Annotated in this window: 100 protein-coding genes and 1 pseudogene (2 of these 101 only partly in view); 56 read left to right on the top strand and 45 right to left on the bottom strand. The window is 67.7% G+C overall.

Annotated features, from left to right (window positions below):
* The 4 genes from G6N57_RS04900 to G6N57_RS04885 all read left to right on the top strand — a co-directional run.
* Positions 1 to 332, top strand: the 3' portion of a protein-coding gene (locus G6N57_RS04900; RefSeq protein WP_077739530.1) for a DUF427 domain-containing protein. It extends 28 nt beyond the left edge of the window; 332 of the gene's 360 nt are visible here — the last part of the coding sequence; the start codon falls outside the window, past its left edge; its stop codon occupies positions 330 to 332.
* Between the two features lie 9 nt (positions 333 to 341).
* Positions 342 to 1,241, top strand: coding sequence for a DNA-3-methyladenine glycosylase family protein (locus tag G6N57_RS04895; protein WP_097926507.1), 900 nt, complete (start codon positions 342 to 344; stop codon positions 1,239 to 1,241).
* A 71-nt stretch (positions 1,242 to 1,312) separates the two neighbouring features.
* Positions 1,313 to 1,864, top strand: a complete 552-nt coding sequence (locus G6N57_RS04890; RefSeq protein ID WP_077739528.1) for a Dps family protein — start codon at positions 1,313 to 1,315, stop codon at positions 1,862 to 1,864.
* A 49-nt stretch (positions 1,865 to 1,913) separates the two neighbouring features.
* Positions 1,914 to 2,738, top strand: coding sequence for an MBL fold metallo-hydrolase (locus G6N57_RS04885; protein ID WP_174814456.1), 825 nt, complete (start codon positions 1,914 to 1,916; stop codon positions 2,736 to 2,738).
* A 1-nt stretch (position 2,739) separates the two neighbouring features.
* On the opposite strand, the gene aqpZ is transcribed toward G6N57_RS04885, so the two are convergent.
* The 3 genes from aqpZ to G6N57_RS04870 all read right to left on the bottom strand — a co-directional run bounded on the left by aqpZ (position 2,740) and on the right by G6N57_RS04870 (position 5,798).
* Positions 2,740 to 3,501: an aquaporin Z gene (gene aqpZ, locus G6N57_RS04880; RefSeq protein ID WP_036443230.1), complete on the bottom strand. Its 762-nt coding sequence runs from the start codon at positions 3,499 to 3,501 to the stop codon at positions 2,740 to 2,742.
* A gap of 132 nt (positions 3,502 to 3,633) precedes the next feature.
* Positions 3,634 to 4,965, bottom strand: a complete 1,332-nt coding sequence (locus G6N57_RS04875) for a chloride channel protein (protein WP_077739527.1) — start codon at positions 4,963 to 4,965, stop codon at positions 3,634 to 3,636.
* 32 nt (positions 4,966 to 4,997) lie between these two features.
* Positions 4,998 to 5,798, bottom strand: coding sequence for a PaaI family thioesterase (locus tag G6N57_RS04870; protein WP_077739526.1), 801 nt, complete (start codon positions 5,796 to 5,798; stop codon positions 4,998 to 5,000).
* A gap of 62 nt (positions 5,799 to 5,860) precedes the next feature.
* Between G6N57_RS04870 and G6N57_RS04865 the strand changes: the two genes are divergently transcribed.
* The 8 genes from G6N57_RS04865 (at position 5,861) to G6N57_RS04830 (ending at position 18,317) form a co-directional block, all read left to right on the top strand.
* Positions 5,861 to 7,918: a heavy metal translocating P-type ATPase gene (locus G6N57_RS04865; protein ID WP_077739525.1), complete on the top strand. Its 2,058-nt coding sequence runs from the start codon at positions 5,861 to 5,863 to the stop codon at positions 7,916 to 7,918.
* A gap of 395 nt (positions 7,919 to 8,313) precedes the next feature.
* Complete coding sequence (gene gltB / locus G6N57_RS04860; protein WP_077741760.1) at positions 8,314 to 12,894, top strand: glutamate synthase large subunit; 4,581 nt, start codon at positions 8,314 to 8,316, stop codon at positions 12,892 to 12,894.
* Positions 12,887 to 14,353 carry a glutamate synthase subunit beta gene (locus tag G6N57_RS04855; protein ID WP_077739524.1) on the top strand — a complete coding sequence of 489 codons (1,467 nt, stop codon included), beginning with the start codon at positions 12,887 to 12,889 and terminating at the stop codon, positions 14,351 to 14,353. The genes gltB and G6N57_RS04855 overlap by 8 nt, the downstream gene beginning before the upstream one ends.
* Positions 14,354 to 14,396: 43 nt before the next feature.
* Entirely contained in the window at positions 14,397 to 14,717 is a 321-nt protein-coding gene (locus G6N57_RS04850) for a type VII secretion target (protein ID WP_077739523.1), read from the top strand.
* Positions 14,718 to 14,723: 6 nt separating this feature from the next.
* Positions 14,724 to 15,878: a Tox-REase-5 domain-containing protein gene (locus G6N57_RS04845; RefSeq protein WP_077739522.1), complete on the top strand. Its 1,155-nt coding sequence runs from the start codon at positions 14,724 to 14,726 to the stop codon at positions 15,876 to 15,878.
* A 15-nt stretch (positions 15,879 to 15,893) separates the two neighbouring features.
* Positions 15,894 to 16,601 (top strand): immunity 52 family protein, encoded by a 708-nt coding sequence (locus tag G6N57_RS04840; protein WP_077739521.1) that lies wholly within the window; start codon positions 15,894 to 15,896, stop codon positions 16,599 to 16,601.
* Positions 16,602 to 16,606: 5 nt separating this feature from the next.
* Positions 16,607 to 17,929: a glycosyltransferase family 87 protein gene (locus G6N57_RS04835; protein ID WP_077739520.1), complete on the top strand. Its 1,323-nt coding sequence runs from the start codon at positions 16,607 to 16,609 to the stop codon at positions 17,927 to 17,929.
* Positions 17,930 to 18,167: 238 nt separating this feature from the next.
* Positions 18,168 to 18,317: a hypothetical protein gene (locus tag G6N57_RS04830; RefSeq protein ID WP_163646544.1), complete on the top strand. Its 150-nt coding sequence runs from the start codon at positions 18,168 to 18,170 to the stop codon at positions 18,315 to 18,317.
* 73 nt (positions 18,318 to 18,390) lie between these two features.
* Here the strand turns inward: G6N57_RS04830 and G6N57_RS04825 are convergent, their stop codons facing one another.
* Positions 18,391 to 19,242 (bottom strand): LLM class F420-dependent oxidoreductase, encoded by an 852-nt coding sequence (locus G6N57_RS04825; protein ID WP_077739519.1) that lies wholly within the window; start codon positions 19,240 to 19,242, stop codon positions 18,391 to 18,393.
* 152 nt (positions 19,243 to 19,394) lie between these two features.
* Here G6N57_RS04825 and G6N57_RS04820 point away from each other — a divergent pair, with 152 nt between their 5' ends.
* Positions 19,395 to 20,741: an NAD-dependent succinate-semialdehyde dehydrogenase gene (locus G6N57_RS04820; protein WP_077739518.1), complete on the top strand. Its 1,347-nt coding sequence runs from the start codon at positions 19,395 to 19,397 to the stop codon at positions 20,739 to 20,741.
* On the opposite strand, the gene G6N57_RS04815 is transcribed toward G6N57_RS04820, so the two are convergent.
* Positions 20,734 to 22,368: a SulP family inorganic anion transporter gene (locus G6N57_RS04815; RefSeq protein ID WP_097926508.1), complete on the bottom strand. Its 1,635-nt coding sequence runs from the start codon at positions 22,366 to 22,368 to the stop codon at positions 20,734 to 20,736. The two genes, G6N57_RS04820 and G6N57_RS04815, sit on opposite strands and share 8 nt — an antisense overlap.
* 81 nt (positions 22,369 to 22,449) lie before the next feature.
* Between G6N57_RS04815 and G6N57_RS04810 the strand changes: the two genes are divergently transcribed.
* From G6N57_RS04810 to G6N57_RS04800, 3 genes are read left to right on the top strand one after another with little or no spacing between them, the layout of a single operon-like run.
* Complete coding sequence (locus G6N57_RS04810; protein ID WP_077739516.1) at positions 22,450 to 22,827, top strand: thiol-disulfide oxidoreductase DCC family protein; 378 nt, start codon at positions 22,450 to 22,452, stop codon at positions 22,825 to 22,827.
* Between the two features lie 7 nt (positions 22,828 to 22,834).
* The gene (locus G6N57_RS04805; RefSeq protein ID WP_077739515.1) at positions 22,835 to 23,839 is read left to right on the top strand and encodes a PHP domain-containing protein; all 1,005 of its coding nucleotides are present in this window, start codon (positions 22,835 to 22,837) and stop codon (positions 23,837 to 23,839) included.
* Between the two features lie 22 nt (positions 23,840 to 23,861).
* Entirely contained in the window at positions 23,862 to 24,293 is a 432-nt protein-coding gene (locus G6N57_RS04800) for a hypothetical protein (protein ID WP_077739514.1), read from the top strand.
* On the opposite strand, the gene dinB is transcribed toward G6N57_RS04800, so the two are convergent.
* Together dinB and G6N57_RS04790 are read right to left on the bottom strand one after the other, a co-directional pair.
* Positions 24,290 to 25,507 carry a DNA polymerase IV gene (gene dinB / locus G6N57_RS04795; RefSeq protein WP_077739513.1) on the bottom strand — a complete coding sequence of 406 codons (1,218 nt, stop codon included), beginning with the start codon at positions 25,505 to 25,507 and terminating at the stop codon, positions 24,290 to 24,292. The genes G6N57_RS04800 and dinB overlap by 4 nt on opposite strands.
* A gap of 24 nt (positions 25,508 to 25,531) precedes the next feature.
* On the bottom strand, positions 25,532 to 26,173 hold the full coding sequence (locus tag G6N57_RS04790) for a TetR/AcrR family transcriptional regulator (RefSeq protein WP_077739512.1): 642 nt from the start codon (positions 26,171 to 26,173) through the stop codon (positions 25,532 to 25,534).
* Between the two features lie 79 nt (positions 26,174 to 26,252).
* Between G6N57_RS04790 and G6N57_RS04785 the strand changes: the two genes are divergently transcribed.
* The 4 genes and pseudogenes from G6N57_RS04785 (at position 26,253) to G6N57_RS31945 (ending at position 29,161) form a co-directional block, all read left to right on the top strand.
* The gene (locus G6N57_RS04785) at positions 26,253 to 27,722 is read left to right on the top strand and encodes a flavin-containing monooxygenase (RefSeq protein WP_077739511.1); all 1,470 of its coding nucleotides are present in this window, start codon (positions 26,253 to 26,255) and stop codon (positions 27,720 to 27,722) included.
* Between the two features lie 259 nt (positions 27,723 to 27,981).
* Positions 27,982 to 28,311 (top strand): helix-turn-helix domain-containing protein, encoded by a 330-nt coding sequence (locus G6N57_RS31955; protein ID WP_235652663.1) that lies wholly within the window; start codon positions 27,982 to 27,984, stop codon positions 28,309 to 28,311.
* Positions 28,308 to 28,958, top strand: a pseudogene (locus G6N57_RS31950) (IS3 family transposase); the annotation flags it as partial. The gene G6N57_RS31955 and the pseudogene G6N57_RS31950, both read left to right, overlap by 4 nt.
* Before the next feature lie 56 nt (positions 28,959 to 29,014).
* Entirely contained in the window at positions 29,015 to 29,161 is a 147-nt protein-coding gene (locus G6N57_RS31945; protein ID WP_235680584.1) for an IS3 family transposase, read from the top strand.
* Between the two features lie 75 nt (positions 29,162 to 29,236).
* Here G6N57_RS31945 and rraA read toward each other — a convergent pair whose 3' ends face one another.
* From rraA to G6N57_RS04740, 8 genes are all read right to left on the bottom strand, one after another.
* Positions 29,237 to 29,719 (bottom strand): ribonuclease E activity regulator RraA, encoded by a 483-nt coding sequence (gene rraA, locus G6N57_RS04775; protein WP_077739510.1) that lies wholly within the window; start codon positions 29,717 to 29,719, stop codon positions 29,237 to 29,239.
* Between the two features lie 20 nt (positions 29,720 to 29,739).
* Positions 29,740 to 30,504 (bottom strand): MerR family transcriptional regulator, encoded by a 765-nt coding sequence (locus tag G6N57_RS04770; protein WP_077739509.1) that lies wholly within the window; start codon positions 30,502 to 30,504, stop codon positions 29,740 to 29,742.
* A 44-nt stretch (positions 30,505 to 30,548) separates the two neighbouring features.
* Positions 30,549 to 31,064 carry a hypothetical protein gene (locus tag G6N57_RS04765; protein ID WP_163646603.1) on the bottom strand — a complete coding sequence of 172 codons (516 nt, stop codon included), beginning with the start codon at positions 31,062 to 31,064 and terminating at the stop codon, positions 30,549 to 30,551.
* An 89-nt stretch (positions 31,065 to 31,153) separates the two neighbouring features.
* Entirely contained in the window at positions 31,154 to 32,008 is an 855-nt protein-coding gene (locus tag G6N57_RS04760) for a CopD family protein (protein ID WP_234815903.1), read from the bottom strand.
* A complete protein-coding gene (locus G6N57_RS04755) occupies positions 31,984 to 32,493 on the bottom strand; it encodes a copper resistance CopC family protein (RefSeq protein WP_097926532.1) in 510 nt (169 codons plus the stop codon). The genes G6N57_RS04760 and G6N57_RS04755 overlap by 25 nt, the downstream gene beginning before the upstream one ends.
* Complete coding sequence (locus G6N57_RS04750) at positions 32,490 to 33,134, bottom strand: YcnI family copper-binding membrane protein (RefSeq protein WP_077744009.1); 645 nt, start codon at positions 33,132 to 33,134, stop codon at positions 32,490 to 32,492. Before G6N57_RS04750 ends, G6N57_RS04755 begins: the two co-directional genes overlap by 4 nt.
* 37 nt (positions 33,135 to 33,171) lie before the next feature.
* Entirely contained in the window at positions 33,172 to 33,696 is a 525-nt protein-coding gene (locus G6N57_RS04745; protein ID WP_097926531.1) for a hypothetical protein, read from the bottom strand.
* 10 nt (positions 33,697 to 33,706) lie between these two features.
* Positions 33,707 to 34,363: a DUF6474 family protein gene (locus G6N57_RS04740; RefSeq protein ID WP_077739508.1), complete on the bottom strand. Its 657-nt coding sequence runs from the start codon at positions 34,361 to 34,363 to the stop codon at positions 33,707 to 33,709.
* Between the two features lie 212 nt (positions 34,364 to 34,575).
* Between G6N57_RS04740 and G6N57_RS31940 the strand changes: the two genes are divergently transcribed.
* From G6N57_RS31940 to G6N57_RS04725, 3 genes are read left to right on the top strand one after another with little or no spacing between them, the layout of a single operon-like run.
* The gene (locus G6N57_RS31940) at positions 34,576 to 35,754 is read left to right on the top strand and encodes a hypothetical protein (RefSeq protein WP_234815902.1); all 1,179 of its coding nucleotides are present in this window, start codon (positions 34,576 to 34,578) and stop codon (positions 35,752 to 35,754) included.
* Positions 35,755 to 35,790: 36 nt separating this feature from the next.
* Positions 35,791 to 36,282, top strand: a complete 492-nt coding sequence (locus tag G6N57_RS04730) for an ImmA/IrrE family metallo-endopeptidase (protein WP_075924568.1) — start codon at positions 35,791 to 35,793, stop codon at positions 36,280 to 36,282.
* On the top strand, positions 36,279 to 37,415 hold the full coding sequence (locus G6N57_RS04725) for a hypothetical protein (protein ID WP_077739505.1): 1,137 nt from the start codon (positions 36,279 to 36,281) through the stop codon (positions 37,413 to 37,415). Before G6N57_RS04730 ends, G6N57_RS04725 begins: the two co-directional genes overlap by 4 nt.
* Positions 37,416 to 37,498: 83 nt before the next feature.
* On the opposite strand, the gene G6N57_RS04720 is transcribed toward G6N57_RS04725, so the two are convergent.
* The 4 genes from G6N57_RS04720 to G6N57_RS31625 all read right to left on the bottom strand — a co-directional run bounded on the left by G6N57_RS04720 (position 37,499) and on the right by G6N57_RS31625 (position 40,505).
* Complete coding sequence (locus G6N57_RS04720) at positions 37,499 to 37,897, bottom strand: secretion protein EspR (protein WP_003883957.1); 399 nt, start codon at positions 37,895 to 37,897, stop codon at positions 37,499 to 37,501.
* Positions 37,898 to 38,791: 894 nt separating this feature from the next.
* Entirely contained in the window at positions 38,792 to 39,328 is a 537-nt protein-coding gene (locus G6N57_RS04715) for a peptidase (protein WP_077739504.1), read from the bottom strand.
* Between the two features lie 243 nt (positions 39,329 to 39,571).
* Entirely contained in the window at positions 39,572 to 40,195 is a 624-nt protein-coding gene (locus G6N57_RS04710) for a superoxide dismutase (protein WP_003883955.1), read from the bottom strand.
* Positions 40,196 to 40,346: 151 nt separating this feature from the next.
* Positions 40,347 to 40,505 carry a hypothetical protein gene (locus G6N57_RS31625; protein ID WP_165617871.1) on the bottom strand — a complete coding sequence of 53 codons (159 nt, stop codon included), beginning with the start codon at positions 40,503 to 40,505 and terminating at the stop codon, positions 40,347 to 40,349.
* Positions 40,506 to 40,938: 433 nt separating this feature from the next.
* On the opposite strand from G6N57_RS31625, the gene G6N57_RS04705 reads away from it, so the two are divergent.
* The 3 genes from G6N57_RS04705 to G6N57_RS04695 are packed head-to-tail and all read left to right on the top strand — an operon-like array spanning position 40,939 to position 43,309.
* On the top strand, positions 40,939 to 41,280 hold the full coding sequence (locus tag G6N57_RS04705) for a rhodanese-like domain-containing protein (protein WP_077739503.1): 342 nt from the start codon (positions 40,939 to 40,941) through the stop codon (positions 41,278 to 41,280).
* 41 nt (positions 41,281 to 41,321) lie between these two features.
* Positions 41,322 to 42,434 carry a DUF4328 domain-containing protein gene (locus G6N57_RS04700; protein WP_077739502.1) on the top strand — a complete coding sequence of 371 codons (1,113 nt, stop codon included), beginning with the start codon at positions 41,322 to 41,324 and terminating at the stop codon, positions 42,432 to 42,434.
* Between the two features lie 5 nt (positions 42,435 to 42,439).
* On the top strand, positions 42,440 to 43,309 hold the full coding sequence (locus G6N57_RS04695) for a glycerophosphodiester phosphodiesterase (RefSeq protein ID WP_077739501.1): 870 nt from the start codon (positions 42,440 to 42,442) through the stop codon (positions 43,307 to 43,309).
* A gap of 7 nt (positions 43,310 to 43,316) precedes the next feature.
* On the opposite strand, the gene G6N57_RS04690 is transcribed toward G6N57_RS04695, so the two are convergent.
* From G6N57_RS04690 to G6N57_RS04670, 4 genes are all read right to left on the bottom strand, one after another.
* Complete coding sequence (locus tag G6N57_RS04690; RefSeq protein WP_077739500.1) at positions 43,317 to 43,865, bottom strand: ferritin; 549 nt, start codon at positions 43,863 to 43,865, stop codon at positions 43,317 to 43,319.
* A gap of 149 nt (positions 43,866 to 44,014) precedes the next feature.
* Positions 44,015 to 45,187 (bottom strand): LCP family protein, encoded by a 1,173-nt coding sequence (locus G6N57_RS04685; protein ID WP_456152680.1) that lies wholly within the window; start codon positions 45,185 to 45,187, stop codon positions 44,015 to 44,017.
* 115 nt (positions 45,188 to 45,302) lie between these two features.
* Positions 45,303 to 46,040 carry a CPBP family intramembrane glutamic endopeptidase gene (locus G6N57_RS04675; RefSeq protein WP_235652666.1) on the bottom strand — a complete coding sequence of 246 codons (738 nt, stop codon included), beginning with the start codon at positions 46,038 to 46,040 and terminating at the stop codon, positions 45,303 to 45,305.
* A gap of 46 nt (positions 46,041 to 46,086) precedes the next feature.
* Positions 46,087 to 46,881, bottom strand: a complete 795-nt coding sequence (locus tag G6N57_RS04670) for a DUF2470 domain-containing protein (RefSeq protein ID WP_077739498.1) — start codon at positions 46,879 to 46,881, stop codon at positions 46,087 to 46,089.
* 145 nt (positions 46,882 to 47,026) lie between these two features.
* Between G6N57_RS04670 and pheA the strand changes: the two genes are divergently transcribed.
* Together pheA and G6N57_RS04660 are read left to right on the top strand one after the other, a co-directional pair.
* Positions 47,027 to 47,971 (top strand): prephenate dehydratase, encoded by a 945-nt coding sequence (gene pheA / locus G6N57_RS04665; RefSeq protein WP_097926537.1) that lies wholly within the window; start codon positions 47,027 to 47,029, stop codon positions 47,969 to 47,971.
* Complete coding sequence (locus G6N57_RS04660) at positions 47,968 to 48,657, top strand: histidine phosphatase family protein (RefSeq protein ID WP_077739493.1); 690 nt, start codon at positions 47,968 to 47,970, stop codon at positions 48,655 to 48,657. Before pheA ends, G6N57_RS04660 begins: the two co-directional genes overlap by 4 nt.
* Here the strand turns inward: G6N57_RS04660 and G6N57_RS04655 are convergent.
* Genes G6N57_RS04655 through G6N57_RS04645 form a run of 3 tightly spaced genes read right to left on the bottom strand, consistent with a single transcriptional unit; the run spans position 48,654 to position 50,710 of the window.
* The gene (locus G6N57_RS04655) at positions 48,654 to 48,854 is read right to left on the bottom strand and encodes a hypothetical protein (protein WP_077739492.1); all 201 of its coding nucleotides are present in this window, start codon (positions 48,852 to 48,854) and stop codon (positions 48,654 to 48,656) included. The two genes, G6N57_RS04660 and G6N57_RS04655, sit on opposite strands and share 4 nt — an antisense overlap.
* A gap of 53 nt (positions 48,855 to 48,907) precedes the next feature.
* A complete protein-coding gene (locus G6N57_RS04650) occupies positions 48,908 to 49,258 on the bottom strand; it encodes a metallopeptidase family protein (RefSeq protein WP_036443140.1) in 351 nt (116 codons plus the stop codon).
* A gap of 3 nt (positions 49,259 to 49,261) precedes the next feature.
* The gene (locus G6N57_RS04645; RefSeq protein ID WP_097926536.1) at positions 49,262 to 50,710 is read right to left on the bottom strand and encodes a septum formation family protein; all 1,449 of its coding nucleotides are present in this window, start codon (positions 50,708 to 50,710) and stop codon (positions 49,262 to 49,264) included.
* Positions 50,711 to 50,877: 167 nt separating this feature from the next.
* Here G6N57_RS04645 and serS point away from each other — a divergent pair, with 167 nt between their 5' ends.
* Positions 50,878 to 52,137 (top strand): serine--tRNA ligase, encoded by a 1,260-nt coding sequence (gene serS / locus G6N57_RS04640; RefSeq protein ID WP_077739495.1) that lies wholly within the window; start codon positions 50,878 to 50,880, stop codon positions 52,135 to 52,137.
* A 30-nt stretch (positions 52,138 to 52,167) separates the two neighbouring features.
* A complete protein-coding gene (locus tag G6N57_RS04635; protein ID WP_165777817.1) occupies positions 52,168 to 55,506 on the top strand; it encodes an ATP-binding protein in 3,339 nt (1,112 codons plus the stop codon).
* Positions 55,507 to 55,522: 16 nt separating this feature from the next.
* Here the strand turns inward: G6N57_RS04635 and G6N57_RS04630 are convergent, their stop codons facing one another.
* Positions 55,523 to 56,212: a hemerythrin domain-containing protein gene (locus G6N57_RS04630; RefSeq protein ID WP_077739491.1), complete on the bottom strand. Its 690-nt coding sequence runs from the start codon at positions 56,210 to 56,212 to the stop codon at positions 55,523 to 55,525.
* A gap of 125 nt (positions 56,213 to 56,337) precedes the next feature.
* On the opposite strand from G6N57_RS04630, the gene G6N57_RS04625 reads away from it, so the two are divergent.
* On the top strand, positions 56,338 to 57,153 hold the full coding sequence (locus G6N57_RS04625) for a DUF5718 family protein (RefSeq protein ID WP_077739490.1): 816 nt from the start codon (positions 56,338 to 56,340) through the stop codon (positions 57,151 to 57,153).
* Here G6N57_RS04625 and G6N57_RS04620 read toward each other — a convergent pair.
* Both G6N57_RS04620 and G6N57_RS04615 read right to left on the bottom strand, forming a co-directional pair.
* Positions 57,150 to 57,491 carry a hypothetical protein gene (locus G6N57_RS04620; RefSeq protein ID WP_077739489.1) on the bottom strand — a complete coding sequence of 114 codons (342 nt, stop codon included), beginning with the start codon at positions 57,489 to 57,491 and terminating at the stop codon, positions 57,150 to 57,152. The two genes, G6N57_RS04625 and G6N57_RS04620, sit on opposite strands and share 4 nt — an antisense overlap.
* On the bottom strand, positions 57,488 to 59,044 hold the full coding sequence (locus tag G6N57_RS04615) for an MBL fold metallo-hydrolase (protein ID WP_163646599.1): 1,557 nt from the start codon (positions 59,042 to 59,044) through the stop codon (positions 57,488 to 57,490). The genes G6N57_RS04620 and G6N57_RS04615 overlap by 4 nt, the downstream gene beginning before the upstream one ends.
* 90 nt (positions 59,045 to 59,134) lie before the next feature.
* Here G6N57_RS04615 and G6N57_RS04610 point away from each other — a divergent pair, with 90 nt between their 5' ends.
* The 3 genes from G6N57_RS04610 to G6N57_RS04600 are packed head-to-tail and all read left to right on the top strand — an operon-like array spanning position 59,135 to position 61,516.
* On the top strand, positions 59,135 to 59,926 hold the full coding sequence (locus G6N57_RS04610; protein ID WP_077740688.1) for a lysophospholipid acyltransferase family protein: 792 nt from the start codon (positions 59,135 to 59,137) through the stop codon (positions 59,924 to 59,926).
* A gap of 7 nt (positions 59,927 to 59,933) precedes the next feature.
* On the top strand, positions 59,934 to 60,692 hold the full coding sequence (locus G6N57_RS04605) for a lysophospholipid acyltransferase family protein (protein WP_077740687.1): 759 nt from the start codon (positions 59,934 to 59,936) through the stop codon (positions 60,690 to 60,692).
* Positions 60,692 to 61,516, top strand: a complete 825-nt coding sequence (locus tag G6N57_RS04600) for an HAD family hydrolase (protein WP_097926420.1) — start codon at positions 60,692 to 60,694, stop codon at positions 61,514 to 61,516. The genes G6N57_RS04605 and G6N57_RS04600 overlap by 1 nt, the downstream gene beginning before the upstream one ends.
* 4 nt (positions 61,517 to 61,520) lie before the next feature.
* Here G6N57_RS04600 and G6N57_RS04595 read toward each other — a convergent pair whose 3' ends face one another.
* Together G6N57_RS04595 and G6N57_RS04590 are read right to left on the bottom strand one after the other, a co-directional pair.
* Positions 61,521 to 63,137 carry an N-acetylmuramoyl-L-alanine amidase gene (locus G6N57_RS04595; protein ID WP_077740685.1) on the bottom strand — a complete coding sequence of 539 codons (1,617 nt, stop codon included), beginning with the start codon at positions 63,135 to 63,137 and terminating at the stop codon, positions 61,521 to 61,523.
* A 141-nt stretch (positions 63,138 to 63,278) separates the two neighbouring features.
* The gene (locus G6N57_RS04590; protein WP_097926421.1) at positions 63,279 to 64,250 is read right to left on the bottom strand and encodes a hypothetical protein; all 972 of its coding nucleotides are present in this window, start codon (positions 64,248 to 64,250) and stop codon (positions 63,279 to 63,281) included.
* Between the two features lie 239 nt (positions 64,251 to 64,489).
* Here G6N57_RS04590 and glf point away from each other — a divergent pair, with 239 nt between their 5' ends.
* The 13 genes from glf to G6N57_RS04525 all read left to right on the top strand — a co-directional run bounded on the left by glf (position 64,490) and on the right by G6N57_RS04525 (position 85,243).
* Complete coding sequence (gene glf, locus G6N57_RS04585; RefSeq protein WP_077740684.1) at positions 64,490 to 65,728, top strand: UDP-galactopyranose mutase; 1,239 nt, start codon at positions 64,490 to 64,492, stop codon at positions 65,726 to 65,728.
* Entirely contained in the window at positions 65,725 to 67,662 is a 1,938-nt protein-coding gene (locus G6N57_RS04580) for a glycosyltransferase (protein WP_077740683.1), read from the top strand. Before glf ends, G6N57_RS04580 begins: the two co-directional genes overlap by 4 nt.
* 1 nt (position 67,663) lies before the next feature.
* The gene (locus G6N57_RS04575; protein WP_077740682.1) at positions 67,664 to 68,197 is read left to right on the top strand and encodes a phosphatase PAP2 family protein; all 534 of its coding nucleotides are present in this window, start codon (positions 67,664 to 67,666) and stop codon (positions 68,195 to 68,197) included.
* Complete coding sequence (locus tag G6N57_RS04570; RefSeq protein WP_077740681.1) at positions 68,194 to 69,135, top strand: decaprenyl-phosphate phosphoribosyltransferase; 942 nt, start codon at positions 68,194 to 68,196, stop codon at positions 69,133 to 69,135. The genes G6N57_RS04575 and G6N57_RS04570 overlap by 4 nt, the downstream gene beginning before the upstream one ends.
* Complete coding sequence (gene zomB / locus G6N57_RS04565; RefSeq protein WP_407665974.1) at positions 69,116 to 71,158, top strand: terminal beta-(1->2)-arabinofuranosyltransferase; 2,043 nt, start codon at positions 69,116 to 69,118, stop codon at positions 71,156 to 71,158. Before G6N57_RS04570 ends, zomB begins: the two co-directional genes overlap by 20 nt.
* Before the next feature lie 72 nt (positions 71,159 to 71,230).
* On the top strand, positions 71,231 to 72,289 hold the full coding sequence (locus G6N57_RS04560; protein WP_163646597.1) for an esterase family protein: 1,059 nt from the start codon (positions 71,231 to 71,233) through the stop codon (positions 72,287 to 72,289).
* Positions 72,290 to 72,423: 134 nt separating this feature from the next.
* Positions 72,424 to 73,419, top strand: coding sequence for an esterase family protein (locus G6N57_RS04555; RefSeq protein ID WP_036443089.1), 996 nt, complete (start codon positions 72,424 to 72,426; stop codon positions 73,417 to 73,419).
* A gap of 166 nt (positions 73,420 to 73,585) precedes the next feature.
* Positions 73,586 to 74,497: an alpha/beta hydrolase-fold protein gene (locus G6N57_RS04550; protein ID WP_077740680.1), complete on the top strand. Its 912-nt coding sequence runs from the start codon at positions 73,586 to 73,588 to the stop codon at positions 74,495 to 74,497.
* Between the two features lie 75 nt (positions 74,498 to 74,572).
* Positions 74,573 to 75,022 (top strand): DUF732 domain-containing protein, encoded by a 450-nt coding sequence (locus G6N57_RS04545; RefSeq protein WP_077741927.1) that lies wholly within the window; start codon positions 74,573 to 74,575, stop codon positions 75,020 to 75,022.
* 42 nt (positions 75,023 to 75,064) lie between these two features.
* Complete coding sequence (gene culp6 / locus G6N57_RS04540; protein ID WP_077740679.1) at positions 75,065 to 76,081, top strand: carboxylesterase Culp6; 1,017 nt, start codon at positions 75,065 to 75,067, stop codon at positions 76,079 to 76,081.
* A 254-nt stretch (positions 76,082 to 76,335) separates the two neighbouring features.
* Positions 76,336 to 78,225 carry a long-chain-fatty-acid--AMP ligase FadD32 gene (gene fadD32, locus G6N57_RS04535; protein WP_077740678.1) on the top strand — a complete coding sequence of 630 codons (1,890 nt, stop codon included), beginning with the start codon at positions 76,336 to 76,338 and terminating at the stop codon, positions 78,223 to 78,225.
* 56 nt (positions 78,226 to 78,281) lie between these two features.
* Complete coding sequence (pks13, locus tag G6N57_RS04530; RefSeq protein ID WP_162563946.1) at positions 78,282 to 83,693, top strand: polyketide synthase Pks13; 5,412 nt, start codon at positions 78,282 to 78,284, stop codon at positions 83,691 to 83,693.
* Positions 83,690 to 85,243 carry an acyl-CoA carboxylase subunit beta gene (locus G6N57_RS04525; RefSeq protein WP_077740676.1) on the top strand — a complete coding sequence of 518 codons (1,554 nt, stop codon included), beginning with the start codon at positions 83,690 to 83,692 and terminating at the stop codon, positions 85,241 to 85,243. Before pks13 ends, G6N57_RS04525 begins: the two co-directional genes overlap by 4 nt.
* 10 nt (positions 85,244 to 85,253) lie before the next feature.
* Here G6N57_RS04525 and G6N57_RS04520 read toward each other — a convergent pair whose 3' ends face one another.
* On the bottom strand, positions 85,254 to 86,519 hold the full coding sequence (locus G6N57_RS04520; protein WP_077740675.1) for a PucR family transcriptional regulator: 1,266 nt from the start codon (positions 86,517 to 86,519) through the stop codon (positions 85,254 to 85,256).
* Between the two features lie 105 nt (positions 86,520 to 86,624).
* On the opposite strand from G6N57_RS04520, the gene G6N57_RS04515 reads away from it, so the two are divergent.
* The 3 genes from G6N57_RS04515 to G6N57_RS04505 are packed head-to-tail and all read left to right on the top strand — an operon-like array spanning position 86,625 to position 91,294.
* Positions 86,625 to 88,094 (top strand): class I adenylate-forming enzyme family protein, encoded by a 1,470-nt coding sequence (locus tag G6N57_RS04515; protein WP_077741926.1) that lies wholly within the window; start codon positions 86,625 to 86,627, stop codon positions 88,092 to 88,094.
* A gap of 24 nt (positions 88,095 to 88,118) precedes the next feature.
* Positions 88,119 to 89,885, top strand: coding sequence for a DUF3556 domain-containing protein (locus tag G6N57_RS04510; protein ID WP_077740674.1), 1,767 nt, complete (start codon positions 88,119 to 88,121; stop codon positions 89,883 to 89,885).
* Entirely contained in the window at positions 89,882 to 91,294 is a 1,413-nt protein-coding gene (locus G6N57_RS04505) for a phytoene desaturase family protein (protein ID WP_077740673.1), read from the top strand. Before G6N57_RS04510 ends, G6N57_RS04505 begins: the two co-directional genes overlap by 4 nt.
* A 175-nt stretch (positions 91,295 to 91,469) precedes the next feature.
* Here G6N57_RS04505 and G6N57_RS04500 read toward each other — a convergent pair whose 3' ends face one another.
* On the bottom strand, positions 91,470 to 92,078 hold the full coding sequence (locus G6N57_RS04500) for a TetR/AcrR family transcriptional regulator (RefSeq protein ID WP_077741925.1): 609 nt from the start codon (positions 92,076 to 92,078) through the stop codon (positions 91,470 to 91,472).
* Positions 92,079 to 92,118: 40 nt separating this feature from the next.
* Between G6N57_RS04500 and G6N57_RS04495 the strand changes: the two genes are divergently transcribed.
* On the top strand, positions 92,119 to 92,562 hold the full coding sequence (locus G6N57_RS04495; RefSeq protein WP_162563945.1) for an SRPBCC family protein: 444 nt from the start codon (positions 92,119 to 92,121) through the stop codon (positions 92,560 to 92,562).
* On the opposite strand, the gene G6N57_RS04490 is transcribed toward G6N57_RS04495, so the two are convergent.
* The 8 genes from G6N57_RS04490 to G6N57_RS04455 form a co-directional block, all read right to left on the bottom strand.
* Entirely contained in the window at positions 92,559 to 93,536 is a 978-nt protein-coding gene (locus G6N57_RS04490) for an oxygenase MpaB family protein (protein WP_162563944.1), read from the bottom strand. The genes G6N57_RS04495 and G6N57_RS04490 overlap by 4 nt on opposite strands.
* A gap of 105 nt (positions 93,537 to 93,641) precedes the next feature.
* On the bottom strand, positions 93,642 to 94,355 hold the full coding sequence (locus tag G6N57_RS04485; protein ID WP_077740670.1) for a TetR/AcrR family transcriptional regulator: 714 nt from the start codon (positions 94,353 to 94,355) through the stop codon (positions 93,642 to 93,644).
* An 8-nt stretch (positions 94,356 to 94,363) separates the two neighbouring features.
* The gene (locus G6N57_RS04480) at positions 94,364 to 97,564 is read right to left on the bottom strand and encodes an arabinosyltransferase domain-containing protein (protein ID WP_077740669.1); all 3,201 of its coding nucleotides are present in this window, start codon (positions 97,562 to 97,564) and stop codon (positions 94,364 to 94,366) included.
* The gene (locus G6N57_RS04475) at positions 97,561 to 100,827 is read right to left on the bottom strand and encodes an arabinosyltransferase domain-containing protein (protein WP_407665963.1); all 3,267 of its coding nucleotides are present in this window, start codon (positions 100,825 to 100,827) and stop codon (positions 97,561 to 97,563) included. The genes G6N57_RS04480 and G6N57_RS04475 overlap by 4 nt, the downstream gene beginning before the upstream one ends.
* A gap of 226 nt (positions 100,828 to 101,053) precedes the next feature.
* The gene (locus G6N57_RS04470; RefSeq protein ID WP_407665962.1) at positions 101,054 to 104,332 is read right to left on the bottom strand and encodes an arabinosyltransferase domain-containing protein; all 3,279 of its coding nucleotides are present in this window, start codon (positions 104,330 to 104,332) and stop codon (positions 101,054 to 101,056) included.
* Complete coding sequence (locus G6N57_RS04465) at positions 104,322 to 106,193, bottom strand: galactan 5-O-arabinofuranosyltransferase (RefSeq protein WP_077740667.1); 1,872 nt, start codon at positions 106,191 to 106,193, stop codon at positions 104,322 to 104,324. Before G6N57_RS04465 ends, G6N57_RS04470 begins: the two co-directional genes overlap by 11 nt.
* Entirely contained in the window at positions 106,193 to 106,957 is a 765-nt protein-coding gene (locus G6N57_RS04460; protein ID WP_077740666.1) for a decaprenylphospho-beta-D-erythro-pentofuranosid-2-ulose 2-reductase, read from the bottom strand. The genes G6N57_RS04465 and G6N57_RS04460 overlap by 1 nt, the downstream gene beginning before the upstream one ends.
* A gap of 92 nt (positions 106,958 to 107,049) precedes the next feature.
* Positions 107,050 to 107,928, bottom strand: coding sequence for an SDR family oxidoreductase (locus G6N57_RS04455; protein WP_077740665.1), 879 nt, complete (start codon positions 107,926 to 107,928; stop codon positions 107,050 to 107,052).
* An 81-nt stretch (positions 107,929 to 108,009) separates the two neighbouring features.
* Between G6N57_RS04455 and G6N57_RS04450 the strand changes: the two genes are divergently transcribed.
* The 4 genes from G6N57_RS04450 to G6N57_RS04435 all read left to right on the top strand — a co-directional run bounded on the left by G6N57_RS04450 (position 108,010) and on the right by G6N57_RS04435 (position 110,585).
* The gene (locus G6N57_RS04450; protein WP_077740664.1) at positions 108,010 to 108,573 is read left to right on the top strand and encodes a TetR/AcrR family transcriptional regulator; all 564 of its coding nucleotides are present in this window, start codon (positions 108,010 to 108,012) and stop codon (positions 108,571 to 108,573) included.
* Between the two features lie 94 nt (positions 108,574 to 108,667).
* A complete protein-coding gene (locus G6N57_RS04445; RefSeq protein ID WP_077740663.1) occupies positions 108,668 to 109,753 on the top strand; it encodes an oxygenase MpaB family protein in 1,086 nt (361 codons plus the stop codon).
* Entirely contained in the window at positions 109,750 to 109,965 is a 216-nt protein-coding gene (locus G6N57_RS04440) for a hypothetical protein (protein WP_075923146.1), read from the top strand. The genes G6N57_RS04445 and G6N57_RS04440 overlap by 4 nt, the downstream gene beginning before the upstream one ends.
* The gene (locus tag G6N57_RS04435) at positions 109,962 to 110,585 is read left to right on the top strand and encodes a TetR/AcrR family transcriptional regulator (protein WP_077740662.1); all 624 of its coding nucleotides are present in this window, start codon (positions 109,962 to 109,964) and stop codon (positions 110,583 to 110,585) included. The genes G6N57_RS04440 and G6N57_RS04435 overlap by 4 nt, the downstream gene beginning before the upstream one ends.
* Positions 110,586 to 110,638: 53 nt before the next feature.
* On the opposite strand, the gene katG is transcribed toward G6N57_RS04435, so the two are convergent.
* From katG to G6N57_RS04415, 4 genes are all read right to left on the bottom strand, one after another.
* Complete coding sequence (gene katG, locus G6N57_RS04430) at positions 110,639 to 112,837, bottom strand: catalase/peroxidase HPI (protein WP_077740661.1); 2,199 nt, start codon at positions 112,835 to 112,837, stop codon at positions 110,639 to 110,641.
* A 33-nt stretch (positions 112,838 to 112,870) separates the two neighbouring features.
* Complete coding sequence (locus G6N57_RS04425) at positions 112,871 to 113,275, bottom strand: Fur family transcriptional regulator (protein WP_077741924.1); 405 nt, start codon at positions 113,273 to 113,275, stop codon at positions 112,871 to 112,873.
* A 149-nt stretch (positions 113,276 to 113,424) separates the two neighbouring features.
* On the bottom strand, positions 113,425 to 114,807 hold the full coding sequence (locus G6N57_RS04420; RefSeq protein ID WP_077740660.1) for a decaprenylphosphoryl-beta-D-ribose oxidase: 1,383 nt from the start codon (positions 114,805 to 114,807) through the stop codon (positions 113,425 to 113,427).
* A gap of 38 nt (positions 114,808 to 114,845) precedes the next feature.
* The gene (locus G6N57_RS04415; protein WP_077740659.1) at positions 114,846 to 115,244 is read right to left on the bottom strand and encodes a GtrA family protein; all 399 of its coding nucleotides are present in this window, start codon (positions 115,242 to 115,244) and stop codon (positions 114,846 to 114,848) included.
* A 48-nt stretch (positions 115,245 to 115,292) separates the two neighbouring features.
* Here G6N57_RS04415 and G6N57_RS04410 point away from each other — a divergent pair, with 48 nt between their 5' ends.
* A protein-coding gene (locus G6N57_RS04410) for a trimeric intracellular cation channel family protein (protein WP_077740658.1) crosses the window boundary here: on the top strand, positions 115,293 to 115,343 show its 5' portion. It continues 576 nt past the right edge of the window; the window shows 51 of its 627 coding nt (coding positions 1-51); it begins with the start codon at positions 115,293 to 115,295; the stop codon falls past the right edge of the window.

Here is a 115,343-nt window from a genome sequence, read left to right as displayed (position 1 = left end):
GCGCCACCCACCCCATCACCATCACGCCGACCGGGCGTCGGGTCACCGTCACGATCGGCGGCGCGATCGTCGCGCAGACCGACGATGCCCTGACCCTGCAGGAGTCGACCTACCCCGCGGTGCAATACATTCCGCGCACCGACGTGGTGTTCGAGACGCTGACCCGCAGTGCCAACACCACCTATTGCCCGTACAAGGGCGAAGCGAACTACTACGACGTCGGCGGGGTCACCGACGCGGTCTGGACCTATGAGGACCCGTATCCGGCCGTCGCCGAAATCGCCGGCCACCTGGCGTTCTATCCCGACAAGGCGGTCATCGCCCTGGCCTAATCTGGTGCGGTGCCCTCAACCAGCGTCGTATTCGAGGGCCCGGCCAGCCCGGGCCTGACGCTGGCTCCGTGGCGGCGTGGCAGCGGTGACCCGTCCAACCGGATCAGCGCTGACGGTGCGATCTGGCGCACCAGCGCGATGGCCACCGGTCCGGTCACCGCGCGGATCACCAAGTCGGCCGTCGGCACCGTGGACTGCGAGGCGTGGGGCCCGGGTGCCGCGGAGTTCCTGGACGGATTCGCGGCGCTGGTGGGCGCCGAGGACGACGCCGGCGGCTTCGACCCGGTCGAGCCGACGATCGCCGAGGCGCACCGGCGGGTGCCGCATCTGCGTCTGGGGCGCAGCGGCCGGGTCCTTGAGGCACTGGTGCCCGCGATCATCGAGCAGCGGGTCTCGGGCATGGATGCCTGGCGAGCCTGGCGGCGGCTGGTCACGAAGTACGGCGCCCCGGCACCCGGGCCTGCGCCGACCGGCATGCGGGTGCCGCCGACCGCGGAGGTGTGGCGGCGGATCCCGTCGTGGGAGTTCCACCGGGCCAACGTGGATCCGGGCCGCGCCCGCACGATCGTCGGGTGTGCGCAACGCGCCGATGCTCTCGAGCGGTTGACCGCCGAACGGGCCGTGACCGGGCTGCGGTCACTGCCCGGTGTCGGCGAATGGACGGCGGCCGAGACTGTGCAGCGCGCATTCGGGGATGCCGACGCGCTGTCGGTGGGGGACTATCACCTGTCCACAGTGGTGGGCCGCAGCCTGCTGGGCCATCCGATCGACGACGCGGCCATGATCGAGCTACTGGAACCGCTGCGCCCACACCGACAGCGTGCTGTGCGGTTACTGGAAGCCAGTGGGCTGGCGCACAATCCGCGCTTCGGTGCGCGCCAGGCCATTCTCAACTTGCGCGCGCTGTAGCCGGCGTGATTGCCGGGCGTGATTGCCGGGTACCCGGGACGGGACCGATCGTGAACACGAAAGGAACCGCAATGACCGCGTTCACCATTCCCGGACTGACCGACAAGCAGGGCAGCGAGGTCGCCGAGTTGCTGCAGAAGCAGCTCAGCACCTACAACGACCTGCACCTGACGCTCAAGCACATCCACTGGAACGTCGTCGGTCCGAACTTCATCGGAGTGCACGAGATGATCGATCCGCAGGTGGCGCTGGTGCGCTCCTACGCCGATGAAGTCGCCGAACGAATTGCCGCACTGGGTAAATCGCCGAAGGGCACCCCGGGCGCGATCGTGGCTGACCGCACCTGGGACGACTACTCCGTCGGACGGGACACCGTGCAGGCCCATCTCGCAGCGCTCGACCTCGTCTACACCGGGGTTATCGAGGACACCCGGAAGGCGATCGAACGGTTGGAGAAACTCGACCTGGTGTCCCAGGACGTCCTCATCGATCACGCGGCCGAACTTGAGAAGTTCCAGTGGTTCGTCCGGGCTCACCTGGAGAGCGCCGGCGGCACGCTGGTGCATGAAGGGGCGCCCACCGAGCGCGGCGCGGCCGGTAAGGCGAGGCGTAAGAGCGCCTAGCCGTTTCGGCAATTGACCTCAACCGTTGTTGAGGTGCCAGCCTGGTGTCATGCCTACCTGGATATGCACCGGATGCGGTGTGGAACACCCGGATTCCGAGACCGAACCGGCCGGCAGCTGCGTGCTGACCTCGGAGGTCGTGTCGATCGAGGAGCGTGGTGACCTCCCGCCGCACGGCACCTGGACCACGCTGGACGAGCTGGCGGATCAGCCGCACCACACCGAACACGTCGACCATGGCCGCGGCGTGCACAGCCTGCGGAGAGCGCCCCGGTTCGCCATCGGGCACCGGTCTTTCCTGGTGCAGACCGCGCACGGGAACCTGTTGTGGGATGCGCCGAGTTACCTGGACGACGAGGTCATCGGACTGGTCCACGGTCTCGGTGGTGTCGATGCCGTCGCGGCCAGTCATCCCCACATGTTCGGTGCGCAGCTCAGTTGGAGCAGGGCGTTCGGCGGCGTGCCGGTATATGTGAATGCCCTTGATGCCGAATGGCTTCCGGTTCAGGATCCGCTGATCCAGCTGTGGAAGGAACAGTCCGAACCGCTGCCGGGCCTGCGACTGATCCACGTCGGCGGGCATATGCGGGGAAGTGCGGTGGCGCTGACGGCGGACGGCACGCTCCTGGTCGGCGACACCATCTCCGGTGGGCTGGCACGGAACTGGGTGTCGTTCCAGCGGAACTTCCCCAAGCACGTGCCGCTGTCGGCCGCGGTGGTGCGGCGAATCGTGGACCGGCTCGACGAGTACGACTACGACCGGCTCTACACCCTTGGCGGTGATGAGATAGACAGCGCCGCCAAGGATGTAGTGCACCGGTCAGCCGAGACTCATATTCGTTGGGTCAGTGGTGAATTCGACCACCTGACCTGATCTAGCGGTCCAGCGCCTCGTCGCGGACGGGGCGGTCGGCCAGTTCCTCGGCGGTTCCGAACAGCAACGGGTAGGCCAGGCCGGCGATGGCCGCACCGACCAGCGGGGCCAGCCAGAACGCCCACAGCTGCGCCGGCGCCCCATTGCCGTTGAAGAACGCGACCGCCGTCGAACGGGCCGGGTTGACCGAGGTGTTGGAGATCGGGATCGAGATCAGGTGGATCAGCGTCAGGGTGAGCCCGATCGACAGACCGGCGAAGCCCTTCGGCGCACGGTCATCGGTGGAACCCAGGATGACCAGGAGGAAGACGGCGGTGAGGATCACCTCGGCGAGAAGCACCGCCAGCAGCGAATACCCGCCGGGGGAGTGCTCGCCGTACCCGTTGGCGGCCATGTTCCCGGTGGCGGACCACCCGTCCTTTCCGCTGGCGATCACGTAGATCACCACGCCGGCCACCAGACCGCCGACCACCTGCGAAATCCAATACGGGACAACGGCTGCCCACTCGACGCGGCGGGCCAGCGCCGCGCCCAGCGTGACCGCCGGATTGAAGTGGCCGCCCGAGATGGTGCCGAAGGCGTACACGCCGGTCAGCACGGTGAGGCCGAAGGCGAGGGCGACCCCGAGGAATCCGATCCCTACCGAGAAGCCGTCGGAGAGAAACTTCGCGGCGAACACCGCGCTACCGCAGCCGCCCAGGACCAGCCAGAACGTCCCGATGAACTCAGCTGCCAATCGATGTGACATTGTCGGCGTACTCATGGCGAACTCCTCCGTAGATGTGGTTCATCCGGAGGGTGTCATGCCAGTAGCTGATGGCAGGATCGTTGTTGCGAAAACGATTCGACAATGAAATTTACGCGGCAGCAACGAAACTAACCCGAGATCCGGCGGTCAGTCGCTGTTCCGGTTGAGCCGCTGCGCCCGGTAGATCGTGACGTTCGTCCGTGAGATCAACAGGTAGGCGATGCCCACTGCCACCATGGCGCCTGGAATGACCGCGAATGAATCGGTCATCTCGGCGACCATGATCATCACCGCCAACGGTGCATGGGCGACACTGCCGAAGCAGGCCATCATGCCGACCACCACGAAAACCGCGGGACTGTCGGGAAGCCCGGGAGCGCCGGCGAGTTCCCCGAGTCGCCACAGTGCGGCGCCGACGAACGCGCCGATCACGACTCCGGGCCCGAAGATGCCGCCCGAACCGCCCGTGCCGATCGACAACGAGGTGGCGACGATCTTCGCCAATGGCATCAGCAGCACGATCCACAGCGGGATCGTCATCAAAGTGTCTGTGGCCGCGGCTTTTTCAGCCCAGCCGTAGCCGCTGGACAGTACCTGCGGGATGGCCAGCGCCAGCAGGCCGACGGCAAGGCCGCCGACGGCGGGTTTCACGACTTTGCCACCCGGGAGTTCTGCGGTGAGTGCGACCGTGCCGTAGAAGATCCGGGCATAGAGCCAGCCGACCAAGGCCGCGATGATTCCCAGGGCGACGAACCAGCCGAGGTCCAGCGCATGATCGAAGTGGTAGCCCTCGGTCAGCGAGCCGAACAGCGGATCGAAACCCAGGATCGACCCGTACACCGCGTAGGCAGACGCCGACGTGATGAACCCGGGAACCAGCACCCGGTACTCGAAATCCTCGCGGTACACAATCGACGCGGCCAGCACCGCGCCGCCCAGTGGGGCGCCGAAGATCGCACCGATGCCCGAGCCGATACCGAGGGACACCGCCAGGCGGCCGTCGTCGTCGGACAAGTCCAACCGGCGTGCCAGCAGCGATCCGAAGCCGGCCGAGATGTGCGCGGCCGGTCCCTCGCGTCCGCCCGACCCTCCGGAGCCGATGGTCAACGCGCTGGCGATGGTCTTCACCACGATCGCGCGGACCCGGATGGATCGCGGGTCCGTGTGTACCGCTTCGATGGCGTTGTCGGTGCCGTGCCCCTCGGCCTCGGGCGCGAATGTGGCCACGAGCCAAGCCGAGACCAGAGCGCCACCGCAGGTGATCAGCGGGATGGCCCACGGCCGGTCGAATCCGGGTGAACCGGGGTCACCGCCGTCGCCGGGCGGCTTGGGGATGTCGTAGCCGCCGAGGTAACCCAGCAGGAAGTCGCCGGTGTAGTCCAAGGCCAGGTAGAACACCGTGGCTCCGAGGCCGGCGATGACGCCGATGGCGACGGCGAGGATGAGCCATTTTCGGAGGTAGCCGGCCGTCGCGGGCATGCAGCGGATGCTACTGCCTGATCGGGTGCGGCTCAGCGGTAAGCGGTCAACCGGGCCACCAGTGCAACCGCACCGTCGTCGCCGATGGCCTGCGCATCGGCCACCCCGGAGCTTCGCCCGCTACGCAATGTCCGTGCCTCATAACGGGATTCGTCACCGCCGCGGAACTGGCGCAGATAGTTGACCCGCAGTGAGGCGGTACGCCAAGGGGCGCCCGTGCCGTCGCTCAATGCGGCGGAACCCACGAGTTCGAGTGCTGCGGCCGACACCCCGCCGTGCACGATGCCGATGCTGTTGTTGATGACGGGATCCGGCAGCTGCCGCAATACCGCGGTCCGACCGCCGGTCTCGGCCACCTCGACCGACATGCGGTCTTTCAGTGCCGCGGGCGGCGTTCCCTCGGTCGAGTCGGACGGCCATGCGACGACGTGGCCCGGGGTGTGGATGTGGAACGACCGCACCGTGGCCGTGCCCATCAGCTGACCGCCATGGGTCAGCTCGGACAGGCTCAACGACCCCGTGCCCTTCGGCCCGAAGGGCACGGCGGTCGCCACCACGGGCACCTCGGGTGCTGCCAGGGCGAGCTCCAGGGCATGCGGGGTGAGTTCGATGGCCAGCTCGCTGGACACCGTCCACTCGTCGTCGCCGCGGCGGTAGTGGTTGGCCAGGCCGCCGATGTGGTCGACCAGCATCGCCAGTGGGGCCAGCGTCGGCAGCTGCGTGAGCGGATTGAGTAGACCGCCCACGGGGATGGAGGCCACGCAGCGGTCCGGGCCCTCTTCGAGGGTCTGGACATCCATGCGGCCCAGCGGGGTATTCAGCGGATAGTGCATCGCCGTCAACAGTTACGCCCATCACGGTGGCCAGATACCCCCTAGGGGTATACAGTGGCGACATGACCACGACCGAACACGCGATGCACGAGCACGAACACACCGGTCACGCGGGACACGCCGGCCATGGCGACCATGTCGCCCAGTTCCGAAGGTTGTTCTGGGTCATGGCGGCGCTGGCCGTGCCGACGGTCGCGCTGTCACCGATGTTCGCGATGCTGCTCGGCTACGACCTCCCCGATTTCCCCGGCGCGCGCTGGATCTCCCCGGTGCTCGGCACCGTGATGTACCTCTGGGGTGGCCGACCGTTTCTCACCGGCGCGATCAGCGAGATCCGTTCGCGCGCACCGGGAATGATGCTGCTGATCGGCCTGGCCATCACCGTCGCGTTCCTCGCGTCGTGGGGTGCGAGCCTCGGCGTGCTGCACCACCAGCTCGACTTCTGGTGGGAGCTCGCGCTGCTGATCGTGATCATGCTGCTCGGTCACTGGATCGAGATGCGGTCGCTGGCCCAGACCACCTCCGCGCTCGACTCCCTGGCCGCGCTGCTGCCGGACGAGGCTGAACGGGTCGAGGGCGACGGCGACACCGAACAGGTGGTGACCGTGGCGCCGTCCGATCTCCGGGTCGGCGACCTGGTGATCGTGCGCCCCGGGGGCAGCGTGCCCGTCGACGGCCGCATCGTCGACGGTGCGGCCGATATGGATGAGTCGATGGTGACCGGGGAGTCGCGGACGGTGCGCCGGAGCCTGGGTGACGACGTCGTCGCGGGCACCGTCGCCACCGACTCCGGCCTGCGGATCCGGGTGACTGCCGTCGGTGACGACACGGCACTGGCCGGCATCCAGCGGTTGGTCGGCGAGGCGATGAACTCCACGTCGCGGGCGCAGCGGCTGGCTGACCGGGCCGCGGGCTGGCTGTTCTGGTTTGCGCTGGGATCGGCGCTGCTCACGGCACTCGCGTGGACGCTGCTGGGCGAACCTGATCAGGCGGTGGTCCGCACGATCACCGTGCTGGTCATCGCGTGCCCCCATGCCCTCGGGCTGGCGATACCGCTGGTGGTGTCCATCGCGACCGAGCGGGCCGCCAGGGGCGGCGTGCTGATCAAGGATCGTCTTGCGCTGGAGACCATGCGCACGGTCGGGGCGGTGCTGTTCGACAAGACCGGCACGCTCACCAAGGGTGAGCCGGCCGTGACCGCGGTGGCGGCCACAGACGGCACCGAGAACGACGTGCTGGCGCTGGCCGCGGCAGCAGAGGCGGATTCCGAGCACCCGCTGGCCCGCGCCATCGTCGCGGCGGCGCAACATCGCGGCCTCGATATCGCGGCGGCGACCGACTTCAGTTCCTCACCCGCAGTGGGCGTGAGCGCTCTGGTCGGTGGACGGCGGGTCCAGGTCGGTGGACCGGCGCTGCTCGACCAGGCCGGGCACGACGCCCTGCCGGACACCGCTGGGTGGGACGGCGCCACCGTGCTGCACGTTCTGATCGACGGTGAGGTGGCCGGGGCGCTGGCACTGGCCGACGAGATCCGGCCGGAATCCCGCGAAGCCGTCGACGCCCTGCACGCTCTGGGTGTCGAAGTGGTGATGATCACTGGCGATGCCGCTCCGGTGGCCTCGGCGGTGGCCGCTGAGCTGGGGATTGACCGGGTTTTCGCCGGTGTGCGCCCCGAAGACAAGGCCGCGAAGGTGGCCGAGTTGCAGCACGAGGGCCTGACCGTGGCCATGGTCGGTGACGGCGTCAACGATGCGCCGGCGCTGGCCGCCGCGGACGTCGGCATCGCGATCGGCGCGGGTACCGATGTCGCGATCGCCTCGGCCGGCGTCATCCTCGCCAGCTCCGATCCGCGATCGGTGCTCTCGGTGATCGAGCTCTCCCGGCAGTCCTACCGCAAGATGAAGCAGAACCTTTGGTGGGCAGCGGGTTACAACCTGATCTCGGTCCCGTTGGCTGCCGGGGTGGCCGCTCCGCTGGGCTTTGTAATGCCGATGTCGGTCGGAGCGATATTGATGTCAGCGTCGACGGTTGTCGTGGCACTCAATGCGCAGTCGCTACGTCGCCTCGACCTGCGACCCGAGGCCGGCGTGCGCAGCGCTGTGCAGGCCTCGGGACGTTGACGATGCAAATCTAAGAATCTGACTAAGCTTTCCCGCAAATGCTATAGACTCCGATAACGGCATTATAACGACGTATTTATGTGCCGATAGCAAACTGCATAGAGGTTTGAGGTGACGGTAGGCCCAGATGGGGGGCGGGGGTCCCCCTGTTGGGAATGTGTGAAATGGCAAGGGCTGCAATGTGATTCGACATCATCGCGGCAGAGCTGTGCGCACGGGTAAATGTCACCAGCGGAGTATCGTTAGGCTTAGCTAAGTTGGCATCTGCCACGGTAGTTGCCTTATCGTTTTCTCCACTTATGGCGTGTGGGACATAGCCGTCGTCCAGTGCTGCACGGAGGCCACCCACGCCGAGCCGGCTTCTTCGTAGAAGCGTGTTGAAGGGCAAGGTGGGAATGGCGCCCAGCAAGGTCGGGCTGTACAACCCCGCATACGAACATGATGCGTGCGGTGTGGCAATGGTGGCAGACATTCACGGTCGCCGCAGCCGAGACATCGTGGACAAGGCCATCACGGCACTGGTGAACCTGGAGCACCGCGGTGCCCAGGGTGCCGAGCCGAACACCGGCGACGGCGCAGGCATTCTGCTGCAGGTCCCCGATTCGTTCCTGCGGGAAGTCGTCGACTTCCAGCTCCCGGAACCCGGCAGCTACGCCACCGGTATGGCGTTCCTGCCGCAGTCGTCACGCGATGCCGCCGCGGCCGCGGAAGCTGTCGAGAAGATCGTCGAGGCCGAGGGCCTGCAGGTGCTGGGCTGGCGTGAGGTGCCCACCGACGACTCCTCGCTCGGTGCACTGGCCCGCGACGCCATGCCGACCTTCCGGCAGTTGTTCATCGGCGGCGCCTCCGGCATGGACCTGGAGCGCAAGGCCTACGTGATCCGCAAGCGGGCCGAGCACGAGCTGGGCACCAAGGGACCGGGCCAGGACGGCCCCGGCCGCGAGACCGTGTACTTCCCGAGCCTGTCCGGTCAGACCTTCGTCTACAAGGGCATGCTGACCACCCCGCAGCTCAAGGCGTTCTACCTGGACCTGCAGGACGAGCGGATGACCAGCGCGCTGGGCATCGTGCACTCCCGCTTCTCCACCAACACGTTCCCGTCCTGGCCGCTGGCCCACCCGTTCCGGCGGATCGCCCACAACGGCGAGATCAACACCGTCACCGGCAACGAGAACTGGATGCGCGCCCGTGAGGCGCTGATCCGCACCGACGTGTTCGGCACCGACGGGCTCGACAAGATCGTCCCCGTCTGTACCCCCGGCGCGTCCGACACCGCGCGTTTCGACGAGGTGCTCGAGCTGCTGCACCTCGGTGGCCGCAGCCTGCCGCACGCCGTGCTGATGATGATCCCCGAGGCCTGGGAGCGCCACGAGTCGATGGACCCCGCTCGCCGGGCGTTCTACGAGTTCCACGACTCGCTGATGGAGCCCTGGGACGGGCCGGCGTCGGTGTGCTTCACCGACGGCACCGTGATCGGCGCCGTGCTGGACCGCAACGGCCTGCGCCCCTCCCGCATCTGGGTCACCGAAGACGGCCTCGTCGTGATGGCGTCCGAAGCCGGCGTGCTGCCGCTCGACCCGTCCACTGTCGTCCAGAAGCTGCGCCTGCAGCCCGGCCGGATGTTCCTGGTGGACACCGCTCAGGGCCGCATCGTCTCCGACGAGGAGATCAAGGCTCAGCTGGCCAGCGAGCAGCCCTACCAGGAATGGATCGAGGCGGGCCTGTTCCCGCTCGACGAGCTGCCGCCCGGTGACTACGTGCGGATGCCGCACCACCGCGTGGTGCTGCGCCAGCAGATCTTCGGCTACACCTACGAGGAACTGAACCTGCTGGTGGCGCCGATGGCCCGCACCGGTGCCGAGGCCCTGGGTTCGATGGGCACCGACACCCCGGTGGCCATCCTCTCGGCCCGTCCGCGGATGCTGTTCGACTACTTCCAGCAGCTGTTCGCCCAGGTCACCAACCCGCCGCTGGACGCCATCCGCGAAGAGGTGGTCACCAGCCTGCAGGGCGTCATCGGACCCGAAGGCGACCTGCTCAACCCCGGTCCGGATTCGTGCCGGCAGATCGTGCTCCCGCAGCCGATCCTGCGCAACGCCGACCTGTCCAAGCTGATCTGCGTCGATCCCGACCATGAGGTCCGCGGCCACAAGCACGGCATGCGTGCCGCGGTGATCCGCTGCCTGTACCCGGTCAACCGGGGCGGCCAGGGCCTCAAAGAAGCGCTGGACAACGTCCGCGCCAAGGTGTCCGAGGCCATCCGCGAGGGTGCCCGCATCATCGTGCTGTCCGACCGCGAGTCCAACGAGACCATGGCGCCGATCCCGTCGCTGCTGTCCGTCGCGGCCGTGCACCACCACCTGGTCCGCGAGCGCACCCGCACCAAGGTCGGCCTGGTGGTCGAGGCCGGTGACGCCCGCGAGGTGCACCACATGGCCATGCTGTGCGGCTTCGGTGCCGCCGCGATCAACCCGTACATGGCCTTCGAGTCCATCGAGGACATGGTCGACCGCGGCGTGATCGCCGGGATCAGCAGCGACAAGGCCAAGGCCAACTACGTCAAGGCCGCAGGCAAGGGCGTGCTCAAGGTGATGTCCAAGATGGGCATCTCCACCCTGGCGTCCTACACCGGCGCCCAGCTGTTCCAGGCCATCGGCGTCTCCCAGGAGGTGCTCGACCAGTACTTCACCGGGCTGAGCTGCCCGGTGGGCGGTATCGACCTCGACGACATCGCCGCCGACGTCGCCGCCCGCCACTCGCTGGCCTACCTGGACCGCCCCGACGAGCGCGCCCACCGCGAGCTCGAGGTCGGCGGCGAGTACCAGTGGCGCCGTGAGGGCGAGTACCACCTGTTCAACCCGGACACGGTGTTCAAGCTGCAGCACTCCACCCGCACCGGCCAGTACTCGATCTTCAAGGAGTACACCGCGCTGGTCGACGACCAGAGTGAGCGGATGGCCTCGCTGCGCGGCCTGCTCAAGTTCAAGGACGGTCTCCGCAAGCCGATCTCGATCGACGAGGTCGAGCCGGCCTCCGAGATCGTCAAGCGCTTCTCCACCGGCGCCATGAGCTACGGCTCGATCTCGGCCGAGGCACACGAGACCCTGGCCATCGCAATGAACCGCCTTGGCGCCCGGTCGAACTCGGGTGAGGGCGGCGAGAGCGTCAACCGGTTCGAGCCGGAGGAGAACGGCGACTGGCGCCGCAGCGCCATCAAGCAGGTGGCCTCCGGCCGGTTCGGTGTCACCAGCCACTACCTGACCAACTGCTCCGACATCCAGATCAAGATGGCCCAGGGTGCGAAACCTGGTGAGGGCGGCCAGCTTCCGGGACACAAGGTGTACCCGTGGGTGGCCGAGGTGCGGCACTCGACCCCGGGTGTCGGCCTGATCTCGCCGCCGCCGCACCACGACATCTACTCGATCGAGGATCTGGCGCAGCTGATCCACGACCTGAAGAACGCCAACCCGGCCGCCCGCGTGCACGTCAAGCTGGTGTCCGAGAACGGTGTCGGCACGGTGGCCGCAGGCGTGTCCAAGGCGCATGCCGACGTGGTGCTGATCTCCGGCCACGACGGCGGCACCGGCGCCACCCCGCTCACCTCGATGAAGCACGCCGGTGCGCCGTGGGAGCTGGGCCTGGCCGAGACGCAGCAGACCCTGCTGCTCAACGGCCTGCGCGACCGCATCGTGGTCCAGGTCGACGGTCAGCTCAAGACCGGCCGCGACGTGGTGATCGCCGCGCTGCTGGGCGCCGAGGAATTCGGTTTCGCCACTGCGCCGCTGGTGGTTTCGGGCTGCATCATGATGCGCGTCTGCCACCTCGACACCTGCCCGGTGGGTGTGGCCACCCAGAACCCGGTGCTGCGCGAGCGGTTCAACGGCAAGCCCGAGTTCGTCGAGAACTTCTTCATGTTCATCGCCGAAGAAGTACGTGAACTCATGGCGCAGTTGGGCTTCCGCACCGTCAACGAGATGGTCGGCCAGGTCGGCGCGCTGGACACCACCAAGGCCGCCGCGCACTGGAAGGCCCACAAGCTGGACCTGACGCCGGTGCTGTACGAGCCTGAGTCGGCGTTCATGAACCAGGACCTGTACTGCAGCTCGCGTCAGGACCACGGCCTGGACAAGGCGCTGGATCAGCAGCTGATCACGCAGAGCCGTGAGGCACTGGACAGCGGTTCACCGGTCCGGTTCTCCGCCAAGATCACCAACGTCAACCGCACGGTGGGCACCATGCTCGGCCACGAGGTCACCAAGGCCTATGGCGGGCAGGGGCTTCCGGACGGCACCATCGACATCACGTTCGACGGGTCGGCAGGCAACAGCTTCGGTGCCTTCGTGCCCAAGGGCATCACACTGCGGGTGTACGGCGACGCCAACGACTATGTCGGTAAGGGTCTGTCGGGTGGCCGCATCGTGGTCCGCCCGGCCGACGAAGCGCCGGCGGACTTCGCCGCCGAGGACAACATCATCGCCGGCAACGTTGCGCTGTTCGGCGCCACCAGCGGCGAGGCGTTCCTGCGCGGCCAGGTCGGCGAGCGGTTCGCGGTTCGTAACTCCGGCGCCCACGCGGTCGTCGAGGGTGTCGGCGACCACGGCTGCGAGTACATGACCGGCGGCAAGGTCGTCATCCTCGGGCCCACCGGCCGCAACTTCGCGGCGGGTATGTCCGGCGGTGTCGCCTACGTCTACGACCCGGCCGGTGTGCTGGGCGAGAACCTGAACACCGAGATGGTGGAGCTGGAAGCGCTGGAGGAGTCTGACTCGGCCTGGCTGCGCGACTTCATTGCCGCCCATGTCGACGCAACCGATTCGGCTGTGGGACAACGGGTCCTGTCTGATTGGGAAAACGAGTTGAAGCACTTTGTGAAGGTCATGCCGCGCGACTACAAGCGTGTGCTGGCCGCGATCGCCGAGGCCGAAAAGGCCGGCGAGAACATCAACGACGCGATCATGGCGGCCGCCAATGGCTGATCCGCGCGGTTTCCTCAAGCACACCTCCAAGGAGCTTCCGACCCGCAGGCCGGTTCCGCTGCGCCTGAAGGACTGGAAAGAGGTCTACGAGGACTTCTCCCACGACAAGCTGCAGGACCAGGCATCACGATGCATGGACTGCGGTATCCCGTTCTGCCACAACGGTTGCCCGCTGGGGAACCTGATTCCCGAGTGGAACGACCTGGTCTACAAGGACCGGTGGCGCGACGCGATCGAGCGGCTGCACGCCACCAACAACTTCCCGGAGTTCACCGGCCGGCTGTGCCCCGCCCCGTGTGAGGCCTCCTGTGTCCTCGGCATCAACCAGGACCCGGTGACCATCAAGCAGGTCGAGGTCGAGATCATCGACAACGCCTTCGACCAGGGCTGGGTCGTCCCCAAGATGCCCGACGTGCAGACCGGCAAGAAGGTCGCCGTCGTCGGGTCCGGACCGGCCGGACTGGCCGCCGCCCAGCAGCTGACCCGGGCCGGCCACACCGTCACGGTGTTCGAGCGTGCCGACCGCATCGGCGGCCTGCTGCGCTACGGCATCCCCGAGTTCAAGATGGAAAAGCGCCACATCGACCGGCGTCTCGAGCAGATGGCGGCCGAAGGCACCCAGTTCCGTCCCGGCGTCAACGTCGGCGTCGACATCACCGTCGCGCAGCTGCGGCTGAACTACGACGCGGTCGTCCTGGCCGGCGGTGCCACCGCATGGCGTGACCTGCCGATCCCGGGCCGCGAGCTCGACGGCATCCACCAGGCCATGGAGTTCCTGCCCTGGGCCAACCGCGTCCAGCTCGGCGACGACGTCCTCGACGAGAACGGCCAGCCGCCGATCACCGCCAAGGACAAGCACGTCATCATCATCGGCGGTGGCGACACCGGCGCAGACTGCCTGGGCACCTCGCACCGTCAGGGCGCGGCCAGCATCCACCAGTTCGAGATCATGCCGCGGCCGCCCGAGACCCGTGCCGACTCGACCCCGTGGCCGACCTACCCGCTGATGTTCCGCGTGTCCTCGGCCCACGAAGAGGGCGGCGAGCGCGTGTTCTCGGTCAACACCGAGGAATTCACCGGTGCCGACGGTCGCGTGACCGGCCTGCGTGCCCACGAGGTCAAGATGAACGCAGGCAAGTTCGAGAAGGTCGAAGGGACCGACTTCGAACTCAAGGCCGACTTGGTGCTGCTCGCAATGGGATTCGTCGGGCCCGAGAAGGAAGGTCTGCTCACCAAGCTGGGTGTCGAGCTGACCGACCGCGGAAACGTGTCCCGCGACAACAACTTCCAGACCTCGGTGCCCGGCGTGTTCGTTGCCGGCGACATGGGGCGCGGACAGTCGCTGATCGTGTGGGCCATCGCCGAGGGCCGGGCCGCTGCCGCAGGCGTCGACCGCTACCTGATGGGCAAGACCGCCCTGCCTGCGGTGATCAAGCCGACGGCAGCGCCACAGCGCTGAATTGGTGAATCGGCCTCCATCGGAGGCCGATTAAAATTGCTGAGTGACGCCGACACTCAAAGTGAATCCGCCTGTGCTGACCACGTCGGCGCAGCAGGAGGAAACTCTCTCTTCAGAGTTGGCGGCATTGACAGTGGGGCAACCACTGGCGGCGAGCGCCGCGGCCCTCGCGGGTCTCCAGTCCGCTGCGGCATGCAGTCAGTGTGAGACGGTGCTCGAGACGGCCAGAGACCTGTTGAGCACCGAAATGTCGCAGTATGCGACGAAGTTGAGCAGTGCGGCCACAGAGTACGAGAAGACCGACAGCGCGGCTGCCGAGGCATTGGGCAAGTTCGCCGGACCGGTCCGCTACGAGACTGTCTGAGCGCACGTGCCTGCAACATCGACCACCGGCGGCACGTCGGTCACGATCAGCGTCGTGGAAGCATCCCGGCCCGAGCAGCTTGTCGCGGAGGCCGCCAACATGGGACGGGCGGCTACGGCCGTGGCCGCCCAAATGGATTCGCATCGTGGCGTCGTGAGCAAGCTGCGAAACGCCTGGGAAGGTTCATCCGCAGACGCTGCGGTGCGTTCGGCGGACGAGACGACGGTCCGTCAGCAGAAGTTGCACGACACTCTGACCCGAACGCAGACCGCGTTGCGGGACGGAGGAAACCAGCTAGGGGCGACGCGGAAGACGATCGTCGACAACGTCGCGCAGCTGAAGCAACAGGGCTGGGACGTGTTTGACGATGGCACGGTCAGTGTGCGAGCCGGCGGTCCGCTGGATCAGCTGGCGCGGAAGAGTCCTGTCGCCGCCATGCAGATTCGGCAGCTGGCGGCGCGCAACTCACTCCAGATGAAAACGCTGCTTGCCCAGTTCGGCAGCCAGGACGCCGCTTTGGCCGGGAACCTTCGTCAGGCCACCGCCCTGAGTTACGGCGCGGGTGACATGAAGACCTTCGTGCCGGTCGTCATCGCGGCCGCCGATCTGGCTCTGCTGGCGGCGCTGGCCGCGGGAATCGTCACGTTCGCGGCGATCTTGGCCTTCACCGCGGAGCACTTTCCGGCCGTCGATCTGGGCGATCTCATCGACATCATGCCGTCGGACGTCAAGTCCGACGGGGGCCCGGGCGAATGGATCGAGGCCAATCGCAACGGCATGTCTGAACGGGCGAAGGCCTACGAGGAGCAGGTATCCGGCGCTCCGGCCGGCACCGAGTACGAAGTGCCGCGTGAGGGTGAGAACCCCGTCAAGTTCGATGGCTGGGACAAGGAAGCCAACGATGGCGACGGCCTGCTGATCGAAGCCAAGGGCCCGGGATATGAGAAGTTCCTGGATAAGGATGGCGATTTCGATACGCGGTTCGGGGCTGGGAAGGACATCGAAGACCAGCTCCGACGCCAAGTTGACGCCGCGCGGCAGGCAGGCAAAGAGGTGGAGTGGAGAGTAGCTGAGCCGAGAGTCGCCGAGGCGATTGAGAGAATGGTGGCTAAACGCGGTTATGGCGACGTGATAAACGTCGAGCATGTGCCGCCTGCATGATTCGAGGATGACGAAATGACGTTGGATTTCATCGGGTCTTGGGGGGACCGCCTGGAGTCGATCCGTGAGTCGGCCGAACGGATGCAACGTTCGTGGCGGGCGTTTCCTCAGGCGCCGGGGGTGTATTCGCCGTGGTCGCTGCAGCTGTACCCAGAAGGTGTGTTACGCCTGCAGCCCGTGCCCGCCGATGACCTCGACGCGATCATCGATGCGGTCAGGCTCGTGACGGAGCGTATCAACGAGGGTCCTCGGACCGCGCCCGGGTTCGATCTCGAATTCGTGCGGGAGCGGCTGGACGAACCGGTGGTGGCGGCCGGTGGCCCGCTCTTTTCCTACTATGCCCGGTGCGGGTTCTCGGGGCCGCGTGCGCTCCGGAACCATATTCTCTTGGGCCTCGACCCGGCCGTGGGAGACGCTCCCGATGAGCAGCAGTTGGTGCGTGACTACCTCGTCGCTCTGGTCGCCGCGTGGGAGCCGGAGTACGTGTCAGTGTGTACATACGCCTTTCACAAGGCGCAACGGCATAAGAAGCCCCAGCAGGTACGCGTCGGCTGGATGACGTACATCCGCGACGACGTCCCATTGGACACCTCCCTCGTGCCGGAGGAAGTACACATCGAGGTGGGTGACGGCGGTCGGTACCTGACGTTGTCGGGGACGCCGGAAGAGCCGTCCCTCGACCAGGCATTGGCGATTCGCCGGGCGCTCGGATACCCCGCCTGACGAGTATGAGGCTGCGACGTCGCGTCGTCTCAGGTGCAGTCTTGGTGGCTGTGCTGGCACTGCTGGTGCACAACCAGCTGGTGCCGTTCAGCACACACTTCTTTGGCTTGACCGAGAACAACTTCGACCTGGACACGTATCGCGCTGCGGTACATGCCTCCTGGGACGGCCGGAGTCTGTACCAGGAGCCGGCGCTGCGTGGGGCTTGGTACGTCTACCCGCCGTTCGCGACGTTCATCCTTGCGCCGTTCGCCTGGCTCGGTTTCGACGGCGCCAAGTACGTTCTGCTGGCTGTGTCGATCGGCGCCCTGGCGCTCATCGCGTGGCGCGTCCTGCGGTTGGCCGGCATCTGTGCCGGCCTGCGGCTCGCGGTGATGTGCGCTGCGCTCGCGGTGATCGTGGTCGAGATCGAACCGGTGCAGGCCACGCTCTGGTGGGGTCAGATCAACATCCTGCTGATGGCGGTCGTCGTGCTCGACCTGTTGCGACCCACCGACGCCCGGTGGCGGGGGATCGGTCTGGGTATCGCGGCGGGTATCAAGCTCACGCCGCTGATCTTCCTGCCGTACCTGCTGTTCACCCGGCAGTGGCGCGCCTCGGCCACTGCCGCACTGACTTTCGCGGCGACCGTCGCTTTCACCTGGCCGCTCCTACCGCGAGATAGCGCCTGGTTCTGGAGTCACCTCGGGGACACCGCGCACATCAGCAGCATCGAGCACCTGGCCAACCAGTCGATCAACGGATTTCTCGCCCGGTACTTCGCGCCGAGCCCGCGGCCGGAGTGGCTGTGGATCGTGGTAAGCCTGTTGGTGCTTGCCGCCGGTCTCGCCGCGGCGACCTGGGCGCACCGCCGGGGGGAACGTGCGTTGGCGGTGGTCCTGGTGGGCCTGACCGGGTGCGCGGTATCGCCGTTCAGTTGGGCGGCGCACTGGGTGTGGTTTGCCCCCGCGGTGTTCTGGCTGGTCGCGAAAGCCTGCACGATGCAAGGCATGTGGGCACGCGGCTGGATGTACCGGGCAGCGGGCCTGTACGCGATGGTGTTCATGTGGACCCTGCACCGTCCGGGCCGCAACCACAGCACCATGTACTTCAGCGGCGTGTACTGGAATTACCTGGACCTGCGGCGGTTCTGGGTCGGCCAGCTCGCGAGCGGCTGGTACCCACTGACTTTCCTGTGCTTCATGGCCGTGGCAGTGAGCTGGTTGCGGCTGAGCGCGCCGCCGCGGAGCGACGAACCCGACCCGTTCTGCTTGGACACCGTGGACCTCGACGACTACCCGCCGGAGTTCCTCGACGAGGAGTTGGGCCGCACTCAGGCCCGTTTTTGAGAGTGCCCTTAATTAACTGATGTGGGCTGCATCACAGTCATAAGTGGCGTCAAAAAGTGATCCAGATCTCTTCTAAGAGTCATCCGAATGCCACATTTGCCTCATTGGTAACACGGGAAACATCAGATTCTTTTGCGGCGTGCCTCGCACTGTTTGCCGGATATCGGGTATCTAATGACGTAGTGAGAGTGCTGCGGTAACGTGGAACTACGGGTACAGCAACCAGATATTCGCAGGAGTGATCACCGTGTACATCAATCCGATCAGCCGGTCACGGATGGGTCGTATTGCCTGGTCATTGTTCCGTCATCCGATGAAGAGCCGTGAGTTTCCGGCCAAGAACGAACGCCTGGCCACGGCAGACGAGCTACTTCGCTTCGGCGTCTGACGCGTATCCGCAACGAAGCACAACGCCCTCGAACCGACGCGACAGCGCCGATCCGAGGGCGTAGCTATATGTGTCAGCGACTGAGCTGACCGGAATCCCTGATCGCTTCCGCCAGCGGTTCCAGCACGGCCGGATCGTAGGGCGGCGGCAGGTAGATGATTGCCAGATCCAGACCCTCGGCGCCCAGGGCGGCGGCCTCGTCGACCACCTTCTGGTAGTCGCGGTCCTCGCCGAGGCGGACGTGTGCCGACAGGGTGATCTCCTTGGGGTCACGACCGATGTCGGCGCAGTGCGCGGCCAGCACATCGCGCTTGCGGGCGAACTCCTCGGGCGGCCCGCCGACGAAGTTCCAGTGGTCGGCGTACTGCGCGGTGATGCGCAGGGTCCGCTTCTCGCCGCTACCGCCGATGCAGAACGGCGGATGCGGCTGCTGCGGGCCCTTGGGCTCGTTGCGGGCGTCCTTGAGCTGGTAGAACTTGCCGTCGAACGTCGTCGTCTCCTGCGTCAGCAGTCCCTTCAGGACCTGGCAGGCCTCCTCGAACCGGTCGAAGCGCTCCTTGATCGAACCCAGTTCGATGCCGTAGGCGCCGGATTCCTCCTCGTTCCAGCCGGCGCCGATGCCCAGTTCCAGGCGACCGTTGGAGACGATGTCGAGCGCTGAGGCCATGTTCGCCAGGACGGCGGGATGGCGGTAGTGGATACCGGTGACGAGTACGCCGACACGCAACCGCTCAGTGGCCTGCGCCAGGGCGGTCAGCGTCGTCCAGCCCTCGAGACAGGGGCCGGACGAGTCGGAGAAGATCGGATAGAAGTGGTCGAACGTCCAGCCGGATTCGAAGACGTCGATCTTGTCGGCAGCTTTCCAGATGGCAAGCATGTCGGCCCAAGTTGTGTTCTGCGGGGATGTTTTGAAGGCGAAGCGCACGCCATCACAAACTAGTCCGGTCCGGGGAATCATTCCTGGGCACTGCCGGTCATGCTGATTCCGTATCTTTGGTGCCATTTTGACGCCGCAATCGGTAGTCTCGGGCACGGAAATATACGAAATCCCCCGATCTGATCCATCTTGGAGTGAACATGAGCGAGTACGCAGTCACCGATCCGGCGACCGCCGAGGTGGTCGCCACCTACCCGACCTCGACCGACGCCGAGATCCAGGCTGCGATCGAGGCCGCCGCCAAGACCGGCCGCACCTGGGCCCGCACCACAACTGTCGCCGAGCGGGCCGCGCTCATCGGTAAGGTCGCCGCCCTGCACGAGCAGCGTCGCGAGCAGCTCGCCGATGTCATCGTCCGGGAGATGGGCAAGCCGCGCGACCAGGCCCTGGGCGAGGTCGACTTCAGCGCCGCCATCTACCAGTACTACGCGGACAACGCCGAGAAGTTCCTCGCCGACGAGGAGATCGCCCTGCTCGAGGGTGAGGGCACCGCTGTGGTCAAGCGTGGCCCGGTCGGTGTCCTGCTCGGCATCATGCCGTGGAACTACCCGTACTACCAGGTCGCCCGGTTCGCCGGCCCAAACCTGATCGTGGGCAACACAATTCTGCTCAAGCACGCTCCGCAATGCCCCGAATCCGCCGAGCTGCTGCAGCTGATCTTCCTCGAGGCCGGACTGCCGCAGGGCGCCTACGTCGACATCCGGGCCACCAACGATCAGGTCGCCGAGATCATCGCCGACCCCCGCGTGGCGGCGGTGTCGCTGACCGGTTCCGAGCGCGCGGGAGCCGCGGTGGCCGAGATCGCCGGACGCAACCTCAAGAAGTGCGTGCTCGAACTCGGTGGCTCCGACCCGTTCATCGTGCTGTCCACCGATGACCTCGACGCGACCGTGCAGGCCGCGGTCGAAGGCCGGATGGAGAACACCGGCCAGGCCTGCAACGCGGCCAAGCGTTTCATCGTCGCCGAGAACCTCTACGACGACTTCCTGGCCAAGTTCACCGAGAAGCTGCTGGCCGCCGCCGACGGAATCGCCCCGCTGTCTTCGGAATTGGCCGCTGAGCGGCTCGAACAGCAGGTCAAGGCCGCCGTCGACCAGGGTGCCGAGCTGACGTCCGCCGGTGAGCGTCGTGGTGCCTTCTACCCGCCGGCAGTGCTGACCGGTGTCACCGAGGACAACGACGCCTACCGGCAGGAGCTGTTCGGCCCGGTCGCGGTGGTCTACAAGGCCGGCTCGGAGGACGAAGCCGTCGAAATCGCCAACGACACCCCGTTCGGGCTGGGTTCCTACGTATTCACCACCGATGCCGATCAGGCCGCACGGGTGGCCGACCGCATCGACGCGGGCATGGTGTTCGTGAACGCGGTCGGAGCCGAGGGGGCCGAACTGCCGTTCGGCGGCGTCAAGCGGTCCGGCTTCGGCCGCGAGCTCGGCAAGTTCGGCATGGACGAGTTCGTGAACAAGAAGCTGATCCGCACCGTCAGCTGACGTGCGAGCGGGCATGCTCGATCGCGTCGTCGAGCGAATCGAGCAGATGGTTCTCGTGTCGTAGTGACTCGAACACGCCGACGTTGGCCAGCAACTCGGCGTGTTCGGGTCGAACGCCCTTGATGATCACCGTGATACCGCGCGACTCCAGCTCGGTCGCGATCTCGGCGAGGGTGTGGGCGCCGGTGGCGTCGAGCATGCCCAGTTGCGACATCCGGATGATGACGACGGACGTGTGCGGATGCTCGGCGTCCACGATGGCACTCGAAATACGTTCGGCCGCACCGAAGAACATGGCGCCGTCGAGGCGCAGCAACGCGATCTGATCGTCGCCGGGATGCGGCGGGCCCGGAAGTTCCTCGCGGACGACGCTGCTGCGCCGCGCCACCGAACGCAACGCGAAGAACGCGGCGACGACGACACCGATCTCGACGGCCTCGATCAGGTCGAAGCACACCGTGACGGCGGCGGTCAGGGTGAACGTCAACGCGTCGGATCGGGTGGAGTGCAGGATCTTCCGGATCGTGGCTGCCGAGATCATCCGGAACGACGTCACCATCAGCACCCCGGCCAGTGCGGCGAGCGGAATGGTCGACACCGGTCCTGTCGCCAGGTACACCACGCCGAGCAGAACGAGCGAGTGAACGATCGCTGCCACCCGCGTCCTGGCGCCGGACCGGACGTTGACCGCGGTGCGGGCGATCGCGCCCGTGGCGGGCATGCCGCCGAAGACCCCGGAGGCAACCGAGGCCAGGCCCTGGCCCACCAGCTCGCGGTCCGGGTCGTACGGTCCCGTCGGCGACATGGTCGCCGCGACCCGCGCGGAGAGCAGCGATTCGATGGCGGCCAGCGCGGCGATGGCCAGTGCCGCGCCCAGGAGGGTGCGCAACGCGCCGAGGTCGGCGTGGGGTAGCAGCGGGGCAGGCAGGTGCGACGGCAGTTCGCCGATCGCGGCGACCGGGATGTGCAGGGTGCTGACCAGAACCGTGACCACGATGACGGCGGTGAGCGACTCGGGGATCGCGCGGTGCAAGCGGGGGAGCACGATCATCAACAGCGCGACAACAGCAACCACCCCAAGGGTTTTCGCCGCGGACGTCCAGTCGGCCTGAGCGACGACGCTGAACGCGGCGGGCAACGTGCGCTCGCCGGCCGGGGCCTGCTGCGCGAACGCGGCGGGCACCTGCTGCAGGAAGATGATCGCCGCGATGCCCAGGGTGAACCCCTCGATCACCGGCCACGGGATGAACGTCACCGCCCGGCCGAGACCGGTGGCCCCGGCCGCCAGCACCACCAGGCCGGCCACCACCGTCACCAACGCGATGCTGCCGAGCCCGTGCTGCGCGACGATCGGCGCGAGCACCACCGCCATCGCACCCGTCGGCCCGGACACCTGCACATGCGACCCGCCGAACACGGCGGCGACCAGGCCCGCCACCACGGCCGTGACCAGGCCGGCGGCAGCGCCGACCCCCGAACTGATCCCGAACGCCAACGCCAACGGCAGGGCCACCACGCCGACCGTCACGCCGGCGAGGATGTCCCGCCGCCACGAGCGGGGCAGCTCGGTGTAGTCGTCGCGATGAGGCAGCAGGCGGCTGAACGTGCCGGCCACGGTTCTGATCACAATGCTTGCCTGACGGATTTATGGATTGAACGATTTCGCAATCCACTGTACGTCATCGCAAATGCTGGGCACACTGAAGGTATGAGCGGTGTCCTGTACTTCGACGGCAACTGCGGGATGTGCACGCGCAGCGTCAACTCCCTGATGCGGCGACAGCGCACGGGAGACCTGCACATCGAGCCGTTTCAGCGGCCCGGTACCGCCGAGCAGCTCGGCGTGACCGCCGATCAGCTCACCGAAGCGGCCTGGTGGCGGGACTCGTCGGGCGATGTGTACCGCGGCGCCGAAGCGATCAACGCGGCGCTCTCGGCCGGGATGGGCAGCCGGATCCCGTTGGGCGTGTACCGGATTCCCGGAATGCGTCAGCTGCAGAATGCCGCGTACCGCTGGGTGGCGAACCACCGCTATCGGTTCCCGGGCACCACGCCACACTGCGCGGCGCGACCGGGCGACTGCTGAGCAGCCGATGGATCCGGTGACCGCACTGCGTCAGATCGCGTACTACAAAGACCGCGCGCGGGAAGACCCGCGGCGGGTGATGGCCTACCGCAACGCCGCCGATGTCGTCGAGGCATTGACCGATGCCCAGCGAGAACGGCTGGGCGCGTCGAACAGCTGGCAGTCGTTGCCCGGGGTCGGGCCCAAGACCGCGAAGGTGATCGCCCAGGCATGGGCCGGACGGGAACCCGACACTCTCGTCGAATTGCGTTCGGCGGCCGAAGATCTCGGTGGCGGCGAGGTCCGTGCGGCGTTGCGCGGCGACCTGCATGTGCACTCGAACTGGTCAGACGGGTCCGCCCCGATCGAGGAGATGATGCTTGCCGCGCGCGACCTGGGCCACGAGTACTGCGCGCTGACCGACCACTCGCCTCGGCTCAGGGTGGCCAACGGGCTGTCGGCCGAACGACTACGCGAGCAGCTCGACGTCATCGAGGAGATCCGCGAACTTGTCGCACCCATGCGCATCCTCACCGGGATCGAGGTGGACATCCTCGAAGACGGCTCGCTGGACCAGGAACCCGAGCTGCTGGAACGCCTCGACGTGGTGGTGGCCAGCGTGCACTCCAAGTTGGCCATGGACTCGGCGGCGATGACCCGGCGGATGGTCAAAGCCGTGTCGAACCCGCACACCGACGTGTTGGGGCACTGCACCGGCCGCCTGGTCACCGGCGGGCGCGGCATGCGGCCGGAGTCGAAATTCGACGCCGAGAAGGTGTTCGCCGCCTGCCTCGACCACGACACCGCCGTCGAGATCAACTCCCGGCCCGAGCGGCGCGACCCACCGACCCGCCTGCTCAACCTCGCGCTCGACATCGGCTGCTTGTTCAGCATCGACACCGACTCCCACGCGCCCGGGCAGCTCGAGTTCCTCGGCTACGGAGCCCAGCGGGCCCTGGACGCGCAGGTGCCGATCGAACGGATCGTCAACACCTGGCCCGCCGACCGGCTTCTCGACTGGACCTCACGCTGAGAGCTCGGACTAAGCTCACGCGATGCACGCGGAACTCGGCATCGACACCGTCATAACCCTGCTGGCCGCCGGCCTGATCTTCCTGCTGGCGCTGGTGCTGGGGGTGTGGAAGTACCGGCAGATGGCCACCAGTGAGAACCACCTGGCCCACCCGTACGTCGACATCGCCCACCGGGCCGCCCTGCTGTACTCCTTCGCGACACTGCTGGTGGCAGTGTTCGTCGAGCTCAGCGCCTGGCCCACCTGGGTGAACCTCACCGCGGCCATGGTTCTCGTGCTGTTCTTCGTCGTCGCGATCGCCGCCTACATCGAGCACGGCGCCAAACGTGACACCACCAACCAGTTCGAGAAGCCCACCGCGACACTGCACGCCGGGATGATCGCCCTCATTGCCGGTGAGATCGGCGGGTTCGTCGTGTTGCTCGCGGGATTCGTTGCAGCGCAGTTCTTCTAGTAAGGCAGCGTCGGCATCTCCAGGCCGGGATCGCGGCCGACCAGCACGCCCCGGGTCAACATCGCGTTGCCGAACCGCTGACGCACCTCGTCGATGGCGCCGTCGATCGCGACCGGATCGGGCTCTGAATCGAACGGCAATTCCAATTGCTGGCTGCCCTGGTGGTCGATGTTGGACACCGCGAATCCGATCAGGGTCAGCCCGCGCTCGGCGATCACCGGTGCCGCGGCCGTCACCAATGCGCGGGCGGCTGCCAGGATCGCATCGGTCGACGCGGTGGCCCGGGGCAGGGTGTGCGAGCGTGTCGCCCGGCCGAAATCATCGAAGCGCAAACGCAATACGACGGTGCGCCCGGTGCGTCCGGCGCCCCGCATGCGGCGGGTGATCCGGTCGACGAGGTTGACCACCACCACGTCCACCTCCGCGGCCGACATCGTGTTGCCGCGTCGCCCGAGGGCCCGTTGGGCGCCGACGGAGCTGCGCCGCACCCCCGTCGTCACCCGGCGGCGATCGATGTTGCGTGACAACGCATACAGCTGCCGTGCCATTGCTCCGCCGACCATGGGGCGCAAAGCCGACTCGGGGAGTTCGGCCACATCGGCGACGGTTTCGAGCCCGTGGGCATGCAGCTTCTCGGCGGTCTTGGCGCCCACACCCCACAGCCGGCGCACCGGCAGCGGATACAGGAACGCCAATTCGCGGTCCGGCGGGACCAGCAGCAGGCCGTCCGGCTTGGCCACCTGGCTGGCCACCTTGGCCAGGAACTTGGTCCGGGCGATGCCGACGGTGATGGGCAGCCCCACCTGCTCGCTGACCTGCTCCCGCAGCCTCCGGGCGATCTCCACCGGGGTGCCCGACACCCGGCCCAGGCCGGACACGTCGAGAAACGCCTCGTCCACCGACAGCGGCTCGACCACCGGCGTCGTGTCGTGGAACACCTCGAACACATGCCGGCTGGCCTCTGAATAGGCGGACATGCGCGGCGGCACCACCACGGCCTGCGGGCACAGCGCCCGGGCCTGGCCGCCGCCCATCGCCGTGCGCACCCCGAACGCCTTGGCCTCGTAACTGGCCGCCAGCACCACGCCGCCGCCGACGATCACCGGGCGGCCGCGCAGGGCCGGATCATCGCGCTGCTCGACGGATGCGTAGAACGAATCGAGATCAGCGTGCAGGATGGCCGCCTGCTGGGTTGGACCGCCGGACACGAACATATGTTCGCATAGGTGGCGGACGAGCTAGCGGGCCTCGCCGTAGATGCTGGTCAGCCAGATGTGGGCGAGGGTGTCGACCACCTTGTCGTATTCGACAGCGGGTTGTTCGGTGCGGAGCGCCGCCAATATCGTGCGTTCGTTCATCAGGTTGAGCGAGGTCGCGAGGTCCATCGCGGGAATGGTGTCCGGGGCGGCGCCGCGTTGCCGTTCGGCGGTGATCAGAGCGGCGGTCAGGGCGATCCACTTCTGCATCAGCCCGGACCAGAATTCGCGGATCTCGGGAATGGTGTCGAGCGCTTCGGCTCCCGCCCTTGCGGTGGCCGGGTGCGACCCGAATGAGCTGAAGAAAATCTCGATCCCCCGGCGGATCGCCTGTCTGGGATCCGCGGGCATGTCCTCCAACGCACCGTCGAAACCGGTGTCCGCGCGCTTGATCATCGGATCGAGCAACGACAGCACGACCGCTTCCTTGGACGGGAAATAGAAGTAGAACGTCGGCCGGGAGATCCCGGCGCCTTTGGCCAGGTCATCGACCGATATGTCGGTGAACTTCCTGGTCTCCAGCAGCTGCCGCGCCGTCTCGAGGATCGCCGCTTCGCGGTCGTCACCCGAGGGCCTGGCCGCGCGGCGACCGCGCGGTGCGCGGGTCGTGCTGGAGGTGGTCACAATCAAGGAGCCTAACATTGTGTTGAATTTGTCGACACACCGTTGACCGACTCAACACCATGTTGATACCGTCGGTCCCATGACCGAACATTTCGATGTTGTGATCGTCGGTGCCGGCATCTCCGGCATCAGCACGGCCTGGCACCTGCAGGACCGTTGCCCCACCAAGAGCTACGTGATCCTGGAGCGCCGGGAGAACATCGGCGGCACCTGGGACCTGTTCAAGTACCCGGGCATCCGCTCCGACTCCGACATGTTCACCCTCGGCTTCCGGTTCAAGCCATGGGAGTCGGCGAAGTCCATCGCCGACGGCCAGTCGATCTGGAACTACATCAACGAGGCCGCTGACGAGAACGGCATCCGCAACCACATCCGCACCGGTCACCGCGTCCTGTCGGTGGACTGGTCGGACGCCGACAACCGCTGGACCGTCGACGTCGAGCACGACGGTGAGACCAAGCAGATCACCGCGTCGTTCCTGTCGGTGTGCAGCGGCTACTACAACTACGACGAGGGCTACTCGCCGGAGTTCCCGGGTGCGGCCGACTTCAAGGGCCAGATCATCCACCCGCAGCATTGGCCGGAAGACCTGGACTACACCGGCAAGAAGATCGTCGTGATCGGTTCCGGCGCAACAGCTGTCACGCTGATCCCGTCGTTGGTCAACGAGGGCGCCGGCCATGTCACGATGCTGCAGCGCTCACCCACCTACATCGGCGCCCTCCCGCTGGAGGACCCGGTCGCGGCCCGGACCAACAAGTACCTGCCGAAGCATCTGGCGCACTTCATCAACCGGTGGAAGCAGATCGGCTACAGCACCGGGCAGTACCAGGTCGCCCGGAAGTTCCCGGCTGTGTTCAAGAAGGCGCTGCGCCAGATGGCCGAGCGCAGGCTGCCCGAGGGCTTCGACTACGACAAGCACTTCAGCCCGCGCTACAACCCGTGGGACGAGCGAGTCTGCCTGGCGCCCAACGGCGATCTGTTCAAGGCCATCCGCTCCGGCAAGGCCGACGTCGTCACCGACACCATCGACACCTTCACCGAGACCGGCATCAAGCTGGCCTCCGGCGAGGAGTTGCAGGCCGACATCATCGTCACCGCGACCGGTCTGAACATGCAGCTGTTCGGCGGCGCGACGGCCAACCGCAACGGCGAACCGATCGACCTGACCAAGTGCATGACCTACAAGGGCCTCATGCTCTCGGGTGTGCCGAACATGGCCATCACCTTCGGCTACACCAACGCGTCCTGGACTCTGAAGGCCGACCTGGTCTCCGAGTTCATCTGCCGCCTGCTGAACTACATGGACGCCAACGGTTTCGACCGCGTCGAGGCGCAGCACCCCGGCGACGCCGTCGACGAGCTGCCGTTCATGGACTTCACCCCGGGTTACTTCCGGCGGGCCATGGACAGTCTGCCCAAGTCGGGCTCGGAAGCGCCGTGGAAGCTGAAGCAGAACTACTTCTTCGACATGCGGACCATCCGGTACGGCAAGGTCGACGAGGAGTCGCTGATGTTCACCAAACACCGTGCCGCAGTGACGGTTTAACCCGCACTGCCGACCAGACGCAAAACTGCCCCTTTTCTGAAGTGCTCCCCGGAAGTTGGACTGAGAAATTCAGTTTCTTCTTCTGGGGAGTACTTTTTTGCATCCTTCTAGTTCGTTGAGTGAGGCCCAACGTGGTGCGGCGGTAGCGTTGTTCGAGCAGGGTCGGGGCTTTAGCGCCACGGCGAGGTATTTGGGAGTGAGCCGGGGGCCGGTTCGCGAGATACATCGCCGTTGGGTCCTGCATGGCAGGAAGGTGCTGGTGGCTAAACCGACCAAAACGCAGTACTCGTTCGAGTTCAAGCTCGAGGTGGTGCGCAAGGTGATCGACGAGGGTGCGACTGCGCAGCAGGTAGCTCAGGAGTACGGGCTGTCGTCGGCCTCGCTGGTGCAGACCTGGGTGCGGGCCTACCGCCGGCTCGGTGAGGAAGGGTTGAAACCCAAACCTAAAGGGCGCCAACCTCAAGACGCTGGTTCCTCGTCGCAGGAGTTGACAGACCTGGCGCGGTTGGAGCAGGAGAATGAGCGGTTGCGGGCGGAGAACGCCTACCTAAAAAAATTGCGAGCCTTGATGGTGCACGAACAGCGGTGAAAGTCGCTGCTGTCGCTGCCCTCAAGGCTGATCATCGGTTACCGGTGCTGCTGCAGGTGGCGGGGCTGGCCCGTTCAACGTTTTACTACCACCACGCCAAACCGCAGGTCCCCGACCCGCGGGCGGACCTCAAGTCCGCGATCACCGAGGCATTCACGGATACCCACGGCCGTTACGGACACCGCCGGATCCACACCGTGCTGATCAAGCGGGGTTTTGTGGTGGCCAAAAAGACCGTGCTGGCGGTGATGCGTGAACTGGCGCTGATCTGCCGGGTGCGGCGGCGCCGCCGGTACAACTCCTACACCGGCGAAGCCGGTCAGATCGCCGAAAATCTTCTCAACCGCGACTTCAGCGCGAGCGCGCCGAATCAGAAGTGGGTCACCGATGTGACCGAGTTCCGCATCGGTGAGCGCAAGGTCTATCTGTCGCCGGTGCTCGATTTGTTCGATCGGTCGGTTCTGGCTTACGCGTGGTCGATGAGCCCGAATGTGGAGTTGACCAACACGTCACTGGCCGCGGCGATCGCGACCTTGCAACCGGGTGAATGTCCGCTGGTGCATTCCGATCAGGGCTTCCAATACCGGCATTGGTCCTGGCGCAAGTTGCTCGACGACGCTGAGGCGCTGCAGTCGATGTCGCGCAAAGGCAACTGCTATGACAACGCGGTCATGGAGAACTTTTCGGACACCTCAAGGCAGAAATGTTCCACCACAACCGGTTCGACACTGTCGAGGACTTCACCGCTGCCCTTGACACCTACATCCACTGGTACAACACCGAACGAATCTCAACAACGCTCAAGGGCCTGAGCCCGGTCCAATACCGGGCCCAGGCCCTTGCCGCCTAGGCTCCAAACGTCAGTGTCCAACTTCTGGGGACCACTTCATTCAATCGAAAAGGGGCAGTTTTATGTCTGCTCGCGCTAGGGAGCGGCGACGACGACGATGCCGTCCTCGTCGGCGTACGCGATCTCGCCCGGAACGAAGGTGACCCCGCCGAAGCTGACCTCGACGTCGCGCTCGCCCTCACCGGTCTTGGTGCCCTTACGCGGGTTGGTGCCCAGCGCCTTGATGCCCACGTCGATGGTGCGCAACGCGGCGGCGTCGCGCACCGCGCCGTGCACGATCACCCCGGACCAGCCGTTGTCGGCCGCCAGGCCCGCGATGATGTCGCCCACCAGCGCGGTGTGCAGCGACCCGTCGCCGTCGACCACCAGCACCCCGCCGTCGCCGGGAGTGGACAGGATCGACTTGAGCAGCGCGTTGTCCTGGAAGCAGCGCACCGTCGTGATCGGCCCGGCGAACATGACCTTGCCGCCGTAGTTCTGCAGCTGCAGATCGCAGCTACGGACTTCGGGGTAGATCTCGTCGACCAGATCAGCGGTGGCGCGCGGTTCGATACTCACCCGGCGATTATCGCAGCCCGCTAGTCGGCGACGCTTTGCACGATGATGTCGTGCACGAACTGGGCCAGCCCGGGCTCGGCCTCGTCGTAGTAGCGGGCGAAGCGCTCGTCGTCCACATAGATGTTGGCCAGGCAGACGTGCATGTCGTCACTGCAGTCGTAGAACCGGGAGATGTTCGCGCGATGCCGGGCCGCGAGCTCGTCGGCCTGCGCCGACCCGGGCCGTACCCCGGCGCGCTTGCCCTCGGCCAGGGCGTCGAGCAGCGCGTCGTTCTCGGCCTTGAACTCGATCCAGTCCTGCTTGGTCATCTGCGCGGTGCGCTGCCGGGACTGTCGCCATTCCTCGGTATCGCCCCAGCGCTCACGGGCCTCGTCGTCGTGCTCGTCGAAAACGGCACTGCCGAAGATCTCCACCTGCTCCTCGGCGGTGAGCTGAATTCCTCTGTCGTGGGCGCTCATCAATTCCTCCACTGCCTTGATGGTCTGCTGTAACTGCTCGGCCTGGTCACACAGCAGGCTGTGCTGGCGTCGCAGGTGGGCGAGCACGTCGGCATCGGGATCGTCGAGCAGGGACCGGATCGCCTCCAGCGCCAGCCCGGCGGACCGGTACACCAGCACCAGATGCAAACGCTCCACATCGGCGTCGGTATAGCCGCGGTAACCCGCCGCGGTACGCACGCCGGGCACCACCAGACCGATGTGGTCGTAGTGATGCAGGGTCCGCACCGAGACACCCGTCAGCGCGGCAACCGCGCCGACGGACCTCACCTGCGGATCGACGTGCATGACGCCACTATCGGCCCTGACGTCGCGTCAGGGTCAAGCCCCGATCAGTCCTCGTCGGAATGACGGCGGCTGAGCAACACCAGCAGCACGGCCAGAACACCCACGGCCACCGCCGCGGCCAGCGGCAATTTGGACGACGAACTCTCGCTCATCGGCACCGGCACCGGGCCCGACACCGGGTTCGCGGCCGAGGTGACAGTTGATTTGGCTTGAGCCGCAGTCTCTTTGGCCGCCTTGGCGACATCCGGCAGCGGAGTGACAGGGGCTGGGGTGGGCTCGGCCGGCGACGTCGGTGGGGCGGGCTGAGCCTTCTTGGCCGGAGCCTTTTTCGCCGGAGCTTTCTTGGCGGCCTTTGCCGGGGCCTTTTTCGCCGCGGCCTTTTTGGCCGGCGCTTTCTTGGCGGGAGCCTTGGCCGGAGCCTTCTTGGCCGCAGGCGGAGGACCGGGCTTGGGAGCCGGGGTGGGCGGAGCAGGATCCGCGCCGGCCGCTGATGCGTCGGCCGCAGCGGATTCGGCTGCGGTTTCGGGCTTCTCGGCGGGGTGATCCTGCTGCTCTGCCATCTGGCTGCTCCTTTGCAGTATCTGGTGCTCCGCGCCATCGCGGAGGGTGGGGCCGGCAGTGGTTCCCATCATGCCAGGCGCCGCAGCGGTCAACCCGTGACGGCCAGAGCCGCGGCGAGCGTGACCGCAACAGCCATCATGCCCAATTCCACCAACGAGCGGTGCTGCGACAGTGCGGCGCTGCTGCGGTGAGCCCGCGCCGCGGGCAGCCACTGCGAGCGGTTTCGCCAGGCCAGCCCCAGCAGGGCCACCGTGACGACGATCTTGGCCGCCAGCACCCGGCCGTAACCGGTGGCCCACAGCTCGGCGGGTGAGTTCAACTTGATCACCGCCCCGGCCACCCCGGCGACCAGCAGTACACCCACGCAGGACAGCGACAACTGCGAGAACCGGGGCAATACCCTGGCCCACTGGCCGCGGTGCGTCACGGTCAGCACCAGCGCCGCCAGTACCCCGCACCACACCGCGGCGGCAAGCGAATGCACCGCCACTGCCATCCCCCCGACAGCGCTCTCCGAAAGATGCCCGGCCAGGGTCCTGGCAGCCATGCCGACGGCCGCGACGCCGACGGTCGTGGCCGTGGTGGTGGCACCACGCGGTACCAGGATCGCCATCACCCCGACGATCAGGGCCGCCGCGATGCCGACCGGCCCCGAACGGCCCGCAGCGGTGTGCAGGCCGAAATCGGTCAGGGTGCGCACGCCGATCTGCCAGAACCCGACACCCGCGGTCTGTGCGGCGTCCACGGTCAGCCGCACGATCTCGGCCAGCAGCCAGGCCGCCGCGGCCACGGCGAGGGGCCCGGCCGCCTTCCGGCTCAACTCGGCGCGGTACCGGTCGGTTTCGAGCAGCGGCACCGCGGCCAGACCGAGGGTGACGATGGCGGCGCCGTCAGCCAGCGCCCGGATCAGCGCGCCGGTCACCGCTGACGCCGGACCGCCCACCAGGCTCCGCCGCCGATGACGATGACGGCGACCAGCACGAACGGCCACACCGGAATGCCGCCGCCGTCGGTCTGCGCGGGTGCCGAGGCGGCGGGCCCCGGCGTCCCCGTACCGGCGACGGTCAGCTCGAACGACCAGGAACCCGACACCACGTGCCCGTCCGCCGAGGTCACCCGGTAGTTCACGGTGTACTTACCGGCCGGGCCCAGCGGGCGGACCCCCACGCTGAGCACCGCACCGGCAACCGACGGATCACCCTCGGACCACAGGTTGTGGTCCGGGCCGACGACCGTCATGTTGGCGAAGGCCGGCTGCAACGCCTCGTTGAAGGTGGCGCTCACCCGCGAGGGCGACGTGCGCAGAGCCGACTGCTCGGCCGGGTCGGCGGCGATCCTGGCCGCATGCGCCGATGCCGCGGGCGCCCCGACCAGCGCCGAGGCGGCCAGCATCAGCCCGGTCAGGGTCGCCGCCAGCAGCCGGCTCATGACCGGCGCCTGTTCAGCAGGCTTGCGACCACCGCGGCGGCCGCGACGATCAACGCCCCGCCTGCCAGCCACCGGGCCGAATTGTCGACGGTGCCCGCGGGCTGAGCGGCGGCGGGAGCGTGCTCGCCTTCGGCAGGGGTACCGGTCAGCGTCAGCTGCGGAGCCGGGTGCTCGGGCTCGCTGCCGTCGGGCAGCGGGGCCTGATCCCACCGGACCACGGAGCCGTCGGAGTAGGTCTGGGTGACGGGGAAGCTCGCGGTGGCCGCGTCGGGAAGCTTGACCGACACCCGGAACAGGGCGAACTGCTCGGGTGAGATGCCGACCCCGGGAGCCGCGATCCAGGTGACCGTGCGGACCGTGCCCGCGGCGGTGTCCCGGTCGAGCTTGGCCGTCCAGCCCGGCATCACCTCGGTGCGGGCCGAGGCCACGTTGGGTAGGTCGACCTTCAATTGCGTTGTCAGCGCGCCGGTATCGGATTCGCCGGGGACGCGGAAGGTGAGCACCGAGGTGGTCCCCGGCGTCGGGTTGTCGGCTTCGACGTGGACATGCGCCCAGGCCGGTGCGGCGGAGAGCAGCCCCGCGGCGGCTACCGCGGCGGTCGTGAGCAGGGCGCGTGAGGACGCCCCGGTGAGGGGTTGCATTTCTAGGTGTCTTTCTGGAGTTGGTCGGGTCGGACGGTCAGGCGCTGACGCCGACCGGCGGACCCCGACGAGACACCGAGGCGGCCAGGAAAAGGGCCGACTGCAGCGGCCGGTCCGTGCCGCGTGCGATGACGTGGACCGTCGGCACCGGCAGGGCCCGGCCGCCGGGCACCACGGCGCGCACCACCCGCGAAACCGCGGCCCACAGCCGCGCACCACAGGCGATCAGGCCCGCGCCGAGCGACACCGCGGCCAGGTGCGCGCCGAACATCACCAAACCCGGCCGGGCATCGTGCGAGTGCCCCACCGTCGCGAGGAGCGCATGGGCCAGCAGCTGACCGGCACCGAGTAACCCCCACAACACCACGGTGCGGCTCGCGCAGGCGACGGTCGCGGCCACCGATCCCAGGGTCACCGCGAGGATCGCGAGCTGGGCGGCGACCGCCCCGCCCGGCAGGGCGCCGCCGCCGATGCCGTGGGCCGCGATGGCCAGCGCGGCCGTGAGGGAGCCGACGGCCGTACCGCGCAGCGGGGCTGCGGGGTCGATACGGGCGCCGGTCATGTACGTCGGCTCAGACCAGTCCCAGCCGCGCCATCAGATCGGCATCGATGCCGTCGAGTTGGGCGGCGATGGCCGCGTGGGCCCCACGGCGCCGTGCCGTCGGCATGTTCTCGGCGGCGGTCACCGCGGCCGCCAGGTCGGTGAGCCGCTCGTTGATCGCCGTGACGAACTGCTTGGTCTCGGCGTCCTTGGGCTTCTTCTCCGCGACCTGGCGCAGGGTCTGCTCGGCGCCGGAGATCCGCGCGGACAGCTCGGCGCCGTGTCCGGAGAACTGACCGAGCTGGGCCAGCGGGACGCCGAGCCGATCGGCGCGACGCTCGTCCAGGGCACCCCGGGCGGCCGTGGCGGCGCGATAGATCAACGGCACGAGTACCGGCGCCAGCAAACGTGTGACGGTCAGCAGACGGCGAATCCTGGCGGGGGCGAGCAGACGTCCCTCGCGCGCCGCCTTCAACTCGGCCTCGGCCACCTTGAGGGCATTGCGATCACTGTCCCGCTGCGCCTTGACCTGAGCTTTGAGGGCCTGGTCCGCCGATTTTCGGTCGGACTTGATGCGACGAGCCTCATTCTTTGCGGTGAGCCGGGCTTCCAGCTTGGCCTTGGCCTTGATGGCGCGGGCTTCGGCGCGGCGGGTGGCGCGGCTTTTTCGTCGCGTGAACAGGCCCATTCCGGTTGCCTCCCGGTCAATTCGTCGTGTGTTCATGGTCACCGCAGAACTGCTGCAGACCCACAGTATCGTCCGGTGGATTTGCTCCGCCGCGCGTCCCCGCGATCACGGCGGGCAATCGCCTCAGCTAGCAAATTTGGCCTGCCTGTTTGTGCAAGAATCGAATTCATCAATCGGAGCTTGCGGGCGGTGCGCGAAAGGGTGGTGACAACGTGCGTTCGCGGTTGCGCGTCGCCGCCTCGACCGGTCTGGTGCTTTCGGGCCTGATCATCGCCGGTCTCGGGGGAGCGCTGGCATTTGCCGATCCGGATCGGGGCCGCCCCGACAGCGGCCAAGGTTCGTCGAACAGCGGCGGAAACGGTCACGACGGACACCAGGGTAAGGACCACGGCCAGGGTCACGATCAGGACGGCGATTCCCAGGGCGAAGATGACGGCGGCAGCGGTTCGTCGGGCACGCGAACGACCCACAAGCCCACCAAGACGACGGGCAAGCCGACCAAGACGACCGGCAAACCGACCAAGACCGAAGAACCCGGCGAGTCGTCGCAACCGTCCGGTACGCAGACGCCCCCGCAAACTGGAACCGCGACCGGAACCAAGACCGAGACGCCCCCGAGCACTGAGCCGTCCGAGTCGGAGACCGCCACGACGTCGGCCAGCGAGACCGTGTCGACCACCGCCTCGACGACGGCTGTGACGACGACGGCGGTGACGACGACGGCCACCACCTCACGGACCACAGAGACGACCGAGACGACCGAGACGACCGAGACGACCCAGACGACCGAAACGACCGAGACCACCAAGTCGACCTCGGAGACGACGTCTGAGACGTCGGAGACCACCGAGACCACCACGACCCTCATCGGGGGCGCAGCCGGCGGGGGAGGCGGCGGTGGCGGGGTGCCCGCACCGTTCAACTACCCGCGCCCGCCGGAGATGCAATTGCCGGCGCCGCAGGCACAGGCGCCCGCTGTGGCTGCGCCCCCGCCGGGGCTGGCCGCGGCCGCCGGGGTGGCGCCGATCGCCGTTCCGGTCGTCGTCCTGCCCGTCATCGTGCCGCCGCTCGCGGTGCCGGTGGGTGCTCCGGACTCCGACCGCGGGCCACGGTCCGGCCCTGGATCGGGACCGGACATTCAACCGTCCACCAAGATGCGAACCGAGGCTCGGCCTCCCGCAGCTGTCGGATTGGACAGCGCCATCTCACCGGCTTTCCGAGCCGGCTACACGGATTACCTGCGTACCGCGAACACGATGGAGATCGCGGCGATGGCGCTGCCCGGCGTGACCGGGATGATGGCGCTGACCGGCCTGGGCGGGTTGGTGGGTTATCGGCAGGCGAAAGCCGGCCGAACCGTCCGAATCGACGCCAGTCGATTCATGCGTTAGGAACGACCTGGGAGAATCACGGTGGAAAGGGGGATCATGTCCGCCAGTCGAAGCGTCACGCGCGCTGTGAACGAGGTTCTCGACCTCGCCCCTCGGCAGGGCGAAGTCACGCTGACCCGCCTGGTCGACGCGGTGAGCGCCGACCGCGGTAGGCCGATCGAGCTGACCATGGCCGAACTTCCCCCCGGAGTCTGCGGGCAGTGGCGGCAATACGCCGACCGCGATGTGTTTCTCATCCAGCAGGGCCTCCCGGCCTGGGACCGCACCCTGGCTCACGAACTCGGCCACCTGGTGCTGGGGCATGAGGGCATATCGATCGTCGACGCGGCCGCGGCCTCAGCCGAGGTGGCCACGTCCGATCTGATCAGCTACATGCTCAACCAGCGGACCGGATGCATGGGGCCCAACGGCGAGGACATCGAGCAGGAGGCCGAGGACTTCGCCGCCCTCCTGCTGTACCGGCTGGGTCGACTGCCCTCCGACCGGTCCTCGATCGTGCAGGTTCGCCTCGGAGAGGCATTTGGTTGATCGTCTGGGTGATCGCCGGCCTTCTCGGCCTGGCTACCGGCCTGCGCATCGGTTGGGCACTGGTCAACAAACAGTCCCTGGTGAGCTCCGCGATGATCCTGTCGTTGGGCAGCCTCGGCGTCGTGGCAGCCCTGAACTGGCAGCCGCTCGCCCTGTTGATCGACACAGTGGTGCACTGGCCCAACATCGCGGTCGCGCTGAGCCAGGTCGCCCTGATCGCCTGCGCGGCCGGCAGTTGCGTGATGATCACGACGGCATCGTCGGGTCATTCGGCCGTGCTCACCCGGCGCATCGCCCTGATCCAGTACGGCGTCGCCGGTGTCGTCGCCGTCATCAGCGTGGTGATCTTCTTCCGGGCCGGCCGACTGCCGGAGATGTCGCCCTCTGAGTATCTGAAGCGGGACCTCGGGTCGAACGCCACCTCGTGGCTGCTGCCGCTGCTGTACGTGTTCCTCGCCCTCACCCTGGTGGCGTGGGCGGGCCTGCGCTATTCGAATCGCAGCCGACGCGGGCGGGCGCTGTTCCTGTTCACGGTCGGCATGGTGCTGATCGTCGCGGCCAGTGGCTTCATCCTGCTCCGGGCTGCGGGGCGGACGGAGCCGGTCGGTGTCGGCGCCGCGGCCACCATGCTCGGCTGCGCCATGGTCATCGTCGCCGCCGGATCGCTGTTGCCGAGCGTCGAGGACTGGTTCGGTGCCCGACAGGAATTGCGGACCATCAAACCGCTGCTGAGTGAACTGGCCCGCCGGCAGCCCGACGTGGGTATCGGGGTGCGCCCCCGCGGACCGCTCGTGTTCCGCGTCGCCGAACGGATGTCCCTGATCTCCGACGCGCTGTACCTGGAAGCCACGGCGGCCGACGAGCGTCAGCACGAAACTGCCGCCACGCCCCGTGGATCGGGTGGATCAAGTGACGCAACAGAATTCGGCGATATCGAACGACCTCACGTGCCGCCTGCCGAGCAGGCGCAGGCCGTCGCGCAGTGGATCTACGACACCCGAGAAGGTGCCGAGGATTCGGCCTTCCCGGGGCTGGCCTGGCTCAGCCAGCCGGAATCCTGTTCGGACCGGGAATGGATTCTGGCGATCGCCGAGCAGTACCGCGAATTGGACCGCAGGGCAGCGCGCAGCTGAGACCCGCGCGAGTGGGAACCACCGAGATGGTCCCCACCGACGTGGGTTTCAGCGCGCAGACGCCAGTCGAACGGGACGACGAATCAGTCGTCGAGGTGTTCCCGACGGCGCAGCTCGTCGACCTTTTGGACCAGGTCCTGCTGAGCTTCGTTGGACAGCCCGACGGTGCGGGCGGCGATGCGGCGGATCCCCTCGTCACGCATGCTGGCCAGCCAGGTCAGCTCCTTGTCGAGCTTCTCGTAGTACTCGTCGTCGGTGAAGTAAGCCGGCTTGATCCGGAAGAAGTTGGCAAGTGCGGCCATGGTTGCCGCCGACGGGTTTGTCCGGTTGCCCGAACGAAGCTGCGACAGGTACGGGGCCGACATGGTCACGCCCTCGGACTTGAGTGCGGCGATCACCTCGGCAGACGTGTGGGGTCCGCGCCCAGGCGGATAAACCGTATCGAACAGGCGGTTTAGGCGGGCGGCGAACGTCTTGCTCATCGATTTGACCTCCACATGCTTCACGAGCGGTACGAATAGGCGGCGTATTTGCTGACTATGGTAGCGAGTGTTGTGACGACAACCAAGTGCAAACGCCACAAAAGTTAAACTAGCTTTGTGTTTTGACAGTCTCTGCCACGGAAACCGAGGCCTTCGCCATGGAGGTGGAGCGGGATTGCGCCGTCTGGCAATGCAAAAGGTGACGGTCGCGTTGTATTGGGCGCGATGAGCTGCGCGCACGGGTGCGCTCGATCATGATCAACTTCTGAGCCGGCAACCGCGGCGGGTCCGTGACTAGGGGAAACGGATATTTGCTGTAGCCGGGACCCCGGGTTGCGTCGGATTGCGCGCGACGCCGTTGTCGAACGACGTGGAACACGTTACAGGTTGGACGATGGAATGCGCATCAGCCCCCTTGCGTGGGATAGCCAGACGGTCACGGAAGGATTCCGGAGCCGATTCCAGGCGGGGTTGCGGGACGGAAACCGGCGGTGGTTTGCGTTGTCGAGGGACAATCGCCGGTACAAATCGGGCTGCGGCCACGGTTGCGGCGGGGTGTCACGGCTATCTGATGTCCGAGGCGGGTCGCCGAATGCGGCGCCTCTGCTGCTGGCGCTCACGCAGACGCCTACGGCTGCGGACATGGCGACCTTTCGACACACCGCCGATACGTGCCGCTCGCGCGGCGCACTTACATACGGTCGAAGGTCTCACCCACCGCATCGCGGTTAGTCGGCCGGGCTGATGCCACCGTGTCGACGCGACGATTGCGGGCTGCTGCCCTTCGCTGATCTTGAGGACCTTAGCCGTTGTCTGCCGAGACCGCTACGTTTCTTCCCCATTTTGGGTAGCCAGATTCTCCTCTTTGGAGAGGATGTCCCGGTTCTGGCACCGCTACGCCGCCAGGAGCATTGCCAGGATCGCGGTATCGGGGTGGCTGATCGGATCGACGCCGACCCGGCTGACCACCGAGGTCACCGTGCCATCCGATTCGGCCTCGACCCAGGCTGCCCGATGTTCGAGCCCGAGGTACGGAAGGCCGGGCAGCAGTACGCATCCCGAGGCCGCGCCGGTGCATTCGGGAAGCGACGGAGTCGTCTCCGAAGGCGGGTGCAGCATCAACAGCGCCGGTGGTTGATGGTCGGCGAAATACCCGGGTGGAACCGCGGATTCGCCGACCACCGGGCCCTCCGCGATGACCAGGCCGACTGTGCCGGGATGGGGCTGCTCGGGCAATTCCTCGCGGACGCCGAAAATCGTTGTGGTGGAGAGCAATCCGGGCAGCGAAGCGATACGGACCGTAACCATGAGAAGTTGTGCCCACTCTTTGGTGGAGTCAGGCCACCGACCCGAGACCACGAATCCTTTGAGCGCACCACCGGAGTGGAAGGGGGCGATCTCGATCGCCCTGCCGGACCCCGTCGTATCCATATCGCCTCCGGGACATCGGTGTTGGGCCACCGGCTGACCGGTGCTCCGACACTTCTGTGGGTCGATCAGATCAGAATGCGGCAGTCGTCGCAGCTGTGCAAGACGACACGGGACCCGGCCCGGTAACGAGTCGGCCAAGAATGGGCAGGCCCCAGAAATGAGGGCGGGGCGTCACGCAGTCGCGCGACGCCCCTTGGTGAGAGATCAGAAACTGATCCAGCCCTCGATCGGACCGAACCGGGACTAGCCGAAGATCAGGCCGTTGGTCTTGGAGGTGGCCGCCGCGTAGCGGTTCTGCACGTCCTCCCAGTTCACGACGTTCCAGAACGCCTTGACGTAATCGGCCTTGACGTTCTTGTACTGCAGGTAGAACGCGTGCTCCCACATGTCGACCTGAAGCAGCGGAATGATGCCGAGCGGCACGTTGGCCTGCTGGTCGTAGAGCTGGAAGGTGAGCAGGCGGTCGCCGAGGCTGTCGTAGCCGAGCACGGCCCAGCCCGAGCCCTGCAGCCCGTTGGCGGCGGCGGTGAACTGCGCCTGGAACTTGTCGAACGAACCGAACTGGTCATCGATCGCCGCGGCGAGGTCGCCGGTCGGCTTGTCACCACCGTTGGGGGACAGGTTTTTCCACCAGATCGAGTGGTTCACGTGGCCACCGAGGTGGAAGGCCAGGTTCTTCTCGTTGAGGAAGATCGCGGCGTGGTCGCCGTTGGCCCGTGCCTCGTCGAGCTTGGCGACCGCGTCGTTGACGCCCTTCACGTAGGCCGCGTGGTGCTTGCTGTGGTGGAGCTCGTTGATCTGCCCGGAGATGTGGGGCTCCAGCGCTCCGTAGTCGTAATCCAGGTCCGGCAAGGTGTATTCAGCCACGAGATTCCTTCCTCATTATCGATCGATGGAGCGAGGCGTCGTCATCGATCCTGAAGTTTCGACACTCAAGATCGCTGCCAACATTGCTCCATCGCAGGGCGCACCGCAAGGACGCGCGTGCCGCCCCCACGTATACCCGATGGGGCAACGGTCAGAACAAGACGATCACGGCGAGCACGCCGAGCAACAGCAGCGCGATCACGCTGGCCCGGAGGAAGGCCATCAGCTGGTTACGGGTGTGCAGATGCCCGGACGAATGCCATTCGGGCTGCGGAAAGGCTGATCCCGATCCGATCGGATGTGACGCCATCAAACACTCCTGACCTGCACGATCAATGCTTGCCCCCCAGTGAGTTCTGTCACAACAGCTGGTGTGACGCCGATCATAGACCCTGTAATGGTCAGGGGAAAATCGGCCTCCGCGTAAGTGGATGCGCCGCACCGTCCCACTGGAATCAGGCTGATCTCAACTGAGCCGGGTCCATGTTCGTGGCCGCGTTTAGCCGAATGCTTAATTTCGCTCCGCACCGGTGACGGTTGTTGATCGTCGCGGCGGATGGCCCAGGTTTATCCACAGTCTTGGACAGCTACCGCACAGTAACTCCCACCTCGGAGCCTTCCGCGCTGGTGCCGGGCTGTGGATGAACCTGTGGAAACTGTGGATAGCTTCCCGTTGCTAAACGGCGCGGGGAGCCGTCCGGGTCGGGTGCGTCCGGCACCGTGGGCATGCGAGCATTGGAGGCATGGACGATGTGGAAGTCGGGCAGGTAGATATCGCTGCGGTACCCACCACGTTCGAAGGGGCCGTCGTGCTGCTCGACGTCCGTGAGGACGACGAGTGGCAGCGCGGCCACGCCGCGGGCGCACAGCACATCCCGATGGGCGACGTTCCGGCGCGGATCGCCGAGATCGACCCTGACGCCGAGCTCTACGTGATCTGCCATGCCGGCGGACGCTCCCTGCGGGTGGCGAACTACCTGGCCCGTAACGGCTACACCCCGATCAACGTCGAGGGCGGAATGCTGGCCTGGGCCGGGGCCGGACGCCCGGTCATCACCGACGCCGGCGGCGCGGGCAGCGTCTGACCGCTCCGAACCTCTCGGAAGATCGTGGCTAGGCTGGTCGGATGATCCAGGTGTGTTCGCAGTGCGGGACGCGCTGGAACGTGCGTGACCGGCAGCGGTCGTGGTGTCCCCGGTGCGGAGGCTCGTTGTTGGCGCCTTCTGCGCCGGCGTCGCCCCAGGCCCAGTGGGGACCTCCTCCCGCGCAGCCGCCCACGTCTTCCGCGCAGGCACCGGGACAGCGCCCGCCGCGACTCGCGCAGGGCTATCGCTGGGTCGCGCTGCGTCCTGGCGCCCCGCCGTACCAGCGGCGCCAGCGGCGCTCGCTCGGGCCGACCCCGCACTACCGCACGATCCCGAGCTGGGGGTTGCACCAGCACTTCGATCTCGACGAGCAACCCGAGAAAACCGCCGACGAGTCCAACGTGGGCGCGGTACGTCTCATGCTCGTCGCCGCCATGGTGGTGTTGGGCATCGCGGCCTTCGCCCATGTGATCCGGTACGCACTGCTACTGATCAACCGCAGTGTGCTGCTGCACCCGCTGATCGCCATCGGCGGCGTGGTGATCGGCCTGCTGGCCAGCGTCGTGGCGATCGTCGGCGTGGTCTTGACGGTGGTGGCACTCGTGCGCTGGCTGATCGCACGCCGGGCGGCCGGCTACGCCGCGCACGGCGAGGCGGATCCCCGCAGCGCCAGGACGTTGTGGCTCGGCTGCCTGGTGCCCGGCGTGAACCTGGTGATGGCACCGGTGTTCGTGTGGGAACTGGCCGCACTCGAAGGCCGTCTCTCACACCTGCGGCGACTGATCGTGATGTGGTGGATCGCGTTGGTGCTCAGCGCAGTGGTGGCGACGTGGTCGATGGCGAGCACCGTGTACGTGACCTTCTTCAACAACACCTCGCAGAACATCGCCGACAACACTGTGATGACGATCGTCGGCTATCTGCTGGCGCTGGTGGCCTTCCTGCTGACCGCCAAGGTGTTCTCCGGCTTCGAGGGCAGCGGTACGACGGCTCAGCGCAGCATCCCGCACTGGGTGGTGGTGGAGCCCGACGCTCCCGAGACCGGGGCCGAGACCGAGGAGCCTTCGCGGGAGCCCGAGCCTTCGCAGAATCGTGAGGATTCGGCTGAATCCGCCGTTCCGGTTGAGACCCAAGGGCAGAACCCGGCAGCATAGGCCGTATGGAAACGGGCGACGACGGAGCCGCTGCGCAGGCGACACCGGGGCCTGGGCATCCGTTCGTGGTGGCCCACCGCGGAGCTTCCGCCGACAAGCCCGAACACACGCTCGCCGCGTACGATCTCGCGTTGCGCGAGGGTGCCGACGGCGTGGAATGCGATGTGCGTCTGACCCGCGACGGGCACCTGGTGTGTGTGCATGACCGCCGGATCGACCGCACCTCGACCGGCACCGGTCTGGTCAGCGAGATGACCTTGGCCGAACTGCGCCGGCTGGACTACGGGTCCTGGCATGCCGGCGGGCGGGGCGGTGGCGATGAGAGCGCCGTGCCTGAAGGCCCGATCGGGGACACCGGGCTGCTGACCCTCGACGACCTCGTCTCGCTGGTGCTGGACTGGAACCGGCCGGTCAAGCTGTTCATCGAGACCAAACACCCCGTGCGCTACGGCGCTCTGGTGGAGAACAAGGTGCTGGCCCTGCTGCACCGGTACGGCATCGCCGCGCCGGCCTCGGCCGATCTGTCCCGTGCGGTGGTGATGTCCTTCTCGGCGGCCGCGGTGTGGCGGATCCGCCGGGCTGCCCCGATGCTGCCGACCGTGCTACTCGGCGAGACGTCGCGATACCTCGGCGGCAGTGCCGCCACCACGGTCGGGGCCACAGCCGTCGGACCGTCCATCGCGACGCTGCGCGAGCATCCGGAACTGGTCGACCGCGCTGCCGCCCAGGGACGTGCCCTGTACTGCTGGACCGTCGACCACTACGAGGACGTCCAGTTCTGCCGCGACATCGGGGTGGGTTGGGTCGCCACCAACCATCCCGGCCGCACCAAGAGTTGGCTGCAGAACGGCCTGACGGGTGCGGGCCGGGATTGAGGGCCGCCTAGAGGTTGCCGCCTGCGGCCTTCGGGGCGCTCGTGTCCGCCCCGGCGCCACCGGCGAGTTCGCGGGCGACGAAATCCTCGATGTGGAACAGGTTTGAGCCGGCGCGGTCGGCGATGCGCACCAGCGTCGCCATCGACGAGACCTCTTCGATCTGCTCCTTGAGGAACCACTGCATGAACTGCTCGCCGAGGTAGTCGCCCTCCTCGCGGGCGACACTGGCGAGCCGGCTGATCTGCTCGGTGACGGTGCGCTCCTGGCTGAGTGCCAGGGCGAGGGCGTCACGGGGAGCATCGAACCGGTTGCACACCGCATCGACCCCGGGGATCTCGACGTCGACATCCCGATCGAGCAGGTACTGGACCAGCATCATGGCGTGGTTGCGCTCTTCGACCGCCTGCGCATAGAAGTGCTTGGCGAGCTGCGGGAGGTCGGCGCCGTCGAAATAAACCGCAATTGCGATGTATTGCTGTGCCGCGGTGAACTCGCTGCGGATCTGGTCGGAGATAAGTGCGTGGAATTTCGTGTCGAGTTCACCGGTCGTCGTCATGATCGCGAGGATATCGCAGGTCAGGGCGCATTGTCATCGAAGGTTGACCTCATTGAGGTCAGCTTTACCTTAGTCGGCCCGGTACAGTGTGGCGCGCATTACATTTGCTGAACAGAATTTGCTATTACCTAATTTAGCTTTGCCTAAGCTCAAGGTTGGGGCTTTTCGATGACGTCCTCGGGGACGGTTGCGTCGTTGGCCAGCGCGGTGAACAGGCGGCCGGCGGCGTCGCTGTCCCACACCACGACCGCACCCGAATCGCTGCCGGTGAATTCGCCGATCGGCACCGTCGTGGTGACCATGTCATCACCGTGCATCGCCCAGGCGAGCCGGCCCAGATCCCACACGTGCGCGTCCTCGTCGACCGCCACCGAGTTGGTGGCGGCCTTGGCCATGGGCTGCCACCGCAACGGGTTGAGCAGGACCTCCGGGCTGGTGGCCCGGTGCAGCAGGGCGGACATGAACGCCCGCTGGTTGTTCATGCGATCCAGGTCGGCGCGCGGCGTGGCGCGGGTGCGGACGTAGCCGAGCGCGCTGCGACCGTCGAGTTCCTGGCAGCCCGCCGGCAGGTCGATCCCGGCCAGCGGGTCGCTGATCGGTTCGGCCGGGCACATCGTCACCCCACCCACGGCGTCGACCATCGCGGCGAAACCGTCGAACCCGATCTCGGCGTAGTGGTCGAGGTGCAGGCCGGTCGCCTGCTCGACGGTCTGAGCCAGCAGCTGCGCCCCGCCCAGGGAGAACGCCGCGTTGACCTTGTCCTCGCCGTAGCCGGGAATCGGCAGGTAGGAGTCCCGGGGGATCGAGACCATGGTGGCCGGGGTGCCCGAGCCGAGGCCGGGGATGTGCACCAACAGGATGGTGTCGGTCCGGCCGTTGCCGATGTCACCCCCGGTGGCCAGGTCGGCCTGCTGCTCGGGGCTCAGGTTCTGGCGACTGTCGGATCCGACCAGCAGCCAGGTGGTGCCGTGCGCCGCACCGGGGCGCTCGGGGTAATCGGCGAGCGCGGGGATGCGGTGCAGCGACGAGTCGACCCAGAAGGCGCCGCCGATCAGTGCCACCACGGCGACCAGCAGCACCGCCAGCACCAGCCGGCCCCAATGCCGTCGTTTCCGGGGTTTGCGCACCGGTGCCGGCGCGGGAGGGCGCGCAGCCGCGGGTCCGGGCGCGGGCGGACGCGGTGGGCGTCTCGGGGGTTGCCGGGGCGGCGGGGGCTGCTGCGGCGGCGTGGCCCGGCGCCGGGGAGGTGGTGGTGGCGTGCGTGGCGGCGGCGTGGGCGGATTCGGTGGCCACGCCGGGCGGTAGTTCGGATCCCGGCGGATCACCTGTGGCGGCTCGGCGGCAGGACGGCGCGGTCCCGGACGCCGCGAGCGCGGGTCGGGATGTCCGCGCGATGCGCTGAAGTCGTCCACAGCAGAAATGTACGTGCCGGATGCGTTATCGCAGCCAGCTCAGGTGATCCGCCACGAGCGCGTATCCGACGAACGCCACCGCGTCGATCAGGGTGTGGGCGATGATCAGCGGCCACAGCCGCCCCGTGCGCTGCCAGGCGTAGCCGAACACCAGCCCCATCACCACATTCCCCAGGCCGGCACTGTAGCCCTGGTACAGGTGATATGCGCCGCGCAACAGGCTGGAGATCACCAGCGCCCGCCCGGGACTCACATCGAGCTGGCGCAGCCGGGTCAGCAGGAACCCCACCACGATGATCTCCTCGGCCCAGCCGTTGGCGAACGCCACACCGAGCAGCATCGGGATGCGCCACCACGTGTCGTACAGCTCGGCCGGCTCGACGTCGGCGCTCAGGCCCAGGACGCGGGCAAGCACGTAGAAGCCCAGCCCTGGTAGCCCGATGAGCAGTGCCAGACCCAGACCGCCCAGCCCGTCGGTACGCCATCGCGGGCGCGACAACCCGATTGCCGACGGTCCGAAACCGCTGCGCCACAACAGGTAAAGGGCCAGTGCGCCCCAGGCCAACAGCTGCAGCACCACGGCCAGGTGCAGGCCGAGGTCGATCAGGTCGAACGGGGAGCGCTTCGGGTTGAGGGCGACGGTCTGCCCGGACAGGCCGAGCAGCACCGCTTCGACGAGCCGCAGCCCCGCGGTGTAGGCGCTGAGCCCGAAGGTCACCGCCAGCACGACGGCTATCTCGATCTTGATCGTGCGACGCGTCACCGAAGCTACGGTAATGGCGCGTCGGGGGCGGGGCGGAGCCCGCGGGTCAGATCCGGCGGGCGCGCAGACCGTTGAGGAATGGGCAGCCCATCAGTACGCGGATGGCCTGGCTCAGTCCGGTGACGTCGTCGACCGGCTTCGGGAACGGCAACCGCACGTCGTGGTCGCCGTGCTCGTTCTCCACCCGAAGTTGCACGCCGTAGCGGTCCAGGCCCAGCGGGCGGACCCGGCCCTGGCGCAGGGTCATCGGCAGGCGGGTGGCCAGACGCTCCACCACGTCGCGGTGAGAGGATTCCAAGTGCTGGAGCCAGCCGGATTCCATCGCGCAAAAGGGATCGGGGCGGGCCTGCAACAGCGCACCGAGGCCGACCGCCTCGGCGCCGGTGGAATCGGCCACCACCACCGATTCGATCTCCAGGCGCATCAGCGTGTAGTTGTCGTCATCAGGCTCGGCGTCCGACCGGGCCTTGGAATTCACCTGCAGCAGAGCCGGATTCGGATTCTCGGCGGCAACCAGATCGAGCAGGGCGGCGACCTCTGCCGACGGCACGTGCTGAAGGCGGCCGCGGATCCACACCAGGGAGCGGACCGGTTCGCGCAGCGGCAGCGGGGCGTAGTCGGTCATCTCCAACACGGCCTGGACCCCTGCCGAACCGGCCGACATCGCCATGGCCGACAGCGGGCTGGTCTCGGGGACGGTGATCGCGAACGACCCGTCGTCGAGCAGGTGGTGGACGGGTGAGGCGACCGGTTCGATGCCCTCGACCGCGAGCATGGCACCGCCGCCTCGTGCGCACGCGCTGCGGATCCGCTCGGCTGTCGTCGGTGTCGTCATGGCCATCTCGCCGCCTTCGAAACTAGGTGAGCTGATTAGGTGAGGTAAGCCTAACTTAACTGGGGTCTGGGTGGTGGGCAAGGGCTCCGGTGAAACACCGCCGGGCCGTCATCAACCGATCGCACCGACGTTGACCCGATAGGGTTGGGATGTGCCGCGCATCGCCTACCTCGGTCCGGAGGGAACCTTTACCGAAGTGGCGTTATTGCAGATGGTGGCCCACGAGATGGTGCCCGGCCTGCAGGCGGCAGCCGATGACGCGAAGGCCGGCTTCACCGCGGTGCTGACCGACAGCACCCCAGATGCCCTGGCAGCCGTCCGGGACGGGCGGGCCGATTACGCGTGCGTGCCGATCGAGAATTCGATCGAGGGATCGGTGCTGCCGACGCTGGACAGCCTGGCGGTCGGCAAACCCCTGCAGATCTACGCCGAGCTGACCCTCGACGTGGCATTCGCCATCGTCACCCGGCCCGGGCACAGCGGGCCGGTGCAGACCGTGGCCGCCTTCCCGGTGGCGCTCGCACAGGTGCGCCAGTGGCTGGCCGCCAATCTGCCCGGCGCCTCGATCGTGCCGGCCACCTCGAACGCCGCCGCAGCCCAGGAGGTCGCCGAGGGCAACGCCGACGCAGGCGTGAGCACGCGGCTGGCCGCCGAGCGGTACGGGCTGGAGATCCTGGCGGCCGACGTCGTCGACGAGGCCAACGCCCGCACCCGCTTCGTCCTGGCCGGCCCGCCCGGCGCACCGCCGCAGGCCACCGGCGCCGATCGCACTTCGGTGGTGCTGCGCCTCGACAACACCCCGGGTGCCCTCGTCACGGCGATGACCGAATTCTCGATCCGCGACATCGACCTCACCCGGATCGAAAGCCGGCCCACCAGAACCGAGCTGGGCACGTACATGTTCTTCCTCGACTGCGTCGGGCACATCGACGACGATTCGGTGGCCGAGGCACTCAAAGCGCTACACAGACGTTGTACCGATGTGCGATATCTGGGTTCTTGGCCGACCGGAGCGAGCGCGGGTGCGCCCCCGCCGCGTCTGGACGAGGCCACACGGTGGTTGACGGGTTTGCGTGACGGGACGGCAGGCTCATGAGCGGACGGCTGATACTCGTCCGGCACGGGCAGTCTCACGGCAACGTCGCACGGCGGCTGGACACCCGGCCGCCGGGTGCCGAGCTGACCGACCTGGGTCACGACCAGGCCCGGCGGTTCGCCGGGACGCTCGGACAACGCCCGTCGATCCTGGCCCACTCCGTGGCCCGGCGCGCAGCGCAGACGGCTGCCGGCATCGGCTCCGAAACCGGGCTCGTGCCATTCGAATTCGAAGGGGTCCACGAAGTTCAGGTCGGTGAACTGGAGGACCGCAGCGATGACGACGCCGTCGCCGAGTTCAACCGGATCTACGAGCGCTGGCATCGGGGCGAACTGGACGTGCCGATGCCGGGCGGCGAGAACGCCGAGGCGGTCCTGGCCCGGTACGTGCCGGTGCTCACCGAACTGCGCCTGCGCTACCTCGACGACCACGACTTCAACAGCGACATCGTGTTGGTGAGCCACGGCGCGGCGATCCGGTTGGTGGCGGCCGTACTGGCCGGCGTCGACGGCAGCTTCGCCCTCGACCATCACCTGGCCAACACGGAATCGATTGTGCTGGCGCCGATCACCGACGGCCGCTGGAGCTGCGTGCAATGGGCGGCGGCGACACCGCCCTTCTACCCGGAACCGGCGGCGACACCGGTCACGGACGCCGTGACGTCCGAGACCGACCCGATGGGCTAGCCGGTCCGCCGGATCGAAGGTGCGCTCTCATCGGCGCAAGGGCAGCCCACCGCCTCGCAGTCGAGGCTGAAGGTGTGCGCTGCTTCCGGGGTGGTGCAGCCGGCGTCGGTGCACTCCGCGCGGTACCGGACATGATGGATCACGGTGCCGTGGCAATGCTCCAGACCGGCGGCGCACTCCCGGCACTGGATGGTCATAGCCCGTTGATAGCACCGCGGGCCGACAATTCGCGGTTGCCGCGCCTAGCGGATCAGCCCCAACCCAACTCGTGGAGCCGCTCGTCGTCGATCCCGAAATGGTGCGCGATCTCGTGGATCACGGTGATCGCCACCTCATCGACCACGTCGGCCTCGCTGTCACAGAAATCCAGCAGTGCCTCGCGGTAGATCGTGATGGTGTCCGGCAAGGACCCGGCATACCAGGAATCCCGCTCCGTCAGCGCGACGCCCCGATACAGGCCGAGGATCTCGGGCTCGTCGGGATCGCGATCCTCGACCAGGATCACGACGTTGTCGATCGCGGCGGCCAGTTGCGGCGGGATCAGGTCGAGGGCGTCGGATACCAATTCGTCGAACCGCTGCGAGCTCATCCGCACCGGCACGGGCTACGGCCCCGGCGGTACGGGGAGCGGCTCACCCGGCGGTGGCCCGGCGGGCGGCGCCCCGCCGTCGGGAGCCGGTGCCGGAGCCTGCTCGGGCGCGGGGGCCGGGGCCTGCTCGGGTGCCGGCGGGTTGAAGGTGTTGGACTGCGCGGGAGCCGGCGCGGCGGTGGTCGCCGACTGCGGCATGTGCTGGCCGCTCGACGACGACGAACCCGAGCCCGAGGAGCCCGACGAACCCGACGACGAACTCGACCCGGACGACCCCGATGAGCTCGATCCCGAGGAGCCCGACGACGATCCGGACGACGACGACCCAGACGACGATCCGGACGAACCCGAGCTCGAAGACGACGACGGCTCGTCGCCATCCGGCATCGGGATGGGCTCCATGTTGAGCCGCTCCTCCGGGATGTCGGGCGGTGCGACCGGGGGCTGCCCGTTGATCATCAACGGCCCCTTGGCGCTGTTGACCAGGGTCGACCAGCCGCCGTTGCCCAGCGTGGCGCCGATGCTGCACGACACCTGCTGGCTGCCTGCCGACCAGCTGGGCAGCGAGATCGTGCTGTAGCTCAGGGCCAGCGTGGTGGTGCGCAACTGGACCGGGGCCAGGTAGGCATCGGTCTGCGCGGTGCAGGCGTCCTTGATGAAGTTGTCCTGATCGCCCTCTGAGGGCAGTGCGCCCGGGAACTTCTCGCCGAGGTTGACCGCGCCGGTGACCTCCATGGCGTGCGGCGCCGCGCAATCGACCGGGACGTCGGTGGGCTGATTGGTGGCGGCGTCGATGCCGAGGCAGGTGCCCGCGGCCCACACCTTCGATTGATCGACGTCGGACACTTTGCCCGCGGACTCCAACTGGCTGTCGCCGGGGCCGAGCAGCTGCAGGCCGCACAGCATGCGCCGCTCACCGGACTGCTTCCAGGCCTTCTCACCCGACCACAGCAGGCCGATCGTGTACTTGCCGTTGGGGTCGTACTTCGGGCCCAGGTAGCCGCGCACCGACGGGGTGCACTGCTCCTGGCTGATCTGCTTGATCCGCTCCACGGTCGGGGGCGGGGCGCCCGGCCCGTACTCGCTGCCGGGGAAGGTCCGCATGTCGACCGACTGGGCGACCTCGAAGCGGTGGTTGTCCTTGCAGTCGACGATGTGGGCGGCGTCGGGGTTGCGGCCGGGCCAGTTCAGGCAGTCGCCACGCTTGACGTGATTGAAGGTGTCGTTGCCGCGCGGGCCCAGGGCGATCGTGCCTCCGGAGTTGGATCCCTCGCTCCGGGGCAGCGCGGTGATCAGGCCGGCGATGAGGAGTGCGCCGAGCGCGGTCAGCAGCAGCGCGCGTCGCGTCGACGCGGCGGCCAGACTCTGCCACCACCGTTCCCGCGCGGGTTGTGCGTCCGGCTGGGGTTCGGCGAGCAGGTCCCCGCTCTCGGGGTGTTCGGGGTGCTCGGGTGCTTCCAACATTGCTCTCCATTGTGACAGGCGTGTCAGCCCCTGTGACAACTGATGCGGTTGTAATGTTGCGAGGTTGTGCCCGGCGCCTGCGGACAACCGGGCGGCGGCGCTCGGGTTCATCTCGATCGACCACCTCAGATGTACGTCGCCGCACTTCAAAAAGTAGGGTTGCGCCCGTGATCGACCTCAAGGTGCTGCGCGACAATCCCGACATCGTCCGTGCGTCGCAACGGGCTCGCGGAGAAGACCCGGCGCGCGTCGACGCGCTGCTGCAGGCCGATACGGCGCGGCGGGCCGCGATCTCCACGGCCGACAACCTGCGCGCCGAACAGAAGGCCGCCAGCAAGCTGGTGGGCAAGGCGACCCCGGAGGAGCGTCCGGCGCTGCTCCAGCAGGCCAAGGATCTGGCCGAGCAGGTCAAGGCGGCCGAGGCCGCGCAGGTCGAGGCCGAGAATGCCTTCACCGCCGCCCACATGGCGATCGGCAACGTGATCATCGACGGGGTGCCGGCCGGCGGCGAGGACGACTTCGTGGTGCTCGACACGGTCGGCGAGCCGCGGGCGATCGAGAACCCGAAGGACCACCTCGAGCTGGGTGAGGCGCTCGGGCTGATCGATATGGAACGCGGCGCGAAGGTGTCGGGTTCGCGGTTCTACTTCCTCACCGGCAACGGCGCGCTGCTGCAACTGGGCCTGCTGCAGCTGGCCACCCAGGTGGCCGTGCAGAACGGGTTCACGCTGATGATCCCGCCGGTGCTGGTACGCCCAGAAGTCATGGCGGGCACCGGGTTCCTCGGCGCCCACGCAGATGAGATCTACCGGCTGGAGGCCGACGACCTGTACCTGGTCGGCACCTCGGAGGTGCCGCTGGCGGGTTACCACTCGAACGAGATCCTGGACCTGTCCGCGGGCCCCAAGCGCTACGCGGGCTGGTCGTCGTGCTTCCGGCGCGAGGCGGGCAGCTACGGCAAGGACACCCGCGGCATCATCCGGGTGCATCAGTTCGACAAGGTCGAGGGCTTCATCTATTGCAAGCCCGAAGACGCCGAGGCCGAACACCAGAAGCTGCTCGGCTGGCAGCGCCAGATGCTGGCCGCCATCGAGGTGCCCTACCGGGTGATCGACGTCGCCGCAGGCGATCTGGGCTCGTCGGCGGCGCGCAAGTACGACTGCGAGGCGTGGGTGCCCACCCAGCAGACCTACCGTGAGCTCACCTCCACCTCGAACTGCACGACGTTCCAGGCCAGGCGGTTGGCCACGCGCTACCGCGACGAGAACGGCAAGCCGCAGATCGCCGCCACCCTCAACGGCACGCTCGGTACCACCCGCTGGCTGGTGGCCATCCTGGAAAACCACCAGCAACCCGACGGCAGCGTGCGCGTCCCCGACGCGCTGGTGCCGTTCGTCGGCACCGCGGTGCTGGAGCCCGGTAAGTAACCACCCCGTGGCCCAGTAAAGCTGCGGACGATGACGGGGGATGACCCGCTGGTGCGGGTGAGGGTGCTGGGCCCGGTACAGGCCTGGGTCGGTGACGATCCGGTAGATCTCGGGGCCAGGCTGCAGCGGGCGTTGTTGGCGCGGTTGGTGGTCGCGCACGGCCATACGGTGTCCGTCGACCGGCTGATCGACGACCTGTGGGAGGGCGAACCGCCGCCCAAGGCGTTGTCGGCGCTGCAGGTTTACGTTTCGCATCTGCGGCGTGCGCTCGAGCCAGGGCGTGAGCGGCGGGCCCCGGCCCGCATCCTGGTCAGCGCCGCGCCGGGATATTGCCTGCGGCTGCCGGTCGCTGCTGTCGACGCCTGGCAGTTTGAAGCCAAAGTCACTGCGGCGTATGAGGAATCGGATGCACAGCGGCGCGTGCGTCTGCTGGAGGAGGCGCTGGCCGGTTGGTCGGGGGACCCGTTCGCGGGTGCGGGCGACGCGTTGTGGGCCGCACCGGAAGTAGCCCGCCTGACCGAACTGCGGCTGAGCGCGGTGGAGGCCCAGGCCGCCGCGCAGGTCGAACTCGGCCGGTACGGCACCGTCGTCGCCGCGCTGGAACGGCATGTCCGCGCGCATCCCGGCCGGGAGGGCGCCGCTGCCGTACTGGCCACGGCGTTGTACCGCACCGGACGTCAGACGGACGCGCTGGACGTGTTGCGGCGCACCAGGGATCACCTCGTCGACGAGCTGGGACTGGAACCCGGCCGGGCGCTGCGCGACCTCGAACGCGACATCTTGTGTCAGGCCGACCATCTGGAGCCGTCGAGCCCGCTGCCGCAACCGGCGATACCGGAGCTGGCGTCCCCCGATCGGGTGGAGACCACCGCCTACGGCAGGGCCGAGGAACTTGCCGAGATCGACTCGGCCGCAAGCGCTGTCGTCACCGGCGGCAGCGGCGTGCTGTGGGTTGCGGGCGAAGCGGGATCCGGCAAGACCACTCTGGCGGCCGCCGCGACGAGCCGGTTGCGCGCAGCGGGCTGGCGGACGGTGCACGGCCGCTGTCCGGAGGTGCACGGCGCGCCGGCCGGGTGGGCCTGGACCGAGGTGCTGCGGGAACTTCTGGACGGCGGCGCGCCTGCGGACGACAGGCAGGCGCTGGCTCCGTTGCTGCACGACGGCGCCGTCGTCGAGCCAGGCACGTTCTGGCTGGGGCACGCGGTCGCCGACGTGCTGAGCGCGGCCGCCGAGGCGCAGCCGCTGGCCGTGGTGCTCGACGACCTGCACCGGACCGACGGGCTGACGCTGGAGCTGCTGCGGCTGGTGGCCGACCGGATCAAGGACCTTCCGGTGTTGGTCATCGGTACCTATCGGCCGTCCGAGGACCGGGGCGAACTGGAGGTGGCGCGCGCGGCGTTGACGGTGCACACCGCGGCGCACCTGATGCTGGGCGGGCTGGACGCGGCGGCCACCGCCGCGCTGGCCGCCGATTGCGGGATGACCGCGGCCAGTGGCGAGGCCCTGCGGTTGCTGCGGGAGCGCACCGGTGGCAATCCGCTGTTCGTCCGGGAACTCGCCAGGCTGATGGCGGCCGAAGGTCCGGACGCGGTGTGGGCGTCGGTGCCGGTCGGGGTGCGGGATGTGTTGCGGCGCAGGCTGGCCCGGCTGCCCGGCCAGACGGTCACCGCATTGCGTCAGGCCGCGGTGCTGGGCCGTGACATCGATGTCGACCTGCTTTCCGAACTGGGCCGCAGCGACCCCGACGACCTGCTCGACGCGTTGGAGCCGGCCGTCCTGCTGGGCCTGCTCGACGAGCCCGAGCCCGGCCGGTTGCGCTTCGCCCACGCGCTGGTTCGCGACACGCTCTACGAGGACACCTCGAAGTTGCGCCGGTCCCGATTGCACGGCGCGGCGCTGGAGCTGCTCCGCGCGCCGGGCCGGTCGGTCGACCCGGCTGCCCTGGCGCACCACGCCGTCGCCGCGGCGACCGCCGAAACCTCCTTGACTGCTGCGGCTTTCGCGACAGAGGCGGCACGGGAGGCGGACTCCGTCGGCGCCCACGCGGAAGCCGCCCGGCAGTGGCGTGCCGCCGTGCAGATGCTGGAGCTGGCGGCCGGCCGCCGGTTGCTGCCCCGCGCCGACGGGCTGGACGACGAGATCGCCGCCCGGTGCGGGCTGATCTCCGCGCTGGCGCAGTCCGGCGACGCCGTCGCCGCGCGCATCGAGATGAAGGCCGCGCTGCAACTGCTGACCGGGAAGTCACGCGACGACCTGACGGTCCGGGTCCTCACCGCCTGGGACACCCCGTTGGTGTGGCGGGACCGCGAATACGACGAATCCGACTCGCAGATGATCGGGCTGCTGCGCCAGATGCTGGCCGGTAGCGGAAGCGGACAGCCCACTGAACTCTCAGTGGCCGACCGGATCCGGCTGCTCAAGGCGCTGTACGTGGAACTGGAGGGCACCGACCCGGACGGGGCACTGGCCGCCAGCACGGAACTGCTCGATCTGGCGCGACAGGCCTACGCCGAGGACCCGGGTGCCTCGGGCCGGCTGTTGTGCACGGCGCTCAACGTCCGGGCCTACTGCGCGTTGGGACCGGACCTCGATGCCGAACGCGATTCGACCGCCGCCGAACTGCTGCGGACCGCCGAGGCCACCGAGCAGGCCGACTATCAGGCGGTGGCGCACTGGCTGCTCTCGCTGGCGGCAGGCCATCGCTCCGATCTGGCGACGGCGAAACGGCACGTCGACATCGCGGTGGCCCGCGCAGGCACCGGGCAGCTCGTCCATCTCCTCGGCGTGCTCGGTCTGTTCCGGGCCCGGATGCACCTGTTGGCAGGGCGTTTGGACGATGCGGTGAGCGCCTACACCGATCTGGCCGCGCGCATGGTGGAGAACGGTGCGGCCAACGGGGCCAAGCTGGCGATGGTGGGCCGCGTGACGGGCGAGTTCTGCCTCGGGGATCTCGGCCTGCTGGCCGACGAGCTGGTGTTCTTCTACCGCGAGGTGTCGGTGGCCGCGCTCGACGCCGCGGTGCTGGCCCTCATCGCGCGGGGCCGTGACGCCGAGGCCCGCGAGCTGTGGCGGGACCGCAGGCCGATCGAGCGGGCGTACTTCTGGCTCCCGTTCACGGTGCTGCGCGTCAATGCGGCGGTGGCGCTCGGCGATCTGGCGGAGGCCAGGGCCCGGGCGGCCGATCTGGGCGCGTATTCCGGCCGGATCGCCGGGCTCGGGGTGGACGGGCTGATGGTGGGCCCGGTCGACGAGGCGCTCGCCGCCGCCGCCGACGCGCTGGGCCGCCCGGACGAAGCACGTGGCTACCGCGAGGCGGCCGCGACGTTGCGGGACCGGCTGGCCGAACAGGCCACGGCCTTCATCGACTGACGCCGGCGGTGCCGGATTATCGGCTCACGCCGAACACCGCCCGTTCCCGCCGCCGGTGCACCAGTCGCAGCGCGGAGAGCATGACCCGCAGCCCGATTCCGGTGTGTTGTGCCAGGGTCGCACGTTCGTCGTCGGTCATCACGGCCAGCGAGCGCGGGCCGTCGAACGACATGCGGCTGCCGTCTTTCGCGGCGCGTTCCACCGATTCCCAGTCCGCCACCGAGACGTGCTCGGTGATCAGCGGAAACACCTCGAGTTCCTCGTCGTTGATGTGCTCGGTCAGCAGGGCCGAGAGTTCAGCCAGCTCAATGGCCATGAGACCGGCGAGCTGGCGGTCGCCCATCGACAGCCGGAAGGCGGCGGCACGGGCCCGCAACTGGTCCAGCCTCGGGTCGAGGGCAGCGTGGTCGTCGGTCAGCTCGCTCAGGTCGACATGACTGCCCACGCTGGCTTGGATCACGGGCCACAGCACGGAGTCCTCGATGGTGTGGTGATGGTGGATGGAATCGCACAGCCATTCCAGGTAGCGGGAGATCGCCCGGGCCCGGCCGGGCGTGCAGATCACATCCCGGTCCCGCACCGCCGTGGCCAGGTCGGTCAGCCGGAGCAGATCGGCCAGCATGGCGCGGTGCGCCAGGGTGATACCCAGGAGGTCCGGTGCGGGATCGCCTTCACGGCGGGGTGCGACGGTGACGGTGGTTGGCACGGCGGTGCTCCTCGGGTTGTGCCGATCGCCGGGTGACGGATCGGAAGTCTTGGAGCACAGCCTGCTTCCGGGGACTTAAGTGCGACTTGTATCCGGCTTGTCGCGGCCACAGTAGGGTTGCAGCCATGATCGACATCGACCTTGGCGAAGTGCGCAACTGGTTCGGCTTCGGTGTGGCCGGTAACTTCGCGGGCCATCTTGAGCAGGCGGGCGAAGCCGGGGATTTCGTCAAGGTCGTGACCGAAGGGTATGCGCCCAAAGGCATCTTCCCGTGGTACGCGCCCGGCCGGGACGATTTTCTCGGCGAATTTCCGCTGTCCACCGACGCGATCCTGCTGCCCGAGCCCGGTGAGATCGACGGCCCGCTGAACCTGCAGATCGAGCCCGAGGTCGGGGTGGCCTGCCATGTGGTGTGGAGCGGCGACACCGTGGTGCGGCTCGAGCCGTTCGCCCTCGGTGCCTTCAACGACTGCTCGATCCGCAGGCCCGGCGCACCGAAGATCAGCTACAAGAAGAACTGGGGCCCGGCCTCCAAAGGGGTTGCGCCGCAGTTCTTCGAGATCAGCGACCTCACCCCGGACGGCCCGACCGCCACGATGCGGCTGGTCTGCTATCTGAGTGAGGACGACGGTGAGCAGCACGCCTACGGGGTGGATTCACCCCTGGTCGGCTACTCGTACTACGGCGAGGTGCTGCTGGACTGGATCGTCGAACGGCTGGCCAACCAGAAGGGTTCGGCCGACACCCCGTTGGAGGACGTCGGCGCCCTGATGGTGGCCAGCGGCCACCCGGAGAACGTGTTGATCGGTATCGGCGCCACCCGCTACACCCCGCTGGGCGAGTCGACCTACCTCAAGCCGGGCGACGAGGCCATCGTCCGCGTCTACGACAGCGCCTCCAGCGCGGCTTCGGAACTGCGGCAGGTGGTCTCGGCCCGCTAGCGGCCGAGCAGCTCGTCCAGGAGCGCGACGAATTCGGTGGGCCGTTGTGGCGTGAACGCCGGATCGGGCCGGGTCCCGTTGACCTTCAAGGTGATCAGGGTCGACTTGATGGGCCGCCACACGTCCAGCGGCAGCCAGCGGCGTAGGCGCAGGTCACCGCTGCCCCAGATGCGGAACCGGTTGAGTACCAGGCCGAGTGACTCGGCCCGGTACGAGCGGATGTCCCGCAGCGGGATCACCTTCGACGTTCCCGACGGGAAGTGGTAGCGCCGCAAGGTGATCGCCTCGCGATCCAGCTGGATCAGGCCGTCGTCGTAGTACTGGCGCGGTGCGGTCATTGCTTGCTGCACCGCAACTCGTGGCCCTTGGTGGTCAGGCATTTGCCGTTCTCCAGGTTCCATTGCCAGCCGTGCAGGTTGCAGGTGAGGGTGTTGCCTTCGACCACACCGAATTTCGAGAGGTCGGCTTTGAGGTGGGGGCAGCGGCGCTGGATTTCCCAGCCGTCGAGGGTGATCGAGGAGGTGTCGTCGTGGGCTTCGGCGAACCAGCCGTCGGCATAGGCGATGCGTTCGTCGGTGAGGCATTTGAAGAACGTGTACAGGTATTCGTTGTAGCCGCCGACCCGCCAGGCCTTGAAGCGGGTGGACAGGAAGATGGTGTTCACCCAGTCCGGCTCGTTGTCGCGCAGCACGGTGCGCACCAGCTCGGGCGGGATCGCGAAGCCGTAACGGAACTTCTCATCGGCGATGGGTTCACGCACAAGACGTTTCGGGAAATCCAGGACCACGGTCTCGCTGTGCCCGGGGCCCGACAGCCGCAGCTCGACCGGATAGCCGATGCCGTCGCAGATCTGATCGGTCTGGCTCATGATCGGCTCGAACAACGCGCGCAGCCCGGGCAGTAGCGGCTGGCCGGCGGCCGGGGCCCACGACGCCTTCTGCGCGGCGATCACCGGGGCCATCCGCTGGGCGTACTGCTCGATGTAGTCGGCCTTGCCGGTGGTGAAGATCGTCTCCGGGTCGGCGACCGGGTGGGTCAGCGAATCCAGGTGCGAGCCGCTGAATTCGGCGGTGCTGCCCGGGACCATCAGCAGGCCCCGGTCGTGGCCGTGGCGGCGCATCTGATCGAGGAACACCACCTGGTCGGGAAAGATGTTGGCCGGATCGCCGTGGTCGTCGTTGAGGTCGCGCAACTCGTCGTCGAGGAAGCAGGGCGGTCCGGCCGAGGGGATCACCCACGTCGCCCCGACCTGCGCGATGTACTGGCGGCACCGGTCCATCTGGCGCTGGCGTTTTTGCACACCGAAGGCCTCTTTGGCGCGGGCCGGCATGTCGTAGACCATCGGGTACCAGATGGCGCCCGAGTACTGCAGCATGTGCACGTCGATCTGGCCGAAGTCGGCGTGCAACATATCCAGATCGACCGGGCGCGCGTCGTTCATGTTGAACACCACGGTCTGGCCGTCGTCGATGACCAGGCCCGAATCGCCGATCGGGCCGTCGGCGGGGGCGCGCAGCGCGATGATCATCACATCCAGGTCGCCCTTGGGCCCGCTGACGGTGTGCTTGACCGAATCGGTGGTCTCGAAGAACCGGTGAAATCCCAGGGCTTGGAGTTCGCGTTGCAGGTCGGGCACCGGGAAGTCGGGCAGCAGCACCACCGCGTCCTTGTTGACGTGACGGCGCAGGTTCTCCGGGTCGAAGTGGTCCTTGTGCAGGTGTGACACGTAGAGGTAATCGACGTCACCGAGGGTGTCCCAGTCCAGTCCGCTGTTGTCGGGGAACGGGAACCACGAGGCGAAGTAGGCGGGGTTGACCCAGGGGTCGCACAAAATGCTGCCAGCCTTGGTCTGGATCAGGAAGCCGGCATGCCCGACGCTGGTGACCTGCACAAACGGCCTTTCGATGGAGTACTTCGATGCCCGCCCAGCCTAGCCCGAGTTGGGTGACGCGCCGATCCGGGCTGGGATTAGGCTGGCTACGTGGAACCGGTTTACGGGACAGTCATACAACTCGCTCGGGCCGCCTGGCGGCTGCAGGGGCTGAAGTTCACGGTGACCGGGGTGGAGAACCTCCCGGTCACCGGCGGCGCGGTGGTGGCCATCAACCACACCAGCTACTTCGACTTCACGTTCGCCGGCTTGCCTGCCTACCTGCAGAAGCGGGGCCGCAAGGTGCGGTTCATGGCAAAGAAGGAAGTCTTCGACAACAAGGTCACCGGCCCGATCATGCGGAGCCTGCGCCACATCGAGGTGGACCGCGACAGCGGGGCGGCCTCGTTCGAGGCCGCGGTCGACTACCTCAAGGCCGGTGAGCTGGTCGGGGTGTACCCGGAGGCCACGATCAGCCGCAGCTTCGAGATCAAGGACTTCAAGTCCGGTGCGGCGCGGATGGCGATCGAGGCCGGGGTGCCGATCGTGCCGCACATCGTGTGGGGTGCCCAGCGCATCTGGACCAAGGGCTACCCGAAGAACCTCTACCGGCCCAAGGTGCCGATCTCGATCGCGGTCGGCGAGCCCATCCAGCCGACGCTGCCGGCGGCCGAACTCACCGCACTCCTGCATTCACGGATGCAGCACCTGCTGGCGCAGGTTCAGGACGCCTACGGCCCGCATCCGCCCGGCGCGTTCTGGGTGCCGCACCGCCTGGGCGGCTCGGCGCCGACGCTGGCCGAGGCCAACCGGATGGACGCCGAGGAGGCCGCGGCGAAAGCGGCCAGGAGAGCCGAGGCCGGCCCCGCCGGACCTGCTGAACCCACCGGGGCCCCGGGGTAAGCCGCGTATGGAACCGGTTTTCCGAAGTTTGGAGATCACCGCCAGGCTCGCGGTCCGGGCCACCGGCACCCGGATCACCTTCCGCGGGCTGGAAAACCTTCCCGTCACGGGTGGTGCCGTCGTCGCGATCAACCACACCAGCTACGTCGATTTCCTGCCCGCCGGTCTGGCGGCCACCGAACGGGGCCGGCGGATGCGGTTCATGATCAAGGCCGAGATGGAGCAGGTGAAGCCCGTGGGTTACCTGATCAAGCACACCGGGACGATCCCGGTGGACCGCCGGGCCGGGGCAGGCGCCTACGCCGTCGCGGTTGATGCGTTGCGCAGCGGCGAACTGGTCGGGGTGTATCCGGAGGCCACGATCAGCCGCAGCTTCGAGCTCAAGGACTTCAAGACCGGCGCGGCCCGGATGGCCTCGGAGGCCGGGGTGCCGATCATCCCGTTGATCGTCTGGGGCGCGCAGCGGATCTGGACCAAGGATCATCCGAAGTCGCTGGGGCACAAGAGAATTCCGATCTCGGTGGTGGTAGGTGAACCGATCCGGGCGGCGGGTGCGGTGGCCCGGATCGACGAGACCCTCCGGGCCGGGATGTCGGCACTGCTGACCGAGGCTCAGCGCGATTACCCCGCACCGGCCGGGGCGTACTGGGTTCCGCACCGGCTCGGCGGAAGCGCGCCGACCCTGGCGCAGGCCAAGCGGCTCGATGAGGCGGAGTTGGCCGAACGCGCGCGTAAGCGGGCGAGCGAAGCGACGGGAAAAAAGTGATGAGCGCGGAGCGGGCGCCGGGGCTGATCGCCACCGACGTGGACGGAACGTTGCTCGACGAGGACGAGAAGGTCACGCCGCGCACCCGGGCGGCGGTCCAGGCCGCGGTCGAGGCGGGAGCCACGTTCGTGCTGGCCACCGGGCGCCCGCCACGCTGGATCGCGCCGGTGGTCGACGGTCTCGGGCTGGCGCCGATGGCGGTGTGCGCCAACGGCGCGGTGATCTATGACCCGGCCACCGATCGGATCGTCTCGGCCCACACGCTGTCGGCCGATGTGCTCGGCGAGCTCGCCGAGATCGCCACGCGGGTGATCCCCGGCGCGGGACTGGCGGTGGAACGGGTGGGCGCCTCCGCGCATGACGCGGCGACACCGCAGTTCGTCAGCTCGCCGGGCTACGAGCATGCTTGGCTCAACCCGGACAACACCGAGGTGTCGGTCGAGGACCTGCTCAGTGCCCCCGCGGTCAAGCTGCTCATCCGCAAGGCCGGCGCACGCAGCGCCGACATGGCCGCCGAACTGCTCAAACACATTGGTTTACAGGGCGATATCACCTACTCGACCAACAACGGTCTGATCGAGGTGGTGCCGCTGGGCATCAGCAAGGCCACCGGTGTGGAGGAGCTGGCAGCTCCGCTGGGGCTCGCCGCCGGCGACATCGTGACCTTTGGCGACATGCCCAATGACATCCCGATGCTCCGCTGGGCGGGGCGCGGTGTGGCGATGGGCAATGCGCACCCAGAGGCGGTGGACGCGGCCGACGAGGTTACTCAGACCAATGCGCAGGACGGCGTGGCCCGGGTGTTGGAGCGCTGGTGGTCCTGAGCGCTCAGGTGATCGGGGTGAAGCGCTCCAGCTGCACCGGCTGCTGATCGGGCGACGGCGGCGGGAGTTCCACCGGCATACCGTCGACCACGCGCGTGACGGTGCCCTTCTCCCGGTCGAAGTTCAGCGTGCCGTGCTGGAAGTTCTGCACGATCCACTGGGGTTCGGGGATTTCGGCACTGGTCGGCAGGCCCAGGGCTCCGCGCTCGAAGCCGAGTGTTCCCCAGGCCTCGTAGATGGCGCCGGTGACCGGTTCGGCACCGCTCTCGGGTGACCAGTACACGGCGCCGCGCTCGAAGGTCGCGTACCGGGAGGTGCCTGCGCCTGCGGACTCGGGTGAGGTGGGGTTGCCGAGCATGCCGGTCGGACCGCCTTCTGCCTGCCAGCGGTTGTAGATCGCGCCGCCGCGCATCTGCTCGGCCAGGTCGGCGGGGCCGGGTGGCTGGTTGAACCGCGCGGCGATGTCGCGGATGCGGTCCATCTGGGCGTAGGCCGCGTTGCCGGGGCAGTCGGTGATGCCGACGTCGCGGTGGGTGAAGATCGTCGGCAGGGTCGGGGTGGCGCCGCGCGGGAAGTGGGTGAAGGACCCGCCCGCGGAGGTGAGTACGACGGTGCCGTGCGGGTCGACGCGATCGAGGCCGAGTCGCCAGCCGAGCAGCCGTCCGGTGTTGCGCACCTGGATCTCGGTGGGCGGCACGACGTCGAAGTCGCCCATCATCGCCACTCCCCAGGTGTCGATGTTGAAGCCGCCGGTGTGGGAACCCTCGACGGGCTTGTCCATCCCGCCCGCGCGGCCTTCGAAGACCTGCCCGAACTTGTCGACCATCGCGTTGTAGGCGATGTCGCACCAGCCCAGCTCACGGGTGTGGTACTCGTAGATCGACCGGACGATGCCCGCTGAATCCTCGGGGGCGTAGTCGTTGCTGCCCGCGGTGTGGTGCACGATGCCGGCTCGGATGCCCTTGTCGTACACGGTGTTTCCGCATCGCATCGACTCGTTGGCGCCCCACTGCGCGCGGGTGATGATGGTCGGCGGTTGGCCGGGGTTGATGGCGGCGGTGGGCAGCGGGCCGACGTCGACGGGTGCCTGGGGCGGGCTGATCAGCACCGCGGTGACGTTCTGGCCGATGGGGGCCTCGACGTTGGCGGGCACGTAGCCGAGTGCCGGCTTGGGCGCCGCCGGCTTGCCGTTCTTGCCGGGCGGTGGTGGCGGTGCCTGGGGTGCGCGGGTGACCGAGATCTGCACGGTGTTGGTGCGGCCGACGAACACCGGTTCGGTGCCGCGTGGGCCAGGGGTGTCGGCGCCCACACCGTCGAGGTTCTCGGCCTGGTACCAGGGTCCCCAGCTGCCGTCGTCCTTGCGGGCGCGAACCCGGGCGGATGTGCCGCGCAGGTCCGGTGAGGTGAGCGCGACCATCGAGAAGGGACTGTCCTGATGGATCTCGCGGATGCTCTCGCCGACCGCGAGGTTGTCGAGCGGTTGCTGGGTGAGCTGTGGTGCAGCACTGGGCTGGTCGGATTGTTCGCCGGAATCGGTGCCTGCGATCGCCCACGGCACGATCACGACCGTCGCCGCAAGGGCGGTGAAGAGAATCGACGGCGCGGAACGACGGGACTGCACGGACTGATGTTACGTATGGGTCTGATGTTACGAATGTTTCGACACGGCCCGTTTCGTGATCTTTCGTTCCGCGGATTCCACACAACGGCACCGCAGAGCCGGATGGCTTCTGCGGTGCCGTTCTTCTAACCGGGCTTGTACTTACGGGGCCGGTGCGGGGGCCGGGGCAGGCGCCGCGGGCACCGGCGGCTTCATCGCCGAGGTGATGGCCGGCATCACCATGCCCTTGAGCAGGTCGATGGCCTGTCCCGCGCCGAGCTGGTTGGCCGCGCTGGACAGATCACCGAACAGGCCTCCGCCGCCACCACCGGTGGCAGGCATCGCCGACAGCGACGGGTCGGCGCCCAGGAGCGGGTAGGTGCCCGCGCTCGGGTCGAGCCCGATCGGAGACGAGATCGGCACCTCGCCCGGGGCGCCGCCAAGGCCGCCCAGCCCGCCGAGTGACGGGTCGAGGCCCGCAGGCGAGGCGGTGAGGCCGTTGCCGCCCAACGAGGTCGGCGTCGTCGTCAGCCCGCCCGGTGCGCCGCCGGGGCTGAGCGCCGGGTTGGTCAGCGAGCCCGCCGGGTTGGTCAGCGAGCCGGGGGACGGAGGGGTGAGGGCCGGGTTGGTCAGTGACCCTGCGCCGCCGGCCGGGGTGAGGGCCGGGTCGGTGAGCGACCCGGTTGCCGACGGCAGCGCCCCTGCCGGTGAGCCGGCGGTGGGGGACAGGCCGTTGGGGCTGGTCAGCGTCGGGTCAGGGGATGCCAGCCCGGGTGCGGTCAAACCCTGACCCGGCAGGCCGCCGGGCGGGGTCAGGCCCGGTGCGGTCAGGCCCTGGGAGGCCAGGCCGGGTGAGGTCAGGGTCGGCGAGCCGAGGGTCGGCGTCGGCGACGAGCCCGTCAGCAGGCTGTTCGGCATCGGCGGCAGGTTGATGCCGAACTGGGACAGGCCCTGCGACAGCGCGGACATCAGTTCCCCGGGCAGGTCGGTGACCAGTGCGGCCTGGGTGAACTCACGCTCCTGTGGCGCGGGGGACAGCTGCGACATGGCAACAAGGGCGACTGGACTTGCGACGGCCACTGCGGCGACTGCGCTCATGGCTGTCGAGAGCTTGCGTCGACGGCGGTTCGGCACGGAAGTCTCCTCAATATGTTTACTGCAAGGACTGCACTTCGGATTGCGGGGTGGTGCTTTCCTCTTGCTTCGTCGGCGTTCCGGACCAGATGCTGTGAAGCCCATGATTGCCAACGAGATCGATGTTAAAGCTGTGACTCGTGGGTCTAAAGTGGCGATATTGAATCGTGAGCGAATTGCGACCTGGCCCCTTCGTTGAATTCGGGGCACGGGGGCGTGGTCGGATACCCTGGCTGCCGATGACGTCCTTATCTCCCCGGCTCACGACCGACCAGTCCAGCGGACATTTCGACTTATTCGTCGTCGGCTCCGGTTTCTTCGGCCTGACGATCGCTGAGCGCGTGGCGACGCAACTGGGCAAGCGTGTCCTTGTTATCGAGCGCCGCCCGCATATCGGCGGCAACGCCTATTCGGAAGCCGAGCCGCAGACCGGTATCGAGGTCCACAAGTACGGCGCCCACCTGTTCCACACCTCCAACCAACGGGTGTGGGATTACGTGCGGCAGTTCACCGACTTCACCGGCTATCAGCACCGCGTCTTCGCGATGCATGCCGGCCAGGCCTACCAGTTCCCGATGGGGCTGGGCCTGGTCTCGCAGTTCTTCGGCCGCTACTTCACCCCGGACGAGGCCCGCGCCCTGATCAAGGAGCAGGCCAGCGAGATCGCCGGACATGAGGCGGCCAACTTCGAGGAGAAGGCCATCTCGCTGATCGGGCGCCCGCTCTACGAGGCGTTCGTCAAGGCCTATACCGCCAAGCAATGGCAGACCGACCCCAAGGAACTGCCCGCGGCCAACATCACCCGGCTGCCGGTGCGCTACACGTTCGACAACCGCTACTTCAACGACACCTACGAAGGCCTGCCGGTCGACGGGTACACCGCGTGGCTGGAGAACATGGCCGCCGACGACCGCATCGAGGTGCGGCTGGACACCGACTGGTTCGATGTCCGCGACGAGCTTCGCGCCGCCAACCCCGACGCCCCCGTGGTGTACACCGGTCCGCTCGACCGTTACTTCGACTACTCCGAGGGCCGGTTGGGCTGGCGCACACTGGATTTCGATCTCGAAGTGCTCGACACCGGAGACTTCCAGGGCACCCCGGTGATGAACTACAACGACGCCGACGTGGATTACACGCGCATCCACGAGTTCCGCCATTTCCACCCGGAGCGGGACTACCCGGCCGACAAGACCGTGATCATGCGGGAGTACTCGCGATTCGCCAAAGAAGACGACGAGCCGTACTACCCGATCAACACCGAATCCGACCGTGCCCTGCTGGCCTCCTACCGGGCCCGCGCCAAGGCCGAGACCGCCACGGCGAAGGTGCTTTTCGGCGGCCGGCTGGGCACCTACCAGTACCTCGACATGCACATGGCCATCGCCAGTGCACTGAACATGTACGACAACACCCTGGCACCGCACCTGTCCGACGGTGCGCCGCTGGCTACCGAAGAGGAAAGCAGCAAAGCATGAGTGACATCCCATCCGGCGCACTCGACGCCGGAGAATCGCGGGCCGTCAGTCTGCTGGCCCGCGTCATCCTGCCGCGACCGGGCGAGCCGCTGGACGTTCGCAAGCTCTACCTCGACGAGGACCCGACCAACGCCCGCCGGGCGCATGCGCCGACCCGCACGACCCTGGAGATCGGCACGGAGTCCGGGATCTCGTTCGCGACCTACTTCAACGCGTTCCCGGCCAGCTACTGGCGTCGCTGGTCGACCCTGAAGTCGGTGGTCCTGCGCGTCGAGCTGACCGGCACGGCCCGCGTCGACGTGTACCGGTCCAAGGCCACCGGTGCCCGCATCACGGTCGGCGGTGCCCCCGTGTCCAGCGGCGACTCGTCCGAACCGGCCGCCGTCGAGTTCGAGATCGACCTGACCCCGTTCGAGGACGGCGGCTGGATCTGGTTCGACATCACGAGCAACACCGCGGTGCGGGTGCACAGCGCCGGCTGGTACGCCCCGACGCCCGCGCCGGGCCGGGCCAACATCGCCGTCGGAATCCCGACCTTCAACCGGCCTTCGGACTGTGTCAACGCCCTTGCCGCGCTGACCTCGGATCCGTTGGTGGACGAGGTGATCAGCGCGGTCATCGTGTCCGACCAGGGCACCAGCAAGGCCAAGGACCATCCTGGTTTCGAGGCCGCCGCGGCCGCGCTGGGCAACCGGCTGACGATCCACAATCAGCCCAACCTCGGCGGGTCCGGCGGCTACAGCCGCGTCATGTACGAGGCGCTGAAGAACACCGACTGTGAGCAGATCCTGTTCATGGACGACGACATCCGCATCGAACCCGATTCGATCCTGCGGGCCTTGGCGATGAACCGGTTCGCGAAGGAACCGACCCTGGTCGGCGGCCAGATGCTCAACCTGCAGGAGCCGTCACACCTGCACATCATGGGCGAGATGGTGGACCGGACCAACTTCATGTGGTCGGCCGCCCCCAACGCCGAATACGACCACGACTTCGCCAAACACCCGCTCGACGACACCGATTCGGCCCGCAGCAAGCTGTTGCACCGCCGGATCGACGTCGACTTCAACGGCTGGTGGATGTGCATGATCCCGCGCCAGGTGGCCGAGGAGCTCGGTCAGCCGTTGCCGCTGTTCATCAAGTGGGACGACGTCGAGTACGGCCTGCGCGCCGCCGAGCACGGCTACCGCACGGTCACCCTGCCCGGCGCGGCGATCTGGCACATGGCCTGGAGCGACAAGGACGACGCGATCGACTGGCAGGCCTACTTCCACCTGCGCAACCGGTTGGTGGTCTCTGCCCTGCACTGGGACGGCGACGCGCGCGGGCTGCTGGCCAGCCACCTCAAGGCCACGTTCAAACACCTTCTGTGCCTTGAGTATTCGACGGTCGCGATCCAGAACCGGGCCATGGAGGACTTCCTGGGCGGTCCGGAACACATCTTCTCCATCCTGGAATCGGCGCTGCCCGACGTCCGCAAGATGCGCCAGGAGTACCCGGACGCCGTCGTGCTGCCCGGTGCCACCGAGCTGCCTGCGGCCTCGGACCTCAAGCGCAAGAAGATCGGTATCCCGGTGTCCAAGCCGGCCATCCTGGTGAACCTGGCCCGCGGGGTCGTGCACCAGCTGCGCCGGCACGATCCGGAGACCCACATCCGGCCGCAGATCAATGTCGCCACCCAGGACGCCCGCTGGTTCTCGCTGTGCCGTGTCGACGGGGTCACCGTCACCACCGCCGATGGTCGCGGTGTGGTGTACCGGCAACGCGACCGCGCCAAGATGTTCGCGTTGCTGCGCGCCTCGCTGCGCCAGCAGTTGCGCGTGGTCCGTCAGTTCGACCGGATGCGCAAGGTCTATCGTGAGGCGCTGCCGGTGCTGACCAGCACCCAGAAGTGGGAGACGGTGTTGCTGACAGAGTCGGCGGAGAAAAACTGACATGACCGATGCCCCGCGCGGCGAGGACGCCGTGTTGGTTGCCGTGCAGTCCGCCCTGGCCACCCGGCCCGGCGTCCTGCGCGGCGCGCGTGCGTTGTCGCATTTCGGTGAGCACAGCCTGGGTTGGCTCGGGCTCGCCGCCGTCGGTGCCCTGGCCCAGCCGGCCAAGCGCAAGTCGTGGCTGGCGGTGGGCGCCGGGGCGTTCCTGGCCCATGCCGCCGCGGTCCTGATCAAGCGGGTGGTGCGCCGGGAGCGGCCGCATCACCCCGACATTGCCGTGAACGTCGGGACGCCGAGCCGGTTGAGTTTCCCGTCGGCACATGCCACCTCGACCGCCGCGGCGGCCGTGCTGCTGGCCCGGACCACGGGCCTGCCGGTGCGGGCCGCGCTGGTGGTGCCGATGGCGCTGTCGCGTCTGGTGCTGGGCGTGCACTATCCCACCGACGTGCTGACCGGCGTGGCCGTCGGGACGGTCGTGGGTTCTGTGGTCGGAAAAACTGCCGGTGTCGGGCCGAAGGAGACTGTGGCCAAATGAGTGAGGAAGCGCAGCCGGAGGCCGGTCCGCCCAAGAATCTGGCGACCGGCCTGATCAAGGCGCTGCGGCCACGGCAGTGGATCAAGAACCTGCTGGTGCTGGCGGCCCCCTTGGCCGCCGTCGGCAGCGGGATCGAGTATGACTACGCCGACCTCGGCTACAAGGTGTCGATCGCGTTCGTGGTGTTCTGTCTGGCCGCGTCGTCGATCTACCTGATCAACGACGCACGTGACGTCGAGGCCGACCGGGCCCATCCCACCAAGCGGTTCCGGCCGATCGCCGCGGGCGTGGTGCCGGAGTCGCTGGCCTACGTGGTGGCCATCGTGCTCGCACTGGCCTCGCTGGGCATCTCATGGTTGCTGACCCCGGACCTGGCCCTGGTGATGGCGGTGTACATCGCCATCCAGCTGGCGTACTGCTTCGGCCTCAAGCACCAGGCGGTGCTCGACATCTGCATCGTGTCCTCGGGGTTCCTGCTCCGCGCGATCGCCGGTGGCGTGGCCGCCGATATCCCGCTGTCGCAGTGGTTCCTCCTGGTGATGGCCTTCGGTTCGTTGTTCATGGCCGCCGGAAAGCGTTATGCGGAGCTGCAATTGGCCGAGCGCACCGGTGCCAAGATCCGCAAGTCGCTGGAGCGCTACACCAGCAGCTACCTGCGCTTCGTGTGGACGTTGTCGGCCACCGCGATGGTGGTCTGCTACGGCCTGTGGGCCTTCGGGCGCGACAGTGCCAACGACGCGCTGGGGCTCGACGGCCAGGATGCGTCGTGGTACGCGATCACGATGGTTCCGTTCACGATCGCGATCCTGCGCTATGCGGTTGACATTGATGGTGGCATCGCCGGTGAGCCAGAGGAGATCGCGCTGAAAGACCGAGTGCTGCAGATCCTGTTCCTGGCGTGGATCGGAACCATCGGTGCTGCCATCTACTTCAGCTGACCGAATTACTCTGCGCCGCCTGGCGGGTGGCGTGGGTGACCGGTTGGCGCGCTGGCCGGTGTTTCCGTACGACGTCACGGTGCGGATCAGCCTGTGGGTGAGCGTGGTCGTGGTGGCCGGGCTGTTCGGCTGGGGCGCCTGGCAGCGCCGCTGGATCGCCGACGACGGCCTGATCGTGCTGCGCACCGTGCGAAACCTGTTGGCGGGCAACGGCCCGGTTTTCAACGCGGGTGAGCGGATCGAGGCCAACACCTCCACGGTGTGGACCTACCTGGTGGCGCTGGGCGCCTGGCTCGGCGGCCCGGTCCGGATGGAGTACGTGGCCCTGGCGTTCGCGCTGACGCTCAGCGTGCTCGGCGTCGTGCTGGCGATGCTCGGTACCGGCCGGCTGTACGCCCCGAGCCTGCAGGGTCGCCGCGCGCTGCTGCTGCCCGCAGGCGTGCTGGTCTACATCGCGGTCCCGCCGGCTCGCGACTTCGCCACCTCGGGTCTCGAAAACGGTTTGGTGCTGGCCTATTTGGGCTTGCTGTGGTGGATGATGGTGTGCTGGTCGCAGGCGCTGCGCGCGGCGCCCAAAACGGTCGGTCGGGGCAGCCCGAAGACCGCGCCGCCGCCGGTGTCGAGCCGGTACTTCGAGGGCGCACTGGCCGCCGTCGCCGGGCTGAGCGTGCTGATCCGCCCCGAGTTGGCGTTGATCGGCGGCGGCGCCCTGGTGATGATGCTGATCGCGGCGCGCGGCTGGCGTCGCCGGGTCCTGATCGTGGTGGCCGGTGGGCTGCTGCCGGTCGCCTACCAGATCTTCCGGATGGGTTACTACGGGCTGCTGGTGCCGGGCACCGCGGTGGCCAAGGACGCCTCGGGATCCAAGTGGTCCCAGGGCCTGACGTATCTCACCAATTTCAACCAGCCGTACCTGCTGTGGGTGCCGGTGATGCTGCTGGCCGCGCTCGGCGCGGTGCTGCTGACCACCAGGACCCGGCCGTGGTGGGTCCGCCACCAGGTGCCGCGCGGCTACGGCTGGCTGGCCCGGACCGTCCAAAGCCCGGCTGCGGTAGTGCTTTTCATGTTCGTCAGCGGGTTGCTGCAGGCGATCTACTGGGTGCGCCAGGGCGGTGACTTCATGCACGGCCGGGTGTTGCTGACCCCGTTGTTCTGCCTGCTGATGCCGGTCGCGGTGATCCCCGTCGTGCTGCCAGACGGCACCAAGTTCACCCGGGAGACGGGTTACCTCCTGGCCGCGGCCACGAGCGTGCTGTGGGCCGCGGTGGTGGGGTGGTCGATCTGGGCCGCCAACTCGCCCGGTCTCGGCGCCGACGGGACGCGCGTCACCTACACCGGCATCGTCGACGAGCGCCGGTTCTACTCGCAGGCCACCGGTCACGCCCACCCGTTGACCGCCGCGGATTACCTGGACTACCCGCGCATGCGGGCGGTGCTGACCGCGATCAACAACACCCCCGACGGGGCGCTGTTGTTGCCGTCGGGCAACTACGACGTGTGGGACGTCGTCCCCGCCTATCCGCCCCCTCCGGACCTCACCCCGGCGGAGCGGCGGGTGCTGCGCACGCCGCACACCGTGTTCTTCACCAACATGGGCATGCTGGGCATGAACGTCGGGCTCGACGTCCGGGTCATCGACCAGATCGGCCTGACGAACCCGCTGGCGATGCACACCCAGCGGTTGACCGATGGCCGGATCGGTCACGACAAGAACCTGTTCCCGGACTGGGCCGTGGCCGAGGGGCCGTTCCTCAAGACCAGGCCCTACGTCCCGCAGTACCTGGACGAGGAATGGATCGCCCAGGCCGAGGCGGCGCTGGCCTGCCCGCCCACCGAGTCGATGCTGAACTCGGTACGCGGAGAGATGAGTCCGCGACGGTTCCTGTCCAACCTGGCGCACGCGTATGAGTTCACGAAGTACCGGATCGACCGGGTGCCGCTCTATGACCTCAAGCGCTGCGGACTGCCGGTTCCCGAGCCCAAGAAGCCGCCGTACACGGGGATGCCCGCGACCGGTCCGTAACGCTGGACGGACCCGGGCCGATACCCAGACGAGCCTGTGCACAGATCTTGAATGGACGGTACGAAAAAACCGATGCTGACCTCTGGTGTCTCCGTCGTGCGCCATTGGGGCCGGCGCCTGCTGACGGCCACGGCCGCGATCGCGATGCTGCCCACTCTCGGGGCGCTCGCGGCGGCGCCGCCCGCGGGGGCCTTCTCCCGCGAGGGGCTGCCGGTCGAGTACCTCGACGTGTACTCGCCGTCGATGGGTCGCAGCATCCGCGTGCAGTTCCAGGGTCCGGCGTCGGCGCCCGCTCCGGCGAGCACCACCGAGGGCGCCCCGGCCGAGCCGGCCCCGGCGACCGCGCCGAGCGGCCCGAGCAAGGCGGTCTACCTGCTGGACGGCATGCGTGCCCAGGATGACTTCAGCGGCTGGGACATCAACACCCCCGCGTTCGAGTGGTTCTACGGTTCCGGCATCTCGACGGTGATGCCGGTCGGCGGGCAGTCCAGCTTCTACAGCGACTGGTACTCGCCGTCGACTCTGAACAAGCAGACCTACACCTACAAATGGGAGACGTTCCTCACACAGGAGCTCCCGGCGTACCTTTCGGCCAAGAAGCAGGTCTCCCCGACGGGCAACGCGGTGGTCGGGCTGTCCATGTCGGGCGGTGCCGCGCTGATCCTGTCGGCCTACCACCCTGGTCAGTTCAGCTATGCCGCATCGCTGTCGGGTTTCCTCAACCCGTCGGCTCTGCTGATGCAACAGGCAATCCGGGTCGCGATGCTCGATGCGGGCCGCTACAACGTCGACAACATGTGGGGTCTGCCGTGGGACGGCGCCTGGAAGCGCAACGACCCGATCAAGCAGGTCGCCAAGATCGTGGCGAACGGCACCCGGCTGTGGGTGTACTGCGCGCCGGGCGGTGCCACCGGGCTCGACGAGGGTTCCGACCCGAATCTCGCGATGAGCGCCAGCAGCCTGGAAACGCTGGCAATCAAGAGCAACAAGGATTTTCAGGACGCCTACGTCAAGGCGGGCGGCAACAACGGGAGCTTTCACTTCCCACCGGCGGGCAACCATGCCTGGCCGTACTGGGCGGCTCAGTTGCAGGCCTTGAAACCAGACCTGATCGCGACCATCAACGGCTGAGGGGCGACCAGGGACGACAACTGCTGCAGAGAAGCACCACGCGTTCGTGTGGTTGACTACACGGGCACGTGAGCCGCTTACGTCGGTGCGAATCGATGTGCGGAATACGAAGAAGAGATCAGATAGGGAGCGGTATGAAGTTCGTTGGGAAGATGCGCGGCCTGTCGCGCCGGTTGACGGTTGCGGTCGCCGCAGCAGCCGTGCTGCCTGGCCTGGTTGGCGTCGTAGGCGGCTCGGCGACCGCTGGAGCCTGGTCTCGACCTGGCCTGCCGGTCGAGTATCTCGAAGTTCCGTCGGCAGCGATGGGACGTGACATCAAGGTCGAGTTCCAGAGCGGTGGCGCGGGCGCACCCGCGCTGTACCTGCTCGACGGTATGCGCGCTCGCGAAGATCAGAACGGCTGGGACATCGAACTGCCGACGTTCGAGTGGTTCCTGAACTCGGGCATCTCGGTCGTCATGCCGGTCGGTGGCCAGTCCAGCTTCTACAGCGACTGGTACAAGCCGGCGTGTGGCAGCAAGGACGGCGGCTGCAAGACCTACAAGTGGGAGACCTTCCTGACCCAGGAGCTCCCGGCGTGGCTGGCGGCCAACAAGGACGTGAAGTCGACCGGCAGCGCCGTGGTCGGTCTGTCGATGGCCGGTTCGTCGGCGCTGATGCTGTCGGCTCGCCACCCGGATCAGTTCATCTACGCATCCTCGCTGTCGGGCACGTTGAACCCGTCCGAGGGCTGGTGGCCGATGCTGATCGGTGTCTCCATGGGTGACGCCGGTGGCTACAAGGCCGACGACATGTGGGGCTCGACGGGCGACCCGAACAACGCCTGGAAGGCCAACGACCCGACCGAGAACGTCGCGACCCTGGCCAACAACGGCACGCGCCTGTGGGTGTACTGCGGTAACGGCAAGCCGGGCGAGCTCGGTGGCACCGACCTGCCCGCCAAGTTCCTCGAGGGCTTCGTCTGCCGGACGAACTCCACCTTCCAGGAGAAGTACATCGCAGCCGGTGGCAAGAACGCGGTGTTCAACTTCCCGCAGAGCGGTACGCACAACTGGGCCTACTGGGGCCAGCAGCTGCAGGCCATGAAGCCTGACCTGCAGCGTGTCCTGGGCGCGACCCCGACCGCCTGAGCGGACGTAGGTAGCACCAGCTGAGACAGGAAGACGGCGGCGATCCCCACGGGGTCGCCGCCGTCAGCCGTTTCTGGGCCCCGGCTGTGGTTGCGATGTGGTTCACTACAACGCGGGTTACGTGTGCGGGGGCACTTCGAGCGACCGGCAGCAGGAGAGGTTGATGATGAGGCGTGCGTTGAGTCTGATGCGGGCGATGCTGCTGGCCCTGCTGGCCCCGGTGCTCGGTGCCGGCCTCTGGGCGGTGTCGGCGACGACGGGTGCTCCGGCGCGTGCCGATGGGGTCGAGTACCTGATAGTCCCCTCGGCTGCCATGGGCCGCGACATTCCCGTGGCATTCCAGGGCGGTGGCCCGCACGCCGTGTTCCTGCTCGACGCGTTCAATGCGGCTCCCGACGTGAGCAACTGGGTCAACGCCGGCCACGCCATGTCGACCCTGGCCGGCCGCGGTATCTCGGTGGCGGCCCCGGCGGGCGGCGCGTGGAGCCTCTACACCAACTGGGAGCAGGACGGCAGCAAGCAGTGGGAGACCTTCCTGTCGGCCGAGCTGCCGGACTGGCTGGCCGCCAACAAGGGTCTGGCCCCGGGCGGGCACGGGATCGTGGGCGCCTCGCAGGGCGGTACCGCCGCGTTGACGCTGGCCGCGTTCCACCCCGACCGGTTCCGGTTCGCCGGATCGCTGTCGGGTTTCCTGACCCCGTCGGCCACCACCCTCAACGGCGCGATCACGGCCGGGCTCGCGGAGTTCGGCGGAGTGGACAGCTACGGCATGTGGGGTGCCCCACAGCTGGGCCGCTGGAAGTGGCATGACCCCGACGTGCACGTGCAGCTGCTGGCCGATGCCAACACGCGGCTGTGGGTGTACAGCCCGGGCACGCTCACCTGCAGCGACCCCGCCGCGATGATCGGTGTCTGCGATCAGGCGCAGGGCAGCAACAGGTCGTTCTACCAGCACTACCGCGCCGTCGGCGGCAGCAACGGGCACTTCGACATCCCGTCCGGTGGCCAGCACGACTGGGGCAGCTGGGCCCCGCAGCTGGCGCAGATGTCCGGCGAACTGGTCGCGACCATCAAGTAGACATCCGGGCGGCCCGCCGGAATGACCAGAATCAGCTGCGCCGGGGCACTTTTCACCAGCCGGTACGGTGGAAGCGTGCAGCACACGGTACGGTCGGCCACCCTGGTGGTAGCGGTGTCCGCTGCGTCGTTGCTCACGGCATGCGATGCGGGCGGTGACATCATGGCGCCGCTGGCTCTGCCCACGTCACAGGTCAACGGGGCACAGCCGCAGGCGGCATCCGCCCAGCCGCAGCAGGTCCGTGGCGGCGAGCTGGAGCTCACGTCGCAGCAGCACACCTACCTCGATGAACTCAAGGCCGCCGGGATCACCCCGTCCAGTGAGCTGTTGGCGCTGTCGATCGGGTCCTACGTGTGCCAGGCCCGCGCCGCCAGGCAGAATGACCAGGCCGTGCGCGATTTCGTCCTTCCGCTGGTGCGCAGCGATGTCCGGGCGGCCCGGACCGGTCAGGAAAGCCCGACCCCCGGTGAGATCGACACCGCCGCCACCGACTACATCCGCACCGCCACCGAACATCTCTGCTGAGAAGCAGATCACCGCACCGCACGCGAGGAGCCCGAGTAACCCATGGCCAAAAATGCCAGCCGCAGGAAGCGTCACCGCATCCTGGCCCTGATCGCCGCCGCGGCGATGGCACTCGTCGTGGTGCTGGTGGTGACGATCGTGGTGATCGTGATGCGCCGTCCCGAAACCCCCTCGGCCCCGCCGACGGCTCAGCCTCCGGCCGGGGTGCCTGGCGGCCCGTCGACGACGCGTAAGCCGCGCCCGGAGTTCCAGTCCGCCGACTGTCCCGACGTGATGATGGTGTCCATCCCCGGCACGTGGGAGTCGTCGCCGCTGGATGACCCGTTCAACCCGACGCAGTTCCCGCTGTCGCTGATGACCAATGTCAGCAGGCCGATGGCCGAGCAGTTCGACAAGGCACGCCTTGAGGTCTACACGGTGCCGTACACCGCGCAGTTCCATAACCCGTTCGCCGCCGACAAGCAGATGTCGTACAACGACAGCCGCGCGGAGGGGAAGCGCACCGCGGTCAAGGCCATGACGGACATGAACGACCGCTGCCCGCTGACGAGCTACGTGATCGCCGGATTCTCGCAGGGCGCGGTGATCGGTGGTGACCTGGCCAGCGACATCGGCAACGGACGCGGCCCGGTCGACGAGGACCTGGTGCTGGGCGTGACGCTGATCGCCGACGGCCGCCGCCAGCTCGGTGTCGGGCAGGACATCGGCCCCAACCCGCCGGGCCAGGGCGCCGAGATCACCCTGCACGAGGTTCCGGTGCTGTCCGAGATGGGTCTGACCATGACGGGCCCCCGGCAGGGCGGCTTCGGTGCGCTCAACGACCGGACCAACCAGATCTGCGGCAAGGGCGATTTGATCTGCTCGGCGCCCGAGGAGGCGTTCTCGATCTTCAATCTGCCCAAGACGCTGGAGACACTGACCGGCAGCGCCGCCGGTCCGGTGCACGCGCTGTACAACACCCCGCAGTTCTGGGTGGAGAACGGGCAGACCGCGACCCAGTGGACTCTGGCCTGGGCCAAGGACCTGGTGGACAACGCGCCGCATCCGAAGCACGGTTGACACCGAACACGCCCGGGACGCGACTCGCGTGGCGGATTTGGCCGGGACCGTCACGGTCCCCTAACATTAAGAGAAAAATAAGAGCTTCGCGCGTGCGTGGTTGGTTGACTAGAGCCGTCAGCTGACTCGTGGGCGTGGTCGCCGCGCCCGGTACGATCGTCCGGGTTTGGGTACGTAAGGCCGCCGAGTGGCTGCAACGCACCGCCAGTGACGTGCGACAACGCGACGAGTACGGCTCTGACAGGAGAAGTTAAATGCCGTTCATCAATCCGTTCATCAAGGACGGTCAGATCAAGTTCCCTGACGGAGCCAGCGTCGTCGAGCATGTCGAGCGCTGGGCCAAGGTCCGCAGCGACAAGCTGGCATACCGCTTCCTGGACTTCTCCACCGAACGTGACGGCGTCGCCCGCGACCTGACCTGGTCCCAGTTCAGTGCCCGTAACAAGGCGGTGGCCGCTCGCCTTCAGCAGGTCACCCAGCCCGGTGATCGCGTCGCCATCCTGTGCCCGCAGAACCTGGACTACCTGGTCGCCTTCTTCGGCGCGATCTACGCCGGGCGCATCGCGGTGCCGCTGTTCGATCCGTCCGAGCCCGGTCACGTGGGCCGCCTGCACGCCGTGCTGGACAACTGCCACCCGTCGGCGATCCTGACCACCACCGAGGCCGCGGAGGGCGTACGGAAGTTCTTCCGCAGCCGTCCGGCCAACCAGCGTCCCCGCGTCATCGCCGTCGACGCCGTTCCGGACGACGTCGCGGCCACCTGGATCCACCCGGAGGGTCCGGACGAGACCACCATCGCGTACCTGCAGTACACCTCGGGCTCGACCCGCATCCCGACCGGTGTTCAGATCACGCACCTGAACATGGCGACCAACATCGTGCAGATCGTCGAGGCGCTCGAGGGCGAAGAGGGCGACCGTGGTCTGTCCTGGCTGCCGTTCTTCCACGACATGGGTCTGATCACCGCGCTGATCGCCCCGATGATCGGCCACTACTTCACCTTCATGACCCCGGCCGCCTTCGTGCGCAGGCCCGAACGGTGGATCCGGGAGATGGCCCGCAAGGAAGGTGACACCGGCGGCGTCATCTCGGTGGCCCCGAACTTCGCGTTCGACCACGCGGCTGCTCGTGGCGTGCCGAAGGACGGCGAGCCACTCGATCTCTCCAACGTCAAGGCCGTGCTCAACGGCAGCGAGCCGATCTCGGCAGCCACCGTGCGCCGGTTCAACGAGGCCTTCAGCCCGTTCGGCTTCCCGGCCAAGGCGATCAAGCCGTCCTACGGCCTGGCCGAGGCCACGTTGATGGTGTCGACCACGCCGTCCGCCGAAGAGCCCAAGATCATCTACGTCGACCGCGACGAGCTCAACACGGGCCGGATCGTCGAGGTGGACGCTGACTCGCCCAAGGCGGTCGCCCAGGCCTCGGCCGGCCGGGTCGGCGTATCGGAGTGGGCCGTCATCGTGGACGCCGAGAGCGCGACCGAGCTGCCCGACGGCCAGATCGGCGAGATCTGGATGAGCGGCCAGAACATGGGCACGGGCTACTGGGGGAAGCCGGAAGAGACTGTCAACGTCTTCCAGAACACGCTGAAGTCGCGGACCAGCCCGTCGCACGCCGAGGGCGCCGAAGACGACGCCACCTGGGTTCGTACCGGCGACTACGGCGCCTTCTACGACGGCGACCTGTACATCACCGGCCGCGTCAAGGACCTGGTGATCATCGACGGCCGCAACCACTACCCGCAGGACCTGGAGTACTCGGCGCAGGAGGCCAGCAAGGCGCTGCGCACCGGCTACGTCGCGGCCTTCTCGGTGCCGGCCAACCAGCTGCCCGACGAGGTGTTCGAGAACGCGCACTCGGGTCTGCACCGCGATGAGGACGACACCTCCGAGCAGCTGGTGATCGTCGCCGAGCGCGCCCCCGGTGCGCACAAGCTCGAGGTCGGCCCGATCACCGATGACATCCGGGCCGCGATCGCCGTGCGCCACGGCGTCACCGTCCGCGACGTGCTGCTGACCGCGGCCGGCGCCATCCCGCGTACCTCCAGCGGCAAGATCGGCCGTCGGGCCTGCCGTTCGGCGTACCTGGACGGCACACTGCGCAGCGGCAAGATTGCCAACGCGTTCCCCGACGAGACGGACTGAGCTGAGCTGACCTACACCGCCGACTCTCGGCCGGTTGAGACAAAGGTGACCTGAATATGGATGAAACACAAAGCAATTCGAATCTTCCAGAGGGCACCCAGCCCGCCGGGACACCAGCGTCGCGCCCCGACCTGACCGTCGCGGAGATGCGTGAGTGGCTGCGCAAGGCGGTCGCCAACGCCACGGGGCAGTCGGCCGACGCGATCGACGAGACCACCCCGCTGATCGAGCTGGGCCTGTCCTCGCGTGACGCGGTGGCCATGGCCAGCGACATCGAGGACCTGACCGGTGTCACGCTGACGGCCACGGTGCTGTTCCGGCACCCCACGATCGAGGCACTGGCGACGGTGATCGTCGAGGGCGAGCCCGAGCCCGAGAGCACCGACGACGAGGACTGGACGCGGGATCGCGACGTGGAAGACATCGCGATCGTCGGTGTGGCGACCCGATTCCCGGGCGACCTCAACACCCCCGACGAGATGTGGGACGCCCTGCTCGCAGGCAAGGACTGCATCACCGACCTGCCCGAGGGCCGGTGGGAGGAGTTCCTCTCCGAGCCCCGGATCGCCGAGCGTGTCGCCAAGGCGCGCACCCGCGGCGGCTATCTGTCGGACATCAAGGGTTTCGACTCCGAGTTCTTCGCGCTGTCGAAGATGGAGGCCGACAACATCGACCCGCAGCAGCGCATGGCGCTGGAGCTGACCTGGGAGGCCCTGGAGCACGCCCGGATCCCGGCGTCGAGCCTGCGCGGCACGAGTGTCGGTGTGTTCGTCGGCAATTCGACCAACGACTATCAGTTCCTGGCGGTCTCCGATCCGTCGGTGACCCACCCGTACGCCATCACCGGAACCGCGAGCTCGATCATCGCCAACCGGGTTTCGTACTTCTACGACTTCCGCGGCCCGTCGGTCGCCGTCGACACCGCGTGCTCGAGCTCGCTGGTGGCAGCCCACCAGGGCGTGCAGGCGCTGCGCTCCGGTGAGGCCGACGTGGCCATCGTCGGTGGTGTCAACGCGTTGATCACCCCCATGGTGACGGTCGGCTTCGACGAGGTCGGTGGCGTGCTGGCCCCGGACGGCCGCATCAAGTCGTTCTCCTCGGACGCCGACGGCTACGCCCGGTCCGAGGGCGGCGGCATGCTGGTGCTCAAGCGGGTGTCCGACGCCCGCCGCGACGGCGACCAGATCCTGGCCGTCATCGCCGGTAGCGCGATCAACCACGACGGCCGGTCCAACGGCCTGCTCGCCCCCAATCCCGATGCGCAGGAAGCGGTTCTGCGTAAGGCGTACAAGGACGCCGGGATCAACCCGCGGACCGTCGACTACATCGAGGCGCACGGCACCGGCACCATCCTGGGTGACCCGATCGAGGCCGACGCCCTGGGGCGCGTGGTCGGGCGCGGTCGCGACGCCGACAAGCCCGCCCTGCTGGGTGCGGTGAAATCCAATGTGGGTCACCTGGAGTCGGCGGCGGGTGCGGCGAGCCTGGCGAAGATGACGCTGTCGCTGGCCAACGACAAGCTGCCGCCGTCGATCAACTACGCCGGTCCCAACCCGTACATCGACTTCGACAAAGAGCACCTCAAGGTCAACGACACCGTCTCGGAGTGGCCGCGCTACAGCGGTCATGCGATCGCCGGTGTGTCGGGCTTCGGCTTCGGTGGCGCCAACGCGCACCTGGTGCTGCGCGAGGTGCTGCCCTCGGATCTGGTCGAGCCGGAGCCGGAACCCGAAGTGGTCGAGGACAAGTCGGCCGCCGATGACGCCAACGCCGTCTACGTCGGTGGCGTCCGGATGGACGAGTACGGCGAGTTCATCCACGACGACGATGAATCCGGGTCCGACGAGTACCCGGCGTACGATGAAGCCAACCACGAACTCCCCGGTCTGACCGACGAGGCCAAGCGCCTGATCGAGAAGGCCCGCGAGGAGCTGGCCGCCGCAGACGCCGCCGAGCCGGTCAAGAAGGTTGTCCCGCTTGCCGTCTCGGCCTTCCTGACCTCACGCAAGAAGGTCGCCGCCGCCGCGCTGGCGGACTGGATCGACAGCGACGAGGGCCGGGCGTCGTCGCTCGAGTCCATCGGCCGCTCGCTGTCGCGCCGCAACCACGGGCGCTCGCGTGCCATCGTGCTGGCCCACGACCACGACGAGGCGATCAAGGGCCTGCGGGCCGTCGCCGAGGGCAAGCAGCACCCGAGCGTGATCTCGGCCGACGGTCCGGTCACCAACGGCCCCGTGTGGGTGCTCGCCGGCTTCGGTGCGCAGCACCGCAAGATGGGCAAAGAGCTGTACCTGCGCGAGCCGGTCTTCGCAGAGTGGATCAACAAGGTCGACGCGCACATCCAGGACGAGCGCGGGTACTCGGTCGTCGAACTGATCCTCGACGACGCGATCGACTACACGAACGAAACCTGCGAGTACCCCATCGAAGTGGTCCAGACGGTGATCTTCGCCATCCAGATCGCGCTCGGTGAGTTCCTCAAAGCCCACGGTGCGAAACCCGGTGCGGTGGTGGGGCAGTCGCTCGGTGAGGCGGCCGCCGCCTACTTCTCCGGCGGCTTGTCGCTGGCCGATGCCACCCGGACCATCTGCTCGCGTGCCCACCTGATGGGTGAGGGTGAGGCAATGCTGTTCGGCGAGTACATCCGCCTGATGGCGCTGGTCGAGTACTCGGCCGACGAGATCAAGACGGTGTTCGCCGATTACCCGGGTCTTGAGGTGTGTGTCTACGCCGCGCCGACCCAGACCGTCATCGGCGGCCCGCCGGAGCAGATCGACGCGATCATCGCCAGGGCGGAGTCCGAGGGCAAGTTCGCCCGCAAGCTCCAGACCAAGGGCGCCAGCCACACTCAGCAGATGGACCCGCTGCTCGGTGAGCTGTCCGCGGAGATCCAGGGGATCGAACCCCATCCGCTGACCACCGGCTACTTCTCGACCGTGCACGAGGGCAAGTTCATCCGGGCCGGCGCCGAGCCGATCCACGACGTGGACTACTGGAAGAAGGGCCTGCGGCACAGCGTCTACTTCACCCACGGCATCCGTAACGCCGTGGACAACGGCCACACCACGTTCCTGGAGCTGGCACCGAACCCGGTGGCGCTCATGCAGGTTGGGCTGACGACGGCTTCGGCCGGCCTGCACGACGCGCAGCTGATCGCGACCCTGGCCCGCAAGCAGGACGAGGTCGAGTCCATGGTCACGGCGATGGCCCACCTGTTCGTCCACGGCCATGACCTGGATCTGCGGACCCTGTTCCCGCGTAAGTCCACCGGCCTGGCCGGCGCACTGGACTTCGCCAACATCCCGCCGACCAAGTTCAAGCGCAAGCAGCACTGGCTGGACGCGCACTTCACCGGCGACAGCTCCGCGGTGATGCCCGGCAACCACGTCGCGACACCCGACGGCAAGCACGTCTGGGAGTTCGTGTCGAAGGGCACCGCTGACCTGGCCGCCCTGGTGAAAGCCGCTGCCGCGCAGGTGCTTCCGGACGCCAAGCTGACCGCTTCGGAGCAGCGGGCGGTGCCCGCCGAGGGCTCCCGCCTGGTCACCACGCTGACCCGGCATCCGGGTGGCGCCTCGGTGCAGGTGCATGCGCGGATCGACGAGTCGTTCACCCTGGTCTACGACGCGATCGTGACCCGTGGCGGTGCGGCGACCACGCTGCCGACCGCCGTCGGTGCCGGTGTTGTGGCGGAGCAGGTTTCGGCCGCGCCGGCGCTGGCCGAGCCCGAGCCGGAAGACGACGCCGAGATTCTGACGGACAACCTCACCCAGGGCGCCAACCTCGGTGCGGGCTTTGCCAAGTGGTCGCCGGACTCCGGTGAGACCATCGCGCAGCGCCTCGGCACCATCGTCGGCGGCGCCATGGGCTACGAGCCCGAAGACCTGCCGTGGGAGGTGCCGCTGATCGAGCTGGGCCTGGATTCCCTGATGGCAGTGCGCATCAAGAACCGGGTCGAGTACGACTTCGACCTGCCGCCGATTCAGCTGACCGCGGTGCGTGACGCCAACCTGTACAACGTCGAAGAGCTCATCAAGTACGCGATCGAGCACCGTGACGAGGTCGATCAGATCGCCGAGTCCCAGAAGGGCAAGACGGCCGAGGAGATCGCGGCCGAGCAGTCCGAACTCCTGGGTGGTGCCTCCACGGTCGCCGAGCTCGAGGCCAAGCTGGCCGAGGCCGGACATCCGTTGGCGGAGAAGGCCGAAGAGGCAGGCGAAGCGGCTGAAACGGAAGCCGCTGCAGCAAGCGACATCCCGGCGCCTCCGTCGGATCCGAGCGGGCCATCGATCCCGGCTCCGCCATCGGATCCGTCCGGTCCCAGCAAGGCCACCGCGGCCGCGGCTGCGGCCAAGGTGCTGACCCAGGAGGCGGTCACCGAGGCGCTGGGCGCCGACGTGCCCCCGCGTGACGCCGCGGAGCGGGTCACCTTCGCCACCTGGGCGATCGTCACCGGCAAGTCGCCGGGCGGCATCTTCAACGAGCTGCCCTTCGTCGACGTCGAGACGGCGACCAAGCTGTCCGAGCGGCTCTCCGAGCGCGCCGAGGGCACCGTGACGGTCGAGCAGGTCCGGTCGGCCAAGACCATCGAAGAGCTGTCCACGATCGTGCGCGATCAGCTCGAAGAGGGCGTGGTGGACGGTTTCGTGCGTACGCTGCGGGCGCCGAAAGAGGGAACCTCGCACGTTCCTTTGTTCGTGTTCCACCCGGCCGGCGGATCCACCGTCGTCTACGAGCCGTTGATCAAGCGGCTGCCTGCCGACACTCCGATCTACGGCATCGAGCGCGTCGAGGGCTCCATCGAGGAGCGCGCCGCCGAGTACGTGCCGAAGCTGCTGGAGATGCACAAGGGTCCGTTCGTCCTGGCGGGCTGGTCGCTGGGCGGGGCGCTGGCCTATGCCTGCGCGATCGGCCTGAAGCAGGCCGGCGCCGATGTCCGGTTCGTGGGCCTGATCGACTGTGTTCGCCCCGGTGAGCCGATCGACCAGAGCCAGGCGGGGATGCGGGCCCGTTGGGACCGTTACGCGCGGTTCGCCGAGCGCACCTTCAACGTCGAGGTCCCGGAAATCCCTTACGAGGAGCTCGAGAAGCTCGACGACGAGGGCCAGGTGAAGTTCGTTCTCGACGTCGTCGCGCAGAGCGGTGTGCAGATCCCCGGCGGGATCATCGAGCATCAGCGCACGTCCTATCTGGACAACCGCGCGCTCGACACCATCGAGATCCAGCCGTACGACGGGCACGTCACCCTCTACATGGCCGACCGCTACCACGATGACGCCATCGTGTTCGAGCCCGCGTATGCCACCCGTCAGCCTGACGGCGGCTGGGGCGAAGCGGCCTCGGACCTGGAGGTCGTGCACATCGGGGGCGAGCACATTCAGGCCATCGATGAGCCGTACATTGCCAAAGTGGGTGCTCACATGAGCGAGGCGATCAACCGTATCGAAGCGGAGAGCGAGAGCAAGTGACGAACAAGACCACGGCTGAACTGCTGGCCGAGCTCCGCGAAAAGCTGGAACTGGCTGCCGATCCGGGCGATGAGAAGGCCAAGGCCCGCCGGGACAAGAAGGGCATCCCGTCCGCACGGGCCAGGATTCACGCGCTGCTGGATCCGGGCAGCTTCCTGGAGATCGGTGCGTTGGCGCGCACTCCCGGTGACCCCAACGCGCTCTTCGGCGACGGTGTCGTCACCGGCCATGGCACCATCAACGGCCGCCCGGTCGGTGTGTTCAGCCACGACCAGACGGTGTTCCAGGGCTCGGTCGGCGAGATGTTCGGCCGCAAGGTGGCCAAGCTGATGGAGTGGGTGGCCATGGTCGGCTGCCCGATCATCGGCATCAACGACTCGGCCGGCGCCCGTATTCAGGACGCGGTGACCTCGCTGGCCTGGTACGCCGAGCTGGGCCGTCGCCACGAAATGCTGCGCGGTCTGGTGCCGGAGATCTCGATCATCCTGGGCAAATGCGCAGGCGGAGCGGTGTATTCGCCGATCCAGACGGATCTGCTGGTGGCGGTGCGCGATCAGGGCTACATGTTCATCACCGGACCCGACGTGATCAAGGACGTCACCGGCGAGGACGTGACCTTCGATGAACTCGGCGGCGCCGACGTACAGGCCCAGCGCGGCAACATCCACAAGGTTGTCGAGGACGAGGCCGCAGCGTTCCAGTACGTCCGTGACTACCTTTCGTTCCTGCCGTCCAACCACTTCGACGACGCGCCGATCGTGAACCCGGGTCTGGAACCGGAGATCACCCCGCACGATCTGGAGCTGGATTCGATCGTCCCGGACGCCGACAACACGTCCTACGACATGCACGAGATCCTGCTGCGGATCTTCGACGACGGTGACATCTTCGAGATCGCGGAGAAGCGCGGCCCGGCCATGATCACCGCGTTCGCCCGGGTGGACGGCCGGCCGGTCGGTGTGATCGCCAATCAGCCCATGCACCTGTCCGGCGTGGTGGACACCGATGCATCCGACAAGGCCGCCAGCTTCATCCGGTTCTGCGACTCCTTCAACCTGCCTTTGGTTTTCGTCGTGGACACTCCCGGCGCCATGCCGGGCTTCGCCGAGGAGGAGAAGGGCATCATCAAGCGCGGCGGCCGGTTCTTCAACGCGATCGTCGAGGCCGATGTGCCGAAGGTGACCATCATCATCCGCAAGGCCTACGGCGGTGGGTATGCGGTGATGGGTTCCAAGCAGCTGTCCGCGGACCTGAACTTCGCCTGGCCGACCGCACGTATCGCAGTGATCGGCGCCGAGGGCGCAGCGCAGCTGTTGGTCAAGCGGTTCCCGGATCCGACCGCACCCGAGGTGCAGAAGATCCGTGCTGACTTCATCGAGGGCTACAACCTCAACCTGGCCACTCCGTGGATCGCCGCTGAGCGCGGCTACATCGACGGAGTGATCCAGCCGCACGAGACCCGGCTGCTCCTGCGCAAGTCCCTGCACCTGTTGCGGGACAAGCAGAACATGCCCAAGGTTCAGCGCAAGCACGGCCTGACCCCGATCTAACGACGCGGGTTCAGGAACCGGTCAGCACCGCGGTGCCGTACCGGTGGCACAGCAGCAGGGCCAGTTCGACGTCGAGTCTGTCGTCGTCGACGGGCCTGCCGCGGCGCTCCTCGGCGCGGCCGACCCGGTATTTGACCGAGTTGAAGTGCAGGTTGAGTTTCTCGCCCGCCGACTTGTAGCTGGCACCGTCGTGCAGATACACCCGCAGGGTTTCGCGCAGCCGGGCGTCGTTGGCGGTGTCCGAGGCCAGTGCGCCCAGCGTCTGGGATACGAATTCCCGTGCATCGTCCAGGTTTTCACCCAGTAGGGCGGCGGCGGCCAGTCCGGGGTCGTCGGCAGCGGTGACGCCGCCGGTGCCGGCGGCGAGTGCGACGCCACGGGCCTTCACGGCCCGGCGGTGCGATCTGCGGAAGCCGTCGACGCCGTACAGCGGGGTGCCAAGTGCGGCGGCGGGCGCGCCGGCGCGTGCGGTGAGATCGGTCCGGGCAACGTCGACCGCTGTCGCCGCCGCGGCCGCCGACAGCGGAATCCACCCCCACCCGGTGTTGCGGTCCGCCGCGACGAACAGCGGACTTCCTTGTGCCCCTAGGGCTTCCGCGAGGTCCCGGAGCACCGATTCCAGCCGGCCCAGCCCGTCTTCGTGTTCCGAGTCGGCGGGCCACCACAACACGACGGCCAGATGCGTGCGCTGCACGGGGTATCGCAGCGCCGCGGTGAGCGCCTCCGGATCGGCGGCCGGGGCAGAGGCCGGGGCGTCGAGCACCTCACGCACCCGCAGCGCCCGGGCACTGTTCCGGTTGGCCAGCCACCGGTCGCGCTCTTCCTCGTAGACCACCACCACCTGCTGGCTGATCCAGTCGATGTAGCGGAACGACACCGCGGTGATCCGCTCGAACACCGCCAGCCCTGTCCGTGCGTCCAGTTCGGCGGCGTTGACTTCGTCGGACGCGGCGTCGATCACCAGTGAGTGGCCCAACCGGTAGGCCCGCACCAGGGCGTCCATCGGAACCCCGCGCTGCGCCACCCGCCGGGCGTACTCAAGGGCCGCGGTGGGCGGTTCGATGTTGTCCAGCGATATGTCGTGGCGCAGCGCGTTGAAGATGGTCTCGACGTTGCCCGCGACGCTGGCGCCGAGCAGCTGGACGAGCTCCCTGTCGCCGCGCAGCTGGGTGATCTGGCTGGCCAGGGCCTGTTGCACGGAGTGACTCACCGCGCCTTGACGGGCTATCAACCGGTCCATCACCACGGTGGAAGCGGCCGCGACCGCAGAATCCATGCGCTGACCCTAGATCGCTTTTTTGTTTCCGGGCAACAAATCGCCAGGCTGACTTCATCGCCACGCGATGGTGTGGCGGCGGACACAAATTTCTACCTTCGTGACATGTTCCTCGCCTCCCTGCCAGACGTCCGGTCCGCGGCGGCGCCACACGCCCCCGCCGTGGCCGACGACGCTCTCGATCTGGACAACGCCGGTTTTCTCGACGCCGTGACCCGGGCCGCCGCCGCGCTGCGTGCGGCCGGTGTGGGGCCCGGCGATGTCGTCGCCCTGAAGTTGCCCAACCGCGTCGAGTTCGTCGTGGTGCTCTTCGCGGCCTGGCGCCTCGGTGCCGCCGTCACGCCGATCAGCCCGACGCTGGTGCCTGCCGAGGTGGCCTATCAGGTCGCCGACGCCGGCTCCAAGGTGCTTGTCGTCGACGTGGATCCCGGGAGCCAGGCCGAGGTGCCGGTGCTGACCCTCGACGCACTGGCGGCCGGATCACCGGAGCCGGTCGCGCCCGTCGAGACCGCCGACGATGCGCTGGCCCTGCTGATCTACACCAGCGGCACCACGGGGCGGCCCAAGGGCGTGATGCTGGACCACGCCAACGTCAATGCCATGTGCGACATGGTGATCCAGGGCTTCGAGCTCACCCAGACCGACCACAGCCTGCTGATCCTGCCGCTGTTCCACGTCAACGGCATCGTGGTCAGCACCCTGTCCCCGCTGATCGCGGGCGGCCGGGCCACCATCGCAGGCCGCTTCAACCCGGCCACGTTCTTCGACCGCATCGAAACCACCCGGGCCACCTACTTTTCCGCGGTACCCACCATCTACACCATGCTGGCCGGGCTGCCCGCCGAGGTGCGGCCCGACACGAGCTCGGTGCGGTTCGCGGTGTGCGGCGCCGCGCCGGCGAGCGTCGAGCTCCTCGATCGGTTCGAGCGCCGCTTTGGCATCGCCCTCATCGAGGGCTACGGCCTCTCCGAAGGGTCGTGCGCCAGCACCGGCAATCCGCTGCACGGCAAGCGCAAGCCGGGCACGGTCGGTATCCCGTTGCCGGGTCAGGAGATCCGGATCATCGGCGCGGACGGGGCGGTCCTGCCCGACGGACAGGTCGGCGAAGTCGTGATCAAGGGCCCCAACGTCATGCGCGGTTACCTCAACCGCCCGGAAGAGACGGCGAAGACGTTGGTCGACGGCTGGCTGCGCACCGGAGATGTCGGCCGGTTCGACGAAGACGGATACCTGGTACTGGTGGACCGGGCCAAGGACATGATCATCCGCGGCGGGGAGAACATCTACCCCAAGGAGATCGAGACCGTCGTCCACCACCTCGCCGAGGTGGCCGAGGCCGCCGTCGTCGGACGTGCCGACCCGGTGTACGGCGAGGTGCCCGTGCTGTTCGTGTCACTGAACCCGGACGCCGAGCTGAGCGTCGGCCGGATCCGCGAGCACCTGACCGGGTCGCTGTCGAAATACAAGCTGCCCGTGGAGATCACCGTTCTTCCCGAGTTGCCCAAGAATCCGGTCGGCAAGATCGACAAGCCGGCGCTCCGTAAAACCCTCACCGCCGCGGCTACGCGGTCCTAGCCTGGAATCACAAAGGAGCTCGTCATGGGATTCGTCAAACCCACCCTGCCCGAGGGGGACCTCGAAGAGTTTCTCCGCCTGCCGCTGCGGGAGCGCCTCCGGATCATGAGCCTCAAGTGGGTGGACCACGGGCTCGGCGCGCCCCGGATGATCCACGTGCTCTACATCGTCAAGCTGGTGTTCTTCTATGCGCTCGCCGGTGTCACCATCGCTACCGCGACATCTCATCTGCCCGCGTTCTGGCAGCCGGCCGACTGGTGGAATCAGCCCATCGTCTACCAGAAGCTGATCCTGTGGACCATCCTGCTGGAGCTCCTCGGGCTGGCCGGATCGTGGGGCCCGTTGGCCGGCAAGACCAAACCGATGACGGGCGGTTACCGATTCTGGGCCAAGCTCAACACGATTCGGCTGCGGCCATGGAAGGCGGTGCCGTTCACCGACGGTGACCGTCGCACCCGGTTCGACGTGATCGTGTACCTGGCGCTGACAGCCGCGGTGGTGGTGGCGCTGGTGGCGCCGGGTGTGCACAGCGATTCGCTGAGTGCGGTCCTGCCGGACAACACCTCGGGTCTGGTGAACCCGGTGTTGCTCGTCGTGCCGATGGTGCTGCTGGTCGTACTCGGGTTGCGGGACAAGACGATCTTCCTGGCGGCCCGCGGCGAGCAATACCTGCCTGCGTTGCTGTTCTTCGCCACGCTGCCGTTCGTCGACATGATCATCGCCGGCAAGCTGCTGATCGGCACCGTGTGGATTTGGGCGGGCATCTCGAAGTTCGGCGTGCATTTCACCAACGTCATCCCGCCGATGGTGAGCAACAGCCCGACGATCCCGGTCAAGTGGCTCAAGCGCGCCCATTACCGCAACTACCCGGAGGATCTGCGTCCGTCGCATCTGGCGACCTTCATGGCGCACGGGCCGGGCAGTTTCGTGGAGATCGTCGCCCCGCTGGCGCTGTTGCTGTCGCCGTGGCCGTGGCTCACGGTCGGTGCGGTCGCGATCATGGTGTGCTTCCACCTGTTCATCATTTCGACGTTCCCGCTGGCGGTTCCGGTCGAGTGGAATGTGCTGTTCGCCTACCTCACGGTCTTCCTGTTCCTCGGCTTCCCGAACTGGGATGGCTACGCGGCCTGGGACATGTCTTCGCCGTGGCTGACTGTGGTGCTGCTGATCGGGCTGTGCTTCTTCCCGGCGCTGGGCAACTTCCGGCCCGACCTGGTGTCGTTCCTGCCTGCGATGCGGCAGTACGCGGGCAACTGGGCCTCGGCGGTGTGGACCTTCACCCCGGGGGCCGAGCAGAAGCTGAACCGGGTCACGCGATCCGCACCCAACACCGTCGACCAGTACATCGACTTCGGCTGGGATCCGGTGGTGGCCGAGGTGTTCACCCAGCAGGTCACGGCGTGGCGCGCCATGCACAGCCAGGGACGCGGCCTCTATTCGGTGCTGTTGAAATCTCTTCCGGACATCGACACTCGCACCGTGCGTGAGGGGGAGATGTCGTGCAACACCATCATCGGTTTCAACTTCGGTGACGGGCACCTGCACAATGAAGATCTGATCGCCGCGATCCAGTCCGAGGCGCAGTTCGAACCGGGCGAGTTCGTGGTGGCATGGGTGGAATCGCAGCCGATCCACCGTCGGACCCAGGAGTACAAGGTGATTGACGCGGCACTCGGCGTGATCGAGCGGGGCACTTGGAATGTGGCCGACCTGGTCGACGAGCAGCCGTGGCTGCCCAACGGGCCGATCCCGCTGAACGTGACGTGGCGGCGGGCCGGAGTCGACGCATGAGTACCGCGGTGGTCGTAGGCAGCGGGCCCAACGGGCTCGCGGCGGCCATCACGCTGGCCACGGCCGGAGTGGACGTCACAGTGCTGGAGGCTGAGGACGAGATCGGCGGCGGCGTGCGGTCCAGCGAGGGCCCCGTAGCGGGCCTCGTCTACGACAACTGCGCGGCCATCCACCCGATGGCGGTCGGCTCGGCCTTCCTCGAAGGTCTCGGCCTGGAACGTCATGGTCTGCAGTGGAAATGGCCTGCGGTCGACTGTGCGCATCCGCTCGACGACGGTGATGCCGGCCTGCTGTACCGCAGCATCGACGAGACCGCCGTGGCGTTGGGCGCCGACGGCGGGCGGTGGCGACGCGCCTTCGGTGGGCCGTCGGCGAAGTTCGACACGCTGTCGCAGGACATCATGGGACCGCTGCTGCGGGTGCCGAAGCATCCGTTGGTGTTGGCGCGATTCGGTGCGCCCACGGTGCTGCCCGCGTCGGCGTTGTCCCGGCTGTTCCGCACCGAGCGCGCCCGGGCCCTGTTCGGCGGCGTTGCCGCACACACCTTCCGGCCCTTGCACTATCCGCTGACCTCTGCCATCGGCCTCGGCATCATCACGGCGGGGCACCGGCACGGGTGGGCGGTGGCGCAAGGCGGTTCGCAAGCCATCACCGATGCGTTGGCGGCCGTACTCGCGGAGCTGGGCGTCAAGGTGGAAACCGGTGTCCGCGTCACGTCCTCGGCGCAGCTTCCGCCGGCCGATGTGACGATGTTCGACCTCGCGCCGACAGCCGTCGTCGACATCATGAGTGATCGGTTGCCTCGCCGGGTGGCCCGCGGCCTTGGTGGATTCCGTTACGGTCCGGGCGCATTCAAGGTCGACTTCGCGGTCGAGGGTCCGGTGCCATGGGCCAATCCCGAGGTCGGCGGCGCCGGGACAGTGCATCTGGGCGGAGGCTTCGCCGAGATCGCGGAGACCGAGCGGGAGATTCACGCAGGCCGGATGCCGGAGCGACCGTTCGTACTCGTCGGTCAGCAGTTCGTCGCCGACCCAGGCCGTTCGGTCGGCAACATCAACCCGGTGTATTCGTATGCCCATGTCCCGCACGGCTACACCGGTGACGCCACGGAGGCGATCATCGGGCAGTTCGAGCGGTTCGCCCCCGGGTTCCGTGACCGGATCGTCGGAACGGCGGTGCGGTCGACGACCGAGATGTCGGTGTACAACGCAAACTACGTCGGTGGTGACATCTGTACGGGCGCCAAGGACATCCGCCAATTGGTGTTCGGCCCGCGGATTACCCTGCAGCCCTACCGGATTGGTGCAGGCAGCTACCTGTGCTCGGCGGCCACGCCGCCGGGTCCCGGCGCACACGGCATGTGCGGCGTGAACGCGGCCCAGGTCGCCCTCGCTACGCTGAGGCGGTGAGTTTGCGGCGGGGCCCTCGACCCACAGTCTTACTCACAAGCGTGTAATTCAACGGCGGGCCCGGTGAACAGCGGTGACGCGGCGTCTGCCGGAAACCATCCACAAGTTATCCACAGGCAAGCCGGATTGGCTGAAATCCCGCTTGTGCGTTCGTTTTCCGGTGGACCGGCAGGTTTCAGGACTGCAGGCCCGCGATGAAGATGTCGAGTAGCCCGCCCACGGTGGACTCGAAATCGGTCACCATGGCGTTGCGCCCGGCAGAATCCGGCGCCGTCCACGCCCACGTCGTCCCGGTGAAGGCGTGCACGGCGGCCGTCAGCGACGCGAGCTGCTTTTCGGACAGCGGAAGCGATTGCCGCAGCGCGGAACCGAGCCGCCGCTGAGCTTCCTGCGCCTGAGCCGAGAGCACGGCCAGGTCGTCTGGGCTGAGCCGGCTGATCAGGACCGGTGAGGCTGCGATGAGATCGCACAGCACCGGTCGGGCGGCCAGGGTGTGTGCCAATACCTTTGCCGGGGAACTGGTGGGGAGCGCGTCCGCCAATGCGTCGATCCACCTCAGGTGCTCGTCGTACATCACCCGCAGCAGCAGCGCCTCGCGTGAGCCGACGTAGCGCAGGATGCCCGACTTGGCCAGACCGGCAGCGGCAGCCACGTCGCCCAGCGTCAGCGCCGCGGCCCTCGTGTGCTCCAGGCAATCCCGCGCCGCCGCCGTCAGCTGGGTCAACCTGTCCCGGCGTTGCGCCTCGCTGCGGGCGCGGGTGAATGGCGGGGCGGATTCCGGCATTTCCAGATAATAGAACACTGTTCTGTTAAAGTCGCGAACCGTGAACCGCTATGAATGCGTCGTCCGCCGCCACACCACGGCCTCGCCCCGGACCTTGTTCGCCATCGTGTCCGACGGGTCCCGGTGGTCGGAGTGGGCCAGGCCCCTGATTCCTTACTCGGCGTGGGAGACCCGGGGCCCGGCCGATGACGGTGGGGTCGGGGCGATTCGAGCGGTGGGCACCCGTAAGAAGCCGACCCGCGAGATGACCACGATCCACGAACCGGACCACAGGCACGGCTACACCATGCTGACCGACGGTCCGATCCGCGACTATCAGGCCGAAGTGACGTTCACCCAGGACGCGCACGGCACGCAGGTGACCTGGCGGGGCCGCTACGAGACCCGTTGGCGGGTGGTCGGGTTGGCCTACTGGCTGGTGCTTCGCGTGGTGCTCGGGACGCTGTCACGCAAGCTCGTCACGGCGGCGGAAGGTCGCTCCTAGGTCAACCGGAGCCGGTCGGACTCGGCTCGATGGGCTTCCAGCTGTTCGCGCGAGTAGTGGGTGCGCCACCCCGGCTGGCCGAAGCGTCGGCGAAGGGTGAAGTAGGTCGGACCGAAACGTCCTGAGATCGAACGCGGCATGGTCCGCCAGAAGGCGGCGTGCACCCGCCGTTCGAGTAGATCGATGTGCGTGGTCCGCAAGCCCATCTGGGCATGGAACTTCTCTGGCACCCCCGCGAGCACCCCGACGCGAAGGGTGCGGGTCAACGGCAGGGAGATCAAGCGCCACAGCGGCATCGGCACCAGGCCCCAGCCACGTGGCTTCGGTGGATGAAGGGCATGGTCGACGATGAACTGAACCTGAGGATTGACCTGCAAGGCATCCTCGACGATGGGCTGCCAATAGGCGACGAACTCGTCATAGGTGTCCGGCAGGCTGCGCACGCCGAACCGCCGTCCTACTTCGTTCAGGCCGCGATACGCCTCCTCGCGTTCCCGTTCATCGCGGAACAGTCCGAATTTGTCGGCGATGTCCAGGCCGCCCTTGAGGATTGAGCCCCAGGTCCAGTTCCACATGTCTTTGTTCCAGGCGTGGTACGAACTGCCGTCGGGCATGGAACCGGTGATCGGACGGTGCAGTTCGTGTAATCCGTGTGCCACGTCGTCGCTTTCGGGGCCGGCAAAGACGATGCCCATCACCATTTCGTAGGTGCTGATCAGCCGTCGGGATGCGGCTTGGAGTGTGGGCAGGTCCTCGGTGCCGTTGAGCGCGCGATCCTTTTCGCTGAGCACGTGGGCGATCCTGGGGTACAGCGTCGGCATGATCAGCGCGGGCACGTTGGCGTACAGCAACACCAACGGGTGCGCGCACACCCATTCACCGACCGTTCCGGGCGCCAGCGGGTCATCGACCGACCCGGCGGATGTGACGTCGGGGCGACGGGTTTCCGGGTCGACATCGGGCAGTTGTGTCACGACGGAACTCCTCATTGCGATCGGCGAACAAGTGAGAAAACGCCTGTCTTCTCATTCTGGCGCGACAATAGCACCGTCGTGTCCGGGGCGGTCAAATGCAGCTGGTCAGGTGTGGCGTTCGTCGGTGGTCAGAACCATCCGCGCCAGCAGTTCCCGTGCAGGTGGGGTGATATCCAGCAGAGTGGAGGCGGGCGCTGAGCCCAGATGTTGGACGACCAGTTCGTTGACTGCGCCGAGGGCACCGATCAGCAGGATCTGGTCGTCGGGCGTCGGCATCGGATCGGGTCCGCCCGGTCCGCGGACCCGGCGCAACCCTTCCACCATCGTCGCGGTGAAGTCGCGCAAACCCTGGGCGCGGCGCTCACGAATCCGGTCGGTGGAGGCGACGGCCTCCACCACCAGACTTTGCGTGAAAGCCGGATTGGCCGCGAGGGTGCCCAGATAGGTCGCCAGTCCCGCCTCGATCACCCCGGCCGCCGTCGTGGCCGCCGCGGCCGCTTCCCTCATGCGCTCCACGAGGATGTCGACCGCGGCATAGGTCGCGAGGAAGGCGGCCTCCTTGTCCGAGTGCAGCTCATAGAACGTCTTGGTGGAAATCCCGGCCCGGGTGGCGATTTCGCGCACGCTGGCCCCGGCGTAGCCGCGTTCGGCGACAACCTCGACGGTCGCCACCCGTACTCGCGTCTCCTGCGACCGGCGTACCTCGCTACGGGACAGCCCATGCCGGTGGCGCGGCAGTGCGCCGAGGGCGTCGTCCCGGCTGAGCCCGCGGATCCGTTCCGCGGGCTCAGGGGACTCGGCAGGGTCGGGCTCGGTCACCTCTTGCCCTACGGCTTGATCCGGATCCGGCCCGGCTTGTACAGCCCCGAATGTGTCGCCGTCCCAAGCTCGATGTTCGCCGGAGTCGCCTCGACGATGGTGTCGAACTTGCGCAGTGAACCCCAGTCGCGGCCCCAGTCCTTGTTCAGGTAGGTGGCCATCACGTGCTGGCGCAGCAGCAGGTCACTGATGCCCAGCAGACCGCCGTTGATGCCGTCCTCCCAGGTGTCGGTGTCCTTCATCTTGGCGTTGTAGTCCGGGGTGATCCGGAACTTCGGCACCTCGGTGACGCCGTTGGCGTGCAGCATGGGCTGTTGGCACGGGAACGCCAGTCCGACAGCCCAATCCATCAGCACCGGCTGCTGGGAGCCGATGTACTGCTGCACGGTCTTGACCTCGGGGACCCGGGGCGGCGTGACCGCGACCCAGTCGCCGGGGCTCAACGACTTGTCCTCGGCGATGACGCGGACGTACGTGGCGTCGGCCGGGATCTCGCTGCGGTCGAAGCGCAGGTTGCGCCACGACGGGATCGGCCCCAGGTCGTAGGGCACCACCCGACCAGCCGGCACCGCGACGCCGTCGGGCCCGGGCCGTCCGTACTCGAGCTCGACCGTCTGGCCTTCGGTGCGGCCGTTGAAAATGCTGTTGCCGGTGATGGTTCCGGCCGCCGTGACGACGACCAGCGGGTGGGCGGCGTCGGGTGCGGGCAGCTGGTACCAGGCCGAGGCCAGCTTGCTCACCTGCTGTCCAGGGCCTTCGGCGTAGCTGCCGGCCAGCGGCACCCGAGCCGGATCCAGCCCGTACGGCAGCGGCACGGTCGAGCCGTTGATGCCGGGGGTGTCCAGCTTGACGTCGGCGTTCCAGTCGGCGTCAATGCCCGGCATCGGCACGGTGATCCGAATCGCCTCGGCGACAATGTGGTCCGGCACGCCGTTCGGGGTGAACCCGGTCGGGGCGGTGCCGCCCAGCGGGCCCAGCGGGCCGTAGTCGCCCGGCGCCGGGGTGAGGAACCCGTCGTTGGTATCGGGTTCGACCAGCACGTCGTCGGCCAGGCCGCAGCCGCCGGCGAACGCACGCAGGTTGGACGACGCGTTGGAGTAGGTGCCGTCCTGACGGACCACCCCGTAGAGCATCGAACCGACGAACACCACCACCATGAACCCGGCCGCGATCGGCACCGGAGCGGTGGTCAGTGCCCGCGCCACCCGGCCCTCGGCCGACGGCCGCAGATGCAGCCAGTACGCCCACAACGCGGTGAGCGCGAACAGCGCGAAGAAGATGGCGCTCACGGTGATTCCGCCGATGTTGGGCTTGTCGTTGTTGAACGGCACGCCGTAGCTCGACACGTACCACCAGCCGTTGGTGGTCGCGAAGCACAGGGCAAGGACGAACAACACAGCCGACGTGAACGCCATCCGGTTGCGGGCCGAGCGCAGCACCGCGGGCCCGGCCACCACCGTCACCACCGCGGCCATCGCCGCACCCACCGCGGCAAACAGGCCGAAGTGGTGCACCCACTTGGTGGGGGTGAACATCAGGCAGAACATGGTGGCGAAGATGATGCCCATCAGCCGCCATACCGGCCCGCGGGCCACTCCGGAAATCCGCTTGCGCCGCAACATGATGAACAGCGACGCGAACAGGCTCAGCGCGGTGATGATGAAGCCGAAGCGGCGGGACAGCGAACCGTCGACGGTCGGCAGGATCAGGTAGTAGTAGCGCAGGTTCTCGGTGTACCACTCCTGGCTCGGGCCGATCGCGGTACGAATCCTGGTGGCCTCCAACACTGTTGCCAGCGTCTGGTCGGCGAACACCACGGTCAGGATCACGGTTCCGGCGGCCAGCAGCGGCAGCACCAGCGGCCACACGCCCAGCGTGCGGCCACGACGCACCAGGATGCGCAGCAGCGGACGACCACCGGCGAGCAGTGCGGCGACGGCGATCAGGCCGGTCGGCTGGATGCCGAGGGTGAAGGCCGCGGAGATGATCGCCAGCGCGGCCGGTGTGAGCCGTCCGGAGATGATGGCCCGCTCGATCAGCACGTAGGTGATCAGTGCGCCGGTGGCGATCTGGCCTTCGGGGCGCAGGCCGTTGTTGAACGGCATCCAGGCCGCCATCAACACCAGGCCCGCCGCCCAGAGCGCGGGCTTGGAGGCGATCACCGCGGGCCCGAGGCGCGGCAGCACCTCACGCGACAGCAGCAGCCAGCAGACCAGCGCGCAGATCAGGTCGGGCAGGCGCATCCAGATGCTGGCATCGCTGACATGGGTCATCAGCGCGAGCAGGTTGTAGAACCAGCCGAACGGGTCTTCGGGACTGCCGAACCAGCGGAAGTAGTTCGACATGTAGCCGGCATGGTCGGCCACCCGCGCCATCTGCAGGATGTAGCCGTCGTCCGACGAGTTCGCCCCGATCACATGCCAGGACAGGAACCCGCCGACCACCACCACGTCGACAGCGCTGAACGTGCGCCAGCGCGACGGGATCAGGTGGTGCATGCGCCGTCCGTCGAGCCGGTCCAGCCGCCACAGCGCGAGCACCGCGACCACGGTGGCGGCGATGCCGAGCAGGATCGCCGCCAGCTTGAGCGGGGTGGGCTTGGAGGTGAACCGGGTGTCGATCGTGGCCGACAGGGAAAGCCCTTGCGGGGCAGGCCCGCTCAGTTCGGTGAAGACACCGACGATCTGGGGCCGCAGGTTCGGGTCGGCGAAGCCGGTGCGCAGCTCCTTGCCGTCCGTGCCGGTGAGCCCGACGAAGGTGGCGAAGGTGCCTGCGTCCGACGAGGTGATCTCGATCCGTTGGCAGGCCGGGGAATTGGCCTTCTCCCGCGAGACGCTGGCGATCACCACGTTGCGGTCGGTGATGTCGACGCGCTTGCTGTTGACGTGGATGAACAGCGCGTTGAGCGCGGCCTGCCTGCCCTCCTTGGGCGCGGTGCCCAGCACCATGCCGCCCTCGGGCGGCATCGACCGGATCACCTCACACGGCACCGTCACCGACATGGTGACCGGAGTCTGGGTGATCAGCGGCGCGGTGACGTTGCTCAGCTGACCCTGCTGGGGCCAGTTCAACGTGGCGGTGGTCTGCACCACCGGCAGCAGCGGTGTCGCCACCGCACACAGGAACCCGATGAGACCGGCGATCATCGCGACCCAGCGGGTCAGCTGAACGCCCTTGTCAGCGCTGTGTTCGCGCACGGTCGTCGTCATGGGAGGGCTCGGATCGGTCCGGGCCGGCTGAAGCCGAACACTCGCTGGGTTCCTTCATCGATGTTGGCGACGGGCGCCTGCCCGGCGGGCACCACCGGGTCGTATTTCTCGATCGAGCCCCAGTCCCGGTACCAGTCGTCACGCAGATACGTCGGAATGGTCGACGTGCGCAGCAGCGCCTGGATGAAGAGGAAGGGACCACCCTTTTGGGCGGACTGCCACATGTTCGACGACACCACCACTTGCTTGACGTTGGGAAGGATGCGGTACTCCGGCAGCTCGGCCACGCCGAGACGTTCGGAGAACGGGCGCTGGCAGGGGAAATTCGCGGCGGTCGCGATGTCCATCAGCACCGGGGTCTGCGCGCCGAGGAACTGCTGCGCGGTCTGCAGGGTCGGCACCCGCGGCGGGGTGAAGCCGAACCACTGATCCTCGGAGAGGTTCGGGTCGTCGGCGACGATCCGCGCCACGTTGGCCTCCGGCGGCGCCCAGGCGAGCGGGAAACGCAGGTTGCGCCAGGCGTATTGGGCGAACACGTCGATCGGCTGCACGGCGTCGAGGGCCTGGAAGCTGCCGTCGGGACGGTGCACGCCCCACTGCAGTTTCAGCGACTGGCCGTAGTGGAACTCGTGTTCTTCGTCGTAGTACCAGATGGCGCCGGCGGCGGCGACCGTCACCAGCGGCCGGTCCGCAGTGCGCGGCGGCAGTTGGTACCAGGCCGAGGTGGCCTTGGCGGCCACGGTGTTCTCCTTGTAGCTGCCCATCACCGGCGTGTGGGCCGGGTCGAGGCCGAACGGCAGGTACACGCGGGAGCCGTTGACGCCGACCGGTCCGTAGCCGCCGCCGGTACCGGCCGCGTAGGCGATGCCGACGTTCGGCTTGTTGGGTGAGCCGTCGGAGTTGACGGTGCCGGGGTTGGCGACGACGGGCTTCGGCGGTTCGAGCGTGTCGCTGATCCCGTTGGGAGTGAAGCCGACCGGGTTCTCGCCGCCGAGCGGTCCGTACTCGCCGTAGGTCTGGCCTTCCACCGGCTGCAGCATGCCCGCGTTGGTGTCGGCCTCGACGAGGACGTCGTCGGCCATGGCGCAGCTGTCCGAGGACAGGCCCGAGGTCAGCGCCGACAGGTTGGCCTTGGCGGTGGTGTAGACGGGGTAGCGCTGGACGAAGCCCTTGGTCATCGAGCCGACTTCGAGCACCACCATGATCACGGCGACCACCAGCAGGGGCGTCGACGCCAGCACCCGGTTGCGCCGGGTGTTGGCCACCTCGGTGTGCCCGGCGTAGTCGATGCGGAAGTGCAGCCAGCCGGCCAGCACCGCGGTGATGATGGCCAGCGCCAAGAAGATCGTGGTGACCGGGAATCCGGCGATCACCGGTTGGCGGTCGAACCACGGGACGCCGTAGTTGCCGACGTAGAACCAGCCGTTGATGCCGGAGGTGGCCCAGGCGAGCACGAACAGCAGTGCGGTGACGTAGAGCGCCAGGTTGCGTCGGCTGTGCAGGCCCACCAGGGCGAAGGCGAATGCCGTCACCGCGCCGAGCGCCGCGGCCAGTCCGGCGAAGGCGCCGAACTGTACGGCCCACTTGGTCGGGGTGAAGTGCAGCAGGAGCAGGCCGATCGCGGTGGTGCCGATCAGACGCCAGACCGGTCCGCTGGCGATTCCGGGTACGTGGCCCTTGCGCAGCAGCAGCGCGATCATGCCGAACAGGCACAGCATCATGGCCAGCACGGCGAACCGTCGGGTCAGTGAGCTGTCGACCGAGTCCTCGACCGTCAGGAAGTAGTAGCGCAGGAATTCCTGGTACCAGGAGATGGTCGGGCCGACGGTGTACTTGATGCGGGCCGATTCGGCGACGCTGGCCAGGGTCTGGTCGCGGAAGATGACGACGAAGATCAGGGCGGCCGAGCCGGCGAGCGCGGCGAGGGCGGGCAGGGCGATGCGCCGGCTGCGGATGATGCCGACGACGCTGCGCGCACCGACCAGCAGCGGCGCCACCGCGATGATGCCCTGCGGGGCCAGCGTCACGCTGAACGCGGCGACGATGATCGCCAGGGCGGTGGGCCACAATCTGTGCGTTCCGATGGTCGTCTCGACGAGCGCCCACACCGCGAGCACGCCGAACGCGATGAGCGGTTCGGGGCGCAGGCCGTTGTTGAACGGGAACCAGGCGGCCAGGAACACCGCTCCCGCGGTCCACATGGTGACCCGGTTCAGTGCCACCCGCCGACCGAGCCGGGGCAGCACCCAGCGGCTGAGCAGCAGCCAGGTGCCGATCGCGGCCAGGGTGGCGGGCACGCGCATCCAGACGCCCGCGGTGCTGATCGCCGCGAAGTGGGCGAGCACGGACTGGTACCAGTCGAACGGGGCCTCGGTGGCGCCGAAGTAGCGGAAGTAGTTGGCGGTGTAGCCGGCGTCGGCCGATACCCGCGCGATGGTCAGGTTGTAGCCGTCGTCCGATGAGATGGCGCCGATGACGTGCCAGAGCAGCAGGCCGCCGATGACGCCGATGTCGGCGATCCAGGTCGCGACCGGAACCTTGACCAAGCGCTTCCACGCCCCGCCCACGTGATGTCCGCCGCGCCGGTCGAGGACGGCCAGCGCGATGATCGAGGCCACCACGCACACCACACCGAGGGTCATCACCAGCAGCTTGAGCGCGGTCGGCGAGGTGATGAACCGGGTGTCGATGTCGACGCGTGCGCTCAGCCCGGGCTGCGGCGTCATCTTCAGGTCGGTGAACAGGCCGGCGACCTGAGGCTTCTTCTCCACCGGAGCGGTGCCGGTGGCGCCGGGGATGCCCACGAAGTCGGCGCCAACGCCGCCGAGGTTCGCCCACAGGTGCATCGCGCTGCAGGCGCCGGCGTTGATCGCGGCGCGGGGAGCGACGGCGGCCACCGAATCCCGGAATGCGACCACCACGGTTTCGGGGTTGGCGCGCACAAACAGCCCGTTGCGGCTGGCGTCGATGCCGCCCGCCGGGATGGTGGAGAACACCAGGCCGCCCTCGGCGGGCAGCGTGGCGATCGCCGAGCACGGAATCGACACGTCCAGGGACTGCGGGGCGCCCGACACCAGCGGGGCCGTCACCGAGGTGACGTTTCCGGCGGCGTCGGTGCCCTGCGGCCACAGGACGGTCGCAGTGGTCTGTTTGACGGGCAGCAGCGGCACCAGCGCGCACAGCACCACACCCGCGATGCCCGCGACGATGGCGATCAGGCGTGCGATGCCCACAACACGGTCGGTTGGCTCATCGGAAGGCACGAGGCTCGATGTTATGCGACCCGTATGTGAGCCCCGGTTCTCCGTCGCCCTTTTGGTGAGTGTGTGTGCGAACTTCTAATCAAGCGGCGTCACCGAGACGGCGCAGGACCCCTGCGGGCAGGCGCACCCGGATTCGGGCTCGCAGGTGCTTGTGCGGCGGATTGCTGCTTGATGGTGACTGCAATTCGCCGCGTAGTGCTCGGCACCTGGCCCCCGAAGGCGGCGCCTAGCTGTGTCGTAGCGGTGCCGGGCTCCACAGTCCACTGCGGATCGCGGTGCCCAGGTCCAGACGGGCCGGTTCGGCGTCCGGGTACCACGGGGTGAGCCGTTGCAGCGAGCCCCAGTCCCGGAACCAGTCGTCTTTCAGATACGTCGGCACGCTCGATGGCCGCAGCAGTAGCTCGGAGATGCCCAGCGGGCCACCGCCGAGGTAGTCCATCACCGGCGAGTTGGCCTCGGCGCCGAAGCGGTCGGGCAGGATCCGCCACTTGGGCACCTCGGTGACGCCGTATTGATGACCGAACGGCCGCTGGCACGGGAACGCCAGGCCTACGAGCCAGTCCAGCAGCACCGGGTCCTCTGATCCGACCACGTCCTGCAGGGTGCGCAGCTCCGGGATCCGCGGCGGGGTCACCGCGATCCAGTGCTGCGGGGCCAGGTCGTCGTCGGAGGCGACCAGGCGGATCTGGGTGGCCTCGCGCGGGATGGCGGCCATCGGGGCGCGCAGGTTGCGCCAGGCCGGCGCTGCGCCCACGTCGGCGAATCCGACGCCACCACCGGGCTTGTTCTCGGCGGCCTGGGCATCGGTGGCCCACTGCACCACGACCTCACCCGGATCGAAGCGGCCTGCGGCCGAGACGACCAGTAGCGGACCGGCCTTGTCGCGGTCGGGCAGCCGGTACCAGGCCGAGCGCATGATCGCGGGCTGCTGGGTGCCGGCTCGCCAGCTGCCCAGCACCGGGGTGGTGGCCGGGTCGAGGCCGTAGGGCAGGCGGGCCCGGGATCCGTTGACCCCGGCGGCCGCGGTGGTCCCGCCCTCGGTGCCCACCTCGCTGCCGGTCACGGTGCCGGAGTCGGTGTCGGCGAAGTTGCCCGCGCCGGGCTGTTCCATCACCGGGTCGGCCGAGACGTCCGAGGGGATGCCGTTGGGGCCGAATCCCTGCGCGGTGACCGCGCCGAGGGCCTGTCCGGGCGGTTCGCTGATCGGTGCCAGCAGTCCGGCGTTCGCGTTCTCCTCGACCATGACGTCGTTGGCCAAGCCGCACGTCTTGCCGGTGAGCGCTTCGAGGTTGGAGCGCCCGACCGACCAGGCCGGGTACTGGGCCGTCATCGCCAGGGTCAGGGATACCACCTCGAACATCACCAGCAGCCACGCGGCGATCGCCAGCGGCGATTGCACGATCCGTTGCCAGCGCTTCTGCGGCCCGTCCGGGGATTCGTCGCGGTCGGTGAAGTGGAACCAGGCCGCCAGCAGCAGGGCCAGCACCGAAAGCCCCAGCAGCATGGTGGTGAATCCGAAGTGCCACTCGGGGAACGAGTTGGACCAGGGCACTCCGAAGTTGGAGACGTACCACCAGCCGTTGACGGTCGCGAACGACAGCGCCATGACGAACAGCACGAGCGCGGCGAACATCGACCGGTTGCGCCGGGACTTCATCGCCGCGGCCGTCACCGCGACCGCGGCCAGTGCGCCGAGCGATCCGGCCAGCCCGGCGAACACGCCGAAGTGGTGGGTCCATTTGGTCGGGGTGAACATCATCGCCAGGAACGAGATGATCGTGATGCCGATGATGCGCCGGCTCGGACCGGCGGCGGTGCCGGGGATGCGGCCCTTGCGCAGGGTCATCGCCACCGAAACCGTCAGTGCCACCAGCAGGGTCAGCACCGCGAAGCGTCGCGCCACCGAACCGTCCGGGCTGCTGGTGAACAGCCGCGAGTAGCGGATGTGTTCGTCGAACCAGGCCAGGCTGGGGCCGACGGCGGATTTGAAGGTGCTGGCCTGCAGCTCACCGGCCAGGGTCTGGTCGCGGAAGATCAGGATGATCGTCACGGTGCACGCGGCCAGGATCGGGGCCAGCAGCGGCAGATGCCCGAAGCGTGAAGTATGCCGGGCGACAATGGTTTTCAGCGGTCCCACGGCGACCAGCAGGGCGCCGACGGCGGCGATGCCGGTGGGGCCGGAGAACAGGGTCAGCGCGCCGATGATGATCGCGACGGCCACCGGCAGCATCCGGTTGGTGGCCACGCCGCGTTCCACCGAACACCAGGTCAGCAGGATGCCGAGGGCGATGATCGGTTCGGGCCGCAGGCCGTTGTTGAGCGGCAGCCAGAACGCCAGGAACATGCCCGCGGCGGTCCAGGCGGCCGCGCGGTTGGTCTTGACGGCGCGACCGAGTCGCGGCAGCACTTCGCGGCTGATCACCCACCAGCAGGCCAGAGCCATGAGCAGGGTCGGGAGCCGGAGCCAGATGCTGGACGTGGACACGTGGGCCCACAACGCCAGCAGGTCGTAGTACCAGCCGAACGGGGCTTCGGGAGTGCCGAACCAGCGGTAGTAGTTGGCCATGTAACCGGCATGCTCGGACACCCGGGCCATGGTCAGGATGTAGCCGTCGTCGGACGTGTTGGCCCCGACGAAGTGCCACCACACCAGCACCGCGGTGACCAGTCCGTCCAACGGTGTCATCGACCACCAGCGGGGCGGCAGGAAGTGTCGGTGCCGGACGCCGTCGGCGGTGTCGAGGCGATGCAGCGCGCCCAGCGCGATCACGGTCATCGCGACGCCGATGATCATCGCCAGCATCTTGAGCAGCGTCGGGGCACTGCTGTAGCGGGAGTCGATGGTGGCCGAGAACTTCAGGCCCTCGGGTGCAGGCCCGGACAGGTCGGTGAAGACGCCGACGATCTGTGGCCGGAAGTCGTAGCCGCCGCGCTCACCGCGCAGGGGTGCGTCGGGGTGGTCGGCGGTGGCGCTGGCGTCACCCTGGGTCAGCCCGACGAATTCGCCGGTCACCTTGTCGGCGTGCGCGGTGAATGTGAGTGTCTGGCAGGCCGGGTTGAGCACCGCATCCAACGGCGCGCTGACCACCGGGGTGTTGCGCACGATGACCAGCAGGTCGTTGTTGACCCGCTCGATCAGCAGGCCGCGGTCGATGGCCTTGGGTGCCTGTTTGGGGACGGTGGATAACAGGACAGTGCGACCGCGGTTCTCCGGTCCGGCCAGCCCGGCGGCGGCCTGGCACGGCACGCTGATGGTCAGGTCGGTGGCGACGTACCCGATCAGCGGCGCGTTGACGCTCTGCCAGGTGCCGTTCTGCGGCCAGTTGAGCTGGGCGGTGGTCTGTTTGACCGGAAGCAGCGGTGTCGCCACCGCCATCAGTACGCCGAGCAGACCGGCGACGATCGCGATGAGCCGCACCGTCCGGTGGTTGCTGCCGGCGGTTCCCTGCGGTCCCGTCACGGGCTCTGATGCTATCGGCGTATCAGCGCCGGAATTAATGGCCATCGGGAACGGGCTTTCTGATCGCCAGGACGAACGGGCCGATGTCGGTCACCTCGAAACGTGGATCTTTGAACAGTGCTGCGTCGAGCGCCACGTGGTAGCGGCGCACGTTCGGCTGGTTGGGGTAGACGTCGGAGGCCAGACGCAACGTGTAGGTGTCGTTGGCGCCGTGGCGCATCAGGAACACTGTGGGCGCCTTCCAGGGCATTTCGTCGAGTGCCTTGACGAACTGGTCGGCCGTGCTGAGCGTGGCCCAGCCCTCGATGGCCTTGGCCCGCTTGTCGAACTCGGCCAGTGGGTTGGCGTAGTGGGACGTCAGCCCCTGGAACCCGTAATAGGGGTAGTACGACAGGAAGCTGTAGTCGGCGGTCAACACCACGGTCTGGTTGCGCGGCACCCCGGTGACCTCGGCGATCTTGGCGTCGATCTCGCGGTAGTAGCGCTCGGCGCCGGGAGCCCGGCGGTCGGCCCGCTGGCCGGTGCCGTCGGTGTCGGTGTAGGCCACGTTGATGTCGGGGCGCAGCACGTCGGGGATGTCCTGGCTGAATGTGATGGCGCCGATCGCGCCGACGGCGGCGGCCGCGGTGATCACGCGGCGTGCGGTTTCCGGCTGGTACCGCCTGGCGATCGCCTGTGCCGTCTCGATGAACCCGAACGCCCCGGCGGTGGTGAGCAGCACGGTCAGCGCGGGCTGCAACCGGAACGACAGCAGGGTGGTACCGGCCAGCGTGGTCAGCATCGACAGCAGGGACCAGGCGTAGACGGCGAGCACCGCGACGGCCAGCGCGCCGGCCCGCGTCGAACTGCGCGCCCGGACCACCAGCCACAGCGTGCCGAGCATGCACAGCGCGCCGAGCAGCGTGAAGCTGAGCATCGGGAAGGTCAGTTGGGCGCCGGCGTCGGGAAGGTAGTGCTGGGCGGTGCCCTTCTCCGCGGGTTGACCGCGCATCGCGGCCAGCAGGTACGGGCCCCAGGTGATCAGGGCGATGAGCCCCGAGATCACGGCGATGACCGCCAGCCGCAGCAGCGGGTCGATGCTGCGGCGCGCGACGGCGAGCACCAGTGCCATGAATGCCAGCGTGAAAGCGCAGTACGCCAGCAACAGGGTGTAGAAGAGGGCGGCGAAGCCGAGGAAGATCCCGACGCCGATGACGGCGGCCCAGCCGCCGTTGCGGGTCTTGCCCCGTAGACCGGACCAGGCCAGTACGAACACCGGCGGCAGCAGCACGGTGATGATCGCGGCGTAGGGCTCGGTGGAGGAGTAGGCCAGCATGGCCGCGGTGCTCGCGGTGGTGACGATCAGCGCGTACTCGAAGCGAACCATGGTTGCCCACAACACGAATGCGAGTGCGACGGCGATGGTGATCGAGACGATGGACCAGGGCTTGAACATCTCCCAGGCCGGGGTGTCGGTGGCGGCGGCGATGCGCCCGCCCATCCAGAACCAGCCGGCCGGGTAATAGGGCGGCAGGCCGAAGTAGGTCATGTCGTTCAGGCCGGGGGCGTCGGCCAGCCGGGTCAGGTATTCGGTGCGGAACTGCTGGTCGACCGAGACCCCGAACAGGTACAGCTTGGTGGCGCCCAGCGGCATCGCCAGGGTGACCACCGAGAACGCCGACAGGAAGATCAGCGCGGCCAGCCGGGCCAGGGTGCGCCGGCCCCGGCGCCAGATCACCCCGGCGGCCAGGATTCCGGCCAGCGAGCCGACCTGGCCGACCGTGGTGAGCGCGTGCAGCTGGTTGGACGTGTTGTAGGCCGGCCATTGGACCTGGGCGATCGCGGCGATCGACACCCCGGCCACCGCCGAGGCGAGCATCAGGGCGATCACCATGTGTCCGATGACCCTGGCCGGACGCACCTGCATTAGATAGGAAGCTTGCGGAAGATGGGCCGCGGGATGTGCCGCAGAACCATCATCACGTAGCGGAACGCACCTGGCGCCCAGACCAGCTCCTTGCCCTTGGCCGAAGCCGTGACGGCCAGTTCGGCGACGTATTCCTTGTCGACGGTCAGCGGAGCTTCCTTGACGTGCGCACTCATCCGGGTGCGCACCTGGCCCGGTCGGATCACCAGCACCTTCACGCCGAATTCGCGCAGCGCCTCGCCGAGGCCGAGGTAGAACCCGTCGAGCCCGGCCTTGGTCGAGCCGTAGACGAAGTTGGACCGGCGGACCCGCTCACCCGCGGCCGAGCTCATCGCGATGATCTGGCCGTAGCCCTGGGCCCGCATCTTCTCGCCGACCAGGACGCCGACGGAAACGGCTGCGGTGTAATTGATTTCGGCGATCTGCACGGCCTTGCGCTGGTTCTGCCACAGCTCCTCGGCGTCGCCGAGCAGGCCGAACGCGACGATCGCGACATCGACGTCGCCTGCGCTGAATGCCTTGTCGATCACGTCGGGGTGGCTGGCCGTGTCGACCGCGTCGAAGTCGATGACTTCCACCGAACTGGCGCCGGCGTTGCGCAACTGGGCCACCGCATCGTCGCGGCCCGGATCGCCGGGCAGGGCGGCCAGCACGATGCGGGCCGACGCGTCGCGCAGATAGCGCTCACAGATCGCGAGCCCGATCTCTGAAGTGCCGCCGAGCAGCAGAATCGTCTGGGGGTTACCTACGGCGTCGAACACCATCTAGCGCAGCTCCAAGCCTCGTGGGACATCGTGACGAGGGTACCGTGCGTCCCCTCCCTCGAAGCCGAACGTCCAGGCCAGGGGATTGGCGCTCAGAAGTAGTGGTCGAGCGCGAGGTCGTCGAGCAGTCCGAGCTCGATGGGTGTCCAGCCGAACCGCTCCCTGGTGTGCGTGCTCGATGCGGGGGCGTCGAGCGAGAAGAACCCGCCGATCCATCCGAAATGCTCCATTGCCGCGTCGGGGGAGATGCTGGTGACGGGCAGTCGCAGTTGCTTGCCGATCATCCCGGCGATGTCGCGGACCGGGATGCCCTGCTCGGCGACAGCGTGCAGTCGCGAGCCCGGTGGCGCCGATTCGACGGCAAGCCGGATCAATCGCGCGGCGTCGAGGCGGTGCACGGCCGGCCAGCGGTTGGACCCGTCGCCGGGATAGCCGGATTCGCCCCTTTCCTGGGCGATCTCGATGAGCCGCGGCACGAATCCGTGGTCGCCCGGCCCGTGTACCGAGGCTGGCAGCCGCACCACGGATGAGCGCACGCCGCGGTCGGCGAACGTCAATGCCGTCGCCTCGGAGACGCGCGGCAAACCGGGCGTCACCGCGTCGTCCTCGGTTGCGACCTCGCCCAGCCGGACGCCTGTGGTGCCGGAGGCCACGACCAGCGGCCGGTCCGACCCGGCCAGTGTCTGGCCGAGTGCCTCGATGGCGCGGCGGTCGATCTCGCTGACGGCGGCGAACTCGTCGAAGTCGTGTACGAAGGCCAGGTGGATGACGCCGTCGGCGGCCTGTCCGCCGGAGCGGAGGCTGTCCAGGTCGTTCAGGTCGCCGCGGTGCACGTCGGCGCCTGCCGTGCGCAGGGCTGTCGCCGACTCGTCGGACCTGGCCAGGCCGACGACCTGATGGCCGGCCCCGATGAGCTCGGCTACGACGGCAGAGCCGATGAAGCCGGATGCGCCGGTGACGAATATCCGCATGGGAACCTCCGAGTGATGTCAGTTGCTGTCATCACGACCATACGCCCGATGCCAGCGACTGTCATCACCTAGAATCTCCGGATGGCGCGATGGGAACCCAATGCTCGTGGCCGGCTGGAAGAGGCTGCGCTCGAGCTGTTCGGGGAGCAGGGCTTCGAGAAGACCGTCGTCGCCGAGATCGCCGAGCGGGCCGGGCTTACCGAGCGGACCTACTTCCGTTACTTCGCCGACAAGCGTGAGGTTCTGTTCTGGGGTGAGCACCTGCTGAGCGACACCCTCGTGGGCGCGGTTGCGGACGCGCCGGAGTCGGCCTCGGCGCTGGAGATGGTCAGGGCGGGGCTGGGAGCCGTTACGGGGATCTTCGTCGAACGGCGGGACCACGCCCGCCGGCGGCAAGCTGTGATCGACGCCAATCCGGGTTTGCAGGAGCGTGAGCTTGCCAAGCTCGCCGCGCTCGCCGCTGCCACCGCCGAGGCCCTGCGTGCGCGCGGCATTCCTGAGCCCGCTGCCAGCCTGGCCGCACAGACCGGCATCGCGGTGTTCAAAGTGGCTTTCGGGCAATGGGTCTCGGCATCCGACGGCCCGGATTTGGCTGATGTGATCGACGCGGCGTTCGCCGAGCTCAAAGCCGTCGCCGCCAACTGACGCGCGGTCGCCGGCAACCTCGTTCGAAAATTCGACCGCAGACCCTTGACCGCATTTCCTACACGACGTAGCTTTTCCCTACACCGTGTAGGAAATGGGGGAGATCATGACGATCCGCGACTGGCTGACGTTGCCCGAGACGGAGCCGGGGGAGGACTACGGCTTCTTCGGTCCCGATTCGATGACGTGGAAGGTGTGGAGCTACCCCACCTCGTTGTCGATCGGGTTCCAGCGCGCCGTCGTCATCGAAGAACTCGACCCGGCACTCGTCGCGGCGGTCGACAAGACCCACGAGATCTACTCCCGCCCGCGCACCCGGTATGACCGGACGCTGCGCTACTTCGCCATGGTGGCATTCGACGACAGCCGCTCGACCACCAAGGCCGCCGACGTCCTGGTGAAGATCCACTCCAAGGCCATCGGCACGGACCCGGTCACCGGGAAGACCTACGACGCCAACGATCCCGACTCGCAGCTGTGGATTCACCTGACCGCGTGGCATTCCATCCTGGTGGCCTATGAGAAGTACGGGCCCGGCCGACTCTCGCCGGAAGAGGAGTTGCAGTACTGGCGGGAATGCGCGCTCGCCGCCGAGCTGCAGACCTGCGATCCGTCCGACATTCCGCTGACCCGCGAAGGCATCCGCGAGTACTTCGAGAAGATGCGGCCCCAGTTGATCGGCTCGGACATCGCCCGGCAGGCCATGCATCATCTGCTCGGCGCCGAGGTGATGTTGCCCAAGATGCCGCTGCTGCTGCGGCCGGGGACCAAGGTGATCACCGCGTTCCTGCGCCGCGGCACTCTGGCGACCATGCCGCGCTGGATGCGAAAGATGGCCGGGCTCAGTACGTCCCGCGTGCTCGACGCGCTGGTGGTGCCCCCGCTGAGTGCCTCTTTCACCCTGATCGCCATGAGTAAGCGGCTCCAGCTGATTCTGCTTCGCCTGCTGTCCCCGGCCACCCTGCCGATCGGCGCGCGGGTCCTGCTGTCGGTTCCGCCCAAGGATCCGATCACCACGACACCGCGCGAGGCCCAACGCCGCTTCGGCTATGACGCGCCGAGCCAGGCGCACTTCACTCTTCGTGAACGCCAGCAGGTCCGCGTGTTCGGCGAGGGGATTGCACCGAGTGACGAGGGCATCGTGGAGTCCCAGCCGATTCTCGGCGGGATCGGCAAGTGATCAAGAATCTTCTCGATTACCGGTTGAGCATCCGGCAACTCGTCTACCTTGCGATCGTGGTGGGCGCCCCGTACTTCGTGATCGGCATGGTGTGGGCCCTCACCCACAGCGATCACATTGTCGGGCTGACGGGTTTGGACAAGCTGTTCTCGTTGTTGGGCGAGATCGTCGCGTGGCCGGTACTGATCATCGCGAATGTCTCTCTCACATGAACCGAGCCGCAATCGCCAACCGCGGCCGCGCCGAACACCTGGGCCCGGACCGGCGCCGGCCACAGGTCCTCGACACCGCGTTGGAGATCGCCGCGCAGCAGGGCCTGGCCGACGTGACGATGGGAAACATCGCCAGCCGTCTGGGGGTCACTCGGCCGGTGGTGTACGCCTGCTATCCCGGGCGCGGGGAAGTGCTTGCCGCACTGCTGGATCGGGAAACCGACCAGGTGCTGGCCAGCCTGCTCGAACTGCTGCCGCCGCAGCGCACCGGCTCGATCGAGCAGCTGTTCGTCGACGGGTTCCGCGCGCTGCACAGCACCGTGCGTGAGCGTCCGGCCTCGTGGCGCATCATGTTCGGGGCCGACCCCGACCCGGTGCTCACCGCCGCCATCGCGCGCGGACGGGAGCGCCTCCGCGGCCAGCTCGCCACGGTGATGCGCCCGCTGCTGGAGCGGTGGCAGGTTGCCGATCTCGACGTGACACTGCCGATGCTGGTCGAGGTGTTCCTGGCGATCTGCGAAGCGGCAATCCGGAAGATGCTCACCGACGACGATTCGGCGTTGGTGGCGGAGACCTTCGGCAAGGCCGCCTACCGGGCCATGCGGGCAAAGGCCCAGTGACACAACAACACCCCGCGAGCCGAAGCTCGCGGGGTGTCGTTGTTACTAACTGATCAGACGTCGAACCGGTCGGCGTTCATCACCTTGTTCCAAGCGGCGACGAAGTCCTTGACGAACTTCTCCTTGGAATCGTCCTCGGCGTACACCTCGGCCAGGGCCCGCAGCTGCGAGTTCGAGCCGAACAGCAGGTCGACGCGGCTGGCGGTGTACTTCTGCGCACCGCTGGCCCGGTCGGACCCGATGTAGGTGCCGTCATCGGCAGGCGACGGGGCCCACTTGATGCCCATGTCGGTCAGGTTGACGAAGTAGTCGTTCGTCAGCTGGCCCTTCTTGTCGGTCAGCACACCGAGATCCGTGCCACCGTGGTTGGCACCGAGCACGCGCAGGCCACCGATCAGCACGGTGAGCTCCGGACCGGTCAGGCCCAGCAGGTTGGCCTTGTCGATGATCCGGTACTCCGGCGGCAGCGGATCGCCCTTGCCGACGTGGTTGCGGAACCCATCGGAGAGGGTTTCCAGCCACGCGAACGACTCGACGTCGGTCTGGTCCTGGGTGGCGTCGCCGCGACCCGACAGGAACGGCACGGTGATGTCGAATCCGGCGTCCTTGGCTGCCTTTTCGATACCGACGGCACCGCCGAGGACCACCAGGTCGGCGAACGACACCCCAGTGTCGGAGGCGGCCTGGATCTCCTCGAGCTTGCGGATCACCTGGGCCAGCTCGTCGGGCTCGTTGGCCTCCCAGCCCAGCTGCGGCTGCAGCCGGATCCGGCCGCCGTTGGCGCCGCCGCGCATGTCGCTGGAACGGAACGACGATGCTGCCTTCCAGGCCGTCGAAACCAGCTGCTGGACAGTCAGACCCGAGTCGGCGATGGCGGCCTTGAGCGTGTCGACATCGGCATCGCTCAGGGGCTTGCCGGCCGGGATGACGTCCTGCCACAGCCAGGTCTGCTTGGGCACCAGCGGTCCGAGGTAGCGGTTCACCGGACCGAGGTCGCGGTGCAGCAGCTTGAACCAGGCCTTGGCGTATTCCTCGGCCAGCTCCTCGGGGTGGTCGAGCCAGCGGCGGGTGATCTTGCCGTAGATCGGATCGAACCGCATCGACAGGTCGGTCGTCAGCATCGACGGGTGGGTCTTGCCGGTGCCCTGCGCCATCGGCACCGAGTTGGCCCAGCCGTTGTCCTTGGGCTTCCACTGGTTGGCGCCCGCGGGGCTCTTGGTCAGCTCCCACTCGTTGCTGTAGAGGATCTCCAGGAACGAGTTGTCCCACTTGGTGGGGGTGTGGGTCCAGGTGACCTCGATGCCGCTGCTGACGGTTTCGTTGCCGACGCCGGGGTTGGCCCAGCCCAGGCCCATCTGCTCGAGCGGTGCGGCCTCGGGCTCCACGCCGTTCTCGATGTCGGTGGCGCCGTGGGTCTTGCCGAAGGTGTGGCCACCGACGATCAGGGCGGCGGTCTCGATGTCGTTCATCGCCATCCGGCCGAAGGTCTCGCGGATGTCGATGGCCGCGGCCAGGTAGTCCGGATTGCCCTCGGGGCCTTCAGGGTTGACGTAGATCAGACCCATGTGGCTGGCGGCCAGCGGGTTCTCCAGCTTGGTGCGGTCGCTGCTGCCGGCGTAGCGGTCCTGCGACCCGAGCCACTCGGCCTCGGCGCCCCAGTAGATGTCCTCCTCGGGCTCCCAGAAGTCCGGGCGTCCGAAGGCGAAGCCGGCGGTCTTGAAGCCCATGTGCTCCATCGCCCGGTTGCCTGCGTAGACGATCAGGTCGGACCACGAGATCTTCTTGCCGTACTTCTTCTTCAGCGGCCACAGCAGGCGACGGGCCTTGTCCAGGCTGACGTTGTCGGGCCAGCTGTTCAGCGGGGCGAAGCGCTGCATACCGCGTCCGCCGCCACCGCGGCCGTCCTGCACCCGGTAGGTGCCGGCGGCGTGCCACGACATGCGGACGAACAGCGGGCCGTAGTGACCGAAGTCGGCCGGCCACCACTCCTGTGAATTCGTCAGCAGCTCATCGAAATCGCGCTCGAAGGCCTCGAAATCGAGGGTCTTGACGGCCTCGCGGTAGTCGTAGCCCTCGTCCGACGGGTCGATGGCGGGCGGGTTCTTCTGCAGGATCTTCAGGTTGACCGCGTTGGGCCACCAGTCACGGTTGCTGCCGCCCTCGACGGGAGGCTTGATCCGCATCGGACAGCCGCTTTCGGCGGGTTCGGTTTGTGCTTCACCAATCGGGGGGTGCGTTTCGGCGTCGGCCATGACAAATCCTTTCCGGGGCTGGCGGGTTAAGGGTTATTTCGTTGGAGCAGTGGAACATTCGGGGCAAGTACCCCAATAGATAACCTCGGCTTCATCGATCTCGTAGCCGTGGTCGTGAGACGCGGTCAGGCATGGGGCCGACCCAGCCGCGCAATCCACGTCGGCGATTGCGCCACACGATCGGCACACGACGTGGTGGTGGTTGTCGCCGATACGTGATTCGTATCGGGCGACCGAACCGGATGGTTGGATGCGCCGCACCAGTGCTGCTGCGGTCAGCGCATGCAACGAGTCATACACGGCCTGGTGGGAGACCTCGGGCAGGTCTTCACGCACCGACCGGATGATCGTCTCCGTATCGGCGTGCGGGTTCGCATGGACCGCGTGCAGCACCGCCACTCGAGGGCGGGTCACACGCATGTCGGCGCTTCGCAGCATCTGCTGGAAGTCCGCGGTTGTCGCCACGGACCGAAGTCTTGTCCCTTTTCTGGAATTAGTCAAGAATAAAATTCTCGCGAATCCGAGGGAAACAGTGAGGCGACCTACACCGGGTCGGCGACCGCTTGACGGCGCCGGGCGGCCAGGAGCTAGACGAGCTCCAGTCGGCGCGCCATGTCGGAGACGAACAGGCCGTCGGGATCCACCTTGCGGCGCACCGCCAGCCACTCCTCGATCCGCGGATACATGGCGTGGAACGTCTTCGCGGTGGTCCGCGAGTCCTTGGCGGTGTAGAGCCGTCCACCGAATTCCATTACCCGGCGGTCGAGTTCGGTCAGGAACTCGCTGAGGCCGGGCTTGATTTGGAAGTCGACGCAGACGTTCCAGCCGGGGATCGGGAAGCTCAGCGGCGCCTGGTTGCCGGGGCCGAACAGCTTGAACACGTTGAGGAACGAGTAGTGCCCCGAGCGCTGGATGTCGATCATGATGCGCTTGAACTCGTCGACGGCCTCGGTGGGCACCACGAACTGGTACTGGGTGAAGCCGACGGAGCCGTAGGCGCGGTTCCATTCCCCGACCATGTCCAGCGGGTGGTAGAACTGCGTCAGGTTCTGGGCCTTGCCGCGGTAGGTCTTGCCGAGCCGGTACCAGACCTCGGTCATGGCGCCGAAGATCAGCTTGTTGCCCAAACCGTTGGGGAAGATGTCCGGTGTGGTGAAGTACTGCGGCGCATCGAATTTCAGCGGATCGCGCCGCAGGTTCGGGGGCAGCTGGTCCAGTTTCGCCAGCGAGCCGCGAGAGATCACCGCGCGACCCAGCTTGGGCGGGGCGCTCATCGCGTCGAACCAGGCCGACGAGTACGTGTAGTTGTCCTCGGTGCCGTCGCTGTGGAACTCGATGGTCTCGTCGAGGCCGTGGGTGACGTCGCCGTCGGCGATGAAATACGCAGTCTCCGTGGGGGTCATCTCGATGGTGGCCCGCAGCACGATGCCGGTCAGTCCGTTGCCGCCGACCGTCGCCCAGAACAGTTCGGCTTCGGGGCCGTCCGGGGTGAGCTTGCGGATCTCGCCAGTGGCGGTCAGCAGGTCGATCGAGCGGACGTGGTTGCCGAAACTGCCGGCGCTGTGGTGGTTCTTGCCGTGGATGTCGCAGCCGATGGCGCCACCGATGGTCACCTGCCGGGTGCCCGGCAGCACCGGGACCCACAACCCGTGCGGCAGTGCGGCCCGCATCAACTGGTCGAGGTTCACCCCGCCGTCCACGTCGACCAGCTTGGTGCCGGCGTCGATCGAGTGGATCTGGTTGAGCGACGACATGTCGATGACGAGTCCGCCGCCGTTCTGCGCGTTGTCGCCGTAGGAACGCCCCAGCCCGCGGGCGATCACGCCCCGGCCCTTCTGCTCGGCAGCCCGGGTCACGGCCTTGACGATGACCTCGGGATCGCTGGTTGAGAGCACCTGTGCCACGGTCGGTGCGGTCCGGCCCCAGCCTGTCAGGCGCTTGGGAGTGGTCGGCAAATCGGTAGTCGACATCGCAGAGAAGCGTACCCGGCAGTAGTCGGGCCCGGATCTCAGTGGAGCTTGAAGATCACCGCGCGCTGCACGATGAAGTTGATCACCGTGGCGGTGCCCTGGGCGATCACGAACGCCACCGGAACCGCCCACGACCGGTAATCGGCCAGGTGGAGGACCAGGTGATTCAGCCCGACCTGGACGGCGAAGGTGACCAGGTAGAGCGCCCACACCGCGATGAACCGCGCCGTGCTCGGCGGTGCCTGGAACGTCCAGCGCCGGTTGATGAGGTAGGCGGTGGTGGTGCCGGCGATGAAACCGATCGTCTTGGCCAGGTCGACCTGTAACCCGAAGGCCTTGTAGAGCAGGACGTAGAGCCCGAAGTCCACGATCGCCGACAACCCACCGGTCACGACGAACCGGAACGCCTGCGTTTTCAGGTCAAGGGTCGGCGACATCACGGGCTCAGCCACCCAGGCAGCTTAGCGAGGCCGTACCGTGCAGTCGTGCTGCAGACGGTGCTCAACGATCTCGGGATCGCGGTGTTCGCGTCCTCG

It is taken from the genome of Mycolicibacterium boenickei, from assembly GCF_010731295.1.
GTDB lineage: Bacteria > Actinomycetota > Actinomycetes > Mycobacteriales > Mycobacteriaceae > Mycobacterium > Mycobacterium boenickei.
The sequence above is the reverse complement of the archived record's forward strand: the minus strand, read 5'-3'. Positions and strand labels throughout refer to the sequence as shown.

Excerpts from the sequence above, each read along its gene's own strand:
- G6N57_RS04890 (WP_077739528.1), top strand. The coding sequence starts at position 1,313 with ATGACCGCGTTCACCATTCCCGGACTGACCGACAAGCAGGGCAGCGAG.
- G6N57_RS04885 (WP_174814456.1), top strand. The coding sequence starts at position 1,914 with ATGCCTACCTGGATATGCACCGGATGCGGTGTGGAACACCCGGATTCC.
- aqpZ (WP_036443230.1), bottom strand. The coding sequence starts at position 3,501 with ATGAGTACGCCGACAATGTCACATCGATTGGCAGCTGAGTTCATCGGG.
- G6N57_RS04875 (WP_077739527.1), bottom strand. The coding sequence starts at position 4,965 with ATGCCCGCGACGGCCGGCTACCTCCGAAAATGGCTCATCCTCGCCGTC.
- G6N57_RS04870 (WP_077739526.1), bottom strand. The coding sequence starts at position 5,798 with ATGCACTATCCGCTGAATACCCCGCTGGGCCGCATGGATGTCCAGACC.
- G6N57_RS04865 (WP_077739525.1), top strand. The coding sequence starts at position 5,861 with ATGACCACGACCGAACACGCGATGCACGAGCACGAACACACCGGTCAC.
- gltB (WP_077741760.1), top strand. The coding sequence starts at position 8,314 with ATGGCGCCCAGCAAGGTCGGGCTGTACAACCCCGCATACGAACATGAT.
- G6N57_RS04855 (WP_077739524.1), top strand. The coding sequence starts at position 12,887 with ATGGCTGATCCGCGCGGTTTCCTCAAGCACACCTCCAAGGAGCTTCCG.
- G6N57_RS04840 (WP_077739521.1), top strand. The coding sequence starts at position 15,894 with ATGACGTTGGATTTCATCGGGTCTTGGGGGGACCGCCTGGAGTCGATC.
- G6N57_RS04835 (WP_077739520.1), top strand. The coding sequence starts at position 16,607 with ATGAGGCTGCGACGTCGCGTCGTCTCAGGTGCAGTCTTGGTGGCTGTG.
- G6N57_RS04820 (WP_077739518.1), top strand. The coding sequence starts at position 19,395 with ATGAGCGAGTACGCAGTCACCGATCCGGCGACCGCCGAGGTGGTCGCC.
- G6N57_RS04810 (WP_077739516.1), top strand. The coding sequence starts at position 22,450 with ATGAGCGGTGTCCTGTACTTCGACGGCAACTGCGGGATGTGCACGCGC.
- G6N57_RS04805 (WP_077739515.1), top strand. The coding sequence starts at position 22,835 with ATGGATCCGGTGACCGCACTGCGTCAGATCGCGTACTACAAAGACCGC.
- G6N57_RS04800 (WP_077739514.1), top strand. The coding sequence starts at position 23,862 with ATGCACGCGGAACTCGGCATCGACACCGTCATAACCCTGCTGGCCGCC.
- dinB (WP_077739513.1), bottom strand. The coding sequence starts at position 25,507 with ATGTTCGTGTCCGGCGGTCCAACCCAGCAGGCGGCCATCCTGCACGCT.
- G6N57_RS04785 (WP_077739511.1), top strand. The coding sequence starts at position 26,253 with ATGACCGAACATTTCGATGTTGTGATCGTCGGTGCCGGCATCTCCGGC.
- G6N57_RS31945 (WP_235680584.1), top strand. The coding sequence starts at position 29,015 with ATGTTCCACCACAACCGGTTCGACACTGTCGAGGACTTCACCGCTGCC.
- G6N57_RS04770 (WP_077739509.1), bottom strand. The coding sequence starts at position 30,504 with ATGCACGTCGATCCGCAGGTGAGGTCCGTCGGCGCGGTTGCCGCGCTG.
- G6N57_RS04765 (WP_163646603.1), bottom strand. The coding sequence starts at position 31,064 with ATGGCAGAGCAGCAGGATCACCCCGCCGAGAAGCCCGAAACCGCAGCC.
- G6N57_RS04755 (WP_097926532.1), bottom strand. The coding sequence starts at position 32,493 with ATGAGCCGGCTGCTGGCGGCGACCCTGACCGGGCTGATGCTGGCCGCC.
- G6N57_RS04750 (WP_077744009.1), bottom strand. The coding sequence starts at position 33,134 with ATGCAACCCCTCACCGGGGCGTCCTCACGCGCCCTGCTCACGACCGCC.
- G6N57_RS04745 (WP_097926531.1), bottom strand. The coding sequence starts at position 33,696 with ATGACCGGCGCCCGTATCGACCCCGCAGCCCCGCTGCGCGGTACGGCC.
- G6N57_RS04740 (WP_077739508.1), bottom strand. The coding sequence starts at position 34,363 with ATGGGCCTGTTCACGCGACGAAAAAGCCGCGCCACCCGCCGCGCCGAA.
- G6N57_RS04730 (WP_075924568.1), top strand. The coding sequence starts at position 35,791 with ATGTCCGCCAGTCGAAGCGTCACGCGCGCTGTGAACGAGGTTCTCGAC.
- G6N57_RS04720 (WP_003883957.1), bottom strand. The coding sequence starts at position 37,897 with ATGAGCAAGACGTTCGCCGCCCGCCTAAACCGCCTGTTCGATACGGTT.
- G6N57_RS04715 (WP_077739504.1), bottom strand. The coding sequence starts at position 39,328 with ATGGATACGACGGGGTCCGGCAGGGCGATCGAGATCGCCCCCTTCCAC.
- G6N57_RS31625 (WP_165617871.1), bottom strand. The coding sequence starts at position 40,505 with ATGGCGTCACATCCGATCGGATCGGGATCAGCCTTTCCGCAGCCCGAA.
- G6N57_RS04705 (WP_077739503.1), top strand. The coding sequence starts at position 40,939 with ATGGACGATGTGGAAGTCGGGCAGGTAGATATCGCTGCGGTACCCACC.
- G6N57_RS04700 (WP_077739502.1), top strand. The coding sequence starts at position 41,322 with ATGATCCAGGTGTGTTCGCAGTGCGGGACGCGCTGGAACGTGCGTGAC.
- G6N57_RS04695 (WP_077739501.1), top strand. The coding sequence starts at position 42,440 with ATGGAAACGGGCGACGACGGAGCCGCTGCGCAGGCGACACCGGGGCCT.
- G6N57_RS04690 (WP_077739500.1), bottom strand. The coding sequence starts at position 43,865 with ATGACGACGACCGGTGAACTCGACACGAAATTCCACGCACTTATCTCC.
- G6N57_RS04670 (WP_077739498.1), bottom strand. The coding sequence starts at position 46,881 with ATGGCCATGACGACACCGACGACAGCCGAGCGGATCCGCAGCGCGTGC.
- G6N57_RS04660 (WP_077739493.1), top strand. The coding sequence starts at position 47,968 with ATGAGCGGACGGCTGATACTCGTCCGGCACGGGCAGTCTCACGGCAAC.
- G6N57_RS04655 (WP_077739492.1), bottom strand. The coding sequence starts at position 48,854 with ATGACCATCCAGTGCCGGGAGTGCGCCGCCGGTCTGGAGCATTGCCAC.
- G6N57_RS04645 (WP_097926536.1), bottom strand. The coding sequence starts at position 50,710 with ATGTTGGAAGCACCCGAGCACCCCGAACACCCCGAGAGCGGGGACCTG.
- G6N57_RS04635 (WP_165777817.1), top strand. The coding sequence starts at position 52,168 with ATGACGGGGGATGACCCGCTGGTGCGGGTGAGGGTGCTGGGCCCGGTA.
- G6N57_RS04625 (WP_077739490.1), top strand. The coding sequence starts at position 56,338 with ATGATCGACATCGACCTTGGCGAAGTGCGCAACTGGTTCGGCTTCGGT.
- G6N57_RS04620 (WP_077739489.1), bottom strand. The coding sequence starts at position 57,491 with ATGACCGCACCGCGCCAGTACTACGACGACGGCCTGATCCAGCTGGAT.
- G6N57_RS04605 (WP_077740687.1), top strand. The coding sequence starts at position 59,934 with ATGGAACCGGTTTTCCGAAGTTTGGAGATCACCGCCAGGCTCGCGGTC.
- G6N57_RS04600 (WP_097926420.1), top strand. The coding sequence starts at position 60,692 with ATGAGCGCGGAGCGGGCGCCGGGGCTGATCGCCACCGACGTGGACGGA.
- glf (WP_077740684.1), top strand. The coding sequence starts at position 64,490 with ATGACGTCCTTATCTCCCCGGCTCACGACCGACCAGTCCAGCGGACAT.
- G6N57_RS04580 (WP_077740683.1), top strand. The coding sequence starts at position 65,725 with ATGAGTGACATCCCATCCGGCGCACTCGACGCCGGAGAATCGCGGGCC.
- G6N57_RS04575 (WP_077740682.1), top strand. The coding sequence starts at position 67,664 with ATGACCGATGCCCCGCGCGGCGAGGACGCCGTGTTGGTTGCCGTGCAG.
- G6N57_RS04570 (WP_077740681.1), top strand. The coding sequence starts at position 68,194 with ATGAGTGAGGAAGCGCAGCCGGAGGCCGGTCCGCCCAAGAATCTGGCG.
- G6N57_RS04560 (WP_163646597.1), top strand. The coding sequence starts at position 71,231 with ATGCTGACCTCTGGTGTCTCCGTCGTGCGCCATTGGGGCCGGCGCCTG.
- G6N57_RS04555 (WP_036443089.1), top strand. The coding sequence starts at position 72,424 with ATGAAGTTCGTTGGGAAGATGCGCGGCCTGTCGCGCCGGTTGACGGTT.
- G6N57_RS04550 (WP_077740680.1), top strand. The coding sequence starts at position 73,586 with ATGAGGCGTGCGTTGAGTCTGATGCGGGCGATGCTGCTGGCCCTGCTG.
- culp6 (WP_077740679.1), top strand. The coding sequence starts at position 75,065 with ATGGCCAAAAATGCCAGCCGCAGGAAGCGTCACCGCATCCTGGCCCTG.
- fadD32 (WP_077740678.1), top strand. The coding sequence starts at position 76,336 with ATGCCGTTCATCAATCCGTTCATCAAGGACGGTCAGATCAAGTTCCCT.
- pks13 (WP_162563946.1), top strand. The coding sequence starts at position 78,282 with ATGGATGAAACACAAAGCAATTCGAATCTTCCAGAGGGCACCCAGCCC.
- G6N57_RS04520 (WP_077740675.1), bottom strand. The coding sequence starts at position 86,519 with ATGGATTCTGCGGTCGCGGCCGCTTCCACCGTGGTGATGGACCGGTTG.
- G6N57_RS04515 (WP_077741926.1), top strand. The coding sequence starts at position 86,625 with ATGTTCCTCGCCTCCCTGCCAGACGTCCGGTCCGCGGCGGCGCCACAC.
- G6N57_RS04510 (WP_077740674.1), top strand. The coding sequence starts at position 88,119 with ATGGGATTCGTCAAACCCACCCTGCCCGAGGGGGACCTCGAAGAGTTT.
- G6N57_RS04505 (WP_077740673.1), top strand. The coding sequence starts at position 89,882 with ATGAGTACCGCGGTGGTCGTAGGCAGCGGGCCCAACGGGCTCGCGGCG.
- G6N57_RS04500 (WP_077741925.1), bottom strand. The coding sequence starts at position 92,078 with ATGCCGGAATCCGCCCCGCCATTCACCCGCGCCCGCAGCGAGGCGCAA.
- G6N57_RS04480 (WP_077740669.1), bottom strand. The coding sequence starts at position 97,564 with ATGACGACGACCGTGCGCGAACACAGCGCTGACAAGGGCGTTCAGCTG.
- G6N57_RS04470 (WP_407665962.1), bottom strand. The coding sequence starts at position 104,332 with ATGGCCATTAATTCCGGCGCTGATACGCCGATAGCATCAGAGCCCGTG.
- G6N57_RS04465 (WP_077740667.1), bottom strand. The coding sequence starts at position 106,193 with ATGCAGGTGCGTCCGGCCAGGGTCATCGGACACATGGTGATCGCCCTG.
- G6N57_RS04460 (WP_077740666.1), bottom strand. The coding sequence starts at position 106,957 with ATGGTGTTCGACGCCGTAGGTAACCCCCAGACGATTCTGCTGCTCGGC.
- G6N57_RS04455 (WP_077740665.1), bottom strand. The coding sequence starts at position 107,928 with ATGCGGATATTCGTCACCGGCGCATCCGGCTTCATCGGCTCTGCCGTC.
- G6N57_RS04450 (WP_077740664.1), top strand. The coding sequence starts at position 108,010 with ATGGCGCGATGGGAACCCAATGCTCGTGGCCGGCTGGAAGAGGCTGCG.
- G6N57_RS04445 (WP_077740663.1), top strand. The coding sequence starts at position 108,668 with ATGGGGGAGATCATGACGATCCGCGACTGGCTGACGTTGCCCGAGACG.
- G6N57_RS04435 (WP_077740662.1), top strand. The coding sequence starts at position 109,962 with ATGAACCGAGCCGCAATCGCCAACCGCGGCCGCGCCGAACACCTGGGC.
- katG (WP_077740661.1), bottom strand. The coding sequence starts at position 112,837 with ATGGCCGACGCCGAAACGCACCCCCCGATTGGTGAAGCACAAACCGAA.
- G6N57_RS04425 (WP_077741924.1), bottom strand. The coding sequence starts at position 113,275 with ATGCTGCGAAGCGCCGACATGCGTGTGACCCGCCCTCGAGTGGCGGTG.
- G6N57_RS04420 (WP_077740660.1), bottom strand. The coding sequence starts at position 114,807 with ATGTCGACTACCGATTTGCCGACCACTCCCAAGCGCCTGACAGGCTGG.
- G6N57_RS04415 (WP_077740659.1), bottom strand. The coding sequence starts at position 115,244 with ATGTCGCCGACCCTTGACCTGAAAACGCAGGCGTTCCGGTTCGTCGTG.